The sequence below is a fragment of the Thermodesulfatator indicus DSM 15286 genome (assembly GCF_000217795.1).
GTDB classification, from domain to species: Bacteria; Desulfobacterota; Thermodesulfobacteria; order Thermodesulfobacteriales; family Thermodesulfatatoraceae; genus Thermodesulfatator; species Thermodesulfatator indicus.
In genome coordinates, this window is record NC_015681.1 from 115045 (window position 1) to 229600 (window position 114556).

At 43.6% G+C, this 114556-nt stretch carries 111 protein-coding genes, 2 tRNA genes and 2 pseudogenes (2 of these 115 running past the window's edge); 65 read left to right on the forward strand and 50 right to left on the reverse strand.

What is annotated here, in order from left to right:
• A protein-coding gene (aroC, locus tag THEIN_RS00570; RefSeq protein WP_013906746.1) for a chorismate synthase crosses the window boundary here: on the forward strand, positions 1-832 show its 3' portion. Its footprint begins 260 nt before the window's first position; only the last 832 of its 1092 coding nucleotides appear in the window; its start codon lies beyond the left edge, outside the window; the stop codon is at positions 830-832.
• Between the two features lie 34 nt (positions 833-866).
• Complete coding sequence (locus tag THEIN_RS00575) at positions 867-1379, forward strand: flagellar basal body-associated FliL family protein (protein WP_013906747.1); 513 nt, start codon at positions 867-869, stop codon at positions 1377-1379.
• Positions 1380-1384: 5 nt separating this feature from the next.
• Here the strand turns inward: THEIN_RS00575 and THEIN_RS00580 are convergent, their stop codons facing one another.
• Positions 1385-2074, reverse strand: coding sequence for a Crp/Fnr family transcriptional regulator (locus THEIN_RS00580; RefSeq protein WP_013906748.1), 690 nt, complete (start codon positions 2072-2074; stop codon positions 1385-1387).
• Between THEIN_RS00580 and tsaB the strand changes: the two genes are divergently transcribed.
• The 6 genes from tsaB to THEIN_RS00610 all read left to right on the forward strand — a co-directional run bounded on the left by tsaB (position 2073) and on the right by THEIN_RS00610 (position 6060).
• A complete protein-coding gene (gene tsaB / locus THEIN_RS00585) occupies positions 2073-2837 on the forward strand; it encodes a tRNA (adenosine(37)-N6)-threonylcarbamoyltransferase complex dimerization subunit type 1 TsaB (RefSeq protein WP_052299020.1) in 765 nt (254 codons plus the stop codon). The genes THEIN_RS00580 and tsaB overlap by 2 nt on opposite strands.
• The gene (locus tag THEIN_RS00590; RefSeq protein ID WP_013906750.1) at positions 2834-3817 is read left to right on the forward strand and encodes an ABC transporter permease; all 984 of its coding nucleotides are present in this window, start codon (positions 2834-2836) and stop codon (positions 3815-3817) included. Before tsaB ends, THEIN_RS00590 begins: the two co-directional genes overlap by 4 nt.
• Positions 3818-4642, forward strand: a complete 825-nt coding sequence (locus THEIN_RS00595) for an ABC transporter permease (protein ID WP_013906751.1) — start codon at positions 3818-3820, stop codon at positions 4640-4642.
• 70 nt (positions 4643-4712) lie between these two features.
• Positions 4713-5153, forward strand: coding sequence for an Hsp20/alpha crystallin family protein (locus THEIN_RS00600; protein ID WP_013906752.1), 441 nt, complete (start codon positions 4713-4715; stop codon positions 5151-5153).
• Between the two features lie 90 nt (positions 5154-5243).
• Positions 5244-5331: transfer RNA gene (locus THEIN_RS00605), tRNA-Leu, on the forward strand.
• 84 nt (positions 5332-5415) lie between these two features.
• Positions 5416-6060 carry a nitrite/sulfite reductase domain-containing protein gene (locus THEIN_RS00610; protein WP_013906753.1) on the forward strand — a complete coding sequence of 215 codons (645 nt, stop codon included), beginning with the start codon at positions 5416-5418 and terminating at the stop codon, positions 6058-6060.
• Positions 6061-6075: 15 nt separating this feature from the next.
• On the opposite strand, the gene THEIN_RS00615 is transcribed toward THEIN_RS00610, so the two are convergent.
• The 5 genes and pseudogenes from THEIN_RS00615 to THEIN_RS00635 all read right to left on the reverse strand — a co-directional run bounded on the left by THEIN_RS00615 (position 6076) and on the right by THEIN_RS00635 (position 12318).
• Positions 6076-7077 (reverse strand): molecular chaperone DnaJ, encoded by a 1002-nt coding sequence (locus THEIN_RS00615; RefSeq protein ID WP_013906754.1) that lies wholly within the window; start codon positions 7075-7077, stop codon positions 6076-6078.
• Between the two features lie 419 nt (positions 7078-7496).
• Positions 7497-7625 (reverse strand): annotated as a pseudogene (gene nrdD, locus THEIN_RS12115) (anaerobic ribonucleoside-triphosphate reductase); the annotation flags it as partial.
• A gap of 63 nt (positions 7626-7688) precedes the next feature.
• Positions 7689-9761, reverse strand: a complete 2073-nt coding sequence (locus THEIN_RS00625) for a ribonucleoside triphosphate reductase (RefSeq protein WP_013906756.1) — start codon at positions 9759-9761, stop codon at positions 7689-7691.
• A gap of 311 nt (positions 9762-10072) precedes the next feature.
• Positions 10073-10981: a metal ABC transporter substrate-binding protein gene (locus THEIN_RS00630; RefSeq protein ID WP_013906757.1), complete on the reverse strand. Its 909-nt coding sequence runs from the start codon at positions 10979-10981 to the stop codon at positions 10073-10075.
• A gap of 44 nt (positions 10982-11025) precedes the next feature.
• On the reverse strand, positions 11026-12318 hold the full coding sequence (locus THEIN_RS00635; protein ID WP_013906758.1) for a bifunctional L-myo-inositol-1-phosphate cytidylyltransferase/CDP-L-myo-inositol myo-inositolphosphotransferase: 1293 nt from the start codon (positions 12316-12318) through the stop codon (positions 11026-11028).
• 18 nt (positions 12319-12336) lie between these two features.
• Between THEIN_RS00635 and THEIN_RS00640 the strand changes: the two genes are divergently transcribed.
• Positions 12337-13173 (forward strand): ATP-grasp domain-containing protein, encoded by an 837-nt coding sequence (locus THEIN_RS00640; protein WP_013906759.1) that lies wholly within the window; start codon positions 12337-12339, stop codon positions 13171-13173.
• Between the two features lie 26 nt (positions 13174-13199).
• On the opposite strand, the gene THEIN_RS00645 is transcribed toward THEIN_RS00640, so the two are convergent.
• The 17 genes from THEIN_RS00645 to THEIN_RS00725 all read right to left on the reverse strand — a co-directional run bounded on the left by THEIN_RS00645 (position 13200) and on the right by THEIN_RS00725 (position 30587).
• A complete protein-coding gene (locus THEIN_RS00645; RefSeq protein WP_013906760.1) occupies positions 13200-14210 on the reverse strand; it encodes a sensor histidine kinase in 1011 nt (336 codons plus the stop codon).
• A 32-nt stretch (positions 14211-14242) separates the two neighbouring features.
• Entirely contained in the window at positions 14243-15154 is a 912-nt protein-coding gene (fabD, locus tag THEIN_RS00650) for an ACP S-malonyltransferase (RefSeq protein WP_013906761.1), read from the reverse strand.
• 3 nt (positions 15155-15157) lie between these two features.
• Complete coding sequence (gene gcvH, locus THEIN_RS00655) at positions 15158-15589, reverse strand: glycine cleavage system protein GcvH (RefSeq protein WP_013906762.1); 432 nt, start codon at positions 15587-15589, stop codon at positions 15158-15160.
• A 78-nt stretch (positions 15590-15667) separates the two neighbouring features.
• Positions 15668-16639: a GTP 3',8-cyclase MoaA gene (gene moaA / locus THEIN_RS00660; RefSeq protein ID WP_013906763.1), complete on the reverse strand. Its 972-nt coding sequence runs from the start codon at positions 16637-16639 to the stop codon at positions 15668-15670.
• Entirely contained in the window at positions 16630-17160 is a 531-nt protein-coding gene (locus THEIN_RS00665) for a DUF4416 family protein (RefSeq protein ID WP_013906764.1), read from the reverse strand. Before THEIN_RS00665 ends, moaA begins: the two co-directional genes overlap by 10 nt.
• A complete protein-coding gene (locus tag THEIN_RS00670; protein ID WP_013906765.1) occupies positions 17153-17371 on the reverse strand; it encodes a Trm112 family protein in 219 nt (72 codons plus the stop codon). Before THEIN_RS00670 ends, THEIN_RS00665 begins: the two co-directional genes overlap by 8 nt.
• 210 nt (positions 17372-17581) lie before the next feature.
• Positions 17582-20671, reverse strand: a complete 3090-nt coding sequence (locus THEIN_RS00675) for an efflux RND transporter permease subunit (protein ID WP_013906766.1) — start codon at positions 20669-20671, stop codon at positions 17582-17584.
• 10 nt (positions 20672-20681) lie between these two features.
• A complete protein-coding gene (locus tag THEIN_RS00680; protein WP_013906767.1) occupies positions 20682-20996 on the reverse strand; it encodes a cupin domain-containing protein in 315 nt (104 codons plus the stop codon).
• Positions 20983-22095, reverse strand: a complete 1113-nt coding sequence (locus THEIN_RS00685) for an efflux RND transporter periplasmic adaptor subunit (RefSeq protein WP_013906768.1) — start codon at positions 22093-22095, stop codon at positions 20983-20985. The genes THEIN_RS00680 and THEIN_RS00685 overlap by 14 nt, the downstream gene beginning before the upstream one ends.
• Positions 22088-23353 carry a TolC family protein gene (locus THEIN_RS00690; protein ID WP_169311136.1) on the reverse strand — a complete coding sequence of 422 codons (1266 nt, stop codon included), beginning with the start codon at positions 23351-23353 and terminating at the stop codon, positions 22088-22090. Before THEIN_RS00690 ends, THEIN_RS00685 begins: the two co-directional genes overlap by 8 nt.
• A 38-nt stretch (positions 23354-23391) precedes the next feature.
• Complete coding sequence (locus tag THEIN_RS11425; RefSeq protein ID WP_013906770.1) at positions 23392-24027, reverse strand: TetR/AcrR family transcriptional regulator; 636 nt, start codon at positions 24025-24027, stop codon at positions 23392-23394.
• Positions 24028-24185: 158 nt separating this feature from the next.
• Positions 24186-24794, reverse strand: a complete 609-nt coding sequence (locus tag THEIN_RS00700; protein ID WP_013906771.1) for a tetratricopeptide repeat protein — start codon at positions 24792-24794, stop codon at positions 24186-24188.
• 17 nt (positions 24795-24811) lie between these two features.
• The gene (locus tag THEIN_RS00705) at positions 24812-25729 is read right to left on the reverse strand and encodes a hypothetical protein (protein WP_013906772.1); all 918 of its coding nucleotides are present in this window, start codon (positions 25727-25729) and stop codon (positions 24812-24814) included.
• Positions 25726-27921, reverse strand: coding sequence for an urea transporter (locus THEIN_RS12425; protein WP_013906773.1), 2196 nt, complete (start codon positions 27919-27921; stop codon positions 25726-25728). The genes THEIN_RS00705 and THEIN_RS12425 overlap by 4 nt, the downstream gene beginning before the upstream one ends.
• 7 nt (positions 27922-27928) lie before the next feature.
• The gene (locus THEIN_RS00715) at positions 27929-29281 is read right to left on the reverse strand and encodes an alanine racemase (protein WP_013906774.1); all 1353 of its coding nucleotides are present in this window, start codon (positions 29279-29281) and stop codon (positions 27929-27931) included.
• A 17-nt stretch (positions 29282-29298) separates the two neighbouring features.
• Positions 29299-30339 (reverse strand): ATP-grasp domain-containing protein, encoded by a 1041-nt coding sequence (locus THEIN_RS00720; protein WP_013906775.1) that lies wholly within the window; start codon positions 30337-30339, stop codon positions 29299-29301.
• Between the two features lie 11 nt (positions 30340-30350).
• Complete coding sequence (locus THEIN_RS00725; protein ID WP_013906776.1) at positions 30351-30587, reverse strand: PqqD family protein; 237 nt, start codon at positions 30585-30587, stop codon at positions 30351-30353.
• 275 nt (positions 30588-30862) lie between these two features.
• On the opposite strand from THEIN_RS00725, the gene THEIN_RS00730 reads away from it, so the two are divergent.
• The 5 genes from THEIN_RS00730 to THEIN_RS00750 all read left to right on the forward strand — a co-directional run bounded on the left by THEIN_RS00730 (position 30863) and on the right by THEIN_RS00750 (position 37616).
• Complete coding sequence (locus tag THEIN_RS00730) at positions 30863-32566, forward strand: 30S ribosomal protein S1 (RefSeq protein ID WP_013906777.1); 1704 nt, start codon at positions 30863-30865, stop codon at positions 32564-32566.
• A 66-nt stretch (positions 32567-32632) separates the two neighbouring features.
• A complete protein-coding gene (gene sppA, locus THEIN_RS00735; RefSeq protein WP_013906778.1) occupies positions 32633-33508 on the forward strand; it encodes a signal peptide peptidase SppA in 876 nt (291 codons plus the stop codon).
• Positions 33499-34725: a Ppx/GppA phosphatase family protein gene (locus THEIN_RS00740; protein WP_169311137.1), complete on the forward strand. Its 1227-nt coding sequence runs from the start codon at positions 33499-33501 to the stop codon at positions 34723-34725. Before sppA ends, THEIN_RS00740 begins: the two co-directional genes overlap by 10 nt.
• Before the next feature lie 149 nt (positions 34726-34874).
• The gene (guaB, locus tag THEIN_RS00745; RefSeq protein ID WP_013906780.1) at positions 34875-36344 is read left to right on the forward strand and encodes an IMP dehydrogenase; all 1470 of its coding nucleotides are present in this window, start codon (positions 34875-34877) and stop codon (positions 36342-36344) included.
• 63 nt (positions 36345-36407) lie between these two features.
• Positions 36408-37616: a type II secretion system F family protein gene (locus THEIN_RS00750; RefSeq protein ID WP_013906781.1), complete on the forward strand. Its 1209-nt coding sequence runs from the start codon at positions 36408-36410 to the stop codon at positions 37614-37616.
• Here the strand turns inward: THEIN_RS00750 and THEIN_RS00755 are convergent.
• The 3 genes from THEIN_RS00755 to THEIN_RS00765 form a co-directional block, all read right to left on the reverse strand.
• Entirely contained in the window at positions 37569-38276 is a 708-nt protein-coding gene (locus THEIN_RS00755) for a DUF434 domain-containing protein (RefSeq protein WP_013906782.1), read from the reverse strand. The genes THEIN_RS00750 and THEIN_RS00755 overlap by 48 nt on opposite strands.
• Positions 38257-39231, reverse strand: a complete 975-nt coding sequence (locus THEIN_RS12295; RefSeq protein WP_013906783.1) for a DnaJ C-terminal domain-containing protein — start codon at positions 39229-39231, stop codon at positions 38257-38259. The genes THEIN_RS00755 and THEIN_RS12295 overlap by 20 nt, the downstream gene beginning before the upstream one ends.
• 590 nt (positions 39232-39821) lie before the next feature.
• Positions 39822-41042, reverse strand: coding sequence for a 3-deoxy-D-manno-octulosonic acid transferase (locus THEIN_RS00765; protein ID WP_013906784.1), 1221 nt, complete (start codon positions 41040-41042; stop codon positions 39822-39824).
• Positions 41043-41087: 45 nt separating this feature from the next.
• On the opposite strand from THEIN_RS00765, the gene acs reads away from it, so the two are divergent.
• From acs to THEIN_RS00780, 3 genes are all read left to right on the forward strand, one after another.
• Positions 41088-42995 (forward strand): acetate--CoA ligase, encoded by a 1908-nt coding sequence (gene acs / locus THEIN_RS00770; RefSeq protein WP_013906785.1) that lies wholly within the window; start codon positions 41088-41090, stop codon positions 42993-42995.
• 206 nt (positions 42996-43201) lie between these two features.
• Positions 43202-44509, forward strand: a complete 1308-nt coding sequence (locus THEIN_RS00775) for a phenylacetate--CoA ligase family protein (protein WP_013906786.1) — start codon at positions 43202-43204, stop codon at positions 44507-44509.
• Between the two features lie 12 nt (positions 44510-44521).
• Complete coding sequence (locus THEIN_RS00780) at positions 44522-44968, forward strand: ACT domain-containing protein (protein ID WP_013906787.1); 447 nt, start codon at positions 44522-44524, stop codon at positions 44966-44968.
• Positions 44969-44994: 26 nt separating this feature from the next.
• On the opposite strand, the gene ligA is transcribed toward THEIN_RS00780, so the two are convergent.
• Positions 44995-47076, reverse strand: coding sequence for an NAD-dependent DNA ligase LigA (ligA, locus tag THEIN_RS00785; RefSeq protein ID WP_013906788.1), 2082 nt, complete (start codon positions 47074-47076; stop codon positions 44995-44997).
• A gap of 9 nt (positions 47077-47085) precedes the next feature.
• Positions 47086-48183 (reverse strand): endolytic transglycosylase MltG, encoded by a 1098-nt coding sequence (gene mltG, locus THEIN_RS00790; RefSeq protein WP_013906789.1) that lies wholly within the window; start codon positions 48181-48183, stop codon positions 47086-47088.
• Between the two features lie 78 nt (positions 48184-48261).
• On the opposite strand from mltG, the gene THEIN_RS00795 reads away from it, so the two are divergent.
• Genes THEIN_RS00795 through THEIN_RS00805 form a run of 3 tightly spaced genes read left to right on the forward strand, consistent with a single transcriptional unit; the run spans position 48262 to position 50602 of the window.
• Complete coding sequence (locus THEIN_RS00795) at positions 48262-48882, forward strand: tetratricopeptide repeat protein (protein ID WP_013906790.1); 621 nt, start codon at positions 48262-48264, stop codon at positions 48880-48882.
• Positions 48869-49948: a DVU0298 family protein gene (locus tag THEIN_RS00800; RefSeq protein WP_013906791.1), complete on the forward strand. Its 1080-nt coding sequence runs from the start codon at positions 48869-48871 to the stop codon at positions 49946-49948. The genes THEIN_RS00795 and THEIN_RS00800 overlap by 14 nt, the downstream gene beginning before the upstream one ends.
• Before the next feature lie 3 nt (positions 49949-49951).
• Positions 49952-50602 carry a tetratricopeptide repeat protein gene (locus THEIN_RS00805; RefSeq protein ID WP_013906792.1) on the forward strand — a complete coding sequence of 217 codons (651 nt, stop codon included), beginning with the start codon at positions 49952-49954 and terminating at the stop codon, positions 50600-50602.
• Here the strand turns inward: THEIN_RS00805 and THEIN_RS00810 are convergent.
• Both THEIN_RS00810 and THEIN_RS00815 read right to left on the reverse strand, forming a co-directional pair.
• Positions 50561-51139 (reverse strand): YkgJ family cysteine cluster protein, encoded by a 579-nt coding sequence (locus THEIN_RS00810; protein WP_013906793.1) that lies wholly within the window; start codon positions 51137-51139, stop codon positions 50561-50563. The two genes, THEIN_RS00805 and THEIN_RS00810, sit on opposite strands and share 42 nt — an antisense overlap.
• A gap of 15 nt (positions 51140-51154) precedes the next feature.
• A complete protein-coding gene (locus THEIN_RS00815) occupies positions 51155-51397 on the reverse strand; it encodes an FmdB family zinc ribbon protein (RefSeq protein ID WP_013906794.1) in 243 nt (80 codons plus the stop codon).
• Positions 51398-51541: 144 nt separating this feature from the next.
• Between THEIN_RS00815 and THEIN_RS00820 the strand changes: the two genes are divergently transcribed.
• On the forward strand, positions 51542-52405 hold the full coding sequence (locus THEIN_RS00820; protein WP_013906795.1) for a transposase: 864 nt from the start codon (positions 51542-51544) through the stop codon (positions 52403-52405).
• Between the two features lie 369 nt (positions 52406-52774).
• Here THEIN_RS00820 and THEIN_RS00825 read toward each other — a convergent pair whose 3' ends face one another.
• Complete coding sequence (locus tag THEIN_RS00825; protein WP_013906796.1) at positions 52775-54361, reverse strand: hypothetical protein; 1587 nt, start codon at positions 54359-54361, stop codon at positions 52775-52777.
• A 322-nt stretch (positions 54362-54683) separates the two neighbouring features.
• On the opposite strand from THEIN_RS00825, the gene THEIN_RS00830 reads away from it, so the two are divergent.
• The 5 genes from THEIN_RS00830 to THEIN_RS00850 all read left to right on the forward strand — a co-directional run bounded on the left by THEIN_RS00830 (position 54684) and on the right by THEIN_RS00850 (position 61858).
• Positions 54684-54986 (forward strand): chaperone modulator CbpM, encoded by a 303-nt coding sequence (locus THEIN_RS00830; RefSeq protein WP_013906797.1) that lies wholly within the window; start codon positions 54684-54686, stop codon positions 54984-54986.
• Between the two features lie 14 nt (positions 54987-55000).
• Complete coding sequence (locus THEIN_RS00835; protein ID WP_013906798.1) at positions 55001-57199, forward strand: DNA internalization-related competence protein ComEC/Rec2; 2199 nt, start codon at positions 55001-55003, stop codon at positions 57197-57199.
• Positions 57196-57615, forward strand: a complete 420-nt coding sequence (locus THEIN_RS00840; protein WP_013906799.1) for an archease — start codon at positions 57196-57198, stop codon at positions 57613-57615. The genes THEIN_RS00835 and THEIN_RS00840 overlap by 4 nt, the downstream gene beginning before the upstream one ends.
• 2 nt (positions 57616-57617) lie before the next feature.
• Complete coding sequence (locus THEIN_RS00845; protein WP_013906800.1) at positions 57618-59177, forward strand: ASKHA domain-containing protein; 1560 nt, start codon at positions 57618-57620, stop codon at positions 59175-59177.
• A gap of 92 nt (positions 59178-59269) precedes the next feature.
• Positions 59270-61858, forward strand: coding sequence for a protein translocase subunit SecDF (locus THEIN_RS00850; RefSeq protein WP_013906801.1), 2589 nt, complete (start codon positions 59270-59272; stop codon positions 61856-61858).
• A gap of 26 nt (positions 61859-61884) precedes the next feature.
• On the opposite strand, the gene THEIN_RS00855 is transcribed toward THEIN_RS00850, so the two are convergent.
• Positions 61885-64302: a Lon protease family protein gene (locus THEIN_RS00855; protein ID WP_013906802.1), complete on the reverse strand. Its 2418-nt coding sequence runs from the start codon at positions 64300-64302 to the stop codon at positions 61885-61887.
• A 159-nt stretch (positions 64303-64461) separates the two neighbouring features.
• Here THEIN_RS00855 and THEIN_RS00860 point away from each other — a divergent pair, with 159 nt between their 5' ends.
• A complete protein-coding gene (locus THEIN_RS00860) occupies positions 64462-65313 on the forward strand; it encodes a transposase (protein ID WP_013906803.1) in 852 nt (283 codons plus the stop codon).
• Between the two features lie 4 nt (positions 65314-65317).
• On the opposite strand, the gene THEIN_RS00865 is transcribed toward THEIN_RS00860, so the two are convergent.
• The 6 genes and pseudogenes from THEIN_RS00865 to deoC all read right to left on the reverse strand — a co-directional run.
• The gene (locus THEIN_RS00865) at positions 65318-65788 is read right to left on the reverse strand and encodes an Lrp/AsnC family transcriptional regulator (RefSeq protein ID WP_013906804.1); all 471 of its coding nucleotides are present in this window, start codon (positions 65786-65788) and stop codon (positions 65318-65320) included.
• Positions 65781-66251: a transcription elongation factor GreA gene (gene greA / locus THEIN_RS00870; protein WP_013906805.1), complete on the reverse strand. Its 471-nt coding sequence runs from the start codon at positions 66249-66251 to the stop codon at positions 65781-65783. Before greA ends, THEIN_RS00865 begins: the two co-directional genes overlap by 8 nt.
• 256 nt (positions 66252-66507) lie before the next feature.
• Positions 66508-67359 (reverse strand): UbiA-like polyprenyltransferase, encoded by an 852-nt coding sequence (locus tag THEIN_RS00875; RefSeq protein WP_013906806.1) that lies wholly within the window; start codon positions 67357-67359, stop codon positions 66508-66510.
• A complete protein-coding gene (locus THEIN_RS00880; protein ID WP_013906807.1) occupies positions 67359-67922 on the reverse strand; it encodes a UbiX family flavin prenyltransferase in 564 nt (187 codons plus the stop codon). The genes THEIN_RS00875 and THEIN_RS00880 overlap by 1 nt, the downstream gene beginning before the upstream one ends.
• 53 nt (positions 67923-67975) lie before the next feature.
• Positions 67976-68467 carry a ribonuclease HI gene (gene rnhA / locus THEIN_RS12505; RefSeq protein WP_052299079.1) on the reverse strand — a complete coding sequence of 164 codons (492 nt, stop codon included), beginning with the start codon at positions 68465-68467 and terminating at the stop codon, positions 67976-67978.
• Between the two features lie 6 nt (positions 68468-68473).
• A pseudogene (gene deoC, locus THEIN_RS12510) lies at positions 68474-69115 on the reverse strand (deoxyribose-phosphate aldolase); the annotation flags it as partial.
• Between deoC and THEIN_RS00890 the strand changes: the two are divergent.
• The 20 genes from THEIN_RS00890 to THEIN_RS00985 all read left to right on the forward strand — a co-directional run bounded on the left by THEIN_RS00890 (position 69114) and on the right by THEIN_RS00985 (position 83325).
• Complete coding sequence (locus THEIN_RS00890; RefSeq protein WP_013906809.1) at positions 69114-69755, forward strand: precorrin-2 dehydrogenase/sirohydrochlorin ferrochelatase family protein; 642 nt, start codon at positions 69114-69116, stop codon at positions 69753-69755. The pseudogene deoC and the gene THEIN_RS00890 overlap by 2 nt on opposite strands.
• Complete coding sequence (locus THEIN_RS00895; protein ID WP_013906810.1) at positions 69752-70267, forward strand: methylated-DNA--[protein]-cysteine S-methyltransferase; 516 nt, start codon at positions 69752-69754, stop codon at positions 70265-70267. Before THEIN_RS00890 ends, THEIN_RS00895 begins: the two co-directional genes overlap by 4 nt.
• Positions 70268-70374: 107 nt before the next feature.
• A complete protein-coding gene (locus THEIN_RS00900; RefSeq protein WP_013906811.1) occupies positions 70375-70860 on the forward strand; it encodes a flagellar basal body-associated FliL family protein in 486 nt (161 codons plus the stop codon).
• Between the two features lie 2 nt (positions 70861-70862).
• Positions 70863-71840 (forward strand): flagellar motor switch protein FliM, encoded by a 978-nt coding sequence (gene fliM, locus THEIN_RS00905; protein ID WP_013906812.1) that lies wholly within the window; start codon positions 70863-70865, stop codon positions 71838-71840.
• Positions 71841-71843: 3 nt separating this feature from the next.
• The gene (gene fliN / locus THEIN_RS00910; protein ID WP_013906813.1) at positions 71844-72422 is read left to right on the forward strand and encodes a flagellar motor switch protein FliN; all 579 of its coding nucleotides are present in this window, start codon (positions 71844-71846) and stop codon (positions 72420-72422) included.
• Positions 72419-72688, forward strand: a complete 270-nt coding sequence (locus THEIN_RS00915) for a flagellar biosynthetic protein FliO (RefSeq protein WP_013906814.1) — start codon at positions 72419-72421, stop codon at positions 72686-72688. The genes fliN and THEIN_RS00915 overlap by 4 nt, the downstream gene beginning before the upstream one ends.
• Complete coding sequence (gene fliP / locus THEIN_RS00920; protein WP_013906815.1) at positions 72669-73412, forward strand: flagellar type III secretion system pore protein FliP; 744 nt, start codon at positions 72669-72671, stop codon at positions 73410-73412. The genes THEIN_RS00915 and fliP overlap by 20 nt, the downstream gene beginning before the upstream one ends.
• Positions 73413-73421: 9 nt before the next feature.
• Positions 73422-73691, forward strand: a complete 270-nt coding sequence (fliQ, locus tag THEIN_RS00925) for a flagellar biosynthesis protein FliQ (RefSeq protein WP_013906816.1) — start codon at positions 73422-73424, stop codon at positions 73689-73691.
• Positions 73688-74476, forward strand: coding sequence for a flagellar biosynthetic protein FliR (gene fliR / locus THEIN_RS00930; RefSeq protein WP_013906817.1), 789 nt, complete (start codon positions 73688-73690; stop codon positions 74474-74476). The genes fliQ and fliR overlap by 4 nt, the downstream gene beginning before the upstream one ends.
• Before the next feature lie 2 nt (positions 74477-74478).
• Entirely contained in the window at positions 74479-75543 is a 1065-nt protein-coding gene (gene flhB / locus THEIN_RS00935; protein ID WP_013906818.1) for a flagellar biosynthesis protein FlhB, read from the forward strand.
• On the forward strand, positions 75543-77624 hold the full coding sequence (gene flhA, locus THEIN_RS00940; RefSeq protein ID WP_013906819.1) for a flagellar biosynthesis protein FlhA: 2082 nt from the start codon (positions 75543-75545) through the stop codon (positions 77622-77624). Before flhB ends, flhA begins: the two co-directional genes overlap by 1 nt.
• Entirely contained in the window at positions 77624-78634 is a 1011-nt protein-coding gene (locus tag THEIN_RS00945) for a flagellar biosynthesis protein FlhF (protein WP_013906820.1), read from the forward strand. The genes flhA and THEIN_RS00945 overlap by 1 nt, the downstream gene beginning before the upstream one ends.
• Entirely contained in the window at positions 78621-79454 is an 834-nt protein-coding gene (locus THEIN_RS00950; RefSeq protein ID WP_013906821.1) for a MinD/ParA family protein, read from the forward strand. Before THEIN_RS00945 ends, THEIN_RS00950 begins: the two co-directional genes overlap by 14 nt.
• Complete coding sequence (locus THEIN_RS00955; RefSeq protein ID WP_013906822.1) at positions 79451-80254, forward strand: FliA/WhiG family RNA polymerase sigma factor; 804 nt, start codon at positions 79451-79453, stop codon at positions 80252-80254. Before THEIN_RS00950 ends, THEIN_RS00955 begins: the two co-directional genes overlap by 4 nt.
• 58 nt (positions 80255-80312) lie before the next feature.
• The gene (locus THEIN_RS00960; protein ID WP_013906823.1) at positions 80313-80690 is read left to right on the forward strand and encodes a chemotaxis response regulator CheY; all 378 of its coding nucleotides are present in this window, start codon (positions 80313-80315) and stop codon (positions 80688-80690) included.
• On the forward strand, positions 80690-81514 hold the full coding sequence (locus THEIN_RS00965; protein WP_013906824.1) for a hypothetical protein: 825 nt from the start codon (positions 80690-80692) through the stop codon (positions 81512-81514). The genes THEIN_RS00960 and THEIN_RS00965 overlap by 1 nt, the downstream gene beginning before the upstream one ends.
• Before the next feature lie 3 nt (positions 81515-81517).
• Positions 81518-81697: a hypothetical protein gene (locus tag THEIN_RS00970; RefSeq protein ID WP_013906825.1), complete on the forward strand. Its 180-nt coding sequence runs from the start codon at positions 81518-81520 to the stop codon at positions 81695-81697.
• 2 nt (positions 81698-81699) lie between these two features.
• On the forward strand, positions 81700-82086 hold the full coding sequence (locus THEIN_RS00975; protein ID WP_013906826.1) for a DUF6115 domain-containing protein: 387 nt from the start codon (positions 81700-81702) through the stop codon (positions 82084-82086).
• Between the two features lie 2 nt (positions 82087-82088).
• Positions 82089-82901, forward strand: a complete 813-nt coding sequence (locus THEIN_RS00980) for a hypothetical protein (RefSeq protein ID WP_013906827.1) — start codon at positions 82089-82091, stop codon at positions 82899-82901.
• On the forward strand, positions 82894-83325 hold the full coding sequence (locus tag THEIN_RS00985; protein ID WP_013906828.1) for a HEPN domain-containing protein: 432 nt from the start codon (positions 82894-82896) through the stop codon (positions 83323-83325). Before THEIN_RS00980 ends, THEIN_RS00985 begins: the two co-directional genes overlap by 8 nt.
• Before the next feature lie 19 nt (positions 83326-83344).
• Here the strand turns inward: THEIN_RS00985 and THEIN_RS00990 are convergent, their stop codons facing one another.
• Complete coding sequence (locus tag THEIN_RS00990; protein ID WP_013906829.1) at positions 83345-83791, reverse strand: RrF2 family transcriptional regulator; 447 nt, start codon at positions 83789-83791, stop codon at positions 83345-83347.
• A 411-nt stretch (positions 83792-84202) separates the two neighbouring features.
• Between THEIN_RS00990 and THEIN_RS00995 the strand changes: the two genes are divergently transcribed.
• From THEIN_RS00995 to THEIN_RS01020, 6 genes are all read left to right on the forward strand, one after another.
• Positions 84203-85558, forward strand: coding sequence for a sensor histidine kinase (locus THEIN_RS00995; RefSeq protein ID WP_013906830.1), 1356 nt, complete (start codon positions 84203-84205; stop codon positions 85556-85558).
• Positions 85559-85735: 177 nt separating this feature from the next.
• Positions 85736-86212 (forward strand): FKBP-type peptidyl-prolyl cis-trans isomerase, encoded by a 477-nt coding sequence (locus THEIN_RS01000; RefSeq protein ID WP_013906831.1) that lies wholly within the window; start codon positions 85736-85738, stop codon positions 86210-86212.
• The gene (locus THEIN_RS01005; RefSeq protein ID WP_013906832.1) at positions 86209-87435 is read left to right on the forward strand and encodes a cofactor-independent phosphoglycerate mutase; all 1227 of its coding nucleotides are present in this window, start codon (positions 86209-86211) and stop codon (positions 87433-87435) included. Before THEIN_RS01000 ends, THEIN_RS01005 begins: the two co-directional genes overlap by 4 nt.
• Entirely contained in the window at positions 87435-89063 is a 1629-nt protein-coding gene (gene nadB / locus THEIN_RS01010; protein WP_013906833.1) for an L-aspartate oxidase, read from the forward strand. Before THEIN_RS01005 ends, nadB begins: the two co-directional genes overlap by 1 nt.
• 340 nt (positions 89064-89403) lie before the next feature.
• A complete protein-coding gene (locus THEIN_RS01015; RefSeq protein WP_013906834.1) occupies positions 89404-90771 on the forward strand; it encodes an ammonium transporter in 1368 nt (455 codons plus the stop codon).
• Between the two features lie 5 nt (positions 90772-90776).
• The gene (locus tag THEIN_RS01020; protein WP_013906835.1) at positions 90777-91115 is read left to right on the forward strand and encodes a P-II family nitrogen regulator; all 339 of its coding nucleotides are present in this window, start codon (positions 90777-90779) and stop codon (positions 91113-91115) included.
• A 466-nt stretch (positions 91116-91581) separates the two neighbouring features.
• Here THEIN_RS01020 and THEIN_RS12430 read toward each other — a convergent pair whose 3' ends face one another.
• Positions 91582-91962, reverse strand: a complete 381-nt coding sequence (locus tag THEIN_RS12430) for a prepilin-type N-terminal cleavage/methylation domain-containing protein (RefSeq protein ID WP_013906836.1) — start codon at positions 91960-91962, stop codon at positions 91582-91584.
• Between the two features lie 235 nt (positions 91963-92197).
• Positions 92198-92575, reverse strand: coding sequence for a prepilin-type N-terminal cleavage/methylation domain-containing protein (locus THEIN_RS12435; RefSeq protein WP_013906837.1), 378 nt, complete (start codon positions 92573-92575; stop codon positions 92198-92200).
• 1054 nt (positions 92576-93629) lie between these two features.
• On the opposite strand from THEIN_RS12435, the gene hflX reads away from it, so the two are divergent.
• Positions 93630-95309 (forward strand): GTPase HflX, encoded by a 1680-nt coding sequence (gene hflX / locus THEIN_RS01035; RefSeq protein ID WP_013906838.1) that lies wholly within the window; start codon positions 93630-93632, stop codon positions 95307-95309.
• Positions 95310-95445: 136 nt separating this feature from the next.
• On the opposite strand, the gene truB is transcribed toward hflX, so the two are convergent.
• The 9 genes from truB to THEIN_RS01080 form a co-directional block, all read right to left on the reverse strand.
• Positions 95446-96375, reverse strand: a complete 930-nt coding sequence (gene truB, locus THEIN_RS01040; protein WP_013906839.1) for a tRNA pseudouridine(55) synthase TruB — start codon at positions 96373-96375, stop codon at positions 95446-95448.
• Positions 96372-97331: a DHH family phosphoesterase gene (locus tag THEIN_RS01045; protein WP_013906840.1), complete on the reverse strand. Its 960-nt coding sequence runs from the start codon at positions 97329-97331 to the stop codon at positions 96372-96374. The genes truB and THEIN_RS01045 overlap by 4 nt, the downstream gene beginning before the upstream one ends.
• On the reverse strand, positions 97324-97671 hold the full coding sequence (rbfA, locus tag THEIN_RS01050; RefSeq protein WP_013906841.1) for a 30S ribosome-binding factor RbfA: 348 nt from the start codon (positions 97669-97671) through the stop codon (positions 97324-97326). The genes THEIN_RS01045 and rbfA overlap by 8 nt, the downstream gene beginning before the upstream one ends.
• 2 nt (positions 97672-97673) lie before the next feature.
• The gene (locus tag THEIN_RS01055; RefSeq protein WP_013906842.1) at positions 97674-97964 is read right to left on the reverse strand and encodes a DUF503 domain-containing protein; all 291 of its coding nucleotides are present in this window, start codon (positions 97962-97964) and stop codon (positions 97674-97676) included.
• Positions 97965-97970: 6 nt separating this feature from the next.
• Positions 97971-100715 carry a translation initiation factor IF-2 gene (gene infB / locus THEIN_RS01060; RefSeq protein WP_013906843.1) on the reverse strand — a complete coding sequence of 915 codons (2745 nt, stop codon included), beginning with the start codon at positions 100713-100715 and terminating at the stop codon, positions 97971-97973.
• Entirely contained in the window at positions 100708-101013 is a 306-nt protein-coding gene (locus tag THEIN_RS01065) for a YlxR family protein (RefSeq protein ID WP_013906844.1), read from the reverse strand. Before THEIN_RS01065 ends, infB begins: the two co-directional genes overlap by 8 nt.
• A gap of 2 nt (positions 101014-101015) precedes the next feature.
• On the reverse strand, positions 101016-102302 hold the full coding sequence (gene nusA, locus THEIN_RS01070) for a transcription termination factor NusA (protein WP_013906845.1): 1287 nt from the start codon (positions 102300-102302) through the stop codon (positions 101016-101018).
• Between the two features lie 13 nt (positions 102303-102315).
• Complete coding sequence (locus THEIN_RS01075) at positions 102316-102783, reverse strand: ribosome maturation factor RimP (RefSeq protein ID WP_013906846.1); 468 nt, start codon at positions 102781-102783, stop codon at positions 102316-102318.
• Between the two features lie 80 nt (positions 102784-102863).
• Positions 102864-102939: transfer RNA gene (locus THEIN_RS01080), tRNA-Gly, on the reverse strand.
• 164 nt (positions 102940-103103) lie between these two features.
• Between THEIN_RS01080 and THEIN_RS01085 the strand changes: the two genes are divergently transcribed.
• The 11 genes from THEIN_RS01085 to THEIN_RS01135 form a co-directional block, all read left to right on the forward strand.
• The gene (locus THEIN_RS01085) at positions 103104-103961 is read left to right on the forward strand and encodes a transposase (RefSeq protein WP_013906847.1); all 858 of its coding nucleotides are present in this window, start codon (positions 103104-103106) and stop codon (positions 103959-103961) included.
• A gap of 149 nt (positions 103962-104110) precedes the next feature.
• Positions 104111-104929, forward strand: a complete 819-nt coding sequence (gene cas6 / locus THEIN_RS01090; protein ID WP_013906848.1) for a CRISPR-associated endoribonuclease Cas6 — start codon at positions 104111-104113, stop codon at positions 104927-104929.
• A gap of 18 nt (positions 104930-104947) precedes the next feature.
• Entirely contained in the window at positions 104948-106018 is a 1071-nt protein-coding gene (gene cmr1, locus THEIN_RS01095; protein WP_013906849.1) for a type III-B CRISPR module RAMP protein Cmr1, read from the forward strand.
• 4 nt (positions 106019-106022) lie between these two features.
• Positions 106023-107243, forward strand: coding sequence for an RAMP superfamily CRISPR-associated protein (locus tag THEIN_RS11435; protein ID WP_013906850.1), 1221 nt, complete (start codon positions 106023-106025; stop codon positions 107241-107243).
• Complete coding sequence (locus THEIN_RS01105; RefSeq protein ID WP_013906851.1) at positions 107230-107466, forward strand: hypothetical protein; 237 nt, start codon at positions 107230-107232, stop codon at positions 107464-107466. Before THEIN_RS11435 ends, THEIN_RS01105 begins: the two co-directional genes overlap by 14 nt.
• The gene (locus THEIN_RS01110) at positions 107450-108127 is read left to right on the forward strand and encodes a nucleotidyl transferase AbiEii/AbiGii toxin family protein (protein ID WP_013906852.1); all 678 of its coding nucleotides are present in this window, start codon (positions 107450-107452) and stop codon (positions 108125-108127) included. Before THEIN_RS01105 ends, THEIN_RS01110 begins: the two co-directional genes overlap by 17 nt.
• A gap of 1 nt (position 108128) precedes the next feature.
• Complete coding sequence (locus tag THEIN_RS11440; RefSeq protein ID WP_013906853.1) at positions 108129-111410, forward strand: hypothetical protein; 3282 nt, start codon at positions 108129-108131, stop codon at positions 111408-111410.
• On the forward strand, positions 111403-112515 hold the full coding sequence (cmr4, locus tag THEIN_RS01120) for a type III-B CRISPR module RAMP protein Cmr4 (protein WP_013906854.1): 1113 nt from the start codon (positions 111403-111405) through the stop codon (positions 112513-112515). Before THEIN_RS11440 ends, cmr4 begins: the two co-directional genes overlap by 8 nt.
• Entirely contained in the window at positions 112512-112925 is a 414-nt protein-coding gene (locus tag THEIN_RS01125; protein ID WP_013906855.1) for a hypothetical protein, read from the forward strand. The genes cmr4 and THEIN_RS01125 overlap by 4 nt, the downstream gene beginning before the upstream one ends.
• Entirely contained in the window at positions 112922-113875 is a 954-nt protein-coding gene (locus tag THEIN_RS11445) for an RAMP superfamily CRISPR-associated protein (protein WP_013906856.1), read from the forward strand. The genes THEIN_RS01125 and THEIN_RS11445 overlap by 4 nt, the downstream gene beginning before the upstream one ends.
• A gap of 522 nt (positions 113876-114397) precedes the next feature.
• Positions 114398-114556 carry the 5' portion of a (Fe-S)-binding protein gene (locus THEIN_RS01135; RefSeq protein ID WP_013906857.1) on the forward strand. Its footprint extends 390 nt past the window's final position, so only the first 159 of its 549 coding nucleotides appear in the window; its start codon is at positions 114398-114400; its stop codon lies off the right edge, out of view.

Here is a 114556-nt window from a genome sequence, read left to right on the forward strand (position 1 = left end):
CGAAGACGCCCGCTCTAGCGCCTACGAAACCATAAAAGACATTTTTAGACCAGGCCACGGAGACTGTACTTATTTCTGGAAATACGGATTGCGTGACTGGCGTGGAGGAGGACGCTCAAGCGGGAGAGAAACCGCTGCCCGCGTAGCCGCAGGGGCCGTAGCCAAACGATTGCTTGAAACCTGGAACATAGAAGTCCACGCCTATACTGTGGCCTTAGGCGGGGTTAAGGCCAGTAAAAGAGACCTATCTTTTATTTACCAAAATCGCCTTTTTTGCCCGGACCCAGAAGCTCTCTCCAAAATGGAAGAACGTATAAAAGAAATTAGAGCCAAGGGAGACTCTATAGGCGGCGTTGTGGAAATTGTGGCTCAGGGAGTGCCTGCAGGTTTAGGCGAGCCTGTTTTTGACAAACTAGATGCAGACTTGGCTAAGGCCCTTATGAGTATCGGCGCGGTAAAAGGCGTAGAAATTGGCGCCGGTTTTGCCGCGGCTGAACTCCTGGGCTCAGAAAATAATGACGAAATTACGCCACACGGTTTTAAAACCAATAACGCCGGAGGAATTCTTGCCGGCATCTCAAACGGAGATGAAATCATCTGCCGCGTGGCGGTAAAGCCCATACCCAGTATTAGCAAAGAACAGGAAACCGTAGATGAAAGATTAAACCCGAGAAAAATAAAAATTGGTGGCCGCCATGATGCCTCAGCTATCCCTCGCATTGTGCCTGTCTGCCAGGCCATGGTACGCCTGGTCCTGGCTGACCACCTACTACGGCAGCTAAGCCTCTCCCCTTTTACCAAATGGACTAAATACCCTTTCTCTGAAAAATAAAGACTAAAACCGATTTGGCCGAAAATAAATACAAATGAAAAAACAATACGTATATATTGCCCTTCTGTTAACTATTTTGATTTTGGGAGGACTTTTGGTATTCGGCCCTACCAAAATCATTTTCAAAAATAGGGCCCCCTCAAAAGAAGAAATTCCCTCTATGCTAAAGGCCCTCCCGTTTGAAAATAAAAAACCAAGGCCTCAGAAATACGAAAAACTTATGGCCAGTCTTAAAGATAACGAAATATTCATCGAAAAATTGATCTTTTCTCCTAAAAACGCTCCCCGAGGAACTTATGTATATTTTGACCTGGTAATCCGTTTTAAAGAAAAAAAGACAGCTAAAAAGTTCAAAGAAGCCAAAGACCTTTTGGAACACGAAATGATTTCTAGGCTAAGCCAGTGGGATTGGCTTGATTTTCAAAACGCTGACGGGCTCCAACTAATTAAGAATGATCTTTTGCGTTATCTCCAACAGAAACACGGCTCACAAATAGCAAGTGTCTATTTTATCCGTTTTAAAATTGGCAAACAAAAGGGGTTGTAGGAAATTCATACACTAAAAGGCTTGATACCAGCAGCGATTTCCGAAAGCCCTTCCCTGTCAATAATTTTTACCTGTTTCCCTCGACTTTCTATAAGGCCAAGTTTTTGTAGTTTGCTGAACATACGGGAAAGAGTTTCAGGGGAAGTACCCAAAAAACTGGCTAGCTGGGTTTTGTTCATACCGAGGTCAAACTCCTCTGCCCCTGTTTGCTCATGCCGATAAAGCAAATAAGAGGCAAGCCTTTCAGAAACTTCTTTCAAGGCCAGAGCTTCTACCATGGCCACTAGTTGGCGTAATCTTTGCGACAAAACACCCAGTATATTCAAAGCCAGAGAGGGATCCTTTTTAATCAAATCAAGAAACTCCTGGCGGGAAAAATATAAAAGTTCTCCGTTGGTTAAGGCCATAGCGTGGGCCGGAAAGTCAAATCCAGCAAAGACCGGGACTTCGCCAAAGGGCTCTCCCGGACCGAAAAGATGAATAATTTGCTCTTTGCCGCTGGGAGATTCTTTATAAATTTTCACCTGGCCCTTATAAACAATGTAAAAACCCCGGGCCGGATCACCTTCTTGAAATATAAATTCGCCTTTGCGCATTTTTTTAACGTGAGCAATACGGCTAACAGCCTCTAAATATTTGTCAGAAAGGCCTTTAAAAAAGAAGGTCCGGGCCAGGAATTCTTTTTTATTTTCCATGGCTTGCAAAACTCCTTTCTCCGCCTATCATAACCAGAATATGAGTAACCTGAAAAGTGAAAGCCCTTTAATTCTTGCTATAGAAACAGCAAGCCCTTGCGGTGGAGTAGCCATAGTAGGAAAAGAATTACTTGGCGAAATAACGCTGGCCAGCCAGGAAACCCACTCGCGCCGTCTGATGCTGGCCATTGATTACCTTTTAAAACAACTAAAACTTGATTTGAAGGACTTAGCGGCTATTGGTATTGGGCTTGGCCCTGGAAGTTTTACTGGCTTGCGCATAGGGCTGGCCACAGCTAAAGGGCTTCACTTGGCCAGCGGACTCCCCTTGATTGGCATTTCAACCCTTGAAGCCTTAGCGTATTCTCTCATCATATCAGAGAAACCTGTCTGTGCTCTCCTTGATGCCCGAAGAAACCAGGTCTATACCGCTATTTATCAACCAAAAGATGAAGGCCTTGAAGAAATTATGCCCCCTGCCCTTCTTACCCCTGAAAAGCTCGCCAAGCGCATAAAAGAGCCGACTTATTTTGTAGGCGATGGAGCCAAGGTTTATAATGCTTTGTTTCAAGAAATGCTAGGAGACAAGTTTTTACTAGCTCCGCCTAATTTGCGTCACCTAAGAGCGGCCAATGTAGCCTTTTTAGCGAGAAAGCGCTATTTGGACGGAGAAATTGATGACCCCTTTAAATTATTACCTATTTATTTAAGGCCTTCAGAGGCGGAACTCAAAAAAGTAAAGCTAGGAGCTTCAAAGCCATGATACGCTGGCTGGCCCGCCGGTTATTAACCCTTATCGTCACCTTTTGGGGAATCACTATTATTTCGTTTCTGGTAATAAGGCTTGCCCCTGGAGAACCCATAAGCCCTATGGCCGATTTTAACCCTAAGTTCACGCCCGAGATGCGCGAGAGGCTTCGTGCTCAATACGGCCTTGATAAACCCTTGTACGTTCAGTACTTCCGCTGGGTAAAAGGTCTTTTAACCCTTGACCTTGGCCGTTCTTTTGCCCCTGACCGCCGCCCAGTCTGGGATAAAATAAAAGAGCGACTGCCGATAACCATTCTCATAAACGTCCTTTCCATGGTGATAATCTTTGCCGTGGCCTTACCTATAGGTGTAGCCTCAGCTGTTAGGGAGGGTAGCCTTTTTGACCGGGCTACTACGGTTTTTGTCTTCATAGGCTACGCCATGCCGGGCTTCTGGCTAGCTCTCCTTCTCATGTGGCTTTTCGGCATCAAGTGGCCTATTTTACCTATCTCTGGCGTCCACTCCCTTATGGGCTATGAAAGCATGAGCACTTTTGAAAAAATCCTTGATTGGGCGAGACACTTGGTTTTGCCGGTGCTGGTATCGGCCTTTGGCGGCCTGGCCGGGCTCTCGCGTTTTATGCGCTCTTCTATGATAGAAGTTCTGCGTCAGGATTTTATTGTCACCGCGAGAGCTAAAGGCCTTCCCGAAAGGGTGGTCATATATAAACACGCCCTTAGAAACGCCCTTCTTCCCGTAATCACTCTGCTGGGCCTTTCGGTGCCAGGTTTGGTGGGTGGAAGCGTAATCTTTGAATCTATTTTTAGCATTCCAGGGGTTGGCCAGCTCATGTGGCAGGCGGTTATGGCCAGAGACTACCCGGTGATTATGGGCAGTCTGGTAATCGTTTCGGTGCTCACTCTCCTTGGCAACTTGATTGCTGACATTTGCTACGCCTTAGCTGACCCAAGAATCAGGTTAGGGAAGACTTAAATGTTTAGGGAACTCTTGCGTAATCCATTAGGGCTTGCTGGTGGATTGGTAGTCTTGCTCTTGATAATAGTGGCGGTGTTTGCGCCTTACCTTGCTCCCTATGACCCTCTAGCCATTAACGTAGAGGCCGTGCTAAGCCCTCCAAGTTTTGCTCACCCGTGTGGGACGGACCTTTTGGGACGCGATGTTTTATCACGTCTTGTTTACGGAGCAAGGGTTTCCTTAGAAGTGGGAGTCATCGCTGTGGGTATTTCTCTGGCCATTGGGGTGGTACTTGGGGCTCTTGCTGGCTACTACGGTGGTTTTGTAGATAACATAATTTCACGCTTTATAGACATAATGCTTTGTTTTCCATCTATTTTTCTAATACTGGCTGTTATTGCCTACCTTGAGCCGTCAATCGTAAACATCATGATAGTCATAGGGCTTACCAGCTGGATGGGAGTAGCGAGACTTGTGCGTGCCGAGTTTTTGAGCCTAAAAGAAAGAGAGTTCGTCCTGGCGGAGAAGGCCTTGGGAGCTAATAACTGGCGTATCATCTTTTTTCATATTTTGCCCAATGCCTTGCCCCCAATTTTGGTATCCGCTACTTTAGGAGTGGGAAGTGCCATTCTCGTAGAATCAGCCCTTTCTTTTTTGGGCCTTGGCGTCCAGCCGCCCATGCCTTCCTGGGGGAACATGTTAACCGAGGGTAAGGAAACCCTTGACATTGCCTGGTGGCTTTCGGTTTTCCCGGGAATGGCCATTTTAATCACCGTGCTTGCCTTTAACCTCCTTGGTGAAGCTATTCAGGAAGCAACTGATCCTCGCCGCCAGAAACGCTAATTCAGGGAGATTGACTCCACTTTTGCTGAACTTATCTTTTTGGTAGAAAAACTAAAAGGAGGTGATAACCATGCCTGAGCTCGTACCTTTCAGACCACTTCGTGAGCTCAAGCGTGAAATGGATAGACTCTGGACGGAATTCTTCGGTAAAGAGACTTTACCTGAAGTATTTGAAGCTGAATGGGTGCCAGCCCTTGATGTTTCAGAAACTCAAGATGCCGTTATTGTAAGGGCTGATGTCCCAGGAATTGACCCGAATGAACTGGAAATTACAGTTTCTGGAAATACGTTAACTATTCGCGGTGAAAAGAAACAGGAACGTGAAGAAAAAGGCGAAAACTTTTACCGGATTGAACGCAGCTACGGAAGCTTTGTGCGGAGTATCCAACTCCCTGCTGATGTAGATACCGATAAAGTAGAAGCCACTTATAAAAACGGTGTACTGAAGATAGTCTTACCCAAAAAGGCCGAAGCTAAAGGTAAACAAATCCCCGTCAAAGTAGAAAAATAGGCAAACCTCCCGCCTGGCCCGCCAAAAGGCGGGCCTTTCTTATAAAGCCCTCTTGACGAATGCCTATTTTCTTGACAATTTGAAAGGGCCGCGGGAGTGGCGGAATTGGTAGACGCTCCGGACTTAGGATCCGGTGGGGCTATTCCCCGTGGGGGTTCAAGTCCCCCCTCCCGCACCAAGCTTTTTAAATCCCCTCTTGTTAAAATGGACTAGTTTAAATTATGTAAGCTATTTCTTCTGAGTTTCAATAAAGGAGGGCATTATGCAACCAGGTCTTATTCCTCAAAAAGATGGAAGCGTGGCTATAAGTTTTGAACTACCTCAAGCCCAAGTTTCTGCAGAGATCTTACAAGTACTTGCTGAACTAGCCCGCGAAGGGGCCATTATTCATCCCACTACTGCCCAAAAAATAATGATTTTGAGGCTTGACGAAGAAAAAGCTCTCGACGCCTTAAAGCGTCTAGAAAAAGCTGGAGCTTTCATCCGCAAGGCTGGCAAAAGTCTTCAGCCCCGCACCTGTGTAGGATTACCTTTTTGTAAAATTGCCCTTAAAGAAACTTTCCCTCTTTCAGAAGCTATATGGGAGGCCTTCCCCGCAGAAGAACTTCCACATAAATTCAAAGTAGCCGTTGCTGGCTGTCCGGCTTGTTGTTGCTGGGCCAACACTGTGGACCTTGGTTTTGTGGGCGTACGAGAAGGATACAAAATTTTGGTGGGTGGAAAAGGCGGCTATAAACCCAAAGCAGCTACTTATTTGACCACGGTTTCTTCAAAAGAAGAAGCCATTTCTATTATGAGAGGTGTGCTTAACTTTTTTAAAGAAAAAGGTGAAGAGAAAAAACGTTTTGCCGTTCTACTAGAAAAAGAAGGGATAGATAGCCTTAAAAAGTATCTCAATTTGTCGTAATAAGAAGGCCCAAAATTAGATAAGTCTCTGATAACCTTGTAGTTTCATAAGTTCTTCATAAAGCTTGCGCAGTTTAATAAAGGCTTCGTGCTCACCCCCTTGGTCGGGGTGTAGCTCTCTTGCTTTACGCCTAAAGAGAGTTGAAAGTTCGTCTTTATTTAAGCGAATAATTTTTTCAGGCGAAAGGCCAAATAGGCCTGCGGCTTCATGGGCTACATGATATAAGTCAGCCCGACGTTTTTCGAGTAGTCTGGCTTCACGTTCTTCAAAAAAGCGGCGTTCTTGAGCTAACCGATCAAAATACATAATCACGTAACGGGAAAGATATTCTTTTAATACCTGGTTTGGCTCAAGCCCCATAAGGTACTTTTCGTCTTCCAGCAAAAGACATAATTCACAAAGAAAGGCCTCATCTATCTTTTCCATTGCTTGGGCCTCAGGCATATAACGGCTTAAACGATTGGGAAAGTGCTTGGCTAGACCAAAAGATGTGTAAATATAGGCTAATGTCTCCCGAGGACGCAATTTTTCTTCAGCAACCATGATGTATTGTTCTATTTCGTCTCGACTTTTCTGATAAAGAACATTTAAAAAGCCGAGAGGCCGCTTTAATAAGAAATCAACTTCAGTTCCGCCAAATTTTAAAAAAAGAAGCCTCCGACAATCAAATATGTGGTATTTCTGCTGAAGTGCTAATTGTTCACGAGCAGAAAGACGATTTCTTTTAACAACCTGGTGCGCCGAAAAATTTTCTATTACGCGGCGGATATGAGGATCTACAAAAGGCCAAAATATCTTTTCTAGTTCCCACTGGTCAGTTTTAACTCCTTTTTCCGCAAGGCTTTCGATTATTTCTTCTTTAATATAAAAGCTATTGCCACCAGGATAGACAATAAAACGAGAAGGATCTCTTCCTAAAGCTATTAAATCACGACTTCGCCAAAGCCCATCAGCAAAATATGATTCTCGCAGAAAAAAATAAGTGTATTTTCCTCTTTTTTGCCGCGCTAAGTACATAAATTAAATATAGCACCTGAATACACAAAATCTATAAACTCAGACATAAAAGCCCAAAAGATTGTCTGTGTTTTATGTTCCGACAACAAATAGACCGTTATAAAATCCCAAAAGTATAAATTGGGATTGCTTCGGCTGCTCTCGCTGCCTCGCATGACTGCTACATTGTCACTGCAAGCCCTTACCATATTTGTCACTGCGAGGAGCCGGAGTGAGATCCCTTCGCTAGCGCTCGGAACAGGCGAAGCAGTCTCTTCCGCCATCCTCCATCTACCACCAGCCATCGGCCATCTACCATTTACTCACGGCGAGCCTGGAGGGCGAAGCAGTCTCTTAAAAAAGCATTTTGCCAAGATGTTAATAACAAAAACGAGGTGAAAAAGACGTGATAGATGTAAGGGGGGAAGGCCCCCCTTGATTTAACGGCAGCCGCAACCAGTTAAGCGGCTTATAGGAATGTGTTTTCTTTCTTTGAATTCCTGCTGTTTACCTTTATTCCAGTTCTGTACTGGGCGAAAATAACCCACTACCCGAGAATAGACTTCAACTGGTACGGCTTTTACCTTAACCTTAGGCATAACGGTTTTATTTTCCATTCTTTTACTCCTCCTCTAATTTATTTTGCGATAAGCTTTATCTGCCAAAGTAGCAAGATCTAATTCGTTTAGTTCTACTTCACGTCCAAAAAGGGCAAGCTCCTTTTCGGTATGAGGATACGGACACACTACGTGTTTCCCGGGAATATAGCCGTGCACCGGACAAACTGAAAAGGTAGGCGTAATAGAGAAATAAGGGAGTTTAAAACGATTGACAATAGTGCGTACCAACTGCTTTACGATATTGGTATCAGGAATCTCCTCACCAATAAAGAGGTGAACTACTGTTCCCCCGGTAAAAAGGGTTTGCAGGTCGTCCTGATGGGTAAGGATTTCAAAGATATCATCGGTATAGTTTACCGGAAGATGGACTGAGTTAGTGTAATAAGGAACTTCGTCAGTACCAGCGGTGATGATACGGCTAAATTTCTTTTTATCAATTTTTGCCAATCGGTAACTTGCCCCCTCTGCTGGGGTAGCCTCAAGGTTATACAGATTTCCTGTCTCTTCCTGAAATTCAAATATCTTTTCACGCATGAAAAGGAGCACTTTCTTGGCCCATTCTTTGCCAACTTCAGTGTAGATAGGCTCACCTACAAAGTTCAAACAGGCTTCGTTCATACCAATGATACCAATAGTGGAAAAGTGATTTGTCCAGTAGGCACCAGTTTGTTCTTTAACCCCGGCGAGATAAACTTTTGAATAGGGATAAAGTCCTTTTTCCGTAAAGTCTTCAATTACTTTGCGTTTAATCTCTAGAGAGACTTTTGCAAGCTCCATAAGACGAATAAGCCGGTCAAAGAAGTCTTCCTCACAGGTAGCCAGATAGGCAATGCGAGGCATATTAAGGGTAACCACCCCAATTGAACCAGTAAGGGGGGCTGAACCAAAAAGACCACCTAACCGTTTGCGAAGTTCGCGATTATCAAGACGCAAGCGACAACACATAGAACGGGCATCGTTAGGGTCCATGTCAGAGTTAACAAAGTTGGCAAAATAAGGAATGCCGTATTTCCTCGTCATCTCCCAAAGGGGTTCAAGTTTTTCGTTATCCCAATCAAAATCAGCGGAGATATTGTAAGTTGGAATGGGGAAGGTAAAGATACGGCCTTTGGCATCGCCTTCCATCATGAGCTCACAAAAGGCCTGATTAATCATGTCCATTTCTTCCTGAAAATCAGCATAAGTTTCCTCTTTTAATGCTCCGCCAATAACTACTGCCTGGTCTTTAAGGGTTTCAGGAACCTTCAAGTCCATGGTGAGATTCGTAAAAGGCGTCTGAAAACCCACCCTCGTTGGTACGTTTACATTGAAAAGGAATTCCTGAAGGGCTTGTTTTACCTCGCGGTAAGAAAGATTATCGTAGCGCACAAAAGGAGCCAACAAGGTATCAAAATTAGAAAAGGCCTGAGCGCCAGCAGCTTCTCCTTGAAGGGTATAGAAAAAATTGACTATCTGACCAAGGGCGGTACGAAAGTGTTTGGCAGGAGTTGATTCTACTTTGCCTGGCACTCCGCCAAAGCCCCTGAGTAAGAGATCGTAAAGGTCCCATCCTACGCAGTAAGGACCTAGGATACCAAGGTCATGGACATGAAAATCTCCTTCACGATGACCTTCACCAATCTCAGCTGGGTAAAGCTTGGTAAGCCAATAACGGGCAACAACTGAAGAAGAAATGTGAAAATTAAGCCCCTGAAGGGAATAATTCATATTTGAGTTTTCCTGAACACGCCAGTCTTCCTGGGTGAGATAGTCTTCAATAAGGTTTATGCCGTCAACAATGGCCTTACCAATTTCACGGGCTTGTTTGCGTTTTTCACGGTAGAGGATATAAGCCTTGGCAATATCTCCGTGGCCGTGGGCAATGAGAGTGTCTTCTATTAAATCCTGAATTTGTTCTACGTGCGGAACGTTTCCAAACTTAAAAAAATTGCGGTAAAGCTTTAAAGCTACCTCATCGGCGATTTCTTCTGCTATTTTACGGTCATCTTTACCAACGGCTTTTACCGCTTTAAAAACTGCACTGGCAATACGACGCCTATCAAAAGGCACAAAACTCCCATCACGCTTTCTAACTAAAGGTTCCATCTCTACCCCCTTGTTTTTGTGGAACTAAATGGCAAGCTAACCCATTTTGTTGTGGTTGTCAATTGCTACATACACAACATGTTGTATCAATTGGGCTTTAAACCTTTTACGCTAGCCTGGGTACTTAAGATACATTTTTTAAGTATCACCCTTAAAACAGTCAAAAACTTGTAAAAAAAACAGAAAACAATCTTATTTTTACCGAGAAATTTCCCTTTGAGACAGGATTATAGGTTTAAAAAATGGCATTGGGGGTCACCCCCAAGCCCCCGTTATCTTGCTCCCTATACAAACGCGGTTGTAGGGTTAATTTAGTTCGGGCAAGAACATTCTAATCCGATACACAGATAGCGTAAATTGCGCCACATAAGATCCCAGAAACTAACTTTTTTAGATATTTCTTCTTGGGTAAGAATAGCACCTGAGGATAGATAAAAGATTTGGGCTCCGGTTTCATGGGCTATTACTTCGGCAAATTTACGATACCGAGGTTCATCATAATAAATAGCTTTTAAGCCTTCTTTTTTCATGATTTTGATAAGCTGATAGAGGGTTTTAGGGGTAGGTTCAGCTTCTGGGGAAAGACCAGCCAAGGCAACAAAATGCAAGCCGTAATTTTTTTCCCAATAACCAAAGGCCTTGTGACCAGCTAAAGGAACTATTTTTTTAGAACAAGAACTCAAACTTTTCACATAGGCTTCGTGTAAGGCTTTAAGCTTAGTCTGAGTCTCTTTGGCATTTTTTAAAAAAATATCTTTTTTGGTTGGAAATATTTTTCCAAAAGTTTGGGCTAATCTTTCAACAAATTGTATGTCTCTAGGAAAATCAAGCCACACGTGAGGATCTAAACCATAATGGTGGTTATGGTTTCTATGAACGCGTTTCACTTTCTCAGGTAGCATAAAAATCACGTTTAGATTTTTAGAAGAAAAGCTGCCTAAAAAGTCATCAAGCCAAGGCTCAAGCCCGCCACCTACCGCTACTAAGACCTTGGCCTTTTTCATCATAAGTACATCTTGCGGCGTAATCTCCCAGGAATGAGGATCTGCCCCGGGAGGAAGTAAGAGCTTTACTTCTATTTCTTGGCCACCAACAGCTTTGGCCAATTCAGCCAGAGGAAAAATGCTAGCAACTACCAATGGCTTTTCTTGGGCCCTCCCCCATTTAGGAAGAAGCAATAAAAAAGTTAAACAAATTATATAAAACCACCGCCGCTTCATAGCTTTAAAATAGGAAGAGGTAACAAATTTGCAAGTCTAGAAATTTATAGAGCCAGAGAGGCTTCATTTCGTGCCACTAAATAAATAGTTAAAAAGACTCTAAAGTTACAAACCAGGGACAGAGTCCAGAAAAGCTCACGCCAAAGGCCCAGAATAACCATTATCATGGTCAAAAAAACTCTTTCATCTCTTTTTCCTGGAACTTTACTTAAAAAGGGAATATCTTCATAAATATCCCTATAAAAAGCACCTTTATATCTTTCTGCGGTATAACTCACCATAAAACTTCCAAATATAGCAGCTAAAGCCATGGCCTGATCCGATATAATTGAAGGTTGCCATAAAAGAAAAAGCCCTGCTAGAAAGCAAAAATCAACCACTCGGTCAAGCACTGAATCTAGCCAACCTCCAAAGGCACTTTCCTTAAGGCTTACCCTGGCTATCTCTCCATCTATACCATCAAGGGCAGAGCTCAATTGATAAAGAATAGCTCCAGCAACCGGACTCCAAAAAAGCAGTAAAGTCGCCAAAAGCCCCAAGGCAGTAGTAAAAATGGTGGCTTGATTAGGGGTTATGTGGTTTATTAGCCTGGCACTTACCCAGGTAGAAAGACGACGGTTGATGGTGCGCGATATAAAACCGTCTCCTTTCCCTTTAACTGCCGACTTGAGCAATAACTTAGTAGCCTTTCTCAAATCTTCAGGTGTATCTACATCCATCCAAAAGTAACCTGATACAAAACTGCAGCGTATTTTGGCAAACGAAAGTAACTCTGAAAGCGAAACCTCTGATTTTTGATTAATAAGTTCTTCTACCACCTTAAAAACATCTGGCTCAAGTACAAAAAAACCTGTATCAAAACCAGTATATTCTTTCAGCTCTTTGCCTAGGCGGATAATACGCCCGTTTTTACAGAGGGCCTTGGTTGCCTCTACATGGTCAATATACAGGCCCTTTTTATCTAGAATGGCTCCTTTTTTATTTAAAGCTTTGGCGAGAAAGGCTGGCTCATAAATATGGTCGCCCATGGTCAATACAAAGGGTCCGGAAACGTAATCTTTGGCTAAAAAGAACGAATAGCCGTTTCCTTTTTCAGGGAAGGGGTTTTCCACCAGCACTACATCGAACTGAGGGTTTTCTCTCAGAAATTTCTGGTAAAATACTCGATGTAAATGGTTTATAACCACGACAAATTTTTTGACTCCATTTCTTTTAAGGAGACATAAATGGCGATAGAGAAGCTCTCGGCCAGCCACTTTGAGAAGCGGTTTAGGAAAATTTTCTGTATAAGGGCGAAGGCGCGTTCCCAAACCTGCTGCCAGAATTACGGCTTCCATAGTTAACCTCCTGAGAAAATGGCTGACGAATTAAATATAAGCACTCACCCGAGCGGGCCAATAATTTCTTTTCATCCTTTAGTGAAGGCAGACTATAATTTTTGGGCCTTTTCGGCCATAAATGACGAATTACTTTCATATCTTTACCGGGCCAATATAGTTATCTGGCCCCAAGTCTTTCCTTCTCAACTCTACTTTTACGCTTGCCAAAAGGGGTTACGCAGCTTCCCTAATTACGATATACGGTTCAAGTTTCCTGGTAAAAGTGGCCAGATGTTGCTTTTTAAGGCCCTTGATCTTCCTTATCCAAACACCATCTTTTTCCCAAAAATTGCGGCCCTCGGATCCCACCCAAACGCTATTAAGGTTAAAATTTTTTCTTATCCCTTTGTCCTCAAAACTGATGACGAACATGAAGGCCAAGGTGTTTTTCTTATAGAAAATGAAAGCGCCTGGCAAAGAGCCCTTGCTCGCATAAAACAGCGGGAAAGAGAAGGTAAGTTTGGTTTCCTAATGCAAGAATTTTTGCCTGTCCCCTATGACCTGCGCGTGGTGGTGATAGGCCGTGAATTTTTTCCATTCTGGAGGGCACTTGGGCCTAATTTTAAAGCCAATTTAGCCCAGGGGGGCAAGGCTATCCCTTGCCCAGATAAGACTCTTGAAAAAAAGGCCCTCGAACTTACCAAAACGCTTTGTTTTAAAACCGACATCAATCTGGCGGCTATTGATTTCCTGATTCACCCCGAAGACAGCCTACTTTTAAATGAGATAAATTTTGTATTTGGGAGGCGACTATTGGGAAAATCATTCAATAAATTGTTTTTTAAAGCCATAAAGGACTTTATTGACTCTTAATTCCCGCTTAAACAAATCTGAACTCACTATAAAGCCCTGGGAAGCCAAACTTCTACCCTGGTTCCCTCTCCTTCAACACTGCTTATCTTAATTTTACCTTTGGCTTCTTTTATCCACTTTTTGATCATGGCCAGCCCCAGGCCTGAACCCTTTTTCTTAGTGCTAAAATAAGGTTCAAAAATTTTTTGGAGAAGCTCCTTTTTGATCCCTTTACCGTTGTCCTCAACAGAAATAACTACATAGTCACCCTCGTTAAAACTGTTAAGAGATATTTTGCCTGTACCAGAAATAGCCTGAATGGCATTTAAAACTAAGTTAAGGATAATTTGTTCAAGTCTCCCTCTATTGATAAAAACCTCGCCAACATAGGGATTTAACAAGATTTGAAAGTCTATTTCAGCTGGTACCAGGGCTTTAAGGAGAGATTTCATATCATGAAAAACTTGATTTATGTTAATAAGCTCAGGTTTTTTATTATTTTTGCCTATATCACAGAATTTTTCTGCTAATTCTGTTATATTTTCAAGAATAGTTCTTACTTTTTGACATTTCCGCTTTAAAAAAAGATTATTTTGGGCGTACATCTCTAAAAGCTCTAGCTCACCCAGGGCAGCGGTAAGCATATTTTTTATATCGTGGCTCAAACCAGTAGCCAAAAGGCCAATGGTTTCGTAATAAACTCTTAGATCTTCAGCTAAAAAAGGATTATCTTTCGGATTTTCCAAAGCCAGGTGCCATAGGGCCTGAACTTTATCGTCTTTTATAACCGGACTCACCATTACAAAAAATTCTTTATCCAAGGCCTCAGCCTGCATAACAGCCCAACAAGTCTTTTTGGTTTCTAGAGCTTTTAGGGCCGGGCAATTTGACGGGGGATTTTTACGACGGTGTATCAATTCATAGCAAATAAGTTTTTCTTTCTCACCAACAAGTTCTCGTAAAGCATTATTACCCCAGAGAATCCCAAACTCCGGTGAAAGGAGAAAAAATAGCTCCGGGATATGAGACAACAATTTTAGTACTTTCTCGTCGTCCATCCTCTTTATTTTCGACACGTAAAAAGACAAACTTAAAAATTTTCCTCGGCGGGATTTTCCACGTTTCGAAGAGAAATTTTTTCTACAGGTAGAATCTTTTTAACCAGACCAGTTAAAACCGTTTTAGGGCCAACTTCTATAAAATCCCGTCCGCCCGCGGCAAAAATATTTTCTATCTCCTCCACCCAACGAACCGGGCTTTCAATTTGTTCGCCCATTAATTTTTTAATCTCATTTGGATCCTCTTCAGCTCTAGCTGAAACATTTGAGAAAAATATCTTTTGGGGCGAATGAAAAGGAATTTCTTTTAAAAAGGTCTTAAAGTCTTCAGCAGCTTGAGCCATAAGCGGGCTGTGGTAAGCCCCGCTTACTTTTAGTTTTACCACCCTTGCTCCGGCTTCCTTGGCAAGGCCTGCAGCGTAAGAAGTAGCTTCTTTTTCCCCAGTAATAACAATTTGAACCGGTGTGTTGTGGTTAGCAAGGGCCACTATCCCTTTTTCTCGGGCTTTTAAAAGGATTTCTTCGAGTTTTTGACGAGAAAGCCCTATAACCGCATACATCTCACCAGGCCTTCTCTGAGCCTCGCGTTCCATTAACTCTCCGCGCTTCAAAACTAAGCGAAAAACATCTTCTAAAGAAACAATCCCTGCGCTGTAAAGGGCACTATATTCTCCAAGGCTGTGCCCACAAACAATTTCTGGTTCAAAATTTTGGGCTTTAAGTGCCTCATAGATAGCCAAATTAACAGCCGTAAGAGCAGGTTGCAGGTTAAAAGTACGCGTAAGCTCTTCCATTGGGCCTTCAAAGCAGAGTTTTTTAATGGGAAGACCTGTTACCTTTTCAGCTACCTCAAAAACGCGTTTGGCTTCAGAAAAATTGTCATAAGCAGCTTTTCCCATGCCAACGTATTGTGACCCCTGGCCTGGAAACATAAAAACTCGCATGCCCTACTCCTCTTCTTCAAAATCAAAAGGTTCTTCGTCAATAAGAATTTCTTCTCCAGCTGTAACTTCTTCGTACTCGTCAGCTGTAAGAAGATCTTCAAGTTCATCAGGGTCTGAAAGTTTTACTTTAAGGATCCAGCCCTCTTCGTACGGATCTTCGTTGATTAAATCAGGCGAATCAAGAAGATCTTCGTTAATTTCTACTACGTCTCCACTTACAGGAGCCACCAGATCAAAGACCCCTTGTGCTGATTCAATGCTTCCAAAAACTTCGTCTTTGATGAGCTCGTCTCCTTCGTCAGGTAGTTCAAGGTCAATAATCTCGCCAAGTTTTAGCTGGCCAAAATCAGTAAGCCCAACAAGCACGGAGCCACGTCCTTTCTTTTTAACCCAGAGATGATTTTCTGAATAAAGCCTGTCCTGAGGGATCTCCATAAAATTCACCTCCCTAATAATTAGCTATCTCCGATTATCGGAATAAATCGATTTTGGCAAGAGTGTTTAAAAATAAAATTAACCTCCTATACTTCGCATAAGCCTTTTAGGAGATGTGTCAAGAGATCTCTGGGACGGCTTTCTTTGAATAGCCTTTAAAAAGGCTTCTTTAAGAGCCTCTTGAGGATTCTTTTGGTTTAAAAATGGTCTCAAGTCGATTTCTTCGTCAGAAAAGAGACAGAGACGCAAACGACCTTCAGGGGTTAAACGCAAGCGATTACACTTATGACAAAAATGATTACTTATAGCTGAAATAAAACCTACACTGCCTTTAGCGCCAGGGAGAGTAAATACTTTAGCTGGACCTGCCCCTATTTTAGAGGCCGGGTGCAGCTCACCAAATACTTCTTTAAGCCTTTTTTCTATTTCTGAAACAGGCATAAAAAGATCTTCTTCCCACGGTGCCCCTGAGCCAATGGGCATAAATTCTATAAACCTGACTTCAAGAGGCTCTTTAAGGGTCAAACGGGCCATTTCAATGGCTTCGTCATCGTTTAGCCCCCGCATAACCACCATGTTGATTTTCACCGGGGAAAAACCTACTTCTAAAGCCTTTTCGATTCCCGCCAAAACTTGGTTTAAAGCGTCTATCCCGCAAATTTCTTTGTACTTTTGAGGAGTAATGGCGTCTAAGCTTATATTAACCCGTTTAAGACCTGCCTTTTTAAGGTCTAAGGCCATAGAGGCAAATAGGATACCGTTTGTGGTTAAGGCCAGATCTTCAAGACCTGGAATTTGGGCCAGCGCCGCTACAAATGAAACTAAGTCCTTGCGTACTAAGGGTTCTCCACCGGTAAGACGTACCCTTTTGACCCCTAAAGATACCGCTACCTTAATAATTTGATAAAGTTCCTCGTAAGAAAGAATCTTTTCCGGGGGTAGTTTGGCAAAGGAATCTTTACTTGAACAATAAAAACAGCGTAAATTACAGCGGTCTGTAACGGAAACGCGAAGATAAGTTATTTTTCGGCCATAAGAATCTATAAGCATAACTTTAACTTTTCCTGATAGCGCTTTCTAGCTTCCCTAAAAAGAGCCCTTACCTCTTCAGAAGCATAATCTGGATAAGTCCAGGGAAGAGACTTGAAATCACCTTTGGTGTAAATCATGGTGACCTCACCGTAAACATAATCACCTAAATAAAGGCGGTGTGAAAAATTTTTAAACGTAACCAAGACTAACCTTTCCAACAAAAGATAGCCTGGATCGATATTTACCTGGCGTTTATTCCCTTTGCTAAAGAGCTTTTCAAGCTTCCAAGCCAAATGTTTTATAGGGACAATTTTTTCCTGGGGAATAAGCCTTTCAAAAAAGATAAAACGCCTCACTAAATCTTTTCCAAACTCTTTTTCGTAATAATCAGTCCAGTCAAAAGGGATCAAAGGACTTTTAAAATCTATAGGCCCCAAATTATCGGTAAGTTTTTGGCTCACTTTCTCTATAATGCTTTCATCTCGAGCAAATATACTAAAAAATAACTGCGCTGGAGCAGGTTTTTGAGGTTCACTCATCTTTTTTGTTTTCGTTTTTAAGGTCTATTTTCTGGGCTTCCTCTTCGAGCATGATAGGAATACCGTCTCTTACTTCGTAAAGCAAGGAACATTTATAGCAAACAAGCCCTTGACGTGATTCATCAACCGTAAGGTCTCCTTTACATTTAGGACAAGCCAGTACCGCCAAGAGTTCCTGCGGTATAAGGCTTACAAAAAGCCCGCCAAACATATGCGCCTCCTGTTTTTGTTTAGCTTAAATCTAATTTCTTTTGGAATCTAGGCAACTATATCTAAATTACAGAATTATACGGAAATTACAGGATTATACGGGAGCTTCACCTCCAAGCCCTACAGATGGGTGAATGATGTTTACGGGGTTTAGCGTTTGGGGTAACCCCAAACGCTAAGCAATTAAGTACCTATTTAGGTCTCCATTACATCATTTACGACTTACCAAAGCGCGAACTTTTTCCAGGAACACATAAAAAAGCGGCACATAAACAAGGGTAAGAATGGTACCCACCAGCAGTCCACCTATGGCCACCACCGCTAGAGGCGAAAGGCGCTCAAGACCTATAGCCCGTTCAGCGGCGATAGGGATCATGCCCGTAATAGTGGAAAGGGCGGTCATCAAGATAGGCCGCGTTCTGGCCCGAATAGCTCCTTCAACGGCTTCTTTCAAATCTTTTCCTTTTTGGCGGGCCTTTTCAATAAAGTCAAGCAACAAAATAGAATTGTTAACCACCACACCTGAAAGAAGGATCATGCCCATGGAAGCTGGCATACAAAAATGCCTGTCCACCAGCAAAAGCCCCCAGATCGCCCCAATTAGAGCCAGAGGAATAGCCACCATGATAGTTATCGGATGTCTAAAAGACCTGAAAGTAGGCACCAGAGAAAAATAAAGCAAAATCAACGAAAGGATAAGGGCATCTTTTAACCTGGCAAATGATTCCTTCATCGGCTTTACTTCGCCTTCCTGCGAAAGTTTATAGCCTGAAGGGACTTTCAGATCAGACAAGGCCTTCCCTACCCCTTCTTGGATATGGCTTATGGCCGTCTTACGACGATAACCCAGCACATCAATAACCGGAGAGAGATTATCCCGCACAATGACACTTCTTACGAAATCTTTTTCCACCGTGGCTAATTCTTTCAAGGGTACGGGACCTTTAGGCGTAGGCACCATGTAATTTAAAAGTGACTCAAGAGAGTCCCTTTCGTAGGGCAAAAAGCGCACTTTAATGACGTAAGGACGCTCTTCTGGAACCCTCCAGAAGGAAGCCTTGCCACCAGAAAATCCCATGGCCATTTCACGGGCAAGAATTTCTGGAGTAAGGCCGTAAAACGAAAGCTTTTCAAGATTGGGTTTTATCAAAAACTCCTGGCGGTCAAAATCCCAGGTATGAGAAAGACTCACCAGCCCAGGCACTTTGTATAAGCGGTTTTCTATTTCTAGAGCCAGTTTGTGAAGAATACGAGGATCACTCCCTGAAACCATTACATCAACTGGTGCGGCAATAGAAGAAAGAGGAGTGGCACCAAACTCAAACACGTGTAAGGTTTTAAGGCCTGGTATCTTTAAGAATTCGCTGTAAAGGTGATTTTCTATCTGCCAGATATTTTCTTTACGGTGAAAACGATCTACAAAATGTACGGTTATCATTCCCTGTCTGGGCGTGCGATCAGCACCAAAACTTATTACCCCAGGCTCTGACCCCATGACCGTGGCCATACGAATAAAACCCGGATAATTTTCTAGGGTATTTTCCATTTTACGGATTATTTTTTCCGCTTCTTCAATAGGAGTATTGGGAGTGACTTCAAAAGATATCTTTACGATCCCTGTATCCATGGGAGGCATGAGGTCTCGCCCCACCAGAGGCATAATCTTTTTCACACTGATAACCATGAGAAGCACCGCCGGCATGATAAGCACTACCTTGTAGCGCACCCCAAACCTAAAGAGCGTCAAATAAAACGCCCTGAATTTTTCAAGAAATCCTTCGCTTACACGGGAAAGAAATTTTTCAAACCGCGAGGGTTCGCCAGCTCGTAACACATAGGGCGCAAGAAGCGGGATTATAGTTACCGAAACGATGTAAGAAGCCGTAAGCGCCATGGTTAACACCATGGCCAGGGGCCGCAAAATCTTTTCCACGTATCCACCGACAAACATGATGGGAATAAGCACAAGGATAGTGGTAAAAGTGCCAGAGAGGTCGGCCAGCATTATCTCCTGCGTGCCTGAGATAGCGGCTTGCCTGGGAGAAAGGCCCTTTTCGCGCAGATGGCGTTCTATATTTTCGGCTACTACTATGGAGTCATCAACCAAAAGACCCACAGCCAGAATAACCGCAGTCATGGTAACAATGTTCAACTCCAGGCCAAAGAGCTTCATTAGAAAAAAGGTGAGAAAATAAGTTACAGGAATAGACACCGCCGCTAAAAGTGTGGCCCGAACTCTGGCCATCAAAAGAAAGATAACCGCTACCGTTAGAATAATAGCATCACGCAAGGCTCCTATAAGGTTAGAAAGTGAGGTCTTAATAATATTTTTCTGGGTATCAGCTATAGAAAAAGAAAGCTCAGGATACTGGACCTTAAGTTTTTTTAAAGCCTTTTCCGCGGCCTCAATAGTGGCCATGACGTTGCCATTCTCGGGCCTTAAAACATTTAGCCCAATGGCTGGCCTTCCGTTGCCGTGAAAAAGGCTATTTCTATCTTCATGAGAAAGAGTTATACGGGCAATGTCTCCCAGACGAATGGATTTGCCTTTTAGCGGAATAGTAAGGTCTTTAAGTTCCTCTGGCCGGGCAATTTCTCCAGGAATCTTTATAAAGATTTCTTGCTCATTAGACCTTATAATGCCAGCAGGCCAGTTGGTATTTTGTGAGGCAAGGGCGGCGGCCACGTTAGCCAGGCTCAGCCCATAACGAGCCAGGGTGTCTCTTTCTATTTCAACCCTTACCTCTGGCTGATAGCCTCCAAAAATTTCTACGTCTCCAATCTGGGGGACATTTAAAAGGGAGGGCTTAATGTATTCCTCGGCCAAGCGTCTTACTTCTGAAAGAGTAAGATTAGAGCCTTCTTTAGGGCTTATAGCCACGGTCATCACCGGATTGGTGACGTCACTGACCTTGAAAATACGTGGAGGTAAAAGGCCTCTTGGTAAGTCACTGAGAATGCGGTCAAGGGCTGAAGAAACGTCAACCTGAGCGGCAGAAAGCCCTTTTTCGTATTCAAACTCTACTGAGAGCACACCTACGCCGTCTCGAGACACAGAACGCACTTTGCGCACCAGAGAAAGGGTAGCCAGCTCTTTTTCAACAGGGATTACTACTTCCTTTTCTACGTCTTCAGCCGAAGCCCCGGGCAAAGAAAGCACTACCACTATTTGGGGATAGTTGGCGTCTGGAAAAAGGTTAAGAGGGAGCTCCCTGAAACTCTTAATCCCTAAAACTACCCCCAGGAACAAGAGGGCAAGTATTAGATGAGGCCATTTAAGGTAACGTTCTACAAAGGTCATCTAGCTTTCCTTATAGTGGCGGAGCAATGGCTACGAGGATACGCATGTCAGTTTTGGCTTCCACACCGTGAGGTTCATTTATGGCACAAATAAAAATGTCGCCAGCCTTAGCCGGAGTTTTGGCTCCTTCGGCCCCTAGAAAATAGCCTTCACCTTCCAAAACAAGAATGCTTAACTCTCCCTCAACCGAATGCGAATGCACAGGAAACTCTTCACCGGCTTTTATATTGAAATTAATGATCCGAAAATACGGAGAATCATGAACCAAAAATTTGTTAAGGGCCTTGTCAAATACACGGGTCTCGTCAAGATTAAATACTTTCATCGTGGCCTCCTTTAATTGGAATAACTTTTTGGCCAGGGTAAAGTCTTAGAAGCAGCCCTGGATCTCCCACTACTACCTGATCGCCTTCATTAAGCTTTCCTGAGGCAACCACCTGGCCTTTGCTCTGGCCAAGAACCCTTACAGGGATGAACTTAAGCCTGCCTTTTTCTACCACGTAAACTCCCTGGGACTTGCCAGGCACCAGGGCTTTGGCCGGCAAGAGAAGCCCTTCAAGATTGGCCAAAACCAGATCCACTCCTAAAGAGGCCCCGCTTGGCAGGGAAAAAGGCCTCTTCTTTAGCCTTATCTCCACGGTAGCCAGGGCTTCTTTAGAGACCGCTGGATAAACCTTATAAACCGCGGCGATTTTTTGCCTGTCCCCAAGCGAAATATAGACCCTGTCACCAGGAACGATTGAGGCCGCCTTCTCCTGGGGTATGTTTACCAAAAGACGATAACCTGCTTTAGGATCTTCAAGAGTTATAAGGGGAGCTCCAGGGGTAGCCATGTCACCTGGATTTTTAAAACGCCTGGTAACTACTCCAGAGAAGGGAGCCTTAATAAAGGCATAAGAAAGATTAACTTTAGCCGCTTCTATTTCCTGCTTAAGCTGTTCTACCCTTGCGAGAGCGGCTTGATAGGCAGCTTTAGAAAGGTCAAAGGCCTCCTGGGAAATAGCTTCATGCTCAAGAAGCTTTTGGTTGCGTTCAAAAATACCCTTACGCACTAAAAGTTCTGTTTGAGCCGAGGCCAATTGTGTTTTAAGAACGCCGAGCTTGGCTTCAATATCCTTGGCCTCTATCTCAACCAAAAGTTCTCCCTTTTTAACCTTATCCCCTTCATATTTGGTAATCCTTAAAATGTAGCCAGATATCCTGGTGGCGATGTTAGCCTCGTGCACAGGGGTGATAGTTCCCAGATAATGTTCACGTATTTCAAGCGTACCCTTAGTTACCTTCGCTACTTCAACGGGTAAAGGGATTTTCTGGGGCGGTTTAACACTTTGGATAGTCTCTTTTTTGAGTTTGACCACTCTAAAAGCCCCGAAAATCAAAAGAAAAACCACCAACAATATTAGAAAAGGTTTAAGCTTATTCATTTAAAAACTCCTTGGCTATTTGCCCGGTGGCCAGTTCAAAGGAAATAGTGGCGGTGTTAAGGTCATAATAGGCCTTTAGAAGGTTTGATTTAGTGCGCAACCAGGCTTCCTGGGCCTGCAATAAGTCATTGATAGAACCCGCTCCGGCCTGATAGCGGAAAGCCTCTCTCTTGTATGCTTCTCTGGCAAATTCTTCAGCGGCTTTAAGGCGGTTCACCTGGCTTTTGGCGGAGTTAATCCGGCTAACAGCTGAAATTATCTCCTGTGAAGCGGCAAGTCTCAGACTTTCAAGTTCTTCTTTAGCGGCAAGCCAAAGGGCCTGTTTTTCTTTGACTAGATTTCTTTTTACCCCGGAATCAAATATTGACCAGTTTAGCCGCACACCAGCCACCCACACTTCTTCATCGTTATTAAGTCCGGCCCCTGCCCGCCTTCCGTAAGAAGAAAAGGCAGAAAGAGTTGGCAGATATTCCCTTTTGGCCCGCGAAATAGCGGCTTCCGCCTGTTTAACCTTAAGTTTAGCGGCTTTGACATCAGGCCTCTGGTCTAAAAATTTATCGGCTGAAAAAGGATTAAAGTCCAGTTTTTTAGAGGGCTCTAGCGCAGAAGACACTTCAAAACTGGTATCCTCAAGACCAATAACCAGAGCAAGAAGCTTTTTAGCCAGGCGCAAGTTGTTTTCACTGGCCAAAAGTAAGGCCTTTTCTTCTTCTAAGGCCCTTTTAAAGTAAAGGAGATCAAGTTTGGCAATTTTACCCACCTGGTATTTTAAACTGGCATCACGGTATTGCTTTTCAAGCAGGCGGTAAAGTTCTCTCTGGGCCTTAGCAAGATTTTTAAGATAGAGCACCTGAAAGTAAAGTTGCTTTACATTGGCTATAAGATCTTCAGTTGATTGCCTTAAAAGGCTTTGCCTAATATTGATTTCAAGGTCTTTAATCTTTACTTCCTGAGCTACCCGCCCACCTTCGTATAAGGGAAAAGTGGCCTCAACCTGCCAGAAATAAATATCCCGACTAAAGGGCGGGAACTGGCCTGGCCCTTTTATAGAAGTTATAGTGACCGGATCATTATGGCGTTCGGCTTGAAGAATAAGATTAGCCTTTAACCAGCGGTTAGCGCTGGTAGCTTTTTTGGCAAAACGAGAAGCTTTCAAGGCGTCTTTCTGGGCCTTTATTGAAGGATGATGTTTAAGCGCAAGCCTTATAGCTTCTTCTAAAGAAAGACTTTTTTGGGCCATCCCTGTGAGTGGGCTCATCAGGATAAAAATTAGGCTTAAAAAGCATATCGTCCTTTTCATGCCAAGCCCTCGATGCCCTTGAGAGAAAAAGAAACAACATGCTCTATCAAAAACTTTTCAAAGTGAGCATCAAACTTTTGGCCGGTAACTTCTTGCACCTTGGGGCGAGCGAAATTGAAATAAAGAATCTGAGCTAGAATGCTAAGCACGGCCATGCGCATTTTTTCAGGAGGAAGAGAAGGCAAGTAAATTTTTAGTGCTTCTTCAAAAGAGACTAGAAAAGGATTTAACGCTTCTTCCACGATAAGTTTTAAAATACTAGACGGCCTAACCATCTCCCTTGCCAGAAGTTTAAAGTGAATTTCACGTTCTTCTTCTGTTAGTGGCCCGGAAATTATGGCTTTAGCAAAAGCTCTAATCACTCCTTCTAAGTTAGGGTCATCATCCTTGAGATTTTTTTCAAAGGTTTCTTTAAGGCGTTTGGCCCGTTCTAAAAAACGAGTTTGGAAAACTTCAAGATAAAGACCTTCTTTAGAACCAAAGTAGTAATTTATAGCCCCGAGGTGTACTTTGGCCTGGCTGGTTATCTCTCGCACACTCACCCCCTTAAACCCCTTTTCGGCAAAAAGTCTCTCAGCCACCTCAATGAGCCTTTCTTTGGTGCCGAATTTATCCGAAAATTTATTTTTCATACAAATGTATGTATCAAACACTTGTTCGAAAGTCAAGAAAAAATTTTTAGCTGAGCTTGGGACAAGCAAAGCGGTACCGAACAGGATCAAAGCGCTTTGCAGGAAGTTCTTTTAAGAATCCTAGATTCCCGCTTGAGCGAGAATCTAGGATTAATTGGTTATTTCTTTAAATAGTTTTTGGCCACTATGTTTTCTGGAGACAAAAGAAGAACCTGACGAAAAACACGCCTGGCTTCGTTTTGTTTCCCTTGCCACCATAAATCCTGGCCAAGTTCTACTAAAAATAAAACGCTAGTAGGATAGCGCTGCAACATTTTTCGCATTACTCGCTCAGCGTGATCCGCCTTGTTTTGAAGACGCAAAGCTATGGCTAATCGCAAATTTCCGTAATAATTATATGTATCTTCTCTTATTAGCCTTCTCATAAGCTCTTCTACTTTAGGCCAGTTTTTCTGAGCCATATATGGCAATGATAATCCTAAAAGAGCTTCAAAAGAACTTGGTTTTATGCTTAAAGCCTTTTCATAGTAATCAATTGAATTTCGATATTTCCCAGCCAGATAATAAAGCCATCCTAGTCTCAAATTAACCAGATAAAATTTTGGATATTTTTGATATACAGGCAAAAGAGCATCAATAGCATCTTGATAAGAGGCCATTTTTTCGTAGCGATATGAATCACGAAAAGCCTGCTGAACATTTAAAGCTAAAGCCGAAGAGCCCATCAGAAAAAAGGTTAAAACGAGAGTAAATAGAACTTTTTTCATAGTAACCTCCTCAACTTTTAAAAACTACCGCCTAGGCTTAAAGTTACAACTGTTTGACCTACATTATCATTAAAACCTGAATGTTTAAGCCACTCTTGAGACAAATTAAGAGCAACTCTTAACTTAGTAGTAACCTTACGACCTACCTCAAAAGAAAAACCACCCAAATATTCGTCAGACAAGTTATAAACAACAAATCCTTCATTTTTTACAGCAAAAACCTGTTTTCCAATCCAGGCCGAAATTTTAAAATCAGTCAATCCTATATAAGTGCTAAAATACTGTTCAAAAGAAAAATTATTTTTATCAAAGGAGCCAACATAATCGTTAAGAAGGATAAAATAAAAACGGGATTCACCATAAATTCTTTTACCTAAAGCCGCAAAAAAGTAGCCAAAACGAGGGCTAAACTGAAATACTCGCAAATCATTACTGGCAACAGAAGCAGAGCTTTTCTTTTTATTAGACGTGGTACCTTTAGCAACAGTATCTATAGAATTATAAAGAGAATAAGCAAACTCCAAACCAATATTCCAGCTATATGGTTGATAATAAAGCCCTTTGAAATAAATAACTTTACCATTATCAGTGAGCTGATCATCAGTGTTAATATAATGAAAACCAACCTTAAAAACATGATTTTTGAGAATTTGGTCAGTATTAGAATAGAGAACAGTAAAATCAGTCTGGGACAAATCGCTCTCTGTTTTATAATTTATCTTTGTCTGAGACAAAGCTAATTCTAAAGAATGAATATAACTATTCTTAAAGGCCAAATAACCCGTAGTAGACCATCCATTATCTTTTATTTGAGAATTCTCAAAGTTAATGTAAGTCGTATATAAACTGGCGTAAGTATTCCAATCTTGAGCCCATACTTTTCCTGTAAACGATACTCCCAAAATTATGAGAAATACTAAACACAACTTTTTCATAAAACCCTCCTTAAAGAAAATTTCTTATCATTACTAATAAGGGTAACTTCTTGTACAAAACCTTTTAAAGGATCTAATATTACCTGAGTTTTTATTTCTTCTCCTCCCTGGGCAATCTTTCCTTCTATTCGGTTCGGAGCAGAAAATTTATAAATACCCTTAATTTCTGCCAGACGATGATTAAAAGAGGCTAAAAAGGTATAAAGGGCTCGTTTCAACCGGCTGTAAAAGGTCTCTAAAGGTAAAAAATCTTCCCAGATAAGGCCTTTCTGGTACACCAGTGGCATTCTAGGAAAAGCTAAAAACAACATGCGAAACCACACGGCGTTTCCGTCTTGGCGCAAGAAATAAAAAGTGCCTTCAAACTTATTAAAATAAAGTGAGTTGTGATTTTCGGCCAAATAATATGTGCCATCGGTATCCATCTGAACTTTAAAATTCACCTGTTTTTGAGGAACGTCATTTACCAGAAACTCAAAAATAATTTCCTGGTCAAGCACTAGTGACATCATGTTTTCCATGGCCTTATCTGGATAAAGACCCTGGACCTGTTCTCCCTCTTCAGGGATATCATTGGCTTTGTAAATCAAATCGGTGTCTTTTAAAACAGCGTAATGTACAAAACTAAACGGTTGCGTAGGAGCCCCAAGTTCTGGGGTAAGCTGTACTTGAACGTGAAGATGGGGTTGAGGAGAATAACCTGAGCTTCCGCATTGCCCTATAATTTGCCCCTGTTCTATCCATTGTCCTTCTTTTACCTTGACAGAGCCCTTCCTCAGATGAGCCAGTAAAACATAAAAGCCCCTTTCATCGTAAATCAAAACGTAATTCCCCCAATTTTGGGTTTCGTTTACGGCCCCTGGGGGATTGTCTTCTATATCATTAGCTAGACTTACAACACGCCCCCTAACTGGAGAAAGAACAGGTTTGCCAAAACAATAGTAATCATCAAGATGGGCTCCTTCACCGCGATAAGTCCGGCCTTGGTCGTCAGTGATTACAAAATCAACGGCATAACGCCATATTCCTTTATGGGTCCAGGGACCATCAAAAGACTGCCATACCGTCCACTCTCCGGCCACAGGTAAACTTAAAGTACGCAATGTTCCGGGGAATCTGGCTAAATAAGACAAATAATGGTCTAAAGTCCGTTCAGGCGATCCTCTATAATAAGAGGCCAATAAGGGAAAACCTGCCAAACCCAAAGTATATAACAAGGAAAGAACCACCACGTTAAAAGGTAAAGTAAAGGAAGGGATACCGTACTGGGCCCAAAAAAAAGTAGCAGCATCTAAAAGGAAAGGAGAAATGGCCACTGATAAGGCCGCAAGAACATAACTTCGGGGACTGGGGATAAGAAAAACCCCTCCAATAGCCATGGCTATTAAGCTAAAATTAAAGGCCCCTAAGTTACTAGCGGCCTGATAAATAGAACCTTCAAGAAAAGACAAAATTAAAAGGCCTAAAAAATAACCTCCCACTGCCAGAATAAATAAAATACGGGAAGCGAAAAAAATAACGGTTAGAAAAATAAGTCCGCCTATAAAATGGGGACAAAAAAGCAAAGCTCCTAAGGATTGTGTTAACCCTAAAAGCCAGATGGGGAGATGGTCAGCAATATCTGTAAGAAATGGCCACCAGGGTTTAAATTCGGAAAACAAGAGATTGCTATACTTATAAGAGGCCAAATATATAGCTGTACTTATTAAAACAAAAGGGATGTTAAGTACTGGCAATCGGAAAAAAGAATAGAAAATATTAGCTAATCCAAAAGTAACTATAAAGGTCAAAATTCCAGCGGCAACTATTAAGAAAAAGCTAAAAAAAGAAAGCTTAAACAAATAGCCTATAGATAGTCCTACTAACAAAGGGTTATAAGTATAAAAACCGGAACCGCGAAATATTTTTTTCAAACCCAAAAACCTGGCAAACTCATAAGCCGCTAAAACACATAAAAGACCAGATAAACCAATATTAGGATAAATAAAAGTAGCGGCTAATAGCAATAAACCTAGCCAAAAGTTCTCAAAGAAAAAAATCTCAGAATAACTGTTGGCTATGGTTCTAAAGTAACCCCAAAAAGAACGAAGTTTCTTTAAGATCAGATTATTAACAGTCTTTAAGTGTTTTTGTTCTTCTAAAGTTATTTCTTTTTGGGCGAGCCTTTGATTGCTTTGTAAATTTACTTTCATAAATCAGCTAGGACTTTTTTAATATAAGCCTTTCGGGAAGACGTTCTCTATCTACTACATCATTTAAGTTTTCAGCTTCTCTAATAACGTCAACTTGGCCGTCCTCCCCTACTAGAACTACCGCCGGACGATAACGAATAAATTGCATCCATTGAGTAACGTTATAAGCTCCAACAGGAGAAAAAATAAGACGGGTACCTCTAGGTAAAGGAGGTAACTGGACATTTTCGGCAACTACATCTATATTCATACAAAGGGGGCCATAAATTACACAGGGTTCTGCTGGGCCCGAAATATCTTCTTCAAGTTCTATTTTAAAATTATACCAAAATGCTGTAAAAAGAATATTAACTCCAGCATCTACTACATAAGAACGAGTACCATCTGGCAAGCGTTTGCTAGCATGTACAGTAGTAATCAAAAAACCAGCTTCATCTACTATAGCTCTACCTGTTTCTAAAATAAGTTTAGGAAAGTCATTAGGTTTAAGTTTTGATAACAAAGTATCACAAATAGCTTCGGCAAAATCTTCTAAAGGAGGAACAGCCACTTCTGGTGACAAATAAATTCCTTTCAACCGATTACGAGAAGGGAATCCGCCTCCGATGTCTAAATATTCTATTTTTAAGTCAAAATTATCTTCAAGTTCATAAGCGAAATCTACCATCTTTTCTATAGCTTTGGCATACGCTCTAGGCTCAAGCAAAAAAGTACCCAAATGACAATGTAGGCCATTTAATATCAGTTTACCACCTGAAACTAACCTTTTAGCAGCATCTAAAGCCTGGCCTGATTCCAGATTAAAACCAAAACGCGTCCACTGAGGACTTATCCCCGTATCCATATTCAGGCGAATACCTACTTTGATAGGCTGTCCCAATTCCTCGGCAATTTCTTCTAAATCATAAATCTCGTCAAAATGGTCAATATTTATAATCGCTCCTTCCTGAACCGCTGTCTTAAGGGCTGATAAGGGCTTGTATGGACCATTAAAAATTATTTCAGAACCAGGAACACCTAATCTGCGAGCCTTTTCATATTCAAACTCCGAGACAACCTCTGCTGTCTCTCCTTCCTGATGTAGGATGGCACAAATAGCATCTAGATAATTAGTTTTATAAGACCAGGAAAACTGGACATTTGGGTATCTCGTAGAAAACATTTGATAAATTTGACGATATTTCTCTCTTAATCGCCTTTCAGAAAAAACAAAAAGAGGAGAGCCAAATCTAGAAACCAAGTCGCTAATAGGTACTCCGTCTATTTCTGGACGCAAATGGCGACCATAAACAGAACCAAATTTATTGCTAAGTCCTACTTGAACCTTTTTTATGAGTGGCTTTTCGTAAGGTTCTTTCATAACCGTTCTCCTTTAAATTAAGTTTCACCACGCGTTACTATTTTCTGGAAAACATCCATATCAGTAACCAAATCGTAAGTGTAACGTATATAAAGACGCCCAGCTTCGTATTCAGAATGGGTCTCAACAGGTTGACCTAATACCTTTTTGACCATTCTTGCTGGAAGATTAATACCCGCTCCAGTGGCAAAGTATAACCAAGCTGGAAAACGAGGGTTTATCTCAATCAGATAAATACGATCCTCAGTGGCTATACATTCAAGTTCAAAAGCTCCTCGCCAGCCAGTTTCACGCAAAAACTTCTGCGATGACTCAAGTAAAACATCATGTTTTATGGTTACTCCTGTCCATATCTTGCCAAGAGAAGTGATCCAGAGTTTTTTGATGGCCATCATACCTAAAGAACCACCTTCTCCATCGCCTACACCTACTACATTTAATTCCTCACCTTGAATGACTTTTTGAACCAGAACCGGATATCCCCATTCTTCTACGATTTTATAGAAAACTCCTTCGGCTTCGGCAAAAGTGTGCACCCGATAAGCCTTATAAAAAAGGCCTTTTATCATAGCGGGAAAGCCTATGCGATCAAGCGCTTTCATGAGGTCTGAATATGAAGAGACTTGTTCTGTTGGAGGAACAGACAGGCCAAGGCGAGGGGCCATTTCCATTAATCGCTGTTTAGAACGTAGCTCAAATTGTTCCCAGGTAGGAAGAAAGGTCTTGATCCCTCTAGATGACAATTCCTGTTCCCCTTTAATGAAAAGGGGAAGCTCAGCATCTAAGGTGGGAATTACCACCTGAAGACCAGTAACATCTTGAATATAAAAAAGTCTGGCCAAATAATCTTCTTCAGCGCTTGAGGGATAGGGCATAATAAAAGATTTATCAACCAGCCAATCAAGATATATTCCTGGCTCCATAGCATCATAAGCCAGGCCTAAGGCCTTTATTGTTAGAGAAGAGTCTTCTTTTAAACTTCTGATGACCCCTAAACCCGGGCCTGGATTATCAACAGCGTTAATGCCTGAAACGGCCACTACTATTTCTTCAGACATAAAAACTCCCTTTAAATAAGTTTATAGTGCCGAAGCTGCTCTAAAAAATCCGTTACATCACGTTCAGCAGTTTCGGTATCAACTTCAAAATGTTCTGGCAATTCGTTTATTATTTCTTCAGGAGTTTTACCTTCTTTGAGTTTTTGAAGGATCCATAAGCCTACACGATTGGTGGTGAAGCTATTGCCAGTGACAGGATCAAAAATAAAGCCTTCTTCATTTATAGCTAAACGTTTTAATTTATCCATGAGAAACTCCTTGACAAAACTTGGCTATAGTCATAATAACTTTCAACCTTTTTCTAGCAAATATTTAAAAATGAATCAAAAAAATTTGAGACTGCTTCGTCGGCGAGACGGCCTAATCGCAGAGACGAATTAGTTTTGGCCAAAGATTGACAGCAGCTAAAAAATTATCTCCTTTTATGAGAATTGTAAAAACCAAGCACAAACTTAATCTGCCACGTTGAATTTTGTGGGTTCAGGTGGTATAAGGTGCAGTCAAATTAAGGGAGGTCGAGGCCATGGAAAATGTTATTGAAAACCAAAATCAAGCTCCGGAAGAAAGCTTTGAAGAGCTTTTAGCCGGAGAAATCAAAACTATTTCCCGGGGAGAAGTTCTCACCGGAAAAGTTTTGAGAGTGGACCCTGAGTGGGTCTTTATCGACATCGGTTATAAGAGCGAAGGTGTTGCCCCTACTACAGAATTTACGGGGCCAAATGGAGAAGTAAAGGTCAAACCTGGAGACGAAGTAGAAATTCTTATTGAAAATCTCCGCACCCCGGATGGTATGGTGCGAGTAGCTTATAAAAAGCTTCAACGTCGTCGGGCCTGGAACAAGATTGAACAGGCGCAAAAGAATAAAACACCCTTAGAAGCATATGTTTTAGAAAGAATTAAAGGCGGTTTTGCGGTTGATATAGAAGGCTTAAAGGCATTTTTACCTTTTTCACAGGCCTTTTTAAAACCTCCCAAAAACCCTGAAGAAATTATTGGTACTACCCTTAAAGTTGAAGTGGTGAGTGTGGATCGCAAGAAAAATAACGTTGTGGTCTCCCATCGCAATTATTTAGAAAAAGAAAGTGAACGACGCAAAAAAGAATTACTCGAAAACCTTGAAGAAGGTCAGGTGCTCGAAGGTACTGTAAAAAGCATTACGGACTACGGTGTCTTTGTTGACTTAGGAGGAGTAGATGGTCTTTTACACGTTTCTGATATTTCCTGGGGACGTGTTAAACATCCGTCCAATTACTTCAAAGTGGGAGACAAAATCAAAGTCAAAGTCATCAAATATGACCGGGAAAAAGAAAAAATAGCCCTTGGTATTAAGCAGCTAACCCCTGATCCTTGGGAAACCGTGGCTGAAAAATATCCTGAAGGCAAACGAATTGAAGGCAAAGTTGTCTCCCTAACTAACTTTGGGGCCTTTGTTGAGCTTGAGCCTGGTGTAGAAGGGCTTATCCACATCTCTGAACTTTCTTGGACCAAGCGGATCAAACATCCTCGAGATATCCTGGAAGTGGGAGACAAAGTAGAAGTAGTTGTGCTAGGGGTTGATAGTGAAAACCGTCGGGTTTCTCTCTCTCTAAAGCAAGTAGAACCTAATCCCTGGGATGTGCTGGTGGAACAGTTCTCTGAAGGCATGGTAATTGAAGCACCTGTAAAAACGGTCACTGATTTTGGTGTTTTTGTAGAGGTTATGGAAGGAATTGACGGCTTTATCCACGTTTCCGATCTATCCTGGGGTAGAATAAAACACCCTTCTGAAGCTTACAAACCAGGTGATATGATTCAGGCGGTAATACTCAAAATTGACCGTGAAAAAGAAAAACTAGCCTTAGGTGTTAAACAGCTCACCCCTGATCCCTGGGAAAGTGTACCGGAGAAATATCCTGTAGGGAGCGTAGTAACCGGTAAGGTATCAAATGTTACTGATTTTGGTGTTTTCGTAGAACTAGAAGAAGGTGTGGAAGGTCTTGTCCACGTCTCTGAAATCTCAGACAAAAAAGTAAAAACCCCTGTAGGTATGTTTGAACCCGGACAAGAAGTAAAAGCTAAAGTAGTAAAAATTGAACCGGAATCTCGTCGAATCGGACTTTCCATCAAAAAACTCAAAGAAGACGAAGAAAAGAAAGAATACCAAGAGTTTAGTAAAGGCTCGCAAAAAGGAAGTATAACCCTTGGGGCTATTCTTAAAGAGACTTTAAACTCTGGAAAAACAAAGTAAACTTTAAAAATCCTTTGAGAAATATGGGGGAGTAATCTCCCCCTGCTTTCTTTTTAAGAGGCAAAGATGTCCGTTCGAAAATTTTTTACAAATCTTTTAGCCTTTTTAGGCGGAATTTTCCTTTTTTTCTTGATTTTGTTTGCTATAAGCCTTTTTCTTTTATTTAAAGGAGAACCTACCTTTTCTTCTGGGCCTAAAATAGGGTTAATTGAAATAAAAGGGGTTATCTCGGAGGCAGATAAACCTTTAAAAGAAATCAGGCAGTTTGCACGAAACAAACACATAAAGGCCGTAGTAGTACGTATTGAAAGCCCCGGGGGAGCGGTGGGAGCCTCTCAGGAACTCTATCTTGCCCTTAGAGAACTCTCTAAAGAAAAGCCTGTAGTAGCCTCTATGGGCTCGGTAGCGGCCTCAGGGGGGCTTTATGTAGCTCTTGGAGCCCAAAAAATAGTAGCCGCTCCAGGCACCATAACAGGAAGTATCGGGGTTATGATGCAAGTCCCTAACCTCAGCAAGCTTTTAGAAAAGATTGGCATTGAAGCCACTATTCTAAAAAGTGGTCCCTATAAAGACACTGGCAATATGTTTCGGCCTTTAAGAGAAGATGAAAAAAAAATCCTATATCAAACTATTAATGATATTTATCAGCAGTTTGTAAAGGCCATAGAAGACTCGAGAGGTCTTAAAGAAGCTGAAATCAAAAAGTTCGCAGATGGGCGCGTTTTTACCGGTCGGGCTGCTAAAGAATTTGGCCTAGTAGATGAACTTGGAAACTTAAACGATGCCATCAAACTAGCTGCTAAAATGGCTGGCCTGAAGGGTTATCCAGAAGTAGTCTATCCTTCTAAAGAAAAATTATGGGAACGCTTTCTAGTAGAACAAAAACTTAGTCAAAGTTTGGCTGTTCTCTTTTCTCCTCTTTATATAATGAAGTGGCAGTAATTATGAACAAAAGCGACTTAGTAGATATACTTTGGCGAGAATTTCCCGAATTTAGACGCCGAGACCTTGAACTTATTGTAAACCTCCTTTTTGAAAGATTAACTCAGGCCTTAAAAGACGAAGAACGCATCGAAATACGCGGGTTTGGAAGATTTATTGTTAAACGACAAAAAGAGCGCTTTTTTAAAAATCCCAGAACAGGCGAAGAACAGATCATTCCTACTCGTAAAAGAGTTATTTTTAAGGTTGGTAAAGACCTTAAAGAAAGACTTAATCAACATGCTTTGGCAAGCATTGATCTGGGCACCCAAACTTTCAGATTACTTATTGGCAAAGCCTCTGAAGGCGATTTTAAAATCCTTTTAAAAGAACGTTTTAACGTACGCCTAGGCGAAAAGCTGACTAAAGAAGGGCGAATTTCAGAAAAGGCTCATGAAAGAGGAATTAAAGCCCTTAAAAAAATACGCCTATTGCTTGATAAAGCCGAGGTAAAAGAAGTTTTTGCCGCTGGCACCGAAGTTTTTCGCAAAGCCCAAAATGCTGACTATTTTTTAGAACAGGCCCAAAAAATTTTAGGTACACCTGTAAAAATTCTAAGTCCAGAGGAAGAAGCCCTTTATACGGCTAAAGGCGTTCTTTTTAGCCTTAAACCAGAAAGTTCCCCTGTTCTCATTATAGATGTAGGAGGGGGTAGCACTGAATACATTCTTTGCCATCATGAAAAGCCTATAAAAATTGGAAGCCTCAAATTAGGTGCCGTAACCCTAAAAGAAAAGTTTTTCCCTTCTGATGACATCCCCACTTCAAAAGAAATGGAAGAGGCTAAAAATGAAATTACGAACTTTCTTGAGGAAATAAAGTATTTGTCACCAGCACCTCATTCTTTGATTGCTACGGGAGGCACAGCAACTTGTTTAGCCGCTCTTGCCCAGGGGCTTGAACGTTACTCACCTGCTAAAGTACACGGTTATTTTTTAAAAACTGAAAAACTAAAAGAACTTGTACAAAAACTGGCCAGTCTTTCTTCATCTGAAATAAAGTTTTTAAAAGGCATGGAAGAAGGCCGGGAAGATATAATTTTACCTGGAGCATTAATTTATTCGGCTTTAGCGGATATTTTAAATAGCAAAGGTTTTTTAATAAGTGAAACAGGAATTCTCGAAGGGTTGCTCTTGCATCTTATAGAAAAAAGACCCATTATTTCTGAAAATATTTAAAAACGACCTTTGAATTTAGATTGCTTAGAGCCCGGTTGCGAGCGGAGTATAGCTATCCGCTCCTCACAATGGCCAGCTACTTTAGTCACTGCAAGCCCTTAAGGGCGAAGCAGTCTAATTTTAGAAAAAATTAAAAAAGGGGTGATACAATGTTAAATCTTCCTATAGAGGAAGCCTATACTTTTGATGATTTACTACTTTTACCGGCTGAGTCTCACGTTTTACCCAAAGACGTTGACCTTAAAACCAAAATAACTCCAAAGATTACACTTAATATTCCTTTACTTTCAGCGGCCATGGATACAGTTACCGAGGCTCGCATGGCCATAAGCATGGCCAGAGAGGGCGGTATTGGTATTATTCATCGCAACATGTCTATTGAACAGCAATGCCGTGAAGTGGAAAAAGTTAAAAAGTCCGAGTACGGCATGATTATTGACCCGGTAACCGTAGGGCCAGATGTTTCCATTCGTGAAGTCTTAAAAATTATGGAAGAATATCGCATTTCAGGTGTCCCTGTGGTAGAAGGCCCTGAAAAAAAATTACTGGGGATAGTGACTAACCGCGATCTTCGTTTTGAAACTCAGTTGGATCGCCCGGTTCGCGAGGTAATGACCACTGAAAACCTGGTAACCGCTGGCCCTGGTATTTCCCTTGAAGAAGCCAAAACAATTCTCCACGAACACCGTATTGAAAAGCTGCTCATAGTTGATGAAAACTTCCATTTAAAAGGACTAATTACCATTAAAGACATAGAAAAGTTAAAGAAGTACCCTAATGCCTGCAAAGACGAACTGGGCCGCCTGCGCGTGGGAGCTGCTGTTGGCGTTGGCCCTGAAAGATTGGCCCATATAGAAGCCTTACTAAAAGTGGGCTGTGACGTAATTGTTATTGACTCAGCCCACGGGCACTCCAAAAACGTAATTGAATCTATAAAAGACATAAAAGCCCACTTTCCTGACTGTAACCTGATCGCCGGAAACATTGCCACCGCAGAAGGCGCTGAAGCCTTAATCAAGGCAGGAGCTGACGGCATAAAAGTAGGTGTAGGGCCTGGTTCTATTTGCACCACCCGCATTGTTGCCGGTGTAGGAGTGCCTCAATTGTCTGCTATTCATAACAGTGCCACGGTGGCCAATAAATACGGTATCCCGGTTATCGCTGACGGTGGTATCAAGTTCTCTGGAGACATTACCAAGGCCATTGGATCAGGCGCTCACGCGGTGATGATCGGCTCACTTTTTGCCGGTACCGATGAAGCCCCTGGCGAGATGATCCTTTACGAGGGTCGCACTTATAAGGTTTACCGCGGCATGGGTTCGCTTGGAGCCATGATGAAGGGAGGCGGAGAAAGGTATTTCCAAAAGGCCGACTCCCCGGCTAAATTCGTTCCTGAGGGTGTAGAAGGAAGGGTCCCCTATCGTGGTCCGGTATCAGGGATGATTTATCAACTTATGGGTGGCCTTCGCTCTGGAATGGGCTATTGTGGTTGCAAAAATATTGAAGAACTCCGCACTAAAGCGCGTTTCGTAAGGATTACACCGGCAGGCCTTCGCGAAAGTCACGTACACGACGTAATCATCACTAAAGAAGCTCCGAACTACTGGATTGGTCGCTAAAAAAATTAACTTCCCCTTCTATTTTGCCGAAAAGAATAAAAAACAAATAGAAGGGGAAGTTATATGCCAGTATATGAATGGGTGGGGAAAAATCCTGCTGGAGAAATAGTAAAAGGAACCCTTGAAGCCCCGGACGAAAAGATAGTCCGCATCAAATTAAGACGTCAAAAAATAACTCCAGTAAAAGTAAAGGCCAAAGGCTCAGGCTTTTTAGCACGTCTCAGCACCCCTAAGAAAGTAAAAGCAAAAGAAATAGTTGTTTTCACCAGACAGCTTGCCGCCATGCTTGAAGCCGGGCTTCCTTTGATTCAGGCCCTTGATTCGCTTGCCCACCAACAAAAAAACCCCTATTTCAAAGAAGTAGTTTTTAAAATCAAAAAAGCGGTAGAAGAAGGAACACCTTTTTCTGAAGCCCTTAAACAGTACCCCAAAATATTTGATAAATTCTATTTTCATATGATAGAAGCCGGCGAAAGCAGTGGAAATTTAGAACTTTCTCTGAAAAGACTGGCCACTTACATGGAAAAAAATCTGGCCCTTAAAGCCAAAGTTAAAAAAGCCATGATTTATCCTTCTATTGTGCTCTTTGTTACTGTAGTAGTTTTGAGCATAATCATGCTTTTCGTAGTCCCTACCTTTGAAAAAATGTTTTCAGAAATGGGTAAGGCCCTCCCCTTGCCTACTCAAATTGTTATTGAGGCCAGCCGTCTCACTAAAACTTATTTCCCCTTTTTCATAGGAGGAACTATTATTTCCGTATTTCTTTTGAGACAATACTACCGTACAGAAAAAGGCCGGCTACATATAGATGCCCTGCTTCTTAAGCTTCCACTTTTCGGAAATCTCTTTCGCAAAGTAGCCGTTGCTCGCTTTTCGCGAACTTTGAGTACCTTGATAATGAGTGGCGTCTCTATAATTGACGCCTTAACCATTGCCGCCAAAACCGCTGGAAACGTAGTAGTAGAAAGGACCATCAATCAAGTACGGCAAGCTGTTCAAGAGGGACAATCAATTGCTGACCCTCTTTCTAAAAGCAGTATTTTCCCTTATATGGTAGTACAAATGGTAACCGTAGGTGAAGCTAGTGGTACTCTTGAAAAAATGCTTGATAAAGTAGCTGAATTTTTTGAAGAAGAAGTGGACAATACTGTTGATGCCATGGCCCAGATGATTGAACCGGTAATGATCGTGTTTTTAGGAGTGGTAATCGGGGGAATTATTGTCTCACTTTATCTTCCTATCTTCAAACTCGGAGAAGTAGTAGCTGGATAAATAAGGCCATCTGTACCCCTCCTCCTCCAATATTGAGGCGGCCAGGTCAAAGGCCGCCTCGGCTCTATCTAGCAAAGCAGCATCACTTGAGGCCAGCAAAGAAACCCCTATCAAGGCTTTGTCAGCTGATGAAGTAAGGATTACCTCTCCCAAAATACCCTCTTTTTCAAAAAACTCGCGCAATTTGGCGGCCAATTCTCCACTTCGTGAAAGCGGTTTATCCAGATAAATTTCTACCCTTTTAGGACGTAATTGTTTAAGTTTCCTTAATAAAAGCAAAATGGCCTTTTCTGAAACTTCATTAGGAGTAAACTTAGGTGTAAGCTTTCCCAGATCCCTTATAAAGCCATCATCGCACATAAAAACCGGAAGCCCTGCCAGGGCCGACCTGATAGTGGTAAGAACATTAAAACCGTCAATGTAAAGGATTTTGTTCTTTAAATACGCAGGGTCTTTCTTTTTTGAGAGGCGCAATTGAGCCTCTAATTGAGAAAATACTCCCCTCTTTAAAACTTCTCTTTCCAAAGCACTTAGCTGCCAGCGGTTGGCTAAAAAGTTAATAGAGGCTTCTTTATGATAACCCCGCTCAAGGAGATAGCGTAAATCTTCGGCTATTTCTCTTAGAAGCTCCCACCGTAGGTTAAAGCCCTTCTTTGGCAAGTTTCTTAATCAAATCCTTTTGTTCTTTAGTTAAAGTTTTAGGAACTTTAATGTTTATCCTGACAAACTGGTCCCCTTTACCACCAGATTTATCGGGAAGACCAAGGCCTCTTAGTCTCAGTTTGGCCCCACTCCTCGTGCCCGGGGGCACTTTTACCCTTACCTTTTTTCCGTATAGAGTGGGGACTTCAATAGTAGTACCTAAAACGGCCTCAGAGAACTTTATTTCATGGTCACAGATAATATTTTTACCATCACGTTCAAAAATGGGATGCTCTTCAATCTTGACTTTGAGATAAAGATCCCCTCGTCGCCCGTGAGGACCGTAGGTTCCCTGAGCGGGAATACGCAATTTCTGGCCGTCTTCTACACCTTGAGGAATTTTGACTTTAATACGTTCGGCTTTACCAGTTGGGGCGATAGATATTATCTTTTCCGCTCCCTGGGCCACTTCTTCAAGGGTTACCGGGAGTTCTAAAACAACGTCCCCATTCGAAACAAAATCTCTTTCAGCATGTTTGGTGCGGTATGATTCTTTGCCAAACCATTCTTCTTCTGGAGACGTTCCAAATACTTGACTAAAAAGATCACCAAGATCTATTCGGAAACTAGTACTACCCCGTCGCTTTCCTCCAAAACCAAAAAAACTACCCAAGTCAAAACCAACTCCTAAATCACGAAAAATAGATTCAAAATCAAAATCTCGAAAAATATCTTCTTGCGTATAACGACGGTGAAATTCTGTAGAACCGAATTGATCATATTGACGGCGTTTTTCTGGATCGGAAAGGACGGCATAGGCCTCATTTATTTCTTTAAAACGTTCTTCAGCTTCTTTATTACCTTTATTGCGGTCAGGATGATATTTAAGAGCCAGGCGACGATAAGCCTTTTTTATCTCTTCTTGGGTAGCGTTTCGCGAAACCCCTAAAATCTTGTAGTAATCTTTGGCCATAACCCCTACCCGCTCAAATATTCGCAGAAAAAGTTAAAGTTTTTTAACAATTAGTCAAGGATAGAACAAAAATTATGGTTAAGATAATAAATAGAAAGGCCCCCTGTGGGTTAAAGAGGGATGGAGGTGGGTATCTGGTTGTTGAGGGTGGAGTTGAGGGGTAACCCACAGGGGAACCAAAGCTTTTTCATTTTTCACTTTTCACTTTTTAATTTTATTTATTCTCGATAACTAAAATATCATCTTCCTTTTGTCAAGTAGTCTACTATGAAATATCACTTTTAGTCGGGATCGTCAAAAGATAATTTAAGCATTTTTCGTTCTTATTTTTATCAAGTCTTTTGATATTGAGACCATTGAAAAACCGTTAGATTGCTTCGCTCCGCTCGCAATGACAAACTAAAAGAAGCACGCTCACCAACTTACCACCAACCATCTATCACTGGCCAGTTACTACCCTGTCACTGCGAGCCCATTTCCTTCCGGTCTCTGCGAGAAGCCGGCCTCCATCCTGTCACTGCGAGGAGCGCGTATGCGCGACGAAGCAGTCTCAGGACAAGCGAAGCATTCTCTTAAAAGCTTTCATATAACTATTTATGACCTAAAAATTTTTCTAAATAGGCTACGTATTGTTGAGAAACCCCTAAAAATTCTTTTTTTATGGCTAAAGCTTTATCTTTTAAGTCTTTTTGTTGACAAACTATCTTATTCCATAAGTCAGCAATGTTTTTCGAGTTATCTATTTTAAAACCTATTTGTTTTTCAATAAGATATTCGGCCAAATCGGAGATACTCTCCACATAAGGCCCAAAACACACAGGAAGTCCAAAAACTAAAGGCTCAAAAAGATTATGACCGCCCACAGGAACTAGGCTTCCCCCAACAAAAGCAACGTCTCCTAGAGAATAGAGAGCTGCTAGTTCTCCTAAAGTATCGACTACTATTACTTCAGAAGCAGAAGGATTACTGCGCTTTGATGCTTTAAAGCCCTTTTCCCGGGCAAGTTTTAGCAATTCTTCAGCGCGCTTTGGATGGCGTGGACAAAGAACCAAAGAACCCCTCCCAAAACGCCTAAAACCCTCAAATAAAAGCTCTTCTTCTCCTGGGTGAGTTGAGCCACATACGATTACGGGCCTTTTTAGGAATGGCCCTAATTCAGTTTTTAGCCTGGCTATTTTTTCTTTAGATGGTGGAGGTATTTCGTATTTTAAGTTGCCAAAGAAAAAGATTTCTCTTTCAGGTAAAAGTTTTTTTAAGCGTTCAGCATCACCTTTGGTAGCGGCCCCAATAAAAGAAAAAGACCCAAAAAGCAGGTCTTTCAAAATGGGAATTTTGTTAAGCCTCTTAAATGATCTTTCAGATAAAGCGGCATTAACCAAAACCAAAGGGATATCTCTTCTCTTAATTTCACCTAAAAGACCAGGCCATATATCTGATTCTACCAAAATAAAAAGGGCTGGGTGAAAACTTTTTAAATACTTTCTGATGACAGTGTAAAGATCAATCGGGCCTGGCCATATAAGGTCTGCTAAGTTTTCGGCCCGTTTGAGGGCCTGTTGATAACCACTGGCGGTAGCCACGGTAAAGACCAAAAAATATCCGGGTAAATTTTCCCGCAAGGCTTTAAGCAAAGGAATAGCGGCTTGCACTTCTCCTACTGATAAGGTATGAATCCAGATAACCTGTTTGGTGTCAGGGATTAATGGGGGGTTTAAACGTTTGTTTAAAAGGGCCCGTTTTTCTCTTTTAAAATGTGAACCGAGATAAAATGGCCAGGTAAATATCTGGGTAGCAAAATAAAACTTTAACATCAGAGGCTATTATAGCCTGATAAACCCAAAAAAGAAGGAGGTTTCATGTCTAACGCCCACAATTATGACACACAAATTGATCATCTTCTAAAAAGTACTGAAAGATTTTCTCCCCCTACTAAAGTTTTAGAAGAGGCTTTTATAAAAGATTACGACTCTGTTTATGCCTACTCAATTAGAGATCCAGAGGGCTTTTGGGGGCAAATTGCCTCAGAGCTTGCCTGGTTTGAACCATGGCAAAAGGTAAGAGAGATAAATCTACCCTACCATCGCTGGTTTGTAGGCGGAAAAACAAACATCACCTTAAACGCCCTTGACCGCCATGCTGATTCCTGGAGGCGCAATAAAGTAGCCGTAATCTGGCTTTCTGAAGAGGGAGAAGAACAAGTCGGCACATACGGCCAGCTTAGAGACAGAGTTAACCAGTTTGCTAATGGACTCAAATCATTAGGTGTCGGCAAAGGTGATCGGGTAGTCATTTACATGCCTTTAACCATTGAAGGTGTTATCGCTATGCTAGCCTGTGCTCGTATCGGGGCCATTCACTCGGTAGTTTACGCCGGCATGGGAGCCGGAGCCCTGCGTTCTCGTATTGAAGATTGTCAGGCTAAGATTGTGATATGTTCTGACGTGACTTTCAGACGTGGCAAGGTGGTAAGACTTAAAGCCGTAGTTGACGAAGCCCTTGAAACACTAGACTTTGTCGAAAAAGTAATAGTCCACCGTCGCACAAGCCCACCCATTGAGCTGGAAGAATGGGAAGTTGACTTCTGGGAACTTTTAAAAAGTCATTCCCATCGTTGCCAAGCTGAAGTCATGGATGCCGAAGATCCATTATTTATACTTTATACTTCGGGAACAACCGGGAAACCTAAAGGCGTGGTCCATGTTCATGGTGGATATATGGTAGGCACTTATTATCTTTCCAGAGCCTTTTTCGATTTAAAAGACCAAGATGTCTATTGGTGCACATCTGATATAGGCTGGATAGTAGGGCATTCTTTTATTGTTTACGGACCACTCTGTGCCGGGGCTACTATTCTCATTCGCGAAGGAGCCCCTGACTATCCCCATCCGGGCGTTATCTGGGAGATGGTACAAAAATACGGTGTCTCCGTAATGTTTACCGCCCCCACCGCTCTCCGTATGTTTATGCGCTTTGGCAAGGAACACATTGAAAAATATGATAGGTCAACCTTAAGAATTCTAGCCTGTGCCGGAGAACCCCTGAATCCTGAAGCCTGGCGCTTTGCTCAGGAAATAATCCTTGAAAATCAAGGTTATTGTATAGATAATTTCTGGCAAACTGAGGTAGCTGGGCCTGTTTTAGGTACCCTTCCCTGTCTTTCAGCTAAACCAGGCTTTGCGGGAAAACCTTTGCCTGGAGTGCTGGCTGACGTGGTTGATGCCGAGGGACGTTCTCTCCCAGCAGGTAAAGGCGGATATCTCGTTCTGAGACAACCTCTGCCTTACATGATGCGCACTATTTATAATGACCCGGCCAGATATGAATCTTACTGGAAAGAAATTCCCGGTTGCTACAAAACTGGAGATATTGCTGTTTGCGATGAGGAAGGCTATTTCGCCGTGTTAGGAAGGGCAGACGACGTACTAAACGTAGCTGGTCACCGTATTGGGACGGCAGACCTTGAATCAGCCCTGGTTAGTCATCCAGCCATTGCCGAAGCTGCGGCCATTGGACTTCCAGATGAAGTAAAAGGGGAACGCATCAAAGTCTTTGTAGTTTTGAGAGAAGGGAAAAAGCCCTCTGATGGCTTGAGAAAAAGCATCATCAAACACGTACGCAAAGAATTAGGGCCTATTGCTACACCTTCTGAGGTGGTTTTTGTTGATAAACTCCCAAAAACGAGAAGTGGAAAGATAATGCGTCGCTTATTACGGGCTCGAGAGTTAGGGCTTCCTGAAGGAGATACCTCTACCCTTGAAGATTAAGCTTGTCAAAAAATAAGCTTTACATTATGAGAGACCTTTGCAAAATATCTTATTCAAGAGACTGCTTCGCCCATACGGGCTCGCAGTGACACCTGAGAGAGTCATTGCGAGGCTGCGCCAGCAGCCGAAGCAATCTCAATCTACATTTTCCTTAATTTTGCAAAGATCTCTATGAGCAATTTAAAAGAAAAAGATAAGGAGGTCTTATGGATCGGCATAAAAAAGACTTTTTACCCCGTGAGGATTTGGAAGCTATCCAACTCAAGCGCTTAAAAGAAACTGTTGAGAGGGTATATCATCTGGTTCCTTTTTATCGTCAAAAGTTTGACGAAGTCGGCCTAAAACCCAAACACATAAAGAGTCTTGATGATCTCAAAAATCTTCCCTTCACCACCAAGCAGGACTTGAGAGATCACTATCCCTTTGGGTTATTTGCTGCTCCTTTAGACCAGATCATAAGAATCCATTCTTCTTCAGGCACTACGGGCAAACCAACCGTGGTGGGATATACGGAAAATGACCTGAAAGTCTGGACTGAGGTTATGTATCGCACTTTTAAAATGGCCGGTGTCGGCCCGGGGGATGTGGTTCATAATGCTTATGGTTATGGCCTTTTTACCGGTGGTCTTGGCTTTCATTATGGAGCAGAAGCCGTAGGCGCCGCGGTAGTTCCCTCAAGTGTTGGCTTTACCAAAAGACAGCTTATGCTTCTTAAAGACTTTGGAGCCACTATACTTTGTTCTACTCCTTCTTACGCTTTGCACCTGGCCGAGGTTGCTAAAGAAGAAGGATATGATCCCCCAAAAGATTTTCTTTTAAGGGCAGGTTTCTTCGGCGCTGAACCAGCCTCTGAAGGGCTTCGCCAAGCAGTGGCTGAAGCCTGGGGGATAAAATACTTTGAGTGTTACGGACTTTCTGAAATTATCGGCCCAGGGGTGGCCGCAAGCTGCCCTGAAGGAGAGCTGCACATATTTGAAGACCACTTTATCCCGGAGATAATAAATCCTGAAACCGGAGAAGTACTCCCCGAAGGAGAAGAAGGCGAACTCGTGTTTACAACTGTTTCCAAACAAGGGCTTCCTATAATTCGTTATCGCACTAAAGACATAGCAAGCCTTTACAAGGCCCCGTGTAAGTGCGGACGCACCATTTTGCGAATGGGCCGTATTCTTGGCCGAACAGACGATATGCTCATTGTTTCAGGGGTTAACGTCTTTCCCTCACAGGTGGAGCATGTGCTCACACAGGTGGAAGGCCTTACCCCTAACTACGTAATCGTAGTTGACAAACGCGGTGTATTGGATGTGCTTGAAGTCTGGGTAGAAGTAGATGAAAGGGTTTTCACTGGAGATATTGGTTCGCTAGAGAACCTAAAACGCAAGCTTGAGGAAGAACTGGCCAACGCTTTATTCTTGAGGGCCAGAGTTAAACTCGTTGAGCCAAAGACCCTTGAGCGTTCTATGGGGAAGGCCAAACGAGTGGTTGACCGCCGCGAACTTAAAGACATAGCTTAAAAGGAGGCCAAAATGAGAGGTAAATACGCTATAAAACAGCTATCCATTTTTCTTGAAAATCGTAAAGGACGTTTAAAGGAAGTTACCAGGGTGCTGGCCGAGGCCAATGTGAACATAAGGGCTCTGGCCCTGGCTGAAAGTGCGGAGTTCGGTATCCTTCGCCTGGTAGTGGATAATCCGGAAAAGGCTCGCTCCGTCCTTTCTTCAGAAGGCTTTACCGTTAAAGAACAGGAAGTCTTTGCCGTAGAAGTCCCCGATAAGCCAGGAGGTTTTTACCAAGTGGTTAAAGCCCTCACTGAGGCCGACATAAACATTGATTACACCTACGCCTTTGTGGGTGGAAAAGACTCGGCCATTCTTATCTTTAAAGTGCCCGACCATCTCTTTGAAAAGGCACTAGAAGTAGTCCATAAAGAAGGTATAAAACTGGTAGAACCTATTTTCTTTTACGGGAAATAATTAAAGGGGGCTTTGTGCCCCCTCATTTATTCTTTTTTCTCGCCGATCATCTTTAAAAATTCGTCTTCGCCTATAATTTTTAGCCCCAAGCGCTGGGCGCGGGTAAATTTAGAACCAGGCTTTTCGCCCACCACTACATAGTCAACATTTCGAGAAACATCAGAGGCTACTTTGCCTCCCAGGGCCTGGACTTTCTTTTTGGCCTCATCGCGGGTCATGGTCTTTAAGGCCCCGGTAAAGACGAAAGTGAGCCCTTTAAGGGACTTTTCTTCAGGTTTTTCTTCTTTTAAGTCTTCAAATTCAATCCCAGCTTTAAGGAGCTTTTCAATGACCTCCCGATTGTGAGGATTGCGGAAATATTCAACAATACTTCTAGCCATCTCAGGCCCTACGCCTGGAATAGCCATAAGCTCCGCCATAGAGGCGTTCATAATTTTATCAAGGCTTTTAAAGTGTTCGGCTAAAGTTTGGGCAGCTACTTCACCCACATGGCGAATACCAAGCGCGTAAAGAAAGCGCGGAAGTGTGGTCTTTTTGCTTTTTTGGATGGCGTTATAAAGATTTTGGGCCTTCTTTAAAGCAAAGCCGGGTAGCTGGAGAAAATCTTCTACAGAGAGATAATAAAGATCGCCAACATCTCTTACCAGGCCCATGTCTACCAGGGCCTTGGCTACCTGTTCTCCCAGGCCTTCTATATCCATGGCGTTGCGGCTGGCAAAATGTTGAAGATGCCTTACAAGCTGGGCATAACAATTTTTGTTAGGGCAGCGCCAGACGGCTTCTCCTGGTTTGCGCACAAGTTTGCTACCGCAAACCGGGCAGGTCTTTGGCATTTCAAAGGGCTTTTCCTTCCCGGTGCGGCGTTCTTTTATGGGCATTACCACCTCAGGAATGACATCCCCTGCCCTTTGCACCAGAACCCAATCGCCGATACGGATATCTTTGCGCCGAACTTCATCTTCGTTATGAAGGGTAGCGCGGGAAACAATTACGCCACCTACTTTTACCGGCTTAAGTATGGCCACCGGGGTAACAGCTCCAGTGCGGCCCACCTGAACAACGATGTCAAGCACCTGAGTGGTAACCTGGGTGGGTTCAAACTTGTAAGCCAAAGCATAGCGCGGACTTCTCGCCTTGGTGCCAAGCTTTTCCCAGAGAGAGAGGTCATTAACTTTAATGACTACGCCGTCTATTTCGTAAGGCAATTCGTCGCGCTTTTTTTCGAGCTCATGGTGGTAAGCAATAGCTTCCTTTATACCCTTTATCAGACGGCACAACGGGTTGGTCTTAAGGCCCCACTTAGGAAGGGTGGTAAGCACTTCCCACTGAGTTTTAAATTTATGACCTTCAACTTTTCCTACCCCGTAGAAAAAGATATCAAGGGGCCTTTGGGCGGTAATATTGGGATCAAGCTGGCGCAAAGAACCAGCCGCCGCGTTTCTGGGATTGGCAAAAGGCGGCTCGCCTTTTTTTATACGCTCTTCGTTAAGCTGTTTGAATTTTTCTTTCTCCATGAAAACTTCACCGCGGGCGTCAAGGCGTTTGGGCACCGGCGGAGCATCATCGGTAAGCGGCCTCAAGCGCAAAGGAATGGACTTAATAGTCTTTAAATTATTAGTTACATCCTCGCCCACATAACCATCGCCGCGGGTAGAGCCCACGGTAAAAACACCGTTTTCATAAACCAGTTCTACGGCCAGACCATCAAGTTTGGGTTCAACGGTATATTCTATTTGGGCGTCTTCAGGCAGGTTAAGAAGCCTTTTTATACGCCTGTCAAACTCATAGACTTCTTCTTCAGTCATGGCGTCGTCAAGAGAAAGCATGGGCTCAGCGTGAGGCACCTGCCTGAATTCTTTGGCCGGCGGGTAGCCGACTCTTTGGGTGGGAGAATCTGGTGTTACAAGTTCAGGATACTTCGCCTCAAGCTCTTTTAGTTCTCGCATTAAGGCGTCGTATTCAGCGTCAGAAATAACCGGAGAATCAAGCACATAGTAGCGGTAGTTGTGATATTCTATTTCCTCGCGGAGTTTTTTTACCCTTTCTATTATTTCAGGAGGGATTTCAGGCTTTTTTTCCTGTTTAGCATCCTTTTCGCTTTCGGCCATGTCTTCCTCCTATTTTTGAGACGAAGTATCCTCGGAAGTTCCATTATTTGATTTAAGCACTTTTTCTTGGGTCTCAAGGGTTTTTTCTTTTTTCGTCGTGAGAGATTTTCGTGGCCTTATACCCCGCTGGTAAATGTCAACTGCTCGCTCGTGTTCTCTTAAAGTTCGGGAAAAATAATGAGTTCCGTCTCCCTTAGAAACGAAGTAAAGATAATCTGTTTTAGCGGGATAGAGCACCGCTTTTATAGAGGCTTTTCCAGGATTACAGATAGGACCTGGAGGAAGCCCAGGATAAATGTAAGTATTGTATGGATCACGGTAACGCAAATCCCGGTAACGCAAACGACTGTAAAAACGCTTTACCGCATACCGCACAGTAGGGTCTGACTGAAGTTTCATGCCACGCTTAAGACGATTCCAGAAAACACTAGCAATAATTGGCCTTTCCTGCGGCATAACGGCTTCTTTTTCAACGATAGAGGCAAGGGTGACTACTTCTTTTACCGAAAGACCTAGCTCTTTGGCCCGTTCGGCAAATTCGCTGTTCCAGACTTCCCAAAAGCGTTTTATCATCGTGGCCACAATGAGACGGCAGCTTATTCCTCGCCAGAAAGCGTAAGTATCGGGAAAAAGAAAACCTTCAGCCGTATCTCCTGGAATGTTAAACTTCTTGAGAAATTCTTTGTCTTGAACTACCTGAAGGAAATCATTTCGAGAACAAAGACCAGCTTTATCCAGTAAACGGGCAATTTCGTAGATATTATAGCCTTCGGGAATAGTGACATAATGGGTAACAACTCGGCCCTGGACGAGAGTTTCTAAAATTTTTGCTAAAGGCTCTCGGGGGCTTAGTTCATACTCGCCGGCTTTTATTTGGTTGGTGAGGCCCAGGCGGTAAGTTTCAAAGATGAAAATCCATTTGTTTTTTATCAGGCCTTCTCTTTCCAAAAGAGAAGCAATTTTTTTTAAAGGTGTGCCTGGTTCAATAAAAATAATTTTGGAAGGAGTGTCTTTATCCGTGGTTACGGGCAAAGTGAGCTCGTAATACCAGGCGCCAACATAAAGAACAACTAGGGATATTACTAAAAAAGATAAAATTTTTGACATAACACTATTTTAGCCCCTTAACTTTTGGTTGCATATAAAACTCTTAATGCTAGATTTTAGCAACACAAGGAGGGAGAAATGATAGATGAACAAAAATTGGCTATCTTAGAGAAAGAAGCTAAAGAAAATCCGAAATCTATTTTTGCCCATCACCGTCTGGCTATAGCTTACTGGCAAGCAGGAAAGACTGAAGACGCCTTAAAAACCTTTAAATATCTTTTGGAATTAGACCCACCCAACTTTGAAGTTCGCGTCAACCTGGGCACCCTTTTGGCCCAAATAGGCAAGCTTGAAGAAGCTAAAAAACACTTTGAAATAGCGCTAAAGGCTTATCCCAAATCAGCCGAAGCTCTAGTGAATTTAGGTTTGGTGAATTTTCACCTGGGCAACCTTGATGAAGCCCAGGAATATTACCTTAAAGCCCTAGAAGTCAGACCTAACTGGCCACCTGCCCTCGTAAATCTTTCTACCGTTTACATTGAACAAAAAAAATATAAAGAAGCTGCCGAGTGCTGTGAAAAAGCTATTTCTTCTGACCCTAATTTTTCCATGGCTTATAATAATTTAGCTGTAGCCTACTATCACCTAGGAAAGATTAAAGAAGCACGTGAAGCTCTGGAAAAGGCCAAAAAATTGGGCTATCCCGTATTAGAATCCTTGGAACAAATGATCGCGGAAGCCGAAAATGCTAAAAGCTAAACCAGTTCTTTGCCCTTTTTGTGGACACCCGGTGGCTCCACCTCAAAACCTCGGGTTTCAATTTTCTGACTTTGACGCCGGCTTTTGTGACTGCGGAGCGGTTTATGTAAGCGATGTTACCGGACATAACCGGGGAGCAGCCTTTGTAGAGGCTCTTCTTTTAGCTTGTGGCGGTAACTGGGACCTAGCCTGGGAACTTGAACCTGAAGCAGACTACCAGGAACAGGTTGTTGAGCATTATGACCAAAAAAGTCACCAGGTTTTTGGAGATCCTTCTGACCGCGTAAATGTAAAAGGGGTTCTTATTTTCTTACGTTTATCGGATGAATTGAGAGATCTTTCGGCAGAAAAGATAGCCGAGATTAAAGCCTCTCGGCGAACTAAAGAATCTCCACCGCCGGGCTTTAAACCTAAAAGATTGCGCCGACAAGAGATAGAAAAACTATTGCATGAAAATAGAGAAAAGGAAATTGTTTATCATTGTCGCTTTTTGCCAGTTAACCTTAGCACTTTGCGTAAAGTTCTTTATAGTGCAGACCCCCTTTTACGCTGGAGGGCTGTTGTTACTATGGGAGAAGCGGCTCAGGCCGTACTTAAAACTAGACCTGATATAACCGCCGATTTAATAAAAAGGCTTATCTACTCTAGCGCAGATTCAGCCGCTTCGGCCTGGGGAGCCCTTGAAACTGTTGGTGAAATAATAAGACGTGAGCCTGGGCGTTTTAGCCTTTTTGTTAAAAATCTCTTAGCTTTTCTCAAATATCCAGAGTTTAGATCAGGAGCTCTTTGGGCCCTTTATCGTATCGCCCAGGGGAAACCTTCTTTGATCAAAAATGAACGCTACTGGATCATTTTGGATTTATTAAAAGATCAAGAACCTATAGTAAGGGCCTTAGCCACTATGGTATGTCAGTATGCGAGGATAATAGAGGCGTTACCTGCCTTAAAAAACCTGTTAGAAGATCAGGATATCGTGGAAATCTTTAATCCTGAAGAAAAAAATTTTAAAAAGGTAACTGTTGGCGCTCTAGCTAAAGAAGCTATTAAAACCTTAGAAAGGACTTAAAACATGAATGAGAAAGAGAAAATTTTAGAAACTATCGAAAAAAAGTTTGGCAAGGCTGAACAAACCGAAACACAAGTCCCAGAGAAAGAATTGGATGATATTACTAAGGCTCGCAAATGGTATGAAGAAGCCGAAATTATGTGGGGGCAAGGAAGGAGCCTTGACGCCTTGGAACGCTATGAAGAAGCCTTGAAAATATTTCTGGAAAATAAACTCTGGCGTGAAGCGGCTAACGCAGCGGAAAAGATCGGCGATGTCAAATTCTGGCGGGAAAGATATGAAGAAGCTCTTAAACCGTACAAGATGGCCATGGATATCTGTGAAGAATTTAACGACGAAATAAGCGCTGCCCTTATGGCGGAAAAAATCATTTACACATACCAAAAACTCGATCAGCCAGAAAAGGCTTTGCCTTATTTTTATCGCACTTTAGAAATAGCTGAGAAATTTGGCGATGCACACCGGGCAGCTCGCTCTATGGTAGGGATTGGGGATATACAAAAATACCGCGGTGACTTTCAAGCGGCCCTTGAAGCCTATGAAATTGCTTTAAAAATTTATAAAGGCTTAGGCTCTCTAGAGCAAGCCCAATTGGTGCAACAGGCTATCGACTCACTGCGTAAGGAGCTGGACACCGGGAAAACGTCCTCTTAGAGCAGCGGGTAAAGGAACTCTTATTTTACCCCCGTCTGGAGCGATTTTATCCGAAAGGGACGCCAAACGTTCCAGAACCTTTTCAAAATATACAGTGGGGTAACTTTTGCCAGGCTCAAAGCCCGAAAAGCCGCAAACAAAAGTTTCTCCAGCAATAAGGATGGGAATGCCGTAAAGGCGACAGGTAGCCGGCCGTGCTTCGTAAAGATCACAGCGTTTTTGGTCATTAAGTAACGGGCAGCGAATTTTTATAGCCGAAATAACAAAGGGATTAAGCACCGCAGGCTTTTTACGCAGCCACTCTTTTTCATATTTTTCTACACGGCGCAAAATTTCCCGCCTAACCCCTCTGGGTTTCCGGGTAAATTCACGATAAATAAGAGCCGCTTCGGCAAGGGATAGGTCAAATAAGGCGTAACAACAATCCACACAACCTGGTTTACACCGCACTTCCTTGGGATAGCGCTTCTTGGTTTCGTGAAAGGCCTTTTCTATTTCGGTAAATATCTCGTTAAGCCCTTGCCAAATGGCCTGCATTGCGGAACCCCAGCTTTAACGAGAGTACCCCGGCAAATTTAAATGGGCACAAGTACCAGACTCACATTTTTGAGTGGTGACCGTAGGCTTTGAAGTGCTGGAACCCCCTGTAATTACCGCCCCAGTAACACTCATAAGCCGTTTTATGCGAGGGCTATTACATTCCTCACAACGTACAGAATCAATTTCATCTCGGCTTTTCAAAAGGACTTCAAATTCCTTACCGCAATCTTCACAAATAAATTCGTATATCGGCATAAACTCCTCCTTAAAACATTAGACGCTTATTAGGTTAGAATGCCACAGCCAAAAGTCAATAAGTTGGGACAGGCAAAAATTTTCAGGTCTCCCAAAATTCTGCCGATAAAAGGGACAGGCAAAAAAATTTTAAGGAGGTCTCTTATGCCACGTATCCCACGTTTTTTCATGAATGATCCACGAGCCGCTTATCATATAATTTCCCGCACCGCCCTGCCCGGCCACAACGTACTCGGACCTGAAGAAAAAGATCACCTACTCAATCTTATTAGCTGGCTCTCGCAGGTCTATTTCGTAGAAGTCTATAGCTTTGCCATCATGGGTAACCACTTCCATCTCCTCTGCCGCATGCTCCCTGGAAACCAGTTCTCTGACGAAGAAGTGAAACAACGCGTCAGGCTCTACTACGGCAAGAAACGCAAAATTTTCTTCTATGAAGATATGCTCAAAAAATGGAAACAAAGGCTTGGCAATCTTTCTCGATATGTTCAGGACATTAAACAACGCTTTTCACGCTGGTATAACAAGCGCGTTGACCGCAAAGGTTACTTCTGGGCTGACAGGTTTAAGTCCGTAATCATTGAAACCGGGGAGGCTTTGCTCAACTGCCTGGCTTACATAGAGTTAAACCCGGTGCGGGCTGGGATTGTGGAAAAGCCGGAAGATTATCGCTGGTGCTCGCTGGGATACAGGTCAAGAATAGGGACAGGCAAAACTTTTCTCTCGCTTGATATAGGCCTTCCACGGTATGAAGGAAAAAGCGAGAAAAAGAGATTAGAACTTTTGCGGGAGTTTATTTATGGCAAAGGCGAGATTAGTGAGCCAGAAAGTGGGACAGGCAAAAATTTTAGACAGAGGACCAGGTACTTTAGCGAAAGCTTGGCCATAGGAAGCAAAAGTTTTGTAAAAGAGACAGCCGTAAAATTAAAGAGGTTTCTTGGGCTCAGAAGAGAAAGAAAAACTAAAAATATAAAAGATTTTACGGAAAAAGAGATGGCTTTCATATGAGCAAAAATTTTAATTTTCTAGAGACCTTTGAAACATAAATTGAGATTGCTTCGGCTGCTGGCGCCTTGCAATAGGGATCCCTTCGCTACCGCTCGGGACAGGGATTGCTTCGCCACTTTGTGGCTTGCAAGACTGTGGTTTTTGTCAAGCACTTTGAGCTTCCATTTGCCATTTTTTGTAATTATAAATTGTTGGTAGGGAGGTCCTTCCAGGTTTAGCCTTGTATGTGGAAAGTAAAAAATTGTTCAGTAACTTATCAACTATCAGCCATCTTCTATTGGCCATCTGCCATTTAGTCACGGCGAGCTCTATTTTCCCTGTCACTGCAAGCGAAGCGAAGCAGTCTATTAATAAAGCATTTGGTAAAATTTAATAACTGAGGTTCCGCATTAATTGGGCTAACGAAACCTTAAAAATTCTGGTTTCCCCTTCCCCTTTAAAAAGGTCTCCTTCTACTACAGCTATATAAACATTGCCTTTAAAACTAAACACCGCCTGGACACTACCCTGAAAACTTTGCCGCCAGAAAAAGAGTTGATAACCTTCGCGAGTATAAAAAAGCACGCCCACTGTAGAACGTTTAGCTCCTGAAACAATGCCTCCAAGGAGGCCAAATTCGTTATAGGGAATCAAAACTCTTGGCCACTCCTGCCACTTAACAACCCACGGATTAGGCCAGATATAAATCTTCTTGGGAGTTTTTATTGAGGTCTCTGGATAATCCATAAAAACATATTGAATTCCTGCACCAAATTTTACACTGGAACTCCAAAGTCTCTTTTTTCCCTGATAGATTACTAGTCTGCGTCCTTCATTATAAAAACCTGTTTCTAATTTCTTATCCAAATTGAGATCAGTCCAAAAGGCTCCGAATATTCTAAAACCCGAAGGTATTTTTATACTTTTTTCTTTCTTTAAGTCTTTTCCATCTATTTTGAAAGTAAAGACTCCGTAGCCATAAAAATTTTCACTATCAAAACTCTGGCCTATAAGCGTTTCCTTAATACCGTCCGAATTAAAATCAAAAAATCGCAAGATATAAGGTGAGTCTTTGGTAACTTTGACAAAATTTTTGCCAGTAAATTTTATAATTCGGGATTTAACACGTTTCCCGTCAAATATGTTTAAAGCTATTAAACCATCTGGACCAACGGAAAAGTTTATTAAATTACCAAAGCCATGGTAGGCATAAACAAAGTGTTCGCGACCTTTCAAACGCTGCAAATAAATCTTTCGTTTAGTGAGAGAAGCTACATAAATGGTCTGACCAAGAGGTAGCACATCTAGGTGATAAACTATCTCTCGTAAACGCCCTATTAATTGGTAAGGACGTGCTTTTTCTAATGGCCTTGATTCCTGATATGCGGGTTGCGCAGAAAGGGTGTAAACCCCCAGAACATGGCCATCGCTATAAAAATAGAGAAAGTTATTTTCAGCCACAAAAAGTACTCTTTGAGTCCCTTTAGGAATAGCTTTACGAGAAGTGACTTTTTCGTAAGGCTGCCATTTTAGCTTGGGATAGCTAGCCCTTAATCTCTCGTAAATAGGAAAAGCCTTGCCAGTTAAATCAAAAAAGAAGGCCCTAACCCCTGCCAGGCGTTCAGCTCTGGCCCCGGTTGATATGGTACAACCTGGCGAAAGGCAAAAAACTTTTAATACCGAATAGGTTGGAAAGACCTGAATAATTTGGGCTCGGGCCGCTGGTTTTTCCTGATAACCTAGAATTTTTCCAGTATCAGGATCGACTATCGGTTCGCCTTGTTGATAAATCAACCACCATTCTCCTACCTTTAAGCCTTTGTTGGTACCAACATTTAAGAAAAACTGCCCTTCCTGGGCTATGACTTTGGCGGAAAGAGGAGAAAAATCTTTGAATAATTGATCTATAGATGGAGCAGCCAGAGATATCTTGGTAAAGGCAAAAATACCCACCAGCAAGATAAAAATTTTTCTCATAAAAGTCCTCCCAGGTTTTAATTGCCTAAACTTTAGGCCAAAACTCATGATTAGGCAAAAGTTTTTTAAAACGAGACCTTTGCAAAATATCTTATTCAAGAGACTGCTTCGCCCATACGGGCTCGCAGTGACACCGTAAGATAGTCATTGCGAGGCTGCGCCCAGCAGCCGAAGCAATCCTTGTCGCGAGGCGACACAGTCGCCGTGGCGATCAATCTATGTTTTCCTTAATCTTGCAAAGATCTCTAAAACTAAAGAAATTTGCCTTTTGCCTAGAAAGAATTAATTTCTAAAGAGGAAAATTTAAGCTGGAGGCGTAAAAATGGCGATATATTATGAAATGAAGATTATTTGCGAAAAAGTAGGCTTAACCCCTAAAACCTTGCGCGTGTGGATGGAAGAAGGGCTTATTTCGCCACGCCGTGAAGGCAGGCGCTACCTATTTGACGAAGAAGACCTAAAGCGCCTCCTTCTAATAAGACGCCTAAGAGATGATTTAGGAGTAAACTTGGCTGGCATTGACATTATTTTGCAATTATTAGACAGAGTCCAAGAACTAGAAAAAGAGATTGAGCGTCTTAAAGGCGCTTTGGGAGAAGGTTGTCCTCCAAGGCTTATAAGCTAAGTCCTTTACAAAAAATGGCCCTTTTCTGGGCCGGCGGGCTTTTTCTGGCCTGGGAAAGGGCTTTTATTCTTGCGCCTTTACTTTTAACACTTTTGCTGATCAGCCGGCTTAATTGCTCAAAATTTTGGCCTTTTTGTCTGGCCGGGCTTTTAGCTTTCTTTTTGGGCTTAAAAATCTTCCCACCGCCGCAAGAGATTAATCTTAAAAAAAGTAAGGGCGAATTTATTTTTTTACTTGAAAGCCCGCTTATTCCCGGTGAATGGGCCCAGCGTGCAGAAGCAAAACTTATCCCTTCAAAAGAAAAGGCTATACTCTATTTTCCCACTTATATTCACTTAAACCCTGGTGAAAAATTTAAAGCTTACACTACCTTGAGGCCTCCACGCGGACATCTAAACCCGTTTTCTGGAAGCCTTGCCCGCCAAAAATTAGCCCAGGGGTTTAAATTTACCGGCTATGTACGAAAAGTAGAAAAACTTGAACAAGTAGAAAAAAAGCCCATAGCTCTCCTTAGAGCGAAACTATTTACCTTTGCCGAAAATCTTTCTCCGCAGGCCAGAGGGCTTTTTGAATGCTTAATCCTTGGCGAAAAAAGAAATATTCCCTTATCGCTCAGGGAAAAATTTGAAAAAACCGGGCTTTTCCATCTCTTAGCGGTTTCAGGGTTACATATCGCCATTTTGTTCGGGCTAATTGTTTTTGTTTTTCGTAAAATCTTGTTGGTATTGCCAACTAACATCATAACCAGGCTTCTCAACAAGTTTACGGCCAAACAATGGTGCTATTTGCTGGCCTTTCCTCTGGTTCTGGCTTATGTTTTAGTTTCCGGGCCAAGCCCTTCAGCTTTAAGGGCCTTCGTAATGTTTACTCTCTACGGGCTGGCCCTCTGGTGCTGGCGTGAGATTCGCGGGTTTGACCTCCTGGCCTTAGCCGTAATTTTAATCCTTCTATTTCAACCAGAGGCCGTGGGCTCTCTTTCTTTCAGGCTCTCAGTAAGTGCCGTAATCGGGTTACTTTTGGCCCATCGTCTGCTCAAGAGATTGCCTGAAAACTTAAATCCTGTAGTCAACTATCTGGTAAATGGCCTGGGGTATTCCCTGGCGGCGAGTCTTTTTACAGCCCCTTTTATTTTCTGGTTGAAGGGCTCAATTTCACCCTGGGCACCTTTGACAAACCTAATTGCTATTCCCCTCTGGGGATTTTTAGTACTTCCCCTTGAGTTTTTAGCGACCGGCACCGCCCTACTGGGGCTCTCCTGGGCCAAAGTACCCGCTGAACTTGCCGCCAAAGTGATTTCCTGGCCCATACTCCCGCTCCCCCAGATAACAGCGCCTTATCCTATAGGCGCCTTTTTGTTAACCTTTCTTTTGTTGGCCATCGCCCTGGCTATGGTCAAAATAAACCGTCGGTTTGCTTTAGGGATAGGCCTGTTTACACTGGCCTTAGGGCTCTGGTTCTACCGGGCCAACCAGGAACTCTCTTACGTAATGATTTTAGACATAGGCCAGGGAAGTTGTGCGGTAGCCAAAAACACGGAAAAAGGTGTCATTTTGTTTGACACTGGCCCGGCCCGAGGCCCTTACGACAGCGCTATCTTCGTAACTCTACCTCTACTTCATAAAATGGGAATCTTGCAGGTTCAAACCATAGTTATTTCTCACTTCCAGGCAGACCACGCTGGCGGTCTAAAAAGTATTCTTAAGGAATATCCCCAGGCCCAGGTCTTTAGCCCCGAAAAAATTCCCGGCCAATTAAGCCAGCTTCACTTCTATCCGGCTAATAGCTTTTTCAAAGGTAATGACTCGAGCCTGGTGAGCAGGCTCAATCTAAAAGGCTTTACCTTTCTTTTCCCTGGAGACATAACCCGAGGGCGGGAATTAACTCTCATCAAAGAGAATATAAAAGCTGACGTTTTAATTTTGCCGCATCACGGTTCAAACACGTCATCAAGTTATCCTTTTCTCAAGAAAGTAGAACCGATTTTGGCTATTTCATCTTCCCGCTGGCAAAAACACCCTTCAAAAAAGATCTTAAAGAGGCTTGCGGACCTGAACATACCCCATTACGGCACCAAGACCTCAGGCGCTCTAACGGTCTTTGTAGAAAATGGCCGCATTTTCTTGTGCGAAGAAGTTAAAAGGCGTAAAGCCCCTCTTTTAATGAGGGCGTTGTGGCCTTATCTTAGAACTGGATGCACGGAGGTGAAAATATGAACCCAGGATACGAAACCTTTGAACACGGAGCTGATATTGGCGTGCGCGGCATCGGCAAGACCCTGGAAGAAGCCTTTATCAATGCGGCCAAGGCCTTATTTAGCCTGGTAGTTATAAATCTTGAAGAGGTAAGACCCGAGCGAGAGGTTTCCTTTGAAATTTCGGCGGACACCTTAGAAGACCTTTTCGTGGAATGGCTTAATCGTCTCCTTACCGAAGCCGGCATGGAAAACTTGGTTTTCTGCCAGTTTGACTGTAAAATAGAAAATTTAAACCTCAAGGGACAGGCCAAAGGCGAACCCATAGACGAAGAACGCCACGAATTAGGCGTGGAAGTCAAAGGCGCTACCTACACCATGTTAAAGGTTGAAAGAGTAAACGATCTCTGGATAGCCCAGTGTGTAGTGGACGTGTAAATATGCCTGATATTCCCGTAGCCCGGGAAATAGAACTTAAGCTTAATGAGCCCTCTTTAGCTAACCAGCTGGCTGATGAAGCCCGCGTGAGACAGAAACTCACCGAAATTCTGGGTGAAGAACCCAAAATTCCACTCGGTGTCTTAAGGCAACTTCCACAGGTTTTGCGAGATAACAATTTCGGCGTTAAAGCCCGCCTTCTTTATGACGGAAGCGTCTGGCACCTTGCTGAAGTGCTTTCACCTCGTACCCAAAAGCCGTTTCTAGGCCTCGGCATTGACCTGGGAAGCACAGGCATTGTTATGTATCTTTTTGATTTCCTTTGCCTGGAAGTAATCAAAGAACATCATTTTAAAAATCCCCAAATCCCTTTTGGCGAAGATATTCTTAACCGCCTGCATTTTGCCGACAAACCCGAAAGACGAAAAAAAATCCACCAGGTAACTATTGAGGCCTTGCGCACGGAAACGCAAAAACTTCTTGATGATTTACCTGAGAACACGCTCTACTACGTGGCCATCTGTGGCAACACCACCATGAGCCATTTTCTGTTGAACCTTGAGACCAGACATCTTTACCGTGAACCTTATATCCCTGCCGCTAGTTGGATAGACACTTTGAAGTTAAGCGAATTAAACCTCCCGGGCCACCAGGAAGGGCTTCTTTTTGTTTTCCCCAACCGGGGAAGCTATTTCGGCGGAGACCTGCTGGCCGGAATTCTTGCTACCGGCCTTCACCAACGCGAAGAAGTAAGCATCCTCATTGACGTGGGCACCAACGCTGAAGTGGTTCTGGGTAACAAAGACTTTTTGCTGGCCACCGCCGGCGCTGCTGGCCCGGCCTTAGAAGGCGGTATTCTTACCTGCGGCATGCAGGCCGCTCCTGGGGCCATCTCACGGGTGCACATTAAAAAAGGGCCTTACGCCCTTGAGTTTGAAACCATTGCCGGGGAAAAACCTAAAGGCCTTTGCGGCTCAGCGGTAATAGACCTTCTTGCCCAGATGTTTTTAGCTGGTCTTATTGATCAGCGCGGCAAGTTTCTCACTGAAAAGTGGCCGGAGAGATTCAAAAAAATAGAAGGCGAGCTCGCTTTTATACTAGTGCCGGCTGATGAAAGCGCTAGCGGTAAAGAAATTTACGTAACTCAGGGAGAAATTAAAAGCATCATCCGTTCAAAAGGGGCTATGTACACCATACTTACCGTCCTCTGTCAGAGTGTGGGGCTAACTTTTGACGATATCGCAAGCTTTTACATTGCCGGAAGCTTTGGCAATTATATTGACCCGGAGATGGCGAGGCTCATTGGCATGATTCCAGATGTGCCCCTTGAGCGCTTTAAGGCCATAGGTAACGCCGCTGGCGCCGGGACTATCGCCTTTTTAAAAAACAAAGACGCTTTTAGGGAACTCAAAAAAATACTTAAAAACCTCACTTATCTTGAAATGAATGTTCAGCCAGAATTTATGCAACTTTTAACCGGAGCCCTATTTCTCCCACATACCAACGAAAATCTATTCCCCAATGTTTTAAAAAAGCTCAATTCAGGGACAGGCAAAAATTGACCAAATTATTTCTTTTTGTTTATTATTCTTGCCAAGCTTTTATCCTTGAATTAGAAAGCCTTAAATAAGTTTTGTATAAAAGGGGGATTTTTATGTCTCGCACGCTCAAACTGAAGATAGCCTTGGTTGTCGTGCTAACTATTATTTCTGTACTTTTGGTCTTACCTTCATTTTGTCCCAATCTCCCCTCTTGGTACTACAAATACATTTACAAACACCGTCTCAAGCTCGGTTTAGACCTCCAGGGTGGGATGCACTTAGTACTCAAAGTTGATATTGATAAGGCCATTCAAAACGCCTTAAATGCCTCAGTAAAAGACTTACAACAAACCCTTGCCAGAAAAGGCATTAGAGTCACTTTTGCTGAAAGAAAAAATCCCAAAGAAGCGGTTCTTGTTTTCCCAAATAAAGAGGCCCTTGAAAAGGCTAAAGAAATAATAACCAAAGACTTTCCTTCTTTGAGTATTGTACGTGAGCAAGAAGGGAAATTCCCTCGTCTAGTGGTAACTCTTTCAGAAAAACAAGTAGCCTTTATAAAGGAACATGCCGTTGATCAATCCCTTGAAATAATTCGCAATCGTATTGACCAATTTGGAGTAACTGAGCCGGTAATCGTTAAAGAAGGTGAAGATAAAATAGTTGTCCAGCTCCCTGGGGTAAAGAACCCAGAGCGGGCTCTAAAACTTATCGGCCAGACGGCCCAGCTTGAATTTCGCCTGGTTGACGATGAAGCTATGTCTCGCATAGATGTGGCCGCTTTAATAGATAAAGCTATAAAAGAAGGCCGCCTTAAGCCGAATGCTTCTCGTGAAGAAATAAACCGGGTATTAAGACCATACATTCCCCCTGATACAGAAGTCTTCTTCCTGGTAGAAAAAGACCCTCGCACTGGTCGAGTTATCAAACAGCCTTTGCTTTTAAAGAAACAAGTCTTGCTCACCGGCGATATGGTTAAAGATGCCCGGGTAAGAATCGGCGGCCCCTATAATGAACCCTATGTAGCCCTTGAATTTACCGACCGCGGGGCCCGTATTTTTGAAAGAGTAACCGGTGAAAATGTAGGCAAAAGACTTGCAATTGTACTTGACGGAGTAGTTCGTTCTGCTCCGGTGATCCGGGAAAAAATTTCAGGAGGCCAGGCCCAGATAACCGGGGCATTTACTTACGAAGAAGCGGCTGACTTAGCCATTGTTCTTAGGGCTGGTGCGCTCCCTGCACCGGTAAAGGTCATCCAGAACATTACTGTAGGGCCAAGCCTTGGGCATGACTCCATTAAGAAGGGCTTAACCTCAGGCCTAATTGGCGCGGCCCTGGTAATACTTTTTATGATTGTTTATTACCGCTTTGCCGGCCTGGTGGCAGATGTGGCTATTCTTTTGAACGTGCTTATGCTACTTGCCGCCCTTTCTCTCCTGCAGGCCACTCTTACTCTTCCGGGCATTGCCGGTATTATCTTGCTGGTAGGCATGGGAGTTGATTCAAACGTGCTCATTTTTGAGCGCATGCGTGAGGAGTTGCTCCTTGGGCGTTCACCACGGTCGGCTATATTTGCTGGCTATGACAGAGCCTTCTGGACTATTATTGACGCTAACGTAACTACCTTGATTACCGCCCTTGCTCTTTTCTTGTTTGGAACCGGGCCAATCAAAGGTTTTGCTGTAACCCTTTCCACTGGTATCATTATCAACCTCTTCACTTCTATTTTTGCCACCAGAACTTTCTATGAGCTTCTTATCGCTAAAGGGAAAATTCCTAAAATCAACTTCATGACCGTCATTAAGGAAACCTCCTTTGACTTTATGGGTTTCCGTAAATACGCCGCTATTTTTTCAGGTGCGCTTGTTCTTTTGGGTATTATTGGATCTATCCAGATATACCGGGGAGCAGCCAATCTGGGAGTAGATTTTAGTGGAGGAGTACTTGCTTATTATCGGGCAGAAAAACCTTTCAAACTAGATAAAATTAGAAAAGCTCTAAAAGACGCTGGAATTACCGGGTTCTCTCTTCAGGATGTAAAAAATGAAAACATGCTTTTAGTCAAACTTCGTAAAAAAACAGAAACTGTAGGGGACTTAGAAGCTCAGGTAAGAAAAGTTTTACAAGAAAAATTCCCTACACTTAAGTTTAAGCTTGAGGGCAAAGAAGAAATAGGCGCGGCTGTAAGTAAAGAGTTAAAACACAAGGCCATTTTAGCTATTGTTATTTCCTTTGCCGGGCTGTTAATATATCTTGCCTTTCGCTTTAATCTGAATTTTGGGCTAGCTGCGGCAGCGGCTACTATGCACGATGTCTTGGCTGTAACCGGACTCTTTTATCTCTTTAACCGTGAGATCTCTTTGTTATTCGTCACCTCTTTGCTCACCCTGGCAGGGTATTCTCTCAACGACACTGTAGTAGTTTTTGACCGTATCCGCGAAAATATAAAGAAATATCACGGTAAATTGAGTTTTGTTGAAATTATAAACAAGAGCATTAACGAAATGCTTGCCCGTACTATTATCACCGCTGGCACAACACTTATCGTAGTTCTGGCTATTCTTTTCTTTGGTGGAGTAGTACTGCGCGATTTTGCTTTAGCACTGGCTATTGGTATTGTTGTAGGGACTTATAGCTCGATCTTTGTGGCCAGCCCAATTGTTTACTGGCTACAAAAAGGAAAAACTCCTGAAATAAAAAGCTAAGAGCCGGGGCGCTATGCCCGGCTCTTTTATTTTTTTTCTTCTTTGGCAAAATCTCTGGCCAATTTGGCTAATTCTCTAAGTTTTTGGTCAACCAGATAAAAAATTGTCCCTTCTGGATAAGTACCATCGGGTTTTCTTTCACCAGCTGGTTTTCCTGTAAGAATTTCAATACCCTCTTCCACCCGGGAAATGGCCCAAATGTGGAATTGCCCTTCCTCTATAGCCTTAACAACTTCTTTATCAAGCATGAGTTCTTTGACATTAGCTTGTGGGATTATAACCCCTTGCTTTCCGTTAAGACCTTTAGCCTTACAAACTTTATAAAACCCTTCAATTTTTTGATTAATGCCCCCTACAGGTTGAATATCACCTTTTTGGCTAACCGAGCCAGTAACAGCAATGCCTTGATATATAGGCACTCCTGACAGAGCAGAAATAAGGGCGAAAAGCTCGGCACTTGAAGCCGAGTCACCATCTACCAGGCCATAACTTTGTTCAAAACATAAAGTGGCGGTAAGGGTAAGGGGTTTATCGTGAACGAATCTTTCCCGCAAAAAGCCAGCAAGAATTAATACACCTTTAGTATGGATTTTCCCGGAAAGATCTGCTTCTCTCTCAATGTTAACAACTCCTTCTTTGCCGAGAGAAATATTGGCCGTAATGCGCGTTGGACGGCCAAAAGAGTAATCACCTAAGTCATAAACCGAAAGGCCATTTATGCTCCCACATAGCTCTCCGTCCACCTGGATTTTAATAATGTCTTTTTCAATCATTTCTTGAAGACGTTCTTCAGATAGATTGGCTCGAAACTTTCTTTCATTGATAGCTTTTTCTATATGAAAGGCATTTATAGCCTCTTTTTGTTCTCGTTTGGCCCAGAAATGGGCTTCTTTGAGTACATCTTGAATAACAGGGAGTTCAAGGGAAAGTTTGTCTTGGCGGCCAGCCAGCTCACAGGAGTATTCTACAATTTTGGCCAGGGCATCGTTTTCCAGAGGAAGTAGTTGATTATGTTTCACCATGGCCGCTACGGCCTGTAAAAATTGTCTCGTGGTTTCTTCGGTACGGTCAACCCAGCGGTCAAGATGGGCTTTTACTTTAAAGACTTCTCTAAAATTTTCATCGTAAATATAAAGTAGATGATAAATGAAAGGGTCTCCCTGGAGAACAACCTTGGCCCGAAAAGGAATAGGCTCTGGCTTCAATGTTTTGGTAGTAAAAAGACCAATTTGTTCAGCCAGGTCTTCCAGGTAAATTTTGCGGGTCTTTATAGCCCTTTTTAAGTTTTCCCAGCTAAAGGGATACTTTAATAGGTCAAGGGCTCGCACAATAAGAAAACCACCATTGGCCTTGTGAAGGCTTCCAGCCTTAAGCATGGTAAAATCTGTTATGAGAGCGCCAAACTGAGCCTTTCTTTCAATAGTGCCAAAAAGATTGGTATAAGTGGGATTGGGTTCAAAAATAACCGGTGCTCCCTGGCATTCCGAGTTATCCACAAATACGTTTACTTCATAACGGGTAAAAGAAGGTTGCGCTGGGGGCATAGGAAAAGGCATGGGTGGTTGAGGGGCAGGCTTCTGACGAAAATCATCTAAGTGCTTGATAATATCTTCTTGAACCTCGTTTAAAAAGGAAACTACACCCTTTGTGGTAGCGTATTTTTCCCGAAGTTCCTGAATAAAACTTCCTACTACATTTAGGGCCACTTCTCGGTCAAGTTCTTTGAGTTTCTGGCGCAAGTCTTTTTCCAACTGTTGAATACGTCTGGCTGTGGCGTTAAGCTCTTTTTGCAGGAATTCACTTTTACGTTTTAAATTCTCTTTTACTTCTTCAGGGAGTTCTTTTACATCCTCAGGAGTCATAGGGGTACCATCTGGTTTGGCAGGAATAATCATCATACCAAAAGGCTCTACATTTAAGATGAAACCTTCGGCCTTTACTTTTTGTTCAAGTTCTTCAAATATCTTAGCCCTAGTGACATTGAATTCGCGAATAATTTGTTCTTTTTTGGTAATGTAAGCTTCACTTTCAAAGGCCTCGGGAATCTTTTGCCGAAGAGTTTCAATAAGATCAGCCATATCTTTTTGAAATTCTCGGCCCTTACCAGGCGGAAGTTCAAGGGCTTTAGGAACATCTGGGTCTTTAAAGTTATAAACATAGCACCAGTCAGAGGGGGTTGGTCTTTCGCGGGCTTGACTTTCCACTAGAGCACGCGTGATGTAGCTTGTACCAAGCTCAGGAGTACCGGCCACGTACATGTGAAAATCTAAGTCTTCAAAGTTTAGACCAAAATCAAGTGCCCTTATAGCTCTTTCCTGGGCCATTATTGGTTTTTCAGTCTCAAGAGTTTCTAGAAGTTCTTCAAATGAAGTAACTTTCAGATCAGAGGGGGCAACTGTTAACCTCACTTCTTCTGGCTTTAAGGTTTTTACTGTAACTGTCATCGTTAGAGCTCCTCCGTATCCGTAGTGATGCTGCGTTTGAAATATCTTATCACGTTGCACAGCAAGAAACAGTTAGGGACAGGCAAAATTTTAAACTCGGCAAAAATATTCCGATAAAAGGGACAGGCAAAAAAATTTTAAATTTTAAGGAGGTCTCTTATGCCACGTATCCCTCGGTTTTTCATGAATGATCCACGAGCCGCTTATCATGTAATCTCCCGCACGGCCTTGCCCGGCCACCATGTCCTCGGCGATGAAGAAAAAGAACACTTGCTCCATCTTATTAGCTGGCTCTCGCAGGTCTATTTCGTCGAAGTTTATGGCTTTGCCATCATGGGTAATCACTTCCATCTCCTCTGCCGTATGCTCCCTGAAGACCAGTTCTCTGACGAAGAAGTAAAACGCCGTATCAGGCTCTACTATGGCGAAAAATGCAAAATTTTCTTCTATGAAGAGATGCTCAAAAAATGGAGACAAAGGCTTGGGAACCTTTCACGCTACGTCCAGGACATCAAGCAGCGCTTTTCACGCTGGTATAACAAACGCGTTGACCGCAAAGGTTACTTCTGGGCTGACAGGTTTAAGTCCGTAATCATTGAAACCGGGGAGGCTTTGCTCAACTGCTTGGCTTACATAGAGCTAAACCCGGTGCGGGCAGGAATTGTAGAAAAGCCAGAGGATTACCGCTGGTGCTCGCTGGGATACAGGGCAAGAAAAGGGACAGGCGAGAATTTTCTGTCGCTTAACTTGGGGCTCCCGCGGTATGAAGGAAAGAACAAGAAAGAGAGATTTGAACTCTTGCGTAAGTTTGTTTACGGAAAAGGAGGGATCGGATCGAAAAATTTAGGCAAAGCCAATAAATTTAGATATAGATCACGTTATTTCACCGAAAGTATGGCAATTGGTTCACAAAATTTCGTCAACCAAGTGGTTAAAAAAGTTAGTAATCTTTTGGGACTTAGACGAACTCGAAAGTCTAAACACCTTTTTGAAAGTCTATATTCAAGCTAAAAAGCTATTTTTTAGCTAGGCGAAACACTGCCTTGAGTTTAAACATTTTTTTGGCCGGGAAATGGCGAGGGCTAAAACCTGTTTCTTGAGCAATTCCCTCAAGTATTTTCTCTACAATGGGCCAGTCCTTGGCCACCAGGGTAAACCAGATATTAAATTTGTGTTTTCTTAGATAACAGTGTGTAACTTCTGGCCGCTTAGCAATTTGTTGAGCTATTACCTCTTCCTTATCTTCTGGAACTGATAGCGCACAAAGAGTAGTAACAAATCCGAGTTTTCTAGAGTCAATACTTGCTCCAAAATGGCGTAGTATACCCTTTTCCTTAAGCTTTGTTAAACAGGCAAGGGTTTCTTCAGCAGTGAGACCAACCCTTGCCCCGATTTCGGTAAAAGGCTCTTTTGTGAGAGGAAAATCGTCTTGGATTATTTCTAGAAGTTTTTTATTAAGCTCGTCTAACTCGTACTGATTAGACATCTATCTTAACTATTTCGTATGTTTTCACCCCTTTTGGGGTTTGAACCTCTACCTCATCGCCTTCTTCTTTACCAATTAACGCTCGTCCAATAGGCGAAGTAACTGAAATTTTTCCGTTTTCAACGTCTGATTCATAAGGACCAACCAACTGGTAAGTTTCTTCTTCATCAGTATCCAGGTTTAAAAGAGTTACTTTGACTCCAAACTGCACTCTGGAAGGCGGAGTCTTGGGGATATCAACCACTTCCGCCCTAGCCAAACGGTCAGAAAGTTCCTGAATACGCCCTTCAATGTGGGCCTGCTTTTCTTTAGCAGCATGATACTCGGCGTTTTCAGAAAGGTCCCCGTGGGCCCTAGCCTCTTCTATAGCTTTGATAACTTTTTGACGTTCAGTAGTTTGAAGACGGCGCAATTCTTCGCGAAGCTCTTCATAACCCTGTCTAGTCATAGGGATTCTTTCCATAAACTCCTCCACCCAAAATATTTTTCAGTTTTATAAAAAGTAACGAATGGTCTTAATTCAATATCAGGCTAATTAACCTTCTCTCTAAGTACAGCTAAAAATTTGTTCTAAGCAATCTCAACTTTAACTTACCCAGACAAATGAAGAAAACCCTCGCATAGTACTTCGAACAAACCCAAAACCCAAAAATTACAATAAAAAAACCGCACAAAAAATTTGTGCGGTAAAAATTAAGATCAAATTTAAACAAATTTAATTAAAAGAGCAAGGCTAAAGCTGTGGTTAAAAATAATACCACACTTATGGCTCCATTAAAAGTAAAAAAAGAAAGATTAAGACGACTTAAATCTTGAGGGCTTATTACCACCCTTTGAGCCACAAATAGGGCCAAAGTAATTCCTAAGCCTACATAATAAATCCAGGACAGATGGGCAAGGATCCCTACCATGGTAAAAAAAGAAAAAGCCAAGGTATGGAAAACCGCTGAGATAAAAAAAGCCTTTTTTCGACCAAATTTGGCAGGGATAGATTTAAGCCCGGCCTTACGGTCAAATTCTTCGTCAAGGCAGGCGTAAAGGATATCAAAGCCTGCTACCCAAAAAACTACCCCCAGAGAAAGCACCAAGGGAACTAAGTCAAAAGAAGGCTTAACGGCGATCCAACCAGCTAAAGGAGAAATCCCTATAGCTAATCCCAAAAATACATGACAAAGCCAGGTAAAACGCTTGGTATAAGAGTAAGCCAATACAATAAAAAGAGCGATAGGTGAAAGCTTAAAGGTGAGAGGATTCAGGCCCCAAGCACAGACAAAAAAGATAATAACCGCCACAAAAAAGAATAGCCAAGCTTCTTTTTCGTCAACCAGTCCGGCTACAAGCGGTCTATCTTTAGTTCGAGGGTTTTGGGCATCAAAAGGTAGGTCTACAATGCGGTTAAAGGTCATAGCCGCTGTACGGGCTCCCGCCATGGCTCCCAGAATAAGTAAGCACTTTTCTAAAGAAGGAACACCACCTGCAGCTAAAAAGGCTCCAGTGAAAGCAAAAGGCAGGGCGAAGATAGTGTGTTCAAATTTTATCATATCAAGAAGGATCTTTATCTTGCGCCACATTAGCTTAACCCCCGCCATCGTTTTAGATTTTCTATTTCAATTCCTAGGAACTCAGCCAATCTTTTAGCGAAAAAATCAACCATTTCCTGGATATTCTTAGGATTGTGATAAAAAGCTGGCATGGCCGGATAAATAGTAGCCCCAGCAGAGGCAGCTAAAAGCATATTTTTAAGGTGAATTTCATTAAATGGGGTCTCTCGCACCACCAGAATAAGCGGGCGCCTTTCTTTAAGCATTACGTCTGCAGCGCGACTTATCAAGTTTTTGGCAAGCCCGTGAGCAATAGCCGCAAGAGTTCCCATAGTACAGGGAACAATCACCATGGCCCCATAATTGGTAGAACCACTGGCCGGTGGAGCTCCTATTTCGTGTTCGCTGTAAAGCCTTTCAGTAAGGTCTAAAAGCTCTTCAAAAGAAAGCCCGGCTTCTAAAGGTAATACCTTTTTCCCGGCATCAGAAATAATAGTTTCCGTGGCCACGCCTTGTTGTTTTAAAAGTTTTAAAAACGAAACCGCGTAAGGGCTCCCACTGGCTCCAGTTATAGCTACCAAAACTTTTTTCACAAGTACTCCTAAAATATTTATTCGCTTTTGTTTTAATCCAAAAACTTAAAACCTCAATTGTTAAAATAGCTTTGCCTGTCCCTTTGTTTTTCCGCCTCAGCGCGGGCAAGCTGGTCACAACGTTCGTTTTCAGGATGCCCTGCATGGCCCTTAACCCAATACCAATCTACCTGGTGTTTGCTAGTTAGCTCGGCCAGTTTTTGCCAGAGATCCTGGTTTTTGACAGGCTTTTTGTTGCTGGTGCGAAAACCATTTTTTAACCAGCGGGGAAGCCACTTTGTAATGCCGTCTTTTAAATAGCGCGAGTCCGTATAAATTTTTACCTGACATGGCCTTTTTAGGCTTTCTAAAGCCGTAATGGCCGCCATAAGCTCCATGCGGTTATTGGTAGTATGGGGCTCACCACCGGTGATTAACTTTTCTTGACCCTTATACCGTAAAATAGCAGCGTAACCTCCCGGGCCAGGGTTCCCTAAACAAGCTCCATCTACAAAAATCTCTACTTCTTCCTTTAGTTTCGCCCCTTCTTCGAGCTCTTTAAGGATCTCAATGCCTGCGCTGGTGCCAAGGCGTACCGCCCCAGCTTCAATTAGAGCCAACGATTGCTCAAGGGTCTTAATACCCCCTGAAGCCTTTACCTTAATGCGTCCATAGGCACGTTTAGCTAAGATTTTTACATCATCAACCGTAGCTCCTCTTGGGCCAAAGCCCGTAGAAGTTTTGACATAGTCAATCTGGGTCTCGGCCAGAATATCCACCAGGGCCTCCATTTCTTCGCGGTTAAGATAAGCGCATTCAATAATGGCCTTTAGCACAGTATTGGGGAGGGTAGCCCTAAGCTCCTGGGCTTCAGCGGCCACAAATTCAAACCTTCCTTCTTTTACCCATCGAAGGTTTATGACAAAATCCAGTTCATCAGCGCCTAGAGTTACTAATTCTTTACCTTCGTAAGCCTTAACTGAAGTTATTTGAAAACCTAAAGGGAAACCTATCACTGAACAAACTTTTACCGAAGATTTTTGGAGCAGTTCTCTGGCTAGGGGCACAAAAGTTGGAGCCACGCATACCGCCGCTACTTCGTATTTTTTAGCCGATTCACAAAGGGCTTTAATATCTCTAGCAGTAGCGGTAGGTTTTAGTAAAGTAAGGTCAATGTATTTGGCCAAATCTTTTACGGAGGTAATTTTTTTCATGGCTAAATATTATCCTATCTTTTTAAAGATTGAACAAAAATTATGTGTGGTGATTGGCGGCGGCAAAGTAGCCGCTCGCAAAATTAAAACTCTCCTTGAAGCTGGGGCCAAAGTCAAGGTTATTTCCCCAGAAGTTATCAGAGAAATAGAAAAACTTAGCGAACAGGGCCAGGTAGAATGGATAAAACGCCCGTACCGAAAAGGCGATTTAGAAGATGCCTTTCTGGTTTACGCTGCCACTGACGACCCTACCGTGCAAAAGCAAGTCTTTGCTGAGGCCGAAGAAAAAAACATTTTTTGCAACGTGGTAGATAAGCCTGCCCTTTGTTCCTTTATAGTACCCTCGATTGTAAAAAGAGGAAAACTTCAGATTGCCATATCCACCTCTGGAGCAAGCCCTGCCCTGGCCCGGAGATTAAGAGAACAATTTGAAGAGACTTTTGGCCCGGAATACGCCGAATATCTAGAGTTAATGGCCCGCTGGCGTGAAGAAATTCTTGCTCGTGACCTGTCTGAAAAAGAGAAGCGCCAAATTTTTGAACAACTGGTTCTGGCCCCTGTACCCTTATGGCTTAAAAGGGGCGAACGCCATCATGTCAAATCTTTGGCTAAGACTTTTAATCTCTCTTTTGAGGAATGAGCCTTAGATATAAAGCTACTTTTAGAGTAAAAGATTTTCTTTTTACCGCTTTATGGGATGAAGACGGCCGCCTCTGGCACCTTACTTTTGGGGCTAGACCTGCAGGCGCCTTTCTAAACCGCCTGCCAAAAGGATATTCTTTTACCGAAGCCCCAATATCTTTTAAAAAGTCTCTTGAAAAAGAGCTTTTGGCCTACTTTTCAGGCCAAACTAAAACTCCGGTTTATCCGACTTTTCTCTCAGGGAGTTCCTTTGAAAAAAGGGTCTGGCTGGCCCTCCTTGAAATTCCTTTTGGCGAAATTAGAACTTACGCCTGGCTTGCCCAAAAGATAGGTTTTCCAAAGGCTTTGCGAGCAGTAGGCCGGGCCCTTTCAAAAAACCCTCTACCTATTCTTTATCCCTGTCATAGAATCGTCGCCAAAAGCGGCCTTGGTGGTTTTAGCAGTGGCCTGGAGATAAAGAAAAAACTCCTGGCTATTGAAGGAATTCATGTCAATAGTTTGACGTTTTGACCGAAATTTTTGGGCTCCTCTCTTAGTCAATCCTTTTAAAAGGCTCTATTTTGCTTCTTTCTTTTTTTGGCATCTACTTTGCAAATCATACGCGCAAGGAGGTAGCTATGGCCGAAAAAGAAAAAGACCAACAGGAAGAAAAGAAAGGTGGCAAAAAGTTATTATTAATAATTATCGTCGGAGTGGTTTTATTGCTGGGTGGAGCAGGTGGCGCCTACTTTTTTCTTTTTGCCAAAAATAGCCCTCCTCCCGAAGAGGTCGAGAAACAGCAGCAACAGTCTGAACCAGAGGTAGGGCCTTTTCTTCAGCCTGACCCTTTTGTAGTCAACCTGGCCGACCCAACCGGTCAGCGCTATTTAAGAGCCAAAATCACCATAGAGTTCAGAGACGACAAAGCTTATCAGATGGCTAATGAGCGTCTCCCACAGATAAACGATGCCATCATTATGGTGCTCTCAAGTAAAACCGTAGAAGAGGTCTTATCGCCTGAAGGAAAACTTGAACTGCGTCTTGAATTAATAAGAAAGTTAAACGAAATCCTGGGGCCAAATAGTGTAAGGAATATTTATTTTACTCAATTTGTGGTGCAATAAATATGAGTGAACTTCTCTCACAAGAAGAAATTGATGCCCTTTTAAGCGGTATAGACGAAGGGGCTGTTGATACCACCCCTGAACAGCCCGATTATGCCGACAAAGACATTCGCCCCTTCGACTTCCGTAACTATACCGTATCGGCCCGGCTTAAAATGCCAGGCCTTGAGGTGGTAAATGACTACTTTGCCCGAGGTTTTAGAGGCACTCTTTCTTCTCTTTTACGCGAAGTAGTAGACATTATTGCTTTACCTATAAAACTTGAGCGCTTTAAAGACTTTTTAAATCGCATCCCAGTTCCAGCTTCACTTCATATCTTCAAACTCGAGCCTTTACGTGGATACTGCCTGCTAAACTTTGAAAGCCGTCTGGTTTTTACTTTTGTAGAACGCTTTCTCGGGGGAAGCGGGCGTCGCATGCTACGGGTTGAAGGCCGCGAGTTTACCATCATTGAACAGCGTCTCATCAAACGGGTAGTTGAGGCCGCCCTTAGTGAACTTGAAAAGGCCTGGCGAGGGATTCATCCTGTAAAACCTCAATATGTACGCAGTGAAATTAATCCTCAGTTCGCCAGAGTCCTTCAACCTGATGAAACTGTAGTGGTATGCACCTTTAATTTGGAACTTGAAGACCTTAAAGGCGAACTCCTTCTCTGCTACGGCCTGGGCACTTTGCAGCCAGTTAAAGCCAAACTTTACTCGCCGTTTCAAAGCGAGGAAGACGCCGACCCTTACTGGCGCGAACAGCTTGAAGAAATCATTCGCTCAGTAGTAGTTGATATTTTAGTGCCTTTAGGAAGTGCTGAAGTCTCTGGGAAAGACGTCCTTGAATTAAGTGTAGGAGACATAATTGAGCTTGATGCCAAGATAGACCAGCCTTTGCCGGTCTATGTAGAGGGTATCCAGAAAATGCTCGGAGAGCTTGGTATTTACCGGGGTCGCAAAGCAATAAGGGTAATTGAATTCTTAAAAGAGGAGTAAACCATGTCTGACGAACTACGCCAAGACGATATTGATGCTCTTTTGAATCAAGAAGAACCTAAAGAAGAACCTAAAGAAGAAACTCCACAGGCTGAAACCCAGGCCGAAGACAAAGCTGGGCAAGAAGCAACGCAGCCGGATCTTGGCGATGCAGAGGCTGATCTTCTGGCTCAGTGGGAAGAGGCCTTGCAAGAAGCCAAAGAGACGGGAAGTACTTCATCTGAAGCCGAAGATACACAAAAGTCGGCTAAAGAACAACCAGAGGCCTCTCAGCCGGACTTTGAAGAATTTAAACCAGGAGGCAATGAAACCGAAGGCCACCCAAACCTTGAGTTTATCTTAGATATTCCTCTTGAGATATCTGTAGAAATCGGCCGTACCAAAATGATTATTAATGACCTTCTCAAGCTATCACAGGGGTCAATCATTGAGCTAAACAAACTGGCCGGAGAACCGGCTGAGATTTACGTGAACAAACGGCTTATGGCCAGAGGCGAGGTGGTAGTGGTAAATGACCGCTTTGCCGTAAGGCTTACAGAAATAATTTCTCCTCAAGAAAGGGTAAGGCAGCTGGGCTCATGAACGAGTTAACGCTTTATTTGCAAGTGCTGGGAGTAACCTTTATCCTTTGTGCCCTTTTGGTGGTGGGGTTATGGGGTCTTAAACGGCTCAAACTCACCAAAGGTGAATTAGCAGGAGAAATAAAACTTCTAGCTTATCGACCATTAAATCCCAAAGCTCAATTAGCTCTTATTGAAGTATTTGGAGAGAAAATGCTTATTGGCCTGGGTGAAAATGGGCCTAAACTCATTCGCCGCTGGAAAAAAGATGAAAAGACTGACGCTTAGTTTAACAACTACAGTTTTTCTGTTGGCTCCGAAAATAGCTTCAGCTATTACTTTGCCTACAGTGCGCTTTGGCCTGGAACAAACCAAGGGGCCTGAACAGATGGCCACCGTGCTCCAGATCTTACTCCTTCTCACTGTTCTTTCGGTGGCTCCGGCCCTACTTCTTATGGTTACTTCTTTTACGCGCTTGGTTATTGTCTTTTCCCTCTTACGCCACGCGCTTGGCACACAACAAACTCCACCTAACCAGGTGCTTATTGCTCTTGCCCTTTTTCTTACTTTTTTCATTATGAAGCCCGTCTTTAGTCAGGCCTACAATCAGGCCATTTCCCCCTACCTTGCTGGGGAAATAGGGGACCAGGAGTTTTTCAGGGACGTGGTAAAGCCCTTTCGGGAATTTATGTTCAAAAATACCCGAAAAAAAGACCTAGCCTTGATGATAAGGCTCTCTGGGGCCCCTAAACCTGAAAACAAAGAAGACGTGAGCACTTTGACCCTTATCCCGGCCTTTATGATTAGCGAGCTGCGCACGGCCTTTGAAATCGGCTTTTTGCTCTACATCCCGTTTTTGATTATCGACATGGTAGTGGCAAGCGTTCTCCTTTCTATGGGTATGATGATGCTTCCGCCGGTGATGATTTCCTTGCCTATCAAGGTGCTTCTTTTTGTACTGGTTGACGGCTGGCATTTATTGGTGGGTTCTTTGGTGAAAAGCTTTGGCTAGGAGGAAAAGATGACAGAGACAACTGTAGTAGGGCTTGCCAGGCAGGCAATAGAACTAACGCTTCTCATTTCTATGCCCATGCTCCTGGCCGGATTAGTAGTGGGGCTTCTTATTAGCATATTTCAGGCAGTGACCCAGATTCAGGAGATGACGCTCACTTTTGTACCCAAGATTGTGGCGGTGTTGCTGGCCCTTTTAGTGGCTTTTCCCTGGATTATGCGCAAAATGCTCACTTTTACCGAACAAATAATTCTCGGTATCCCGGGGTATATTAAATGAACTTTTTCGATTTTTACGCAGAGCTCGCTAAGTATGCCGTGGCCTTTGCCCTTATTTTGGTAAGGGTAGGCTTCTTTGTAGCTTTCTTGCCGGTTTTCGGAAGCAGGATTATCCCCTTGCAAATAAAGGTCGCGTTAGTAATAGCTCTATCTCTTGTTTTTACTCCTTTTTGGGCCGGAAGGGTTATCATGCCGGCCTCTCCTTGGGAATTTGGACTTCTGGCCTTAAACGAAGCAGCTCTAGGTATATGTCTTGTTTTTCTAGTAAGGCTTATCTTTGCCGGAGTACAATTTGGAGGGCAACTTTTAGGGTTTCAAATGGGCTTTGGTGTAGCCAATGTGCTTGATCCAGCTACCGGGCTTCAGGCCCCGGTGCTTTCCCAGTTCGCCTATTTGATAGCCCTTTTACTCTTCCTGGTACTAAACCTGCATCACTATTTTTTACTGTCCCTGGGAGAAAGCCTTAAACTTCTTCCGCCGGCCACAATAAAAACACCCGTAGAAATTTTCGAAATCCTTGTACTTAAAGGAAAAGAAATTTTTATCTTGGGGATAAAGATTATGGCCCCGGCTATGGCCATCTTATTTTTGATTCAGATAGCCATGGGCATTGTGGCCCGTTTTGTTCCCCAGATAAACATCTTAATCATGAGCTTTCCTTTAACCATTGCGGTGGGGTTGTTCTTTTTTGGGCTTACTCTTCAGATTTTTAGCGTGGTGCTTGCGCCTTCCTGGCGCGAGGCAGTGGGCTTTTTGCCCCAAATTATTAAGACTTTTGGGAAATAGAGATGCCAGACGAGAGCCTTCAGGAAAAGACAGAAGAGCCTACGCCGAGGCGACGTGAAGAAGCCAGGCGTCGTGGGCAGGTGGCCAAAAGCCGTGAAATAACGGCTGTGGCCGTTCTCTCTGGCAGTATGCTTGTCTTTACTATGGCAGGAACATATATGGTTAGCCAAATTCTAGTTATTTATCGAGAGTTTTTTATTTTTTCAAAGCCCCTTATTGATGTTAATCGGGCCTATGAACTGCTCGTAGTTTCTATAAAACTAGGGGGCAAAGTCCTTATGCCCCTTTTGATTATCTTACTTCTGGTTTCTTTTCTTTCAGCTTACCTCCAGGTAGGGAGTGTGGCCGCCTGGGAGGCCTTGAAGCCAAAAGGTGAAAGAATCGACCCTATAAAAGGTTTTAAACGCTTGTTTTCCTTACCCGCTCTTTTCGAATTTCTTAAATCCCTTATCAAACTTATCATTATAAGCTTGGTGGCCTACTTAGTTCTAATGTCAGAAAAAGACATAGTTCTTTATCTGGCTGAGGAAGGACCTGCTGAAATCGGAAAAAATATTTATATCCTGGCACGTAGTTTAGTTTTTAAGACCCTTATGGCCCTAGCGGTACTCGCTATACTTGATTTCCTCTTTCAACGCTGGGAAACCAACCGCCAGCTCCGTATGACCAAACAGGAATTAAAAGAAGAACTTAAACAAACCGAAGGTGACCCGTGGGTCAAAAGCAAGATCCGTCAAATCCAGCGCACCATGGCCCAGCGTCGCATGATGGCTGAAGTTCCCAAGGCGGACGTGGTTATCACCAACCCTGTTCACTACGCCGTAGCTCTTAAGTATCAAGCTGGCGAAATGCCAGCGCCTCAGGTTCTGGCTAAAGGTGAAGGCCTGGTGGCTCAGCGAATCAAAGAAGTAGCCGAAGAGGCAGGAGTTCCGATAGTGGAAAATCCGCCGCTGGCTCAGGCCCTTTATAAAGAGGTTGAAATTGGAGAATACGTCCCTGCCGAGCTTTATCAGGCGGTGGCTGAAGTATTGGCTTATGTCTATCGCTTAAAGGGGAAGGTTAGCTAATGGCTGAAAAAGCACTTCCTTTAAACAGAAACTTTTCTTTAGACGCTTCGAACCTGGCGGTGGCGGCAGGAGTAGTAGGGATACTCACTATAATGGTCTTTCCACTACCGCGTTATCTCTTAGACTTTTTGCTATCTCTTAGTTTTAGCCTGGCTTTGCTTATTTTACTCATGTCCATGTACATTAAAAAACCGCTTGATTTTTCGGCCTTCCCTGCCCTGCTCCTGGTAACTACTCTTTTCAGGCTGTCGCTAAACGTAGCCAGCACTCGACTAATTCTCCTTCACGGTCATGAAGGCCCTGCCGCCGCAGGAAACGTAATCAAAAGCTTCGGCCAATTCGTAGTTGGCGGAAATTACGTAGTGGGAGCTATTGTTTTTGCCATTCTGGTCATCATCAACTTTGTGGTTATTACTAAAGGTGCTGGACGTATAGCTGAAGTAGCGGCTCGTTTCACCCTTGACGCCATGCCTGGCAAACAGATGGCCATAGATGCCGACCTAAATGCCGGTCTTATAGACGAAGCTGAGGCCAAAAGACGCCGTGAAGAAATTGCCAAAGAAGCCGAGTTCTACGGGGCCATGGACGGTGCCAGTAAATTTGTACGCGGTGAGGCCATAGCCGGGCTCATCATTATGACCATCAACGTCCTGGGAGGCCTGATAATCGGGGTGGTGCAAAAAGGGCTTTCTCTGGGAGAAGCTGCCCAGAGCTATACCCTGCTTACCATTGGAGACGGCCTGGTCTCCCAGATTCCGGCGCTAATTGTTTCTACCTCTGCTGGTATCATTATTAGCCGAGCGGCAGCTGAAGCCAGTATGGGTAAGGACTTTGCCCGGCAATTTGCCACTCGCCCAGAAGCCATGGCTCTCGCTTCGGCCATTATTTTTGTATTCGGCATGCTTCCTGGTCTTCCCACCATGCCTTTTACCGTACTCTCGCTGGTTATGCTTGCTCTGGCCTATGCTGCTTATCGTACTCAGAAGGAGCTACCTGCTGAAGAAAAGGAAGAAGCGGCCAAAACCGAAGAAGAACAGGCTCCCGAAGTAGTAGAAGAACTCCTAGTAGTAGATGTACTTGAACTCGAAGTCGGTTACGCATTAATTCCGCTGGTTGACGAAACCCAGGGGGGAGACCTTCTTGAACGGATTCGCAACATGCGACGGCAATTTGCCCTGGAAATGGGGCTCATTGTGCCACCGCTTCATGTGCGCGATAACCTACAACTAAAACCCGGAGAGTACGTAATACTCATCAAAGGGGTAGAAGTAGCCCGGGCTGAACTTATGCCAGGCCACGTGCTGGCCATGGACCCTGGAGAGGTGAAAAAACAGATTGAAGGCATACCTACTCAGGAACCAGCTTTTGGGCTCCCGGCTATCTGGATACCTGAAGAGAAAAAAGATGAAGCGGAACTTGCCGGTTACACCGTAGTAGACCTTTCAACGGTTATCGTGACCCATCTGGCTGAGGTTATCAAAAATAACGCTGAAGAGCTCCTGGGCCGGCAGGAAGTGCAAAAGCTCTTAGATGCACTTGCCAAACGTTATCCCAAAGCCGTAGAAGAATGCCTAAATGCCGTTAACCTCGGCGTGGTACAAAAAGTTCTTCATAACTTAGTGCACGAGCGCGTTTCCATAAGAGACCTTCTTACCATTGTGGAAACCATCGCTGATTACGGGCAGAGTATAAAAGACCCTGACCTTTTAACCGAATATGTAAGACAGAGACTTGCTCGAGTAATTGTTAAACCCTACCTCGCTGAAGACGGAAAACTTCATGTAGCCGCAGTTGCCGAAGATATAGAAGAGGCCATCAAGCGTTCTCTTCAGCGCACTGAGCAAGGAACATTTCTAACTCTTGATCCCAAAGTGGGAAGTCGTATCGTAGCGGCTTGCACCCAGGCGGCGGAAAGGCTCGTCATGGCAGGCTATACACCGGTGTTTTTAACCGGGCCTGTTTCAAGGCGTCACTTGCGCAGATTGATAGAACGTTCTCTTCCGCAAGCTGCGGTTATTTCTCAAGCAGAAATTCCTTCACAAATCCAGGTTGAAATACATGAAACAGTGAGGCTTGCCTGATGAAGGTACAAAAGTTCCGTGCCAAAACATCAATGGAAGCCCTGGCTAAGGTCAAAGAGGCCTTAGGAGAAGAGGCAGTAATTCTTTCCACCAGAAGGGTGAGAGAAAACGGTCGCTGGCTTTATGAGATTACCGCAGCCATCGATTTTGAACCTGAAGAACAAGAAGTTAAAACTTCTTCTGAAAAAGAAAACATCTCTTTTTTAATGAAAGAAATTACTTCTTTAAAAGAGATGATCCTAGGGCTTGAATCAAGCCTTAAACCCCGTTCTACCTGGGCAGATCTATTTATTGAACAAGGGGTCCCCGCTAAAGTAATAAAACTTCTTTCAGGAAATGGTAATGGTAACAAAGAATTATTCCTCAAAAATGTAGCGGCTAGAGTTAAAGAACGCGTTGGGCCTACCAAACTTTCAAAGTTTTTATTTTTTATAGGTCAAGCAGGAGTAGGAAAAACCACCTCAGTGATAAAGCTTGCTGCCAGGCTTTCAGCCGCTGGTCATAGAGTAGCTATTGTTTCTCTTGATATCGTACGCGTTGGGGCAAGGGAACAAATAAGCCGTTTTGCTGAACTTTTAGAATTGCCTCTATATTTTTCTCATCCTGAAGACTTTCCTGTGGAGGCCGAAAACTTTGAAAAGTTTGACTACGTGTTAATTGATACTCCAGCCCTGGGAGCAGGATTCCCTGAGTTTAAGCTCAAAAATTTTTTGAGCACTAAAAACGTGTCTTTTCACTTGGTGATAAGGGCCTCAGATGTAGCGCTAATGCTTCCATCACTTTTTAGGCGCCTTAAAGGATTTCCTATTACTTCGCTTATTTTGACTCACGTAGAGAGTCTCCCTTCAGGAGGAATACTTTTTGGACTTTTTCTACCTGAAACACCGCCGGTTAGCTTTATTTCCACCGGAGAGCAGGTACCAGAAGATTTTGAAAGAATAACTCCTAAACGTTTATTTGGTTTGCTTATGAGGAATTTAGAATTGGAGGAAAGACATGCCAGGTTATAATTCTTTAGGATTGGAGAACTGTCCCAAGGTATTTACTATTTCTAGCGGTAAGGGTGGAGTGGGGAAAACCACTTTTGCTCTCAATATTTCTTACGCTTTATGTGAAAGAAACGAAGTTTTACTTTTTGATGCTGATCTGGGGTTAGCAAACGTTGATGTTCTTTTGGGGTTAAGCCCTAAATTTCATATAGGTGATGTCCTGGCTGGACGTTGTCAACTGGAAGAAGTAGTTTTAACTGGACCAAGAGGGTTAAAAATCCTTCCGGCAAGTTCCGGGATAGTAAAATTGACTAATCTTTCTGAATCCCAAAAGATGATGCTCTTGGATTCTTTTGATCGCCTAACAACTGGACTTGACTATGTCTTTCTGGATACAGCTGCTGGAATCTCAGAAAACGTACTTTACTTTAATCTGGCTTCACATGAGCGTATTCTTATTTGTACCCCTGAGCCCACAGCATTAACCGATGTTTACGCCTTAATTAAAGTTCTTTTTAAATACCATTATATCAAGCGTTTCCATCTGGTAGTGAACATGATAAAGCGACCTTCACAGGCCCTTGAGATATACCGCCAACTTTTGCGGGTAGTGGAAAAATTTTTAGGAAGTATTTCCCTGAACTTCCTGGGAGGTATCCCCGCAGATAGGCGAGTTTCTGAGGCTATAAGGGCCCAAGTGCCTTTACTGGAATTATTCCCCAACTCTCCAGCAAGCCAGGCTATTAGAGAAATAGCGCTTGAGATTGCCAATATGAAGACCGATAAGCTGGAAGGGGGACTTCAATTTTTCGGGCGAAAAATCATGGGGGTTTGCGCATGAAATCCTCAAACTTAATGACCAAAGAAATAGAAAACCAATTGAAACAGGAGTTCCCTAAAAACATGGACCTCAAACGCCGTAATGAGCTGATCATTAAATATGCTCCTCTTATAAAGTTCATAGCCGGAAGGCTGGCTATGCGGCTCCCACCAAACGTGGATATAAATGACCTTATAAGCGCAGGCATAATGGGTTTAATTGACGCCATCAATCGTTTTGATCCGGAAAGGAAGATTCAGTTCAAGACTTTTGCTGAATTTCGGATCCGGGGGGCCATGCTTGATGAGTTGCGCTCCCTTGACTGGGTGCCACGTTCTATCAGGAAAAAAGCCAACATGATAGAAAAGGCCTACCAAGAGCTTGAGCAAAGTCTGGGACGCCCTGCTGAAGACGAAGAAGTGGCTGAAGCTTTAGGAATAAGTATTGATGAGTTTCATAAGATGCTTGAAGAAACAAAAAATGTTTCCTTTATAGATATCGAAACTATTAAAAGAAAACTCCCGGACTTAAATGAAGAAGATATTTTCGATTTAATAGAAGACCCTGACCAACCTGACCCCTTTGAAGAGTGTGGTTTAAAAGAAATAAGAGATCTTCTGGCCAAATATATTGATGAGCTACCGGAAAAAGAAAAATTAGTCTTAAGCCTTTATTACTACGAAGGTCTTACTATGAGAGAAATTGGAGAAATCCTTGGTTATACCGAAAGTCGTATTTCTCAGCTCCACAGTAAAGCTTTGAAACGTTTGAGAGCTAAGCTTAAAGGGCGCGTGGGGAAAGAATTTTTTGAAGAACTTTAGGAAAATCGGGACGCTGGCCGATAAGTAACAAAGAATCAAATTTAAGGAGGTTGATTTTATGGATACCAACATGAAAGTACTAGTGGTAGATGATTTTGCTACCATGCGCCGCATTATCAAAAACATTTTGCTTCAACTCGGTTTTAAGAATATCATTGAAGCAGATGACGGAACCACAGCCTGGGAGATCCTTAACAAAGGAGAAAAGGTGGATCTTATAATATCTGACTGGAATATGCCCAAAATGACCGGTATTGAACTACTAAAAAAAGTAAGAAGTGATGATCGCTTTAAAGACATACCTTTCTTGATGGTTACCGCCGAGGCCCAGAAGGAAAATATTATTGAGGCGGTTAAATACAAAGTAAGTCAATATATCGTTAAGCCGTTTACACCTGAGACTTTGCAAGAAAAACTGAAAAAAATCTTTAACTAATGGCTGAAGAACAAAAAGATTTAGAAAACAAGACACCTGAAGACCAAGATGACCCCTTAGCCGAACTTTTAGTAGAAGACGATGAGGGAGAGCAAGAAGCTCCCTCATCGGAAAAGCCTTCAGAAGAAGCCCAGGAATCGAAAGAAGAGCCAAAAAAAGAAAAACCTTCTCCGCCAGAGGAAGACCCTCTGGCTAGTCTTCTCGACGAAGAATTGCTAGAGGAAGAAAGTGAAGAAACTTCTGACACCAAAGAGGATTTACCAAAAGACGAGGACGAGGACGAAGACAAAAACGAAGTCGAAGAAGAATCAACTTCTAGCTCAGGTATAGTTTGGTTAGTACTTGCCATTTTGACCCCAGCTCTCATATTTTCAGCTGGAGTTTTTACCTTTTTTAAACTTTACCGAAAGCCTATAGCCACTATTTCTCAGGAAAAACCAATTAAAACCGAAGCACCTCTTCCTAAAAAAACCGAACCTGAAGCACCGCTGGTATCCTCCCCTATTGCGGTTGAAACTCGAAAGATGCTCCTCTTAAAAAATTTTCTCATCCCCTACCGCAAAACAACCGGAGAAAACGTCTTTGTTAAAGCTAAAGTTATACTCTATTTTGCTAACAAAAGAGATTATGAGATTGCCAAACGAAACGAACTACTTTTTAGAGAACATCTTTACAGACTCTTACGAAATGTCCCCCTTTATGTATGGGAAAACCCAAGGGGTGAAGAAACTATCCGAAAAGAGTTTTTAGATTATTTGACAAAGAAAAAAATTGCTGATGTAGTACCAGTAGATGCCAAAATAACTGGCTACATTTTAAAATAAATTATGCCTGATGAATTGAAAGGGGTTTTTTCTATAACTTCTGTGGTTATGCGGGTTGACGAGGCGTCTAAGCGTTTGCCTGACCGTGAAAAAAGAACTTTTAAAAAAAATAAAAAGGAAGAAAAGAAAGAGTTTAAAAATTCGAAACAACTTAAAGGAAAGATTATTAACATTCGTATATAAACATGTTTGATATAACGCTTTTTTTCTTATTTCAGGCCATCTTCGATTTAATTCTTTTGTTGTTGCTTTTTCTGCTTTATCTACAACTAAGGCGCCTGGGCCGTATTCCCCTTGATGAAGTAGAGAAACGATTAAAAGCAGCTAATGAACTATGTGAGAAACTTTCGGAAAACCTGGCTCAGAAAAAAGAACTTTCAGAAAAAATTATAACTGCTCTTGAAACAGGTGCTGATGCCTGGGAATCCACACGGAAGGATGCCCAAGATATAAAAAGCAAGGTTTATGAAATGGCTAAAAAAGGTCTTGATGTTTCTGAAATCGCCAAAAAAACCGGACTTCAGGAGGGCGAGGTAAATCTTATTTTAGCCGTTAAAAAAGACAAAGTTTAACCATGATCACTCCACCGGTTAGATTTTCAGCACCATTAAGTTTACGACAATTACCCGAAGGTTTTATTGAACAATTAAAACCTGGCCAAGTAATTACCGCTAAAATAGAAACCATAGAGGGACGACTGCTAAGCCTTTTTATTGGCAAGGAAAAGATAGAAGCTCTACTTTCAGAGCAGGTACCTTTACATCTTTTAAAACCGGGACAGGAAATAAAATTAAAGGTAACTTCTTTAGGGCCTCCCTTAGTCCTTTCTCTTCTTTTTGAAAAGGCCCCTGTCAAAGAAAACTTTTTGCCTGTCCTGGGCAGGCTCCTTCAAGGTTTAAGAAAAAAGATTTCTGACGACGAACACCTGCCTCTGCCTAAAGAAAAAATATTAGAAAGTCTTTTTTTAAATTTAATCAAAAAACACGGTAACGATGATAAAGGCCTCCAAAAACTAAGCCACCAAGAAATTCGCGACTTTTTGATTAACCATTGGCAAGAAGGACAGTTTTTAATTCCTTTTATTGTGGGGGATCAGGTTTCCTGGGGGTATCTAACTGAAGAGGAAGATACCCCAAAAAGAAAAAAAGAACGAGTCTTTGTATTAGTGATATTTCTTTCTCGTTTAGGCCTTATGGAAGCCAGGTTTTGGAAGCATCAGGGAGGCATTAATATCGAACTTAGTTTCGCCAGAGAAGAAGCCTTTAAAGAGGCTCAAAAGGCCCTTTCCAGCTTAAGCAAAATGTTTTCAGGTTTTGAGAAGCAAGTTATCATAAAGAATAATAGACTTTCAGCTCCACCTGGGCAAATTTTAAGGCTAGATGTTTAAATTTTTAAAACGCAAAGGGAAAGAACCTGTTTTAGAATCTCAGAAACCTTCCTCATGGTTAGAAAGCTCCTACAAAGATCTAAAACGCGCTGAAGAGCTCCTTGAAAAGGATCCTGATCTTTCTGCTCATCTTGCCTGGCAAGCAGCTCGTAAGGCTTTAAAAGCTTTAGAACGTAAGGCAGGGAAAAGAGTCTCCGCTTCTTCTCTTGAAGAACTTTTTTTTAAGTTTCCAGAAGGACAAAATGCCCCTAGAACAGTAAGAGAAGCGGTAAAATTTTTAGATTTATTTAAGCGATTAGCTAAACATGAAGATATATTCCAAGAGGTTTCCATGGGCCTTGGCCCTTTAACCCCTTATGATGCTAAACGAGTAATCGATGCTGCTCGGCTAGTTATTAATCACCTGGAACACCGGCTTAGATGAATTCAGCTTAAACCCCAAGTTAATCTTTTAAAGGACATTCTGGACTTGGTTGAGACTCATCTTCCATTTTTTTTAGTAAGTCTGCCAGGGTAATCCCCTTTAAACACTCTTCAATATTTTTGGTAAGAAGAGCCCACACATCGCGGGTAGGACAGGTATCACTGTGCTCACAAAGTTCTGGTTTTATAACGCAGGGAGTTAAAGCCTTAATTCCTTCAAGAACAGAAACTACATCCCAGACGGTAATTTCTTCAGGCGGGCGAGAAAGAATATGCCCCCCTTTTGGCCCCCTGATACTTTTAATAAGCCCGGCTTTTTTTAGAGGGATAATAAGCTGTTCAAGATATTTTACAGATAGATTTTGCCTCTTAGAAATCTCCCCTATTTGAAGGGGCCCCTGGTGGTAATGCTTGGCTAACTCAAGCATCATACGTGTTCCGTATCTACTCCTAGTGGTTATTTTCATGGTACACTCCTTTTTAGGATAAATAATATATTGAGACTTTTGCAAAATTCAAAAAAACAGAGAATAGATCACCACGGCGACACCGGCACCTAGCGACAGAGATTGCTTCGGCTGCTAACGCAGCCTCGCAATGACTCGCTCCCGTTGTCACGGCTAGGAGCCGATAGGGAGATCCCTTTGCTGCACTCGGGACAGGTAAAGCAGTCCTTAGTATATTTTCAGTAGCCATCAGCCATCCAACATGTAGTCACTGCGAGCCCGTATGGGCGAAGCAGTCTTTTAAATAAGAATATTTTGCAAAAGTCTCATACTTTTGATAGAAAATATAATATATTTGGAAAGTCAACAATAATTTTTAAGAATTACTTATTCCTAATTGGAATTTTTTTGATTTTTAATTAAATTTTTAGTATGGATACCGGTTTGGAAACCATAAAAGAGCGTCTTCTAGCCAAAAGGAAACAATACGATGAATACGCCTTTACCAAAGAGCAGCTTTACGCCCTCTGGGCGTTTTTTGATTTAGCCCAGGAGTTTGCTTCTATTAAAAATTTTTACCGTCTTTGTGTCTTAATACCCAAAGATTTTTTCAATTGCGAAAGTTTTTTGTACTTAGTAAAAGAGGACAATTCAACAGAACTAATGGCCTCAAGTGAAAAAGGTCTTTTTGATCCCCCCAAAAAAGTAAATATCCCTTTAACCAAAAAATATTTAAAAGATAACAGTCGTCATTTTTTTCCTTTTATAGGCAACCGCAAACTTTTAAACCTTATCCCTGTTAACCATAAAGAAAAAGACTTACTGGGGATTCTTGAAATTATAGCAGATAGTCTTTCACCACAAGAAGTATTTTTTTTCCAGAAATATGCCAATCGCATCGGCTACAGTTTGCATATAAAGCTTGTTATAGATCAAATATTAGAGCACATCAGATTTGTAAATGATCTGGTAGCTGACATTGAACATAATATTATTATTCCCAATATGTATTATCGCTATCTTTACAAACAATTACATAAAAAAATAGATCAATTAAACCAACTTATCTCAAATTTAAGCAAAGAAGAGTCATTTAATCTGAAAAAATTCAGAAAAGATTTAGAAGTCCTTTATGAAGAATTGCTTAGTAGTTACCAACAAATAGAAAAACATTATGAAAACAACAGTCTTTTCCTGGAAAGCCTTTTAAGGCAGGAACACTTCAAAGAAGGCCGCTTTGTTTTGAGACGCAAACCATGCCGTTTTGCTAAGGAAGTAATAGAAACACAGCTTGAACGTTATCGCAAACGTTTCGAACAAGCAGGAATAACTATAGATAATCGTTTGGGAGGAGTACCAGAAGATGAAGAATTCATTATAGCCGTTGACGTGGGGCTCCTATCGCAGGTTTATGCCAATCTTTTTAGCAATACCCTGAAATATGCTCAGGAAGTCACCGATGAAAAAGGAAAAAAAGTAAAATTTATTTCTTTCGGACGAGAGATAATATCAGATTATTTTGGCCCCGGGCGTGATGGTATTAAGTTCAACGTGTTTAGCACCGGCCCTCACCTAAGTCCAGAAGAAGCTAAAAAACTTTTTGAAGAAGGTTGGCGCGGGAAAAACACCAACGGCAAACCAGGCTCTGGAAGGGGGCTTTATTTTGTAAGAAAAATTATTGAACTCCACGGAGGCGTAGTTGGCTACGAACCCACCCCCATGGGCAACAATTTTTATTTTATTCTTCCCTTAAAGGCCGTACGTCACACAAATGGTGAATTAAATTAGGGGCTTGGGCAAAAAGCCCTGCGGGCTTTCCTTAGGGATTCTACCCCTGAAACCCCCAAAAAAATCTGGAGGCTTGGGGGACCCCCCAAGGCCATGCCTTACAATGCTTAAACGGAAATCAGGGATTGACTGTTATTTAAGTGAGATTATTCTCCAGATAGATAAAGGGGGGCTATCTTGGACAAAAAAGACGCTTTGGTAATAGAGCCTGGGGATGAAATTCTCATACGCTATCGAGTCTTAGCCAATAAAGAAGTTGTTGACACTTCTCAAGAACCAATTGTACTCAGAGTGGGAGAAGGAAAATTTATGCCCATAGTGGAAAATGCCCTTGTAGGGCATAAAACCGGGGAACGAGTTATTGTGTTAGTTTCTCCTGAAGAACATTATGGAAAATACGACCCCAAAAAAATCCAGGTGGTCCCCTCTGAAAAAATACCTGAAGGAACAAATCCTGGTTCAATAGTAAAAATACAAGACGAATACGGCGTAGTGCATCCTGCCATTCTAAAAAAAGTTGAAGAAGGCTTGGCCGTAGTGGATTTTAATCATCCCTTAGCTGGTAAGACCCTTCGTTTTGAGGTAGACATTTTAGGCATAAAGAAAAAGGACTCTTCCTCGGAAGATCAGGAAGAAGCAAGGGGGGAGCAATGAAATATATAGTACTTCTTGGCGATGGCATGGGAGACTTCCCTTTAAAAGAACTCGAAGGGAAAACGCCTCTTGAAGCGGCCTTGACCCCTGGTATGGATTTTATAGCCCAGCACGGCGACCTTGGCCTGGTACAGACTGTTCCTCCAGGGATGGAGCCAGGAAGCGATGTTGCCAATATGTCCCTTATAGGCTATCGCCCTGAGTATCAATATACCGGCCGAGGGCCTATTGAGGCGGCAAGCCTTGGTTTGAGCTTGCGCCCTGAGGACGTAGCCTTTCGCTGCAATCTGGTTACCATAAAAAAAGTTGATGACCACTACATCATGTATGATTATAGCGCCGGCCATATCTCCACGGAAGAAGCCCATGTTCTTATCAAAGAGCTAAACGAACACCTTTCCAGTGATAAGCTTTTTTTGCATCCCGGCAAAAGTTATCGTCATATTTTAGTCTGGCGGGGTGGCCCTGAGGGTATAAAGACGTATCCCCCCCACGATCTTTTAGGTAGAGATATATACGAAGCCTGGCTGGTTTATGAAAACGAGCCAATTTTGCGAGATTTTCTTTTAAAAGCCATGGCTTTTCTGGAAAAGCATCCCATTAATATAAAACGCAAAGAAGAAGGAAAGCCCCCGGCTAATGCCTTATGGCCCTGGGGCCAGGGTAGGATGCCTCGGCTAGAACCTTTTGAAGAAAAATGGGGGCTTAAAGGCGCAGTAGTAGCCGAAGTTGATTTGATAAAAGGCCTTGGTGTTCTAGCTGGGTTAAGAATTATAAATGTCCCCGGAGCCACAGGTTATCTTGACACCAATTACGAAGGCATGGCCATGGCCGCTATTGAAGCCTTAAAAGAAGACATAGACTTTGTATTTCTGCACATAGAGGCCCCTGATGAAGCCAGCCACGAAGGCTCTCTTGATTTGAAAATCAAAGCCATCCAGGATTTTGATCGTTACGTAGTACGTACGGTGCTAGAAGAAGCAACCGCCCAAATAGGAGAATACCGACTCATGGTGGTCACTGACCACTATACACCTATATCTTTGCGCACCCATGCTTCAAGGCCGGTACCTTTTGCCATCTATGATTCTCGCCATCCACAGATAAAACGTAGCCAGGGTTACAACGAAAAAGACGCCTCAGAAACCGGCTTATTTTTTAAAACCGGCGAGAAACTTCTTAGCCTCTTTCTGGAAAGGGAACCGCGTCTTCCTGAGGAATAATGGCTAAAAAAACAGATTTTCTAATAATCGGGTCAGGGATTGCTGGGTTTTCCCTGGCCCTTAAAGTAGCCAAACTGGGAAAAGTTACTATCGTAACCAAAAAGCGAGCCGTAGACGCTAACACTACTCTAGCCCAGGGTGGTATTGCCTGTGTTCTGGCAGAAGATGACTCTTTCGAATTACATATTGCCGACACTTTGAAAGTAGGAGATGGCTTGGCCCAGGAAGATGTAGTCTCTTTGGTGGTGTGCCAGGCACCTGACCGGATTAAAGAACTTCTTGATTTAGGGGTCCCTTTTACCCGGGATACCAAAGACCCTTCAAAACTTCACCTAACTTTAGAAGGTGGGCATAGCAGGCGGCGCATTGTTCATGTAGAAGACCACACTGGCCGAGAAGTAGAACAAGTTTTACTCTCTTACGCCCGCAAGCATCCTAACATTGAGATACTTGAAAACCATTTAGCGGTAGATCTCATTACCCTTTGTAAGGTTTACCGTGGCTGCCCGCGAGAGGTCTTAGGGCACGAGAGATGTCTTGGAGCCTATGTCTTAAACGCTCAAACAAACGAGATAGAAACATTTTTGGCCAAGGTTACAGTGCTGGCCACTGGAGGGGCAGGAAAGGTTTACCTTTATACCAGCAATGCCGACGTGGCCTCAGGAGACGGTATAGCACTGGCCTATAGAGCCGGTTGCCGGGTGGCTAACCTTGAATTTGTGCAATTTCATCCTACCTGTCTTTACCATCCTAAAGCCAAAAATTTTCTCATTTCAGAAGCGCTGCGCGGAGAGGGAGCCATTCTTCTAGATCCTTTCGGTAAACCTTTTATGCATAAATATGATCCAGAAAAAAAGGAACTCGCTCCCCGGGATATCGTCGCCCGAGCCATTGATTTTGAACTTAAAAAAACCGGAAAAGAATGTGTTTACTTAGATATCTCTCACAAACCGAAAGATTTCATAATCAAACGTTTCCCATATATTTACGAGACCTGTTTGAAATTAGGCATTGACATTACCAGAGAACCCATTCCCGTAGTTCCGGCGGCCCATTATTTTTGTGGCGGTATCGTAACCGACCGCTTTGGCCTTACAGACATAAAGGGCCTTTACGCCCTGGGAGAGTGCACTTGCACGGGTTTTCACGGAGCTAACCGCCTGGCGTCTAACTCACTTTTAGAAGGCCTTGCCTTTGCCCATCAGGCGGCGGTTCACCTAAAAAAAGAGTGGCCTCTTTACCAAAAGTTTGAACCTCCAGCCGTGCCGGACTGGGATCCTGGAGGCGCGGTGGATATGGAAGAAAAGGTTCTTATTTCCCACAATTGGGACGCCATAAGACGCCTTATGTGGAACTACGTAGGGATAGTGCGTACTGAACAGCGACTTCGGCTGGCCCAAAAAAGGCTCAACTCCATTCTTGAAGAAATAGAAGCCCACTACTGGGACTATATTCTAACTTCAGACTTTATTGAATTAAGAAATCTGGCCCACGTGGCCAAGCTAGTTATTGAGTGTGCTATAAGACGCAAAGAAAGCCGGGGCACTCACTTTATGGTAGAGTATCCCCAAAAGAACGACGCTCTTTTTCGCAAAGATACTATCCTCTGGCGGGCCCGAGAATCTTAAATCTCTTTATTTTTGATCACGGTAAACTTTTTGACCAGTCATTGCCAATCCTATAGAGTAGAACAATCTCCAGGAAAAACCCTAAGAATTTAAGCATTTCCGAATCCTGCCTGGCTTAAAACAAATTTTGTAATTTTTATCACTTTTCGCGTAAACTAAATTTACATTTTTGATTATTAATGTTTTGTTCGCCGCAAATATTTGTAACATTTTTGTATTTTTATAGAGCATACACAGAACTTTACTCCTTAAACTTCCTTGAAATTGTTAATGTTTCAGATTATGGCATAACAGTTGCATTTTTAAAAATTAAAAGATTTTTTTAAAGGAGGTCAGGAGTATGGGTAGATGGCGTTTTTTTCTGGTTTTATCTTTCTTTCTTTTTGTGTTGGCCACCGGGGTGGCCTTAGCAGGGGATCCCACTGGAGCAGCTACTCTTAAAGCTGATCCAGGGGCTCCGGTAGACTATGTATGGGTTCTCGTATGTGGTTTTCTGGTCATGTTTATGCAGGCAGGTTTTGCCTGTGTGGAAGCAGGTTTTTGTAGGTCTAAAAACACCACTAACCTTTTCACTAAAAACCTGTTGGACTTTGTAGCCGGCTCTCTAGCGTTTTGGGCTATTGGTTTTGCTATTCTTATGGGGAAAGACTGGCACGGTCTTATTGGCACTTCTGGGTTTTTCCTGGCCGGAGACAACTATGATGTAGGAACTTATTTATCATTCTTTTGGCAGATGGTCTTTTGTGCTACCGCAGCTACAATAGTTTCAGGGGCTGTAGCTGAAAGAATCAAGTTTAAGGCCTACTTGCTTTACTCTATCGCTATTAGCGCGGTTATCTATCCTATTTACGCCCACTGGGTATGGGGTGGTGGATGGCTGGCTAATTTAAAGTTCGGTCTCGGGCACCTTGATTTTGCCGGTTCCGGTGTAGTTCACGCAGTGGGTGGAATCGTTGGCCTTGCTGGTGCCATAGTCCTCGGGCCTCGGTACGGCAAATTCGGCCGAGATGGCAAGCCGCGGGCTATTCCCGGCCATAACATTCCTCTTGCTGCCTTAGGTGTTTTTATACTCTGGTTTGGTTGGTACGGCTTTAACCCCGGTTCTACTTTTTCTGCTCACCATTTGCGCATTTCAGTAATAGCAGTCAATACTACCCTTGCGGCTTCGGCAGCCTCTCTTACTGCCTTACTCATTGTTCTTTGGAAAACAAACAAATGGGACCTTGGTATGGCTTTAAACGGAGTCTTAGCCGGATTAGTCGCGATAACCGCTCCCTGTGCCTGGGTAGAATCCTGGGCCGCAGTAGTTATTGGCATTATTGCTGGTATTATTATGGTAGCAGGAGTTTATTTACTTGAAGCCTTGAAAATTGATGACCCGGTAGGTGCGGTACCTGTACACGGTTTTAACGGCTTATGGGGACTTATTTCCGTAGGTATTTTTGCCGACGGCACTTACGGAAACTATTCAATTGATCCTCCTTTTGTTAAAGGACTTCTTTATGGTGGCGGTGTGGACCAGTTGATTGCCCAGATTATTGGTGCTGTAGTGCTCTTTATCTGGGCTTTCGGGGCTGGTTATATCCTTTTCAAAGTCCTTGATATTCTTATCGGTATCCGCATTGATCCCCGTGAAGAAATTCAAGGTGTGGACATTGTGGAACACGGAACCCCAGCTTATCCCGAATTTTATGTAATTAGGAGGTAGTAATCATGAAGGAAATAAGAGCCATAATCAGGCCAGAAAAATTACAAGACGTACTTGATGCCCTTGAAAAAGCCGGGCATCCGGGAGTCACCGTGGCCCAGGTAGAAGGCCACGGGCGCCAGGCGGGTCTGGTAGAGCAATTCCGCGGCCGCGAATTCAAAGTAGATTTGCTCCCTAAAATGGAAGTACGGGTAGTTTGTAAAGACAGTGATCTTGAAAGGCTTTTTAAAGTAATTGCTGACGCAGCCCGCACAGGAGAGATAGGAGACGGAAAGATTTTTGTCTATGACGTTGTTGACGCCATGCGCATAAGAAGTGGCGAGCGCGGCGAAGCCGCCATTTAATCTAGCTAGCTATAATTGTTTTAAAAGGCCCTCTGGATAGCCAGGGGGCTTTTTTTGTTGATTTGTAGGGTGAATGAGTTGAGGAGTTGATGAAACTGCTTCGTCTGTCCCGAGCGCACCGAAGGGATCTCCCTACGGCCTCCTCGCCGTGACAAGTGTGAAGCTCGCAGTGACATGTGAAGCTCCTCGCAGTGATAAGGGGGGCATTGCGAGCCACGACCCTCTATTTCGTCATTGCGAGCCATGAAGTGGCGAAGCAATCTCCCTTCCTTTACTGACGATTGCGATGAGCGCTGATAGCCGGCACCACTCAACTACTCAACTACTCAACCAATAACCAACTATTAGAAAACCTTCTTGAGGAGCCCTAAACCTTTAACCTGTACGGGCTACAGTGGCCAATGCTAGCGGGGACATTGCAGGCGACAAAAAAACAGTGAAGTAATAATTTAGCGCAAGGCTAAAATTAAGCCGGATCACAGGTAATGGTATTAGTATCTGTATGGGCTGTACACTGCACAGCATGGCCTTTAACCTCAAAATTAGTAGTGCTTAATGACGATAGATTTCCATTGTCATCTAATTCTATGGTAACTGTTTCAAGACCATTATCACCCTGCAACTTACAGGTATATTCCGTTTTAATCTTGTCAGCATACTGGGCCATAGCTTCCGATAAGCAAGCACTTAGAACTGCCTGAACATTAGCAGCAGCTACTTTTTTTACATATTTATTGTACTGAGGAATAGCGATAGCGGCCAAAATTGCGATAATAGCCACGACAATCAAAAGCTCAATTAAAGAGAAACCCATCTTTCTGTGGTCTTCCCTTCTTTCTCTAAGCATTTTTAAACCTCTATTTAGGCTTGTTTTAGGCTGCTTCGCTTTACCCGGAGTGACCTGGATACTACTTCACCTCGTTTCGAAACGCAGCAAAGGACTTTCTAAACAAGACCATTTTGGAAAATCTTGAGCCCTCTCTGCAAGTTTGCACTGGCCATACTGGCGGTAGCGTTAAGCAAACCAAAAAGGCCATCGCTAAATTAGCGACGGCCTTTAAATAAGCAGACAAAAATTAATATTAACTAGGCTCACAAGTAATAGTGTTAGTATCTGTATGGGCTGTACAAGTGACATTGTGGCCTTTAACGGTTAATGATGTATCAGAGATACTATCCAAATTACCATCAGCATTTAAAGTTATGGTAACAGGGGAAGGACTTGTATCTTGCAAATTACAGGTATAGGTGGTGGTCCCGTTATCTGCAAATTCGGCCATAGCCTGCGATAAGCATGCGCTTAGAGCTGCTTGAGCATTACCTGCAGCTGCCTTTCTTACATACTTATTGTACTGCGGAATAGCAACAGCGGCTAAAATAGCGATAATGGCCACGACAATCAAAAGTTCAACCAAAGTAAAACCCTTCTTTCTATTGTCCTTTCTTCTTTCTCTAATCATTTTCAAACCTCCTATTTTTTTATTTTTGTTTTTAGACTGCTTCGACCTCTAGCGAGGCCTCGTCCTCTTCTTTGTCATTGCGAGGCTGCGTCAGCAGCCGAAGCAATCCCTGTCCCGAGCGCTAGCGAAGGGATCCCCTGTATTCGGTAGAAACTGCTTCGTCGGCACTTCGTGCCTCCTCGCAGTGACAAGGGGGATAGCCCTTCGCCGTGACGGTAGGGACAGCCCCTCGCCGTGACATCCTTCACCACTCACCCACTCAACTACTCAACTACTCAACCAACCCTTATCCTGAGGTGGCCACCTCGTTTTCTTGTTAATTTTATTATGCAAGGTGTGTGCCATGTTTGATCTCCCTCGTTTTTGCTTTCTAAATAACTTTATCGGAGAGAGGTTGAGGGGGCTTTAAAATGCGTGGATGCGTTGAGGGGACTGATTCGTCGGCACTTCGTGCCTCCTCGCAGTGACAAAAATTGGCAGTTAAGTGAAAATTTTTGGCAGTGAGTAAGTTTAGTGGTTTAGTGGTTGAGTTGTCGAGTGGTTGGGAAAAGTTCTAAAGTGTAAGGCTGGGGTTTAGCCTGCCCTTATGTAGCCTACCTATTTTATTAAATGTTTTGCTAGAAAAATTTCTAGCGTCAAAGCCCTTTCTTCTTCAAAGTTCTGACTTATATTATAATTAAAATGTTTTTGCAAAAGGCTTTACTTAAGAGACTGCTTCGCCCATACTGACAAAGGTAGTAGGGCTCGGGGTGACAAGGAAGAGAAAAAACTCGCAGTGACAAAGTAGTAGGGCTCGCGGTGACAAAGGTAATAAAGGCTTGCAGTGGTAACGTGGCAGTTATAGAGAGCCACGTCCCTCTATCTCGTCATTGCGAGCCACGAAGTGGCGAAGCAATCCTCGTCCCGAGCGGTAGCGAAGGGATCCCTGTTGTAAGGCACCAACAGCCGAAGTAACACTCTCGCGAGGGGCGAGGGCGGCGCCATGGTGCTATATTTTGCAAAAATTTCAATTAAATTTTAGAGCCGAGGAGGGCGTAAAACTCCCTAAAAATTTATGAGCAAAACTTTATACGGAAACACCTCAGGTTTAAAACCAAGCCAGATTAAGCGCCTTGAAAGGCTTTATCGCCGGCGGGTAAGCCCATCACAAATCATTTCCCACGAACTAAGCAAAGAGCTCGCGGCCCTTTCCCACGAGCTTAATCGTCAGCTCGGTATTCTCATCAATCGCCGCGGGGAGATAGAATTCGTCATCGTAGGTGAGCACGGCCGCATCGTAATTCCGGCCATAACCCGTTATCGTGAAAGTGCCGGAAGGCTAAGAGGCCTTCGTCTGATTCATACTCATCTTTCCCACGAAGGCCTTGACCAGGACGACCTCCTTGACCTGGCTTTCCTGCGTCTTGACCTGATCGGCGCCCTCATGGTGAAAGAAGACGGCTTCCCCGGGAAAATTTACCTGGCCCACCTTTTGCCGGCCGGAGAAAACGGAAGGCATTACGGCTATCTTCCTACGGTTTACCCGTGGGAACTTAAAGAAGATTTCCTCAAGCTAATAAGCTCCCTTGAGGACGAGCTTGAAAGGCAGCGGCCGGCCAAAGAAGTGGCTGACGCCTGCGACCGGGCCATTCTCATAAGTGTTACCACACGCTCAAGGGCTGAGGCCGAAGAGAGCCTGGCTGAGCTCAAGGAGCTCGCCAGAAGCGCCGGAGTTACCGTGCTTGACACCATTATCCAGCGGCGCCACAAAGTTGACCCGCGTTATCTCATGGGTAAAGGTAAGCTTTCAGAGCTTATCATCAGGGCCATGCAGGTCTCCGCTAACCTTTTGATTTTTGACCAGGAGCTTACCCCTTCTCAGATGCGCTCCATCACCGAAGTTACCGAAATGCGCGTGATTGACCGCACCCAGCTCATCCTTGACATCTTTGCCCAGAGGGCCAAGAGCCGCGAAGGGAAAATCCAGGTAGAAATGGCCCAGCTGCGCTATCTTTTGCCACGCCTGCGCAGCCGTGACGACGCCTTCTCAAGGCTCACGGGTGGCATTGGCGGGCGAGGCCCGGGGGAAACCAAGCTTGAGATTGACCGCCGCCGTATTAAAGACCGCATTGCCAGGCTTGAACGTGAGCTGAAAAACATATCCTCGCAGCGCAAACTGCGCCGCAAACGCCGCCAAAGAGAAGGCCTTCCGGTGGTGGCCATTGTGGGCTACACCAACGCCGGTAAAACTACCTTTTTGAATCAGCTCACCAAAAGCGACCTTCTGGCTGAAGATAAACTTTTTGCCACCCTTGACCCGGCCAGCCGCCGCGTGCGCCTGCCAGACGGCTCTTTGGCCATTTTTACGGACACCGTTGGTTTTATAAAAGACCTGCCGAAAGACCTTGAGCGGGCCTTCCGGGCCACGCTTGAAGAGCTTTACGAGGCAGACCTTTTGCTACACCTGGTTGACGCCTCAAACCCCTACTTTGAAGAACACATCCAGGCCGTAGAAAAAATCCTTGAAGAGATGAATCTTGAACACCTACCAAGGATTCTCGTTTTAAATAAAATAGATCTCCTTGATGAGCTTGAAGTGGAGGTTCTAAAAAGGCGATACCAGGCTGAAGCGATATCCGCTCTTGATAAAGAGACTTTTGCTCCTTTGCTTGAAAAAATAAACTTTATGCTACTTCCGCAAAAGAAAAACACCGAAAGAGAAATAGAGTATCAATTTGAATTGCTTTCAAATTAAACAGTTCGGCGATTTGGACGTGCTGAAAATGATCATAATTTAGGACAAATCACCGGCGACACTAGCGTAACTGCGAAAAGCCTAAGCAGTCTCTTCTCACTTAACTTAATGTCAGCTTTCGGAAGCAGGCAACTGCTTAATTAAAAACCCTTAGCATCTTAACCTGGCCAGGGGCGTTTAAATCCTCGGGGTATTCAGCCACGGCCACTAAGTCTCCCTTAGGAGTTATCAGACGTAGCCAGGGAATCCTCGGTTTTTGAGGCACTTTCTGCAAGCGTATCATGTTGACCAAAGAAGCCACGGTAAGAGGCCTTCCCTGGCGAATCTTCTTGGCCAGTTCCTCTCCCACTGTAACCGCGGGAATAAAGGAAAGGGCCTCAGCCGGAGAAATTATATGTTTTTCAACTGAGCCTTCTTTAATTTTTATGTCAAGCTCTTCAAGGGTAAGGGCCTGCTCTAAAGAAAAAGGCCCTTTCTTTAGTCTTCTTAATTCCTTAAGCACTGCGCCACAGCCCAATTTTTGGCCTACTTCGTGTACCAAGGAGCGAATATAGGTTCCTTTGCCGCAGTAAACCCTGAAACGCACCAGAGGAGGAGCGTATTCCAAGGCCTCAAAGGCAAGGATTTCTACTTTTTTAGGCGGTTTTTCTACTTTTAAGCCCTCGCGCGCATATTTATAAAGGGGCCTTCCGTGGAGCTTGGCCGCGGAAAAGGCCGGTGGAGCCTGAGAAAGAACACCTACGAATTCATCAAAAACCCGCTGCAACTCTGCAAGCGAAAGATTAGAAGGCACTTCGTGGCGGGCCACCACCTCACCGGTGGCGTCGTAAGTGTCAGTCTCTAAACCAAGCTCCATTACGCCTTCATACTCTTTATCGCCGTCCAAAATGAACTGGGCAATCTTTGTGCCTTTGCCAATACAAATGGGCAAAACTCCGGTAGCAAAAGGGTCAAGGGTGCCGCCGTGGCCAGCCTTGCGCACTTTTAGCTTTTTCTTAACCTCTTCCACCACTTTGGTAGAACTCATTCCTTCGGGTTTATCAATTATCAACACGCCGTCTTTCATAGAAAAAAGGCCTCCAGTTCTTTGGCTAGCAATTTGTATAAGTCTTCAATCTTTCCCTTGAATCGAAAACCTGCGGCAAAACGATGGCCACCTCCACCAAAACGAGCGGCTAACTCCGCCACGTTTATACGCCCACGGCTGCGCAGACTAACCGTAACTTCTCCTGGTTGGTATTCTTTGATGAGGGCACTTACTTCCACTCCGCGAATAGTCCTAAACATGGTGGCAAAGTCGTCAGAATCGGCCTTTTTGGCCTGGCAGGAAAGGTAATCATCGTTTGAAAGATAAGAAAGAGCCACCCGCCCAGAGGCCTTTAATTCTAGACGAGAAAGGGCCTGTTTTAAAAGACAAAACCGCGAGAGCGGAAAATTTTCGGTAAGGCGCTGAGCTACTTCAGCGGGATTGACCCCAGCTTCTATCAGCTTCTTGGCCATAGAAAAAGTCTCGGCATTGGTTTGCTGATAACGAAAACCTCCGGTATCAGAAAAAATAGCCACGTAAAGATTGGTGGCTATTTCCTGGTCAAGTGAAACACCCATCAGGCCAAGGAGTTTGAAAACTATGGCGGCTGTGGCAAAAGTTATCTCTACATAGCGCCTGGTGCCCAGGGTACCGCTGATTTCGTGGTGATCCAGGACGATTACTTCAGAAAGCCCTGCTACCCAGGCACCGGACTCATCACCCACGCGGCTGGCCTCACCACAATCAAGCACAATGGCCGTCCAGTGGTTCCCCTTTGGCAATTCGTAGCGTATAAGCTCTTTTCCCGGAAGCCAGTCCAAAAAATCAGGTATCGGATCATCAAGATAGGGCCAGACGGTTTTGCCTTGAGCCTTCAAGGCTAAAGTTAACGCCAGAAGAGAACCAATCCCGTCGCCATCAGGATTAACGTGGGTGGCGAGAAAAAAGTGGTCTTTTTCGGTTAAAAGGTTCGCTATCTCGTGAAGACTACTCATGACGAATGCGGGCAAAGAGCTCTTCAAGGCGAGCCTCTTCTTCGGTGCGCTTGTCAGGGATAAAATCAATCTCTGGCACAAACTTGGTATAAAGGCGCTTGGCAATAAGCCGTCTTATATAAGAAGAGGCCCTTTTAAAGCCCTGAGCCACCAGAGCTTCGGCCTCTTCTCCTCCGTGGACCTGGTAATACACCCTGGCGTGTTTTAAATCCGGCGAGACCTCTACCCGCGAGATGGTTATCATCTCTTTAAAGGCCGGGTCACTAATTTCTTCCCGAATAATCTGAGAAATCTCTTCCTGTATGAAGTCCGCCATACGGCGGTCTCGATGTCCTTTCATGGCTACATGTTTATGATGTCAATCTCGGCCTGAATAATTTCAAGCTCGTCAAACTCTTCAATGTAATCAATAACTTTGTCAAGAAGGCTGTTAACCAGACGGCTATCAGGCCCTACGGCGGAAATCCCGATAACCGCCTTTTGCCATAAATCCTGGTCAGCCACTTCAGAGACCGCCAGGTTTTTGAAACGCCCGTTCATTCGCTGAATAAGCTTCTTAACCACCTGACGCTTCCCTTTAAGGGAGCGCGTCTCAGGGATGTGCAAAGAAACCTTAACTACCCCTACAACCATAACTCCTTAAAGCTCTCGTTTTATTTCTACCAGCTCAAAGGCCTCAATTAAGTCTCCTACTTTTATGTCATTAAAGTTTTCAAGGCCAACGCCACATTCATAGCCAGCTACCACTTCTTTTACGTCTTCCTTGAAGCGTTTGAGAGAGGCAATCTTACCGGTATAAATCACCACGTTATCGCGAAGGAGCCGCACCTTGGCTCCTCTTTCAAGCTTGCCTTCCTTCACGTAACAGCCAGCCACCGTTCCCACCTTGGGCACTTTGAAGGTGGCCCTAACTTCAGCCACACCCATGATGCGTTCTTCAATCTCGGGCTCCAGAAGACCACTCATGGCCTTCTTCACGTCTTCAATGAGCTTATAGATGACATCATAGAAACGAATTTCTACTTTCTCTTGCTCAGCTAAGCGCTTGGCCTGAGAAGTAGGCCGCACATTAAAGCCGATAACAATGGCGTCTGAGGCTGAGGCTAGCATGATATCACTTTCGGTAATAGCGCCGATTCCGGAACGAATAATGTTTACCCGCACTTCATCAGTAGCCAGTTTCTGAAGGGAGTCTTGTAAGGCCTCAAGGGTTCCCTGAACATCGGCCTTAAGCACCACTTTGAGCTCTTTGATTTCACCTTCTTTGAGTTTTTCAAAGAGCTTTTCAAGAGACATCTTGGTCTCTTTGGCCGCTTCGGCCTCACGTTGTTTACGGGCCCGGTATTCAGCCACCTTGCGAGCCTTTTGCTCGTCAGGCATGACGATAAAGTCATCTCCCGCCTGTGGCACCTCGTGAAAGCCTAGTATCTCTACCGGTGAAGCCGGGCCGGCCTCTTTCAGGCGACGGCCACGCTCGTCAAGCATAGCTCTTACCCGGCCGTAGGTAATCCCCGCCACAAACGGATCTCCTTCTTTCAAAGTGCCTTCCTGTATGATCACCGTGGCTACCGGGCCGCGGCCTTTATCCAGGCGAGACTCAACAATACGGCCTCTAGCCGGGCGATCCGGCGCCGCCTTAAGCTCAAGCATCTCGGCCTGAAGGAGAACTAACTCAAGGAGGTCGTCAATGCCTATCTTCTTTTTGGCCGAGATTTCCGCATAAAGAGTGTCTCCACCCCAGTCTTCAGGCACGAGACCAAGTTCAGCTAACTCACTTTTTACCCTCTCGGGGTTAGCTTCAGGTTTGTCAATCTTGTTTATGGCCACCACAATGGGTACCCCAGCGGCCCTGGCGTGGTCTATGGCCTCTTTGGTCTGATCCATAACCCCGTCATCTGCCGCCACTACCAGAATAACTATATCCGTAACCTGGGCACCACGGGCCCTCATGTGGGTAAAGGCCTCGTGCCCGGGAGTGTCAATAAAAGTAATCTCCTGGCCATTTTTTAACTTAACTTTATAAGCACCGATGTGCTGGGTGATACCTCCGGCTTCCCTTGAAACCACGTCAGTTTCTCTTATGGCGTCAAGCAGAGTGGTTTTACCGTGGTCAACGTGCCCCATTACCGTAACCACTGGTGGACGGGGCTTTAGCTCATCTGGGGAAGGCGGAGTATATTCAAGTAGCTGTTCTTCTTCAATGGCCGCCTGTTCTACTTCATAGCCGAATTCTGCCGCCACAATAGCGGCGGTTTCCGGATCAATAGACTGGTTGATGGTGACCATGGTGCCAAGTTCCATAAACTTCTTGATAATGTCAGAAGCCTTGACCCCCATGGCCTTGGCGAGCTCGCCCACCTGAATAGACTCGTAAACTTTAATTTTCTTTTCTTTTGGCGGAGCTGTTGGCGGACGTTCTGGTTCTTTCTTTTCTTCTTTTTTAGCAGCTTTTTCTTTCTCCGTGGCCCTGGCTAATTCTTCTTCTTTGGCGAGCAACTCTTCTGTGGGGGCCTCAAGCTCGCGCATGAGCTCAAGCTCTTCAAGTATCTCTTCACGTTCACTCTTTGGCCTGGCCCCGGCGGCCTTCTTTTTGGCCTTTTTACGAAACTCGTCAAGTTCAACAACGTGCTTTTTTCTCTTCTTCTTTTTCTTTTCAGGCTCTTTTTGTGGTTCAGGTGGTGGAGCCGCTGCTTCTTTCTTTGGCCGGCGCTCAAACTCCGTAACTACCCTGCGGCCTTTTTTAGGTTTGGCCGGCCGCTCCGGCTTACTCGGACGCTCAGGTTTAGCCTTTTTAGGCTCAATTACCTCTCTTTTAACCACGCCCACGGTGCGGGCTACCACTTTGGGGCCTCTGACTTTGGGTCTTTCTTCGGAAATTTCTTTTTTGGCTTCTTGGGACCGGGCTTCTTCAGGGGGCAACTTTTCCGCCGAAATTTCTTCGGTAGGTTCTTCAGGCTTGGTTTCTTTAGCCACAAATTCTTCAGGAGTAGCCTTTTGGGGCTCTTCTTTGGGGGTTTCAGCTACTTCTTTTTCTGGTTCTTCTTTTTTGGGCGGCTTTTTGATGACAAGCTTAATCTTTAATTTCTTCTTTTGTTGTGCTTCTGCTGTTTCGGTTGCTTCCTCAGCTTTTTCTGTTTCTTCTTTGGGCTCTTCACGATGACGCCTTACCACTACCTTTTTAGGTGCTGGCGCCTCTTTTTTCTCTTCGGTCTTTACGCTATTTTTAATGAAAGCAAGTTCTTGACGCACAGCCGCAGCTTCCTCTTCACTCAAGGTACTTGAATGACTTTTAACATCGTATCCCATTTTGCGGATTCGCTCGTATAAGTCTTTGGCTTGTATGCCTAACTCTCTTGCTAAGTCGTAAATTCTAACTTTACTCATGCTCTCTTGTTGCCCCCTTCAAAATTACCAGTATTTCGTCAATAGTTTTGGGTGTTATTTCTTTGGCCTTACCCTTAAAGGCCCAGCGCAAACGCTTCTCACCATGCTTAGTCAAAAGCTTGGCCACACAAGCGTCACTTGGACATACATAAGCCCCCCGGCCTGGCCTCTTAGCCTTAACATCAAGCACCACGCGACCTCTCTCATCAAGGGCCAGGCGCAAGAGCTTATGTTTGGCCGTCTTTTTTTTACAAATAATACAAGATCTTTGCGGAACATGCCGCTTTTTTTCTACCATGTTTAGTTTTCTTCTTTTTCAGTTTCCGCCTCTTCCGCCTGAACAGTTTCGCCCTTTTCTTCTACATATTTTTTAGCAGCTTCAATCAAGGCTTGAGCTTCAGTATCTTTTATCTTAGCTATATCTCCCACTTCCTCTACCGAAGCTTGAGCCAGCTCTACTGGAGACTTTATGCCCTTATCGTAAAGCTTGGCTGCAATTTCTTCAGTCATCCCTTCAAGTTTAAGTAGCTCCTGAAAACCCGGGTCCTGACGCCGCATGTACTGAGTTTCACTCATGACGTCTATACGCCAGCCAAGAAGCTTTGAGGCCAGACGCACGTTTTGACCCTGCTTGCCTATGGCGAGAGATAGCTGGTCATCGGGCACGATAACTTCAAGGGTTTTATTGTCTTCGTCAACAATAACTCTGGTGCACTCAGCCGGTGCCAGGGCATTATAGACTAGACGAGCCGGATCCGGGCTCCAGGGAACAATGTCAATCTTTTCCCCCTTAAGCTCCTGGACCACCGCCTGAACCCTTGAACCCTTAAGGCCGACACAGGCGCCTACCGGATCCACATCAGGATCAGTGGAAGTTACCGTCATTTTGGCGCGGCTTCCAGGCTCTCTAGCCACGGAAATGATTTTTACGATACCTTCCTGAATTTCAGGTACCTCAAGCTCAAATAGCTTTCGGAGAAAATCGGGATGCGTGCGCGAAAGTACTATCTGGGGCTCACGCCCGGACTTATTAACTTCTATTATGAGGGCCCTTATCCGGTCGCCACGCTTGTATTTTTCATTGGGGATTTGCTCGGTAACTGGCAAGATAGCTTCAGCCCGGCCCAGTTGTACAATGATATTACCTCTGTCAAAACGGTGCACAAAGCCGCTAACAATCTGGCCTACTTTGTCTTTAAATTCCTGATAAATGAGTTCTCTTTCCGCCCCACGGACTTTTTGGGTAAGAATCTGTTTGGCAAGTTGAGCAGCGATACGCCCCATATCCCGAATATCAACCACAGTGCCTACTTCATCTCCCACCTGGACATCAGGGTCAAGCTCACGGGCTTCCTCAAGAGAAATCTCTGTTTCAGGGTCTTCTACTTTTTCCACTACTTTGCGGAAACGATAAACTTCTATTTCACCTGTCTCTTCGTTGTATTGAGCGTCTATAATAGCTTTAGGGCCAAATTTTTTACGCGCGGCAGCCTTCATGCCCTCTTCAAGGGCCTCTATGATAACCTCTCGCGGAATACCTTTTTCTTTACTAAACAAATCTATGAGTTTTCTTATTTCTCCAGCCATTTTTCTCCCCTCATCAAACGTCAAACTCGTATTTGATGTTTGCCTTCTTTATCTTCCCGTAGGGAAGACGCCAGACCTTGCCGTCTATTTCAACCAGAACGTCCTCTCCCTCATAGCCACGCAAAAGACCGGTAAAATTCTTGCGCCCTTCAATGGGCTCTGACATCTGTATTTTTACTTTATCTCCCGCAAAACGAGAAAAATCTTCTTTCTTTTTAAGAGGCCTATCAACCCCAGGGGACGAGACTTCTAGGTGATAAGCGTGATGGATAAAGTCTTTGGCATCCAGTAAGTCGCTTAAAATCTCGCTAACGCGCACACAATCCCCCAGGTTTACGCCCCCAGGCCGGTCAATATATAGCCTTAAAACCCAGCCCTGGCGCTCACGCTGGAACTCTACATCAACCAGCTCAAGGCCGAGACTCAGAATCACAGGCTCAGCCAATTCCCAAACTTTTTTAATAATTTCTTCCCTTTCCATATCCCCATAACAAAAAAGTGGGCACTTAGGGCCCACTTTTTGAAGAAACCCTTATTTTTAGCCCATAGGGGCTCAATTTCTGGAGCGGGCAACGGGATTCGAACCCGCGACCCTCAGCTTGGGAAGCTGATGCTCTACCAACTGAGCTATACCCGCTCCGATTACGTAAATTTAATATTAGAAAGGCAACTAACGAGTGTCAAGTGCCTGGAGGGACAGGCAAAAATTTAGCTTCCGCAGAAACATACCGATATAAGGTGGAAACATACCGAGATATAAGGGACAGGCAAAAAATTTAAAAAAATTTTAAGGAGGACCGTATGCCACGTATTCCTCGTTTTTTCATGAATGATCCACGAGCCGCTTATCATGTAATTTCACGTACCGCCCTGCCCGGCCACGATGTCCTCGGCGATGATGAAAAAGATTACTTGCTCAACCTCATCCGCTGGCTCTCGCAAGTCTATTTTGTAGAAGTTTATGGCTTTGCCATTATGGGTAATCACTTCCATCTCCTCTGCCGTATGCTCCCCGAAGACCAGTTCTCCGACGCAGAAGTAAAACGCCGTATTCGCCTCTACTACGGCGAGAAACGCAAAATTTTCTTCTACAAAGAAATGCTCAAAAAATGGAGGCAAAGGCTTGGCAATCTTTCTCGATACGTCCAGGACATCAAGCAACGCTTTTCACGCTGGTATAACAAGCGCGTTGACCGCAAAGGCTATTTCTGGGCGGACAGATTCAAGTCCGTAATCATTGAAACCGGCGAGGCCTTACTGAATTGCCTGGCTTATATAGAGCTAAACCCGGTGCGGGCAGGAATCGTAGAAAAGCCGGAAGACTACCGCTGGTGTTCGCTGGGATACAGAGCAAGAAGAGGGACAGGCAAAACTTTTCTGTCGCTTGACTCAGGCCTTCCGCGGTATGAGGGAAAAAGCGAGAAAGAGAGATTTGAACTTTTGCAGGAGTTTGTTTATGGCAAGGGCGGGCTTGGCGAGCCAAAAAGGGGGACAGGCGAAATTTTTAGACAAAAAGTCGGGTATTTTACAGAAAGTCTGGCTATCGGAAGCAAAGGTTTTGTAGAAAGTGCGGCCGCAAGGTTAAAGAGATTTCTTGGGCTCAAAAGAGAGAAAAGAGGCAAAAAGATAAAAAGTTTGGCAGATATAGCTTTTATATGAATCCTATAAACGGTTTTAAAAAAATCAAAATTTTGTGGGTTAAAACTATAAATAATGGCAAAAAATGGCGATTTTTAAGGCAAATTTTTCCATGACAATAAATTATTATTAGATTATTCTTAAAAAATTTTCATGGAATTGAGGGTGGGATGCGCATAAGCATAGTTTTTAAAGGCCCAAAAGAAGGGCTAACTCTACCGGTTCATTATAATCATCTAGTTCAGGCCTTTATTTACCGCTCTCTTGACGCCACTTTGGCTAGCTTCTACCACGAAAGAGGCTTTGCCTACGGCAAAAGGCGTTTTAAGCTTTTCACATTCTCGCGCCTCCTCGGAAAAGAAAGAAAATTTAACCCTGAAAAAAGAGAAATAACTTTTCATGGGCGCGTTAAGCTTAAAATTAGCGCAGTTGACGACCGACTTCTTGAGTCCTTTGCTACTCATCTTGTCCGTGAAGGCCAATTTCGGCTTGGGGAGAACTTGTGTGAAATAGAAGCGGTAGAAGTGGAAATGCCGGTATCTGCGAAAGGGCCGTTGATAGTACGGGCCCTTTCGCCCATCACCATTCACAGCACTTTATATACCCCAGAAGGCAAGAAAAAGACCTATTTTTATACACCCTTTGAAAGCGAATTTTCCGCGAAAATTTTTGAGAATCTAATGCGCAAAGCACGTGCTCTTTGGGGAGAAGAAGCTGAACTTCCGCCTTTAAATGGGGCTTACATAAGGCCTTTTCGGGTTTCAAAGAAAAACGAGGTCATTATTGGTTTCAAAAAACTCAGGGAATCCGAAGAAGAGGGAAAATATGAAAGATCAGAAACGCCTGGGAAATCCAGAAACTTTTGGATAAAAGGCTGGACAGGTCTTTACGAGCTCGCTCTGCCGGAGCCTTATTTTACCCTGGCCTACCATGCCGGCCTCGGCGCCAGAAACAGCCAAGGCTTCGGCATGATCGAGGTGGTGAAGTAACCCAATTGGGGAGGGAAGATGGGAACACTTGAGGTGAAAATAAAAACCCTTACGCCTCTCTGGACCGGTGGGGTGGATGGCACCATGGACCGCATCCACGAGACGGGCATACTAGGCTCTCTCCGCTGGTGGTACGAGGCCATTGTCCGCGGGCTTGGAGGAAGCGCGTGTGAGGGGGGGCCAGAAGGCAAAAAATGCGAATTGACTGGTGAAAAATTGCGAAAGTTTGAAAAAGCCCGCAGAGAAGGCAAGGATTGGTGGACAGCACTGGATGAAGTTGGAATATGCGATGTATGTAAGGTTTTTGGAACAACAGGATGGAAGAGGAGATTCCGATTAGAGGTAGCAGATGCCCTGATGCAATCGATCAGGATTGACAAGAAAGTTGCCCTTCAGGAACGTCAATATGTTGATAAAAACGGAAAAGAGAAAACACCCACCTGGTATTTTCCCAATTCACCACGCAGTGGCGAACTCACCGTCTGCATAGAAGACTTTCATCCTGCCTTCAATCCTCAAATCATTGCTGGATTGATCTGGTTTCTCAGTAATTGGACAGTGCTTGGGGCTCGTGCACAACTGGGTTTCGGTATTGTGCAAACGACTGAAAATATCAACATTAAACCGCTTTGCGAACAGCTAAAAAATATTTCAGGAAATAATGTATACTATCATTTACCTTCACTGCGCAATATTTTCCTTGCCAAAATCCATCCTCGAAACGGAAAATCATTCAAAGACAAGGACTCATTCATTCTCAAATATGATCTACGCAGGTTATTTGCGAATTATAAAGCAATAAGGCATTTCATTATGGGCACTATTAAGAACCAAAAACTTGCATCTAAAGTCAAAATATCAAGACCATATAATGGTGAGATTAGAGTATGGGGATGGATTCCAGAGAAATCTGATGTTTATGACAAAACTTGGGATAGAGAGAAAATTTTGCGGGCCATCTATCAGCATTTGACCAGCCACTATAATTTAGTTGTTTGGCGTGAAATGAACTCATCTCGTGATACTGTTAGTCCGAACTTATCCAATGCAAAAATATTTTTAAAGTCTTTATTAAACTGTGGAGAGTAAGACAATGAAGAGAGAATTTTGGGCAGAGTTTGATGTTTACAGTTTGCCCCAGAACCAAAAACGAGGATTGATCGACTATTTTGCCCAGCAGTCCGAGGCTAGCCAGTCAGCGTCAGGTAGAGACTGGTTTCGTATCAAAGACCCAGCTGTCCAGCAGGCTTTGTTTGCTCAATTACTGGCTTCGGAAGATAAATGTACCAAACGCGATAAATGTAAGGATTATGCCAAAGGCACTGCCCTTCAGCATTGGTACTATGCCGGAAATTTGCAAAATCCACGGGGTGATTTTCAACGTTTTCTATGCCAACGTTTGCGCTGGATGGGGCATATTTTGAGCCTTGCCAACCATCACGATACGGTGAGTCCACTTTTTCCCGACCTCATACTCTTCCCTCCCGGTTCCTGGGCCGTTCAGATCCACTTCACCCTGCGTAAGCCTTATCTTAGCAAGGACGATGTGGACTTCTACATCCTCGACAACCCGGTGAAGAAGGAGTGGGTTTTCAAGGTGCCCTATGTAGCCCCTAGCCAATGGAAGGGTGCGCTGAGGTCAGCGATGATACGGGATTTGGCCTCAAAGTTGGAAAATGGTGAGATTACTGAAGAGCAATTTATAGTGGAGCGGCTCAGGCTTTACAGATTATTTGGTAATGAGAAAGATGGAACAGCAGAATTTCTGAACCGTATCCTTGCCCTTCATCGAGTTGGACCTAAGCCAAAGAATGAATCAGAAGAAAAAAACTGGCAGGAAAAATTTAGAAACGAAATCAAAAAAGTTGAGGAAGAATTCAAACAGCGACTAAAGGAAAAGAAATATTTAAGAAAAGTAGAAGGCTTCCAAGGCTGCCTTCACTTCTACCCCACCTTCTTCGACCGCATTGGACTTGAGATCATCAACCCCCACGATCGCGAGACGGGCGCGGGCAAAAATCCCATCTACTTCGAGTGCGTGCCCGCGGGAACATCCGGCGTCTTTACGGTGCTCTATGTACCGCTGGACCGAGTGGGCAAGGGATCGCCGGAAGAGATTGAGCAAGAGGCCAAGGCCGACTTGGAGGCCGTGGCTAAGGGCATCCGCGCCATGCTCACCGAGTACGGCTTCGGGGCGAAGACCAGCAGCGGTTATGGAGTGGCAGAGGTCATCAAGGAGGAAAGCACGATAAAAGCCAAAGGTTTCTCAGAAGCAGAAGAGATTTTCTGGGAGGCATGGAATGGCAAAAGTTAAGCCTCCCCGCCATATTGTTTGGAGCACTGATACTCTGGATCTTTCCGATCCCTTCCAGCGGCACTGGTATATCCGCCAGGTGCTGCTTCATGGCCGGGCGGAGGACATTCGTAAACTTGATCTGGACGAAGTAGAACAATTGCTGGATTCATTGGACTTGCCGGAAGATATTGCTCGCCTTTGGAGGGCCTTTTTTAAGGCACGTCATGGTGTTGCAAGGTAAAGGAATTCTGAGCGAACTACAAAAGAAAGTACTGAACCTGCTCGGGCAACTGCCTGACATATCCCGGTTTTACCTGACCGGTGGCACAGCCTTGGCAGAATTTTACCTAGGACATCGTCTGTCCTTTGACTTGGATCTTTTCACCACAGAAGAAGGTCTCATTGTACCCTTTTCGCGCCAGATCGAGCGAACACTTACCCATCATGGCTTGGGAGTTCAGGTAACCCGACGTTTTTCCACTTTTGTGGAAATGACAATCGTCGGGGACGGAGATTCTTTACGCCTGGACCTGGCCTTAGATACACCTGTTCGTTTTGCGACTTCACTGCCCTCGCCTTACGGTGTGCCCATTAACGTTTTTGAGGATCTGAAAGCCGAAAAAACCCTGGCGTATTATGGCCGGGCCGAACCTCGGGACGCTGTGGATCTGTACTTTTTACTCAAAGAGAATGAGCTTCAAGCGTTAATGCGGCTGGCTGCGGAAAAAGATGCGGGTTTTGATGCTTACTGGTTTGCAGTTGCCCTACAGCGGGCCCAGAATTTTCCGGACGATCTGGAAAAATGGCCTGTTAAAATGCTTATACCCTTTGATCCAAAAGATCTGAAAACCCAATTTCAACAGTTAGCATTAGCAATTTTGCATGAAATTACAGGGGGCTAATATGCATAACCTCAAAGTGCTTGCTGATAACCGCGACGAAATTCTCAAAGCCGAATTTGTTATACTCCTGCATGATGTTGGCAAGTTGCATGTAGGGCATCAGTCAAAATATTTGCGAGATAAGCCAAGGTCTAATTACGCCCATACGCGTTTTGGCCCTGGTAGATCTAGTAGTTTTTTGCAACAATTCGCAAATAACTTCCCCTCAAACACTTCGATATCTGCTCAGCGTGTTATCCAAGACCACCACAAGCGAAGTAGTGGAAATTGCGGTGTCAACGACTTTGTGGTTTGCGTTGTGCAGCGAATTGATTGGTTAGATTCCGAATATGACCGTTCAGAAATCATTACTCATGGGCGGAACGCTTTTTCTGTTCAGCCTAAATCCTTGGGTTTTGGAGTGTTTTCGGTCTTTGGTTATCAGCGATTTCTTTATTGTTTGAATTCAAGTTGCTCGAATAGCAATATTAAACCCCTACCAGAAAACGCTCGAAACAAACAAGTTAATTGCTCTACCAATGGAGACTTTCTGACACGTTTAGTGTGTGCTCTAAAAGATATTGCATTTGCGAATTTTGTTGGGGAAAGAATGGGCCTTTTGGTTTTGCTTCAATCTTCGCTTGCTATGGCTGCCGGAGATACGAGGTATAGTGTAAACGATATTTCTCTATGGGAACATTCCTTGTCGGTAGGAGTGTTATTCAAAATTTTCTATGCGTGGATAAAGGGAAATGATATAAATCTAAGCTCCCCAATTAGTGCAATTAGTGTTACATCTCTTGAAGAAATTATTAAAAAGCACGCTCAATTTCGTTCGTGGTTCCGTCCTCAACTCCTTCCTCTCCGTATTGACGGCCTGGCCTACCTCGCGCAATCCAACAACGTCCCCGACCTGCTGGCACGTCGCGCTTTGTTACAGAAAGTCTACGACGCCTGGCAGGACATCCTGGAATGGGAATTCCCCCTGGCCGGGGAAGTTTACCGGGATGAGAACGGGCCGGTGTTCCTGACCTTTTTGCGAGATCAGGAAGGAAAAAATGTAATACCTCTCCATCTGTTGAAGTTGCCCGAGGACAACAAGGACTTTATGTTGCTGGATGCCTATCAGCGAGCCAAGAACCTTGAAGAGTATCTGCGTCAGACCGTTATTCATTTCACACACGGAGATCTTACTCTTCCACCAGAGATAGAGCTATCTACCTACACCCAGAAACGGTCTGAGGATGGTAAATCGTTGGGGGATTTATTGCGTGAAGAACAGGAAGAAGGCCTGAGATATCAGCCTGATGTTGAGAAAATCGCTCAATCTTGGAACAACGAGGGAGAACTGCACGAAAAATGTTCTCTATGCGGTTTGAGGCCCTTGGGATTCGGGGCCAAAAACCAGAATAGACATAAAGCCATCTCCCGGGGCATGTGCGGCGTTTGCCTCGAGCGGCGAGAATCCCGTGCAAAACCGTGGGTGCAGGGGATTCACCTGGACACGCAAAAGCGTTTCCTGCAAGGACATCCCGAGACCGTCTGGCTGGACGAAGTCGCGGATAAACACGGACGGATTGCCTTGATTGTGGGCTACTTCCCCTTGGAGAACTGGCTGGATGGTACGCTAGTGGAATCCTTAGCCATGTTCAAACGGCTTCAATCTGAATTTCCACCTATAAACCGCAAGATAGTCATCCACGAGGAAAACGGCCAACAAATTGATGTGGTCCTTGGCCCCAAACCCATTTCCTATTCCCGCATCCGTAGGATCTGGGAAACGACCCGCCGTTTCTGGCAAGACGTTGCGCCCACGGATCCACCTCCGAAAGCGCTCCAAGAATGGCTGGAGGACAATGAATATGGACTTTCTCTGGGAGACCTCTGGGAAAGTTCCCTTTCCTTGGAGGAATCCTTGGCAGGCCAGACCATTGGTGAACGCCGCCCTCGCATTTTCCTCAAAGGCGCGGTAGAACCAAAGGACCGCATTTTCCCCTACCACGCCTACGAACTCGAAATCCAGGGCCGCAAGGTAGCCGTGCTCTGGGTGCCGGAAAAAGACGGTGAGGTAGATATTCCGGAAAAATACCGCGGCGGCTTCTGGGTGATTGAGAACCTGGAGTATCTGGACAATGTGTATGGCCGTTCGTTCCAGAACCTTGTGCAAGATCTGGCAGGCCAGCCCTTGAAAGTGTACGAGCCAACTGAATACGGACGACCGGGCCAGGAACAGGCTACATTTACGATTGCGCGGGAAGACGGCGTCCAGGACTCCGCAAGCTCTTACACCCCCCTCATCCCCATCCTCGCGGAGCCCCGCACTTTCATGGCCCTGGTGCCTGCAGACAAGGCCTTCGAGGTGGTGAAGGCCATCAAGGCCAAATACGAGCGGGAGATGGGCAAAGTCAGAAATCGCCTGCCGTTACACATTGGCGTTGTGTATGCCTATCGCAAGATGCCCCTCAGGGCGATCATGGACGCGGGAAGGAGAATGTTGGCGCAACAAAGTAAACCGTTAGTGTGGAAGGTAATTTGTTCAGCCCGAAAATCAATAAATAAAGAGGATAAGCTACCTGAAAGATTTGACCAAGATAAAGATGGCCAATTTATAGAATGGTTGGAAATCTTGATAGAGGCAGACGATCGAAAACTTACTTGGTATGTTCCAGCCCTAATGGGAGATGGTGAGACAGAAGACCATTGGTATCCTTATGTTTTTCTTGCCCAATGTGAAGAACCATCTGATAGAAACCGTTATTACAAAGCCATAAATCCCTGGAATTCAGCCCATCCCTGGCTTGTTCATGTCGCAAAGCTTGAACCTGGAGACGAGATTTATTTCACCCCGGCCACCTTTGACTTTGAATTCCTTGAAACTAACGTAAGACGATTCGAAGTACATTACGATGAGAGAGGAAAGCGTTACAACTCCCTTACCAGACCATATCTTTTAGACGAAATTATTGAGCTTGAAAAAATTTGGAATTTTGTTGCAAGAGAAAAGAAAAATGGCAAATCAAGACTCAGTTCCTCTCAAATCTTTGCTATCAGAAATGCCATTGAAGCCAAACGAGAAGAATGGTTTGAGAATTTTCAAGATTCCATCAATGACGAAAGCTTTAAAGAATTTTGCAAAGCTTTGTTCATAAATGCTCAATGGCAAGGAGATAAGCCAACGCTAAAAGAAATAAACTGGCTTACGGATATGGCTGTGCGTGGTTATTTCACCGATGCAATTTATCTTTTTCACCACATAATGAAAGAGAAAATTGAAGATGTTTCACAGGAGGTCCGGCATGTATAAAACCCATCGCTTTTTGATTATGACAACTGATCCAGTGCATATAGGCACTGGTGGTATGCGCCTTGGCCGGGTTGATAATACCATTGTAAGGGAGCCAGGGACCAGGCTTCCCAAGATTCCAGGAACGGCCCTTCATGGAGCCATCAGGGCTTATGCCGCCAGAAGATATGGAAAGCCCCAGTGCGCAGGGCAGGGCTCAACCGAAGGGAGAAAGCATTGCGGGCGCCCTACTTGCCCTATCTGCTATACATTCGGCTCCATTCAAGGGGAGGCTGGCTCTTTTTCAGGCGTCGTTTCAATTTCCGACGCCAGAATTCTGTTATTTCCGGTTTATTCCATGGTCGGGCCGGTGTGGGTGAGTACAGTAGGCATTTTGAAGGAAGCAGGATTCGATGTTTCGAATCCATCTAACAATTCGGAAGTGAAAGAGGATGAATTCTATTCTACGATGAAGATTGAAAAGCCGATAAGTCTCGGATGGCTAATGGTTGATCCACCCAAGGCAGTGGAAATTAATCCTCCAAAAGATTTAAAGCAATGGGAAAATATTAAAAATCGCATTGTCCTTGTTTCTGACAAGCTCTTCTCTCAGATTGTAAATTCTAATCTTGAAGTAAGAACTTCCGTGGCCATAAATCCCGAAACCGGTGCCACTGAAGAAGGAGCCCTTTATACCTACGAAGCCATCCCACGGGCAACTTTTCTTTGGTTTGACGTGGTAGTGGATGACTTTAGGGGGACTTTTCCAACTGTTACGAAACTTTCAGAGTGGGAAAATATTCTCAAAAATGAAAAGGAGGAAGCAAAAAAAGGCCTTTTAAAAAAGTGGAAGCTCTTATCAGATAAAGAAGATAAAGAAGAAAAAGAAAAATTTCAAAAGGCTGTAAAAAAAGTTTTTGATTGGATTAATGAAGAAAGATTCAAAGATGTTAATCTAGAAAAATGGAAGTGGGATAATATTGAAGCAACACAAAATAATCAAAACATCTTACGAATAATAGTATCTGGCCTCGAATGGGCAGAGCATCTCGGTATTGGTGGTATGGGCACCAGAGGCTTTGGAAGAATTAAACAAGTTGTTGATCCTTGGGAGGTTCAATTATGACTAAAACTAATCTTGATAAAGTAGCACAAGATCATGCTAGGAAGATGCTTGATGTAAGTGATAAGGAAACACTAGAAAGATTAGTTACCAAAGCTTTAGGCGTGCTCCAGAATCAGGGTGTATATGCCATGATGCTTTTTCTTTTTTCAAGAAGTTCAAAAGAAAAAGAAATAGCTCCTGTAATTCGTAATTCTCTTTATGATGCCTTAAAAAGGCTAGTAAATTTTAAAAATGAGACCATTGTAGATAGCCCTAAAGAAGCTCTGGAATTTTATTCTCAAAAAGTAGTAGAAAACCTCGATACCCTCCTCCTCGTCCGTGACCTCTATGAGCAGACTTTGATTTACGCTCGCTTTCATGCCAAAGCTGCCAAAGAAGAACAATCAGGTTCAACAGAGGAGGCGGCATGAGTTTTAAGCATTACCGTGTGGTTTTGAAGCTCCTTTCGCCACTACATATCGGCAAAAGAAAATATAGGAATCTCATGGAAACCCGGGAATATGTACCTGGTCGGACACTTTGGGGTGCGCTAACGGCACGAATTACAAGAGATCACTTTGGTGCTGATCTTAGCAAATATGAAGAAGTAGGTACTTTTTTCCATGAAAATTTTCGCTTTGGCTATCTCTGGCCTTCATTAGATAAGAAGAATCCATATTTCCCGTGGGAAAAGAACGACTTTGATTATCTTTTTAAATTTGGTTATATGAGTCAGGCTGGAGATTACGAGAGAAAAGTAAGTGATGAAGGTCAGCTTCATGAAGTGGAATATATTGGGCCAAAAACACGAGATGATAGAGATGTTTATTTAGTTGGAGATCTGTGGGTCAAAGAAGATATAAACTCCTCAAACAAAGGTCCTTTTGAAGGAATACGTTTAGAGAAAAATGACTTGTTTTTTATTAAAACAAAAGAAGAACAAAAAGAAATCAGTTTAAAAAAGATATTCGGCAGCTTGCAGCTTGGTGGTGAAAAGGGCTATGGTTGGGGTCGGGTAAAACTAGAAAGCCTTACTCCCACAAATAGCAGAAAAGCCTTGGGTGGTATTGTTTTTGAGGTAGATGGAAAAGATGTGGTGCTTCAATTTGCCAAAAATCAATATTTGACAGCCCATGCCCTTGCCGCAGATTGGCAGCTTAAAGACGCTGAAAATAATAACGGTCAACACTTTATTAAAATCAAAGATGGATCTGTTGAAGGCCCAATTGAGCCCTTAACAGGCTACGTCCTTAAGCAAGATAACTCTTGGGGAATTCCTAGCCCACCGATTTGTTTTCTTCCCGGCAGCAAGATAAAAGAAAATCTTAGCGTAAAAATTGCACATTTTGGAATACTAACCAATGCTTCCGGCATTGGTTGAGATAGGAAGGCGCTGAGGCAGCTAGACTCTATAATGGGAGGTCCACACAACTGTGAAAATTTAGATTAAGCTAAAACAAACACGAGGATAGACACCCCCAGCCAGATAGCTTGAAGTTTAATCCATTAAACTAAAATAGGATTTACAAGTGTAGTAGCGTAAACTTACTTTGCAAACACTCCAGCAAACAAAGATCGAAAGCCCATCTACTCTAACCATGCCGATGTAAGAACCTTCAAAAGGCGTCGGAAAAAACTTCGTCAAATTGAATTTTGAAAGTTCAATTTGATAAAAAGCCTTTCGGGACCCCGAAAGGCGTCCTGGTTTAGGGTGGGGACAAGAGTTATTTCAAGGAAAACATTCTGCTTCGCCCCTGTTACTCCTGATCCTGAATAATTAAAATATTCGCCCACGCGGTTCTAACGGAAGTAGTTGGAGCTCTGGAAGGGCAAATCCTTCCGGAAAGTCGCCAAGGTATTTGAAATTCGCAAAAAGCAAACAAAAACCTAGTAGGAGAGATGTATGCAGATAAAAGAAGTCTCCCAGTGTCTGGCGGATCCTGAAAGGATTAAGGTCATCGGCAAAGTGGATATTCCTGATTTGGAAACAATTATGTCCTATCTTGCCAGAATAATTCCAGGGGCTACTTATAGCGAAAACGACGGCTGGCTGGTCTTCAAA

Coding starts and splice junctions, on each gene's coding strand:
- THEIN_RS00845 (WP_013906800.1), top strand. CDS start 57,618: ATGCCTGATATTCCCGTAGCCCGGGAAATAGAACTTAAGCTTAATGAG.
- THEIN_RS00575 (WP_013906747.1), top strand. CDS start 867: ATGAAAAAACAATACGTATATATTGCCCTTCTGTTAACTATTTTGATT.
- THEIN_RS01125 (WP_013906855.1), top strand. CDS start 112,512: ATGACTAAAACTAATCTTGATAAAGTAGCACAAGATCATGCTAGGAAG.
- THEIN_RS00805 (WP_013906792.1), top strand. CDS start 49,952: ATGAATGAGAAAGAGAAAATTTTAGAAACTATCGAAAAAAAGTTTGGC.
- THEIN_RS01110 (WP_013906852.1), top strand. CDS start 107,450: ATGGTGTTGCAAGGTAAAGGAATTCTGAGCGAACTACAAAAGAAAGTA.
- THEIN_RS12295 (WP_013906783.1), bottom strand. CDS start 39,231: ATGGCCAAAGATTACTACAAGATTTTAGGGGTTTCGCGAAACGCTACC.
- THEIN_RS00765 (WP_013906784.1), bottom strand. CDS start 41,042: ATGTTAAAGTTTTATTTTGCTACCCAGATATTTACCTGGCCATTTTAT.
- THEIN_RS00685 (WP_013906768.1), bottom strand. CDS start 22,095: ATGAATAAGCTTAAACCTTTTCTAATATTGTTGGTGGTTTTTCTTTTG.
- THEIN_RS00610 (WP_013906753.1), top strand. CDS start 5,416: ATGCAACCAGGTCTTATTCCTCAAAAAGATGGAAGCGTGGCTATAAGT.
- THEIN_RS00625 (WP_013906756.1), bottom strand. CDS start 9,761: ATGGAACCTTTAGTTAGAAAGCGTGATGGGAGTTTTGTGCCTTTTGAT.
- THEIN_RS00715 (WP_013906774.1), bottom strand. CDS start 29,281: ATGAAAGAACCTTACGAAAAGCCACTCATAAAAAAGGTTCAAGTAGGA.
- THEIN_RS00985 (WP_013906828.1), top strand. CDS start 82,894: ATGTTTAAATTTTTAAAACGCAAAGGGAAAGAACCTGTTTTAGAATCT.
- fliR (WP_013906817.1), top strand. CDS start 73,688: ATGAACTTTTTCGATTTTTACGCAGAGCTCGCTAAGTATGCCGTGGCC.
- THEIN_RS00830 (WP_013906797.1), top strand. CDS start 54,684: ATGGCGATATATTATGAAATGAAGATTATTTGCGAAAAAGTAGGCTTA.
- THEIN_RS00645 (WP_013906760.1), bottom strand. CDS start 14,210: ATGGACGACGAGAAAGTACTAAAATTGTTGTCTCATATCCCGGAGCTA.
- THEIN_RS00670 (WP_013906765.1), bottom strand. CDS start 17,371: ATGTTTGGCGGGCTTTTTGTAAGCCTTATACCGCAGGAACTCTTGGCG.
- THEIN_RS00970 (WP_013906825.1), top strand. CDS start 81,518: ATGCCTGATGAATTGAAAGGGGTTTTTTCTATAACTTCTGTGGTTATG.
- THEIN_RS00720 (WP_013906775.1), bottom strand. CDS start 30,339: ATGTCTGAAGAAATAGTAGTGGCCGTTTCAGGCATTAACGCTGTTGAT.
- THEIN_RS01020 (WP_013906835.1), top strand. CDS start 90,777: ATGAAGGAAATAAGAGCCATAATCAGGCCAGAAAAATTACAAGACGTA.
- THEIN_RS01105 (WP_013906851.1), top strand. CDS start 107,230: ATGGCAAAAGTTAAGCCTCCCCGCCATATTGTTTGGAGCACTGATACT.
- moaA (WP_013906763.1), bottom strand. CDS start 16,639: ATGCTTATAGATTCTTATGGCCGAAAAATAACTTATCTTCGCGTTTCC.
- THEIN_RS00630 (WP_013906757.1), bottom strand. CDS start 10,981: ATGAAGCGGCGGTGGTTTTATATAATTTGTTTAACTTTTTTATTGCTT.
- truB (WP_013906839.1), bottom strand. CDS start 96,375: ATGAAAGACGGCGTGTTGATAATTGATAAACCCGAAGGAATGAGTTCT.
- THEIN_RS00820 (WP_013906795.1), top strand. CDS start 51,542: ATGCCACGTATCCCACGTTTTTTCATGAATGATCCACGAGCCGCTTAT.
- THEIN_RS00895 (WP_013906810.1), top strand. CDS start 69,752: ATGAGCCTTAGATATAAAGCTACTTTTAGAGTAAAAGATTTTCTTTTT.
- THEIN_RS00875 (WP_013906806.1), bottom strand. CDS start 67,359: ATGTGGCGCAAGATAAAGATCCTTCTTGATATGATAAAATTTGAACAC.
- THEIN_RS01045 (WP_013906840.1), bottom strand. CDS start 97,331: ATGAGTAGTCTTCACGAGATAGCGAACCTTTTAACCGAAAAAGACCAC.
- THEIN_RS00775 (WP_013906786.1), top strand. CDS start 43,202: ATGGATCGGCATAAAAAAGACTTTTTACCCCGTGAGGATTTGGAAGCT.
- flhA (WP_013906819.1), top strand. CDS start 75,543: ATGGCTGAAAAAGCACTTCCTTTAAACAGAAACTTTTCTTTAGACGCT.
- THEIN_RS00690 (WP_169311136.1), bottom strand. CDS start 23,353: ATGAGCCCACTCACAGGGATGGCCCAAAAAAGTCTTTCTTTAGAAGAA.
- THEIN_RS01055 (WP_013906842.1), bottom strand. CDS start 97,964: ATGGTTGTAGGGGTAGTTAAGGTTTCTTTGCACATCCCTGAGACGCGC.
- THEIN_RS00615 (WP_013906754.1), bottom strand. CDS start 7,077: ATGTACTTAGCGCGGCAAAAAAGAGGAAAATACACTTATTTTTTTCTG.
- THEIN_RS01015 (WP_013906834.1), top strand. CDS start 89,404: ATGGGTAGATGGCGTTTTTTTCTGGTTTTATCTTTCTTTCTTTTTGTG.
- THEIN_RS11445 (WP_013906856.1), top strand. CDS start 112,922: ATGAGTTTTAAGCATTACCGTGTGGTTTTGAAGCTCCTTTCGCCACTA.
- THEIN_RS00965 (WP_013906824.1), top strand. CDS start 80,690: ATGGCTGAAGAACAAAAAGATTTAGAAAACAAGACACCTGAAGACCAA.
- fliM (WP_013906812.1), top strand. CDS start 70,863: ATGAGTGAACTTCTCTCACAAGAAGAAATTGATGCCCTTTTAAGCGGT.
- hflX (WP_013906838.1), top strand. CDS start 93,630: ATGAGCAAAACTTTATACGGAAACACCTCAGGTTTAAAACCAAGCCAG.
- THEIN_RS00955 (WP_013906822.1), top strand. CDS start 79,451: ATGAAATCCTCAAACTTAATGACCAAAGAAATAGAAAACCAATTGAAA.
- THEIN_RS00850 (WP_013906801.1), top strand. CDS start 59,270: ATGTCTCGCACGCTCAAACTGAAGATAGCCTTGGTTGTCGTGCTAACT.
- THEIN_RS00855 (WP_013906802.1), bottom strand. CDS start 64,302: ATGACAGTTACAGTAAAAACCTTAAAGCCAGAAGAAGTGAGGTTAACA.
- THEIN_RS00705 (WP_013906772.1), bottom strand. CDS start 25,729: ATGAAAAAGTTGTGTTTAGTATTTCTCATAATTTTGGGAGTATCGTTT.
- THEIN_RS00825 (WP_013906796.1), bottom strand. CDS start 54,361: ATGAGAAAAATTTTTATCTTGCTGGTGGGTATTTTTGCCTTTACCAAG.
- THEIN_RS11435 (WP_013906850.1), top strand. CDS start 106,023: ATGAAGAGAGAATTTTGGGCAGAGTTTGATGTTTACAGTTTGCCCCAG.
- THEIN_RS00865 (WP_013906804.1), bottom strand. CDS start 65,788: ATGTCTAATCAGTACGAGTTAGACGAGCTTAATAAAAAACTTCTAGAA.
- THEIN_RS00700 (WP_013906771.1), bottom strand. CDS start 24,794: ATGAAAAAAGTTCTATTTACTCTCGTTTTAACCTTTTTTCTGATGGGC.
- THEIN_RS00840 (WP_013906799.1), top strand. CDS start 57,196: ATGAACCCAGGATACGAAACCTTTGAACACGGAGCTGATATTGGCGTG.
- THEIN_RS00595 (WP_013906751.1), top strand. CDS start 3,818: ATGTTTAGGGAACTCTTGCGTAATCCATTAGGGCTTGCTGGTGGATTG.
- THEIN_RS00640 (WP_013906759.1), top strand. CDS start 12,337: ATGGCTGACGAATTAAATATAAGCACTCACCCGAGCGGGCCAATAATT.
- ligA (WP_013906788.1), bottom strand. CDS start 47,076: ATGGCCGAAAGCGAAAAGGATGCTAAACAGGAAAAAAAGCCTGAAATC.
- THEIN_RS00780 (WP_013906787.1), top strand. CDS start 44,522: ATGAGAGGTAAATACGCTATAAAACAGCTATCCATTTTTCTTGAAAAT.
- THEIN_RS00680 (WP_013906767.1), bottom strand. CDS start 20,996: ATGAAAGTATTTAATCTTGACGAGACCCGTGTATTTGACAAGGCCCTT.
- THEIN_RS11425 (WP_013906770.1), bottom strand. CDS start 24,027: ATGAAAAATAAATTTTCGGATAAATTCGGCACCAAAGAAAGGCTCATT.
- cas6 (WP_013906848.1), top strand. CDS start 104,111: ATGCGCATAAGCATAGTTTTTAAAGGCCCAAAAGAAGGGCTAACTCTA.
- fliP (WP_013906815.1), top strand. CDS start 72,669: ATGAAAAGACTGACGCTTAGTTTAACAACTACAGTTTTTCTGTTGGCT.
- THEIN_RS01075 (WP_013906846.1), bottom strand. CDS start 102,783: ATGGAAAGGGAAGAAATTATTAAAAAAGTTTGGGAATTGGCTGAGCCT.
- tsaB (WP_052299020.1), top strand. CDS start 2,073: ATGGCTTGCAAAACTCCTTTCTCCGCCTATCATAACCAGAATATGAGT.
- THEIN_RS00980 (WP_013906827.1), top strand. CDS start 82,089: ATGATCACTCCACCGGTTAGATTTTCAGCACCATTAAGTTTACGACAA.
- acs (WP_013906785.1), top strand. CDS start 41,088: ATGTCTAACGCCCACAATTATGACACACAAATTGATCATCTTCTAAAA.
- THEIN_RS00750 (WP_013906781.1), top strand. CDS start 36,408: ATGCCAGTATATGAATGGGTGGGGAAAAATCCTGCTGGAGAAATAGTA.
- THEIN_RS00730 (WP_013906777.1), top strand. CDS start 30,863: ATGGAAAATGTTATTGAAAACCAAAATCAAGCTCCGGAAGAAAGCTTT.
- THEIN_RS00675 (WP_013906766.1), bottom strand. CDS start 20,671: ATGACCTTTGTAGAACGTTACCTTAAATGGCCTCATCTAATACTTGCC.
- THEIN_RS00950 (WP_013906821.1), top strand. CDS start 78,621: ATGCCAGGTTATAATTCTTTAGGATTGGAGAACTGTCCCAAGGTATTT.
- THEIN_RS12430 (WP_013906836.1), bottom strand. CDS start 91,962: ATGCTTAGAGAAAGAAGGGAAGACCACAGAAAGATGGGTTTCTCTTTA.
- THEIN_RS00960 (WP_013906823.1), top strand. CDS start 80,313: ATGGATACCAACATGAAAGTACTAGTGGTAGATGATTTTGCTACCATG.
- nusA (WP_013906845.1), bottom strand. CDS start 102,302: ATGGCTGGAGAAATAAGAAAACTCATAGATTTGTTTAGTAAAGAAAAA.
- THEIN_RS00945 (WP_013906820.1), top strand. CDS start 77,624: ATGAAGGTACAAAAGTTCCGTGCCAAAACATCAATGGAAGCCCTGGCT.
- THEIN_RS12435 (WP_013906837.1), bottom strand. CDS start 92,575: ATGATTAGAGAAAGAAGAAAGGACAATAGAAAGAAGGGTTTTACTTTG.
- rbfA (WP_013906841.1), bottom strand. CDS start 97,671: ATGAAAGGACATCGAGACCGCCGTATGGCGGACTTCATACAGGAAGAG.
- mltG (WP_013906789.1), bottom strand. CDS start 48,183: ATGTCAAAAATTTTATCTTTTTTAGTAATATCCCTAGTTGTTCTTTAT.
- THEIN_RS12425 (WP_013906773.1), bottom strand. CDS start 27,921: ATGAAAGTAAATTTACAAAGCAATCAAAGGCTCGCCCAAAAAGAAATA.
- THEIN_RS00915 (WP_013906814.1), top strand. CDS start 72,419: ATGAACGAGTTAACGCTTTATTTGCAAGTGCTGGGAGTAACCTTTATC.
- THEIN_RS00900 (WP_013906811.1), top strand. CDS start 70,375: ATGGCCGAAAAAGAAAAAGACCAACAGGAAGAAAAGAAAGGTGGCAAA.
- infB (WP_013906843.1), bottom strand. CDS start 100,715: ATGAGTAAAGTTAGAATTTACGACTTAGCAAGAGAGTTAGGCATACAA.
- THEIN_RS00590 (WP_013906750.1), top strand. CDS start 2,834: ATGATACGCTGGCTGGCCCGCCGGTTATTAACCCTTATCGTCACCTTT.
- THEIN_RS00725 (WP_013906776.1), bottom strand. CDS start 30,587: ATGGATAAATTAAAACGTTTAGCTATAAATGAAGAAGGCTTTATTTTT.
- THEIN_RS11440 (WP_013906853.1), top strand. CDS start 108,129: ATGCATAACCTCAAAGTGCTTGCTGATAACCGCGACGAAATTCTCAAA.
- THEIN_RS00815 (WP_013906794.1), bottom strand. CDS start 51,397: ATGCCGATATACGAATTTATTTGTGAAGATTGCGGTAAGGAATTTGAA.
- THEIN_RS00975 (WP_013906826.1), top strand. CDS start 81,700: ATGTTTGATATAACGCTTTTTTTCTTATTTCAGGCCATCTTCGATTTA.
- THEIN_RS00990 (WP_013906829.1), bottom strand. CDS start 83,791: ATGAAAATAACCACTAGGAGTAGATACGGAACACGTATGATGCTTGAG.
- THEIN_RS01005 (WP_013906832.1), top strand. CDS start 86,209: ATGAAATATATAGTACTTCTTGGCGATGGCATGGGAGACTTCCCTTTA.
- THEIN_RS00580 (WP_013906748.1), bottom strand. CDS start 2,074: ATGGAAAATAAAAAAGAATTCCTGGCCCGGACCTTCTTTTTTAAAGGC.
- THEIN_RS00635 (WP_013906758.1), bottom strand. CDS start 12,318: ATGGAAGCCGTAATTCTGGCAGCAGGTTTGGGAACGCGCCTTCGCCCT.
- THEIN_RS00995 (WP_013906830.1), top strand. CDS start 84,203: ATGGATACCGGTTTGGAAACCATAAAAGAGCGTCTTCTAGCCAAAAGG.
- cmr1 (WP_013906849.1), top strand. CDS start 104,948: ATGGGAACACTTGAGGTGAAAATAAAAACCCTTACGCCTCTCTGGACC.
- THEIN_RS00800 (WP_013906791.1), top strand. CDS start 48,869: ATGCTAAAAGCTAAACCAGTTCTTTGCCCTTTTTGTGGACACCCGGTG.
- THEIN_RS01085 (WP_013906847.1), top strand. CDS start 103,104: ATGCCACGTATTCCTCGTTTTTTCATGAATGATCCACGAGCCGCTTAT.
- THEIN_RS00860 (WP_013906803.1), top strand. CDS start 64,462: ATGCCACGTATCCCTCGGTTTTTCATGAATGATCCACGAGCCGCTTAT.
- greA (WP_013906805.1), bottom strand. CDS start 66,251: ATGGAAAGAATCCCTATGACTAGACAGGGTTATGAAGAGCTTCGCGAA.
- THEIN_RS00795 (WP_013906790.1), top strand. CDS start 48,262: ATGATAGATGAACAAAAATTGGCTATCTTAGAGAAAGAAGCTAAAGAA.
- THEIN_RS00600 (WP_013906752.1), top strand. CDS start 4,713: ATGCCTGAGCTCGTACCTTTCAGACCACTTCGTGAGCTCAAGCGTGAA.
- flhB (WP_013906818.1), top strand. CDS start 74,479: ATGCCAGACGAGAGCCTTCAGGAAAAGACAGAAGAGCCTACGCCGAGG.
- THEIN_RS00810 (WP_013906793.1), bottom strand. CDS start 51,139: ATGCAGGCCATTTGGCAAGGGCTTAACGAGATATTTACCGAAATAGAA.
- fabD (WP_013906761.1), bottom strand. CDS start 15,154: ATGCGAGTTTTTATGTTTCCAGGCCAGGGGTCACAATACGTTGGCATG.
- THEIN_RS00890 (WP_013906809.1), top strand. CDS start 69,114: ATGGCTAAATATTATCCTATCTTTTTAAAGATTGAACAAAAATTATGT.
- fliQ (WP_013906816.1), top strand. CDS start 73,422: ATGACAGAGACAACTGTAGTAGGGCTTGCCAGGCAGGCAATAGAACTA.
- THEIN_RS00665 (WP_013906764.1), bottom strand. CDS start 17,160: ATGAGTGAACCTCAAAAACCTGCTCCAGCGCAGTTATTTTTTAGTATA.
- fliN (WP_013906813.1), top strand. CDS start 71,844: ATGTCTGACGAACTACGCCAAGACGATATTGATGCTCTTTTGAATCAA.
- THEIN_RS00835 (WP_013906798.1), top strand. CDS start 55,001: ATGGCCCTTTTCTGGGCCGGCGGGCTTTTTCTGGCCTGGGAAAGGGCT.
- nadB (WP_013906833.1), top strand. CDS start 87,435: ATGGCTAAAAAAACAGATTTTCTAATAATCGGGTCAGGGATTGCTGGG.
- sppA (WP_013906778.1), top strand. CDS start 32,633: ATGTCCGTTCGAAAATTTTTTACAAATCTTTTAGCCTTTTTAGGCGGA.
- cmr4 (WP_013906854.1), top strand. CDS start 111,403: ATGTATAAAACCCATCGCTTTTTGATTATGACAACTGATCCAGTGCAT.
- THEIN_RS01065 (WP_013906844.1), bottom strand. CDS start 101,013: ATGGTAGAAAAAAAGCGGCATGTTCCGCAAAGATCTTGTATTATTTGT.
- gcvH (WP_013906762.1), bottom strand. CDS start 15,589: ATGGAGATCCCTCAGGACAGGCTTTATTCAGAAAATCATCTCTGGGTT.
- guaB (WP_013906780.1), top strand. CDS start 34,875: ATGTTAAATCTTCCTATAGAGGAAGCCTATACTTTTGATGATTTACTA.